This window comes from Paenibacillus sp. S150, from assembly GCF_019352175.1.
In the GTDB taxonomy this organism is placed as follows: domain Bacteria; phylum Bacillota; class Bacilli; order Paenibacillales; family Paenibacillaceae; genus Paenibacillus_AQ.
The window spans coordinates 1-84,617 of the sequence record NZ_JACBYI010000028.1 but is presented as its reverse complement, the minus strand read 5'-3'; the positions used below and the strand labels follow the sequence as shown (position 1 = coordinate 84,617).

General features: G+C 54.4%; 71 protein-coding genes. 13 read left to right on the top strand and 58 right to left on the bottom strand.

What is annotated here, in order from left to right; all coding sequences use genetic code 11:
• Positions 1-1,558 precede the first annotated feature (1,558 nt).
• The 12 genes from HYD27_RS21965 to HYD27_RS21910 form a co-directional block, all read right to left on the bottom strand.
• Positions 1,559-2,548: an aldose 1-epimerase gene (locus tag HYD27_RS21965; RefSeq protein ID WP_219218675.1), complete on the bottom strand. Its 990-nt coding sequence runs from the start codon at positions 2,546-2,548 to the stop codon at positions 1,559-1,561.
• 82 nt (positions 2,549-2,630) lie between these two features.
• Positions 2,631-3,353, bottom strand: coding sequence for an MgtC/SapB family protein (locus tag HYD27_RS21960; RefSeq protein WP_219218684.1), 723 nt, complete (start codon positions 3,351-3,353; stop codon positions 2,631-2,633).
• A 245-nt stretch (positions 3,354-3,598) separates the two neighbouring features.
• Positions 3,599-4,390: an SDR family oxidoreductase gene (locus tag HYD27_RS21955; protein ID WP_219218673.1), complete on the bottom strand. Its 792-nt coding sequence runs from the start codon at positions 4,388-4,390 to the stop codon at positions 3,599-3,601.
• 107 nt (positions 4,391-4,497) lie between these two features.
• A complete protein-coding gene (locus HYD27_RS32135; protein WP_228745250.1) occupies positions 4,498-5,610 on the bottom strand; it encodes a rhamnogalacturonan acetylesterase in 1,113 nt (370 codons plus the stop codon).
• 1 nt (position 5,611) lies between these two features.
• Positions 5,612-6,451: a carbohydrate ABC transporter permease gene (locus HYD27_RS21945; RefSeq protein WP_219218671.1), complete on the bottom strand. Its 840-nt coding sequence runs from the start codon at positions 6,449-6,451 to the stop codon at positions 5,612-5,614.
• Between the two features lie 3 nt (positions 6,452-6,454).
• The gene (locus HYD27_RS21940) at positions 6,455-7,348 is read right to left on the bottom strand and encodes a carbohydrate ABC transporter permease (protein ID WP_219218682.1); all 894 of its coding nucleotides are present in this window, start codon (positions 7,346-7,348) and stop codon (positions 6,455-6,457) included.
• Between the two features lie 118 nt (positions 7,349-7,466).
• The gene (locus HYD27_RS21935; protein ID WP_219218669.1) at positions 7,467-8,798 is read right to left on the bottom strand and encodes an ABC transporter substrate-binding protein; all 1,332 of its coding nucleotides are present in this window, start codon (positions 8,796-8,798) and stop codon (positions 7,467-7,469) included.
• Positions 8,799-8,940: 142 nt separating this feature from the next.
• On the bottom strand, positions 8,941-10,500 hold the full coding sequence (locus HYD27_RS21930) for a response regulator transcription factor (protein WP_219218666.1): 1,560 nt from the start codon (positions 10,498-10,500) through the stop codon (positions 8,941-8,943).
• Positions 10,475-12,217, bottom strand: a complete 1,743-nt coding sequence (locus tag HYD27_RS21925; RefSeq protein WP_228745249.1) for a sensor histidine kinase — start codon at positions 12,215-12,217, stop codon at positions 10,475-10,477. The genes HYD27_RS21930 and HYD27_RS21925 overlap by 26 nt, the downstream gene beginning before the upstream one ends.
• Before the next feature lie 276 nt (positions 12,218-12,493).
• Positions 12,494-13,288, bottom strand: a complete 795-nt coding sequence (locus tag HYD27_RS21920) for an ABC transporter ATP-binding protein (RefSeq protein ID WP_219218662.1) — start codon at positions 13,286-13,288, stop codon at positions 12,494-12,496.
• Positions 13,275-14,201: an ABC transporter permease gene (locus HYD27_RS21915; protein ID WP_219218660.1), complete on the bottom strand. Its 927-nt coding sequence runs from the start codon at positions 14,199-14,201 to the stop codon at positions 13,275-13,277. Before HYD27_RS21915 ends, HYD27_RS21920 begins: the two co-directional genes overlap by 14 nt.
• A 68-nt stretch (positions 14,202-14,269) precedes the next feature.
• Positions 14,270-15,295, bottom strand: coding sequence for an ABC transporter substrate-binding protein (locus tag HYD27_RS21910; RefSeq protein WP_219218658.1), 1,026 nt, complete (start codon positions 15,293-15,295; stop codon positions 14,270-14,272).
• A 331-nt stretch (positions 15,296-15,626) separates the two neighbouring features.
• Here HYD27_RS21910 and HYD27_RS21905 point away from each other — a divergent pair, with 331 nt between their 5' ends.
• The gene (locus HYD27_RS21905; RefSeq protein ID WP_219218656.1) at positions 15,627-16,556 is read left to right on the top strand and encodes a C40 family peptidase; all 930 of its coding nucleotides are present in this window, start codon (positions 15,627-15,629) and stop codon (positions 16,554-16,556) included.
• 953 nt (positions 16,557-17,509) lie between these two features.
• Here HYD27_RS21905 and HYD27_RS21900 read toward each other — a convergent pair.
• A complete protein-coding gene (locus HYD27_RS21900) occupies positions 17,510-20,209 on the bottom strand; it encodes a cation-translocating P-type ATPase (RefSeq protein ID WP_375373938.1) in 2,700 nt (899 codons plus the stop codon).
• Positions 20,210-20,316: 107 nt separating this feature from the next.
• Positions 20,317-20,508: a DUF2500 domain-containing protein gene (locus HYD27_RS21895; protein ID WP_219218655.1), complete on the bottom strand. Its 192-nt coding sequence runs from the start codon at positions 20,506-20,508 to the stop codon at positions 20,317-20,319.
• Between the two features lie 215 nt (positions 20,509-20,723).
• Here HYD27_RS21895 and HYD27_RS21890 point away from each other — a divergent pair, with 215 nt between their 5' ends.
• From HYD27_RS21890 to HYD27_RS21875, 4 genes are read left to right on the top strand one after another with little or no spacing between them, the layout of a single operon-like run.
• Positions 20,724-21,146, top strand: coding sequence for a hypothetical protein (locus HYD27_RS21890; RefSeq protein ID WP_219218653.1), 423 nt, complete (start codon positions 20,724-20,726; stop codon positions 21,144-21,146).
• Positions 21,147-21,175: 29 nt separating this feature from the next.
• The gene (locus tag HYD27_RS21885; protein WP_219218652.1) at positions 21,176-21,667 is read left to right on the top strand and encodes a cation:proton antiporter regulatory subunit; all 492 of its coding nucleotides are present in this window, start codon (positions 21,176-21,178) and stop codon (positions 21,665-21,667) included.
• 3 nt (positions 21,668-21,670) lie between these two features.
• On the top strand, positions 21,671-22,915 hold the full coding sequence (locus tag HYD27_RS21880; RefSeq protein ID WP_219218651.1) for a cation:proton antiporter: 1,245 nt from the start codon (positions 21,671-21,673) through the stop codon (positions 22,913-22,915).
• Positions 22,916-22,948: 33 nt separating this feature from the next.
• Positions 22,949-23,809, top strand: a complete 861-nt coding sequence (locus HYD27_RS21875) for a YitT family protein (protein ID WP_219218650.1) — start codon at positions 22,949-22,951, stop codon at positions 23,807-23,809.
• Positions 23,810-23,944: 135 nt separating this feature from the next.
• On the opposite strand, the gene HYD27_RS21870 is transcribed toward HYD27_RS21875, so the two are convergent.
• The 4 genes from HYD27_RS21870 to HYD27_RS21855 form a co-directional block, all read right to left on the bottom strand.
• Complete coding sequence (locus tag HYD27_RS21870) at positions 23,945-24,232, bottom strand: stage VI sporulation protein F (RefSeq protein WP_219218649.1); 288 nt, start codon at positions 24,230-24,232, stop codon at positions 23,945-23,947.
• Positions 24,233-24,298: 66 nt separating this feature from the next.
• Entirely contained in the window at positions 24,299-26,350 is a 2,052-nt protein-coding gene (gene recG, locus HYD27_RS21865) for an ATP-dependent DNA helicase RecG (RefSeq protein ID WP_219218648.1), read from the bottom strand.
• A gap of 13 nt (positions 26,351-26,363) precedes the next feature.
• Positions 26,364-27,224, bottom strand: a complete 861-nt coding sequence (locus HYD27_RS21860) for a DegV family protein (RefSeq protein WP_219218647.1) — start codon at positions 27,222-27,224, stop codon at positions 26,364-26,366.
• 102 nt (positions 27,225-27,326) lie between these two features.
• Positions 27,327-29,114 (bottom strand): DAK2 domain-containing protein, encoded by a 1,788-nt coding sequence (locus HYD27_RS21855; protein WP_219218646.1) that lies wholly within the window; start codon positions 29,112-29,114, stop codon positions 27,327-27,329.
• Between the two features lie 191 nt (positions 29,115-29,305).
• Here HYD27_RS21855 and rpmB point away from each other — a divergent pair, with 191 nt between their 5' ends.
• Positions 29,306-29,494 (top strand): 50S ribosomal protein L28, encoded by a 189-nt coding sequence (gene rpmB / locus HYD27_RS21850; RefSeq protein ID WP_219218645.1) that lies wholly within the window; start codon positions 29,306-29,308, stop codon positions 29,492-29,494.
• A gap of 101 nt (positions 29,495-29,595) precedes the next feature.
• Here the strand turns inward: rpmB and spoVM are convergent, their stop codons facing one another.
• The 18 genes from spoVM to HYD27_RS21760 form a co-directional block, all read right to left on the bottom strand.
• On the bottom strand, positions 29,596-29,676 hold the full coding sequence (gene spoVM, locus HYD27_RS21845) for a stage V sporulation protein SpoVM (protein ID WP_020431362.1): 81 nt from the start codon (positions 29,674-29,676) through the stop codon (positions 29,596-29,598).
• Positions 29,677-29,844: 168 nt separating this feature from the next.
• The gene (rpe, locus tag HYD27_RS21840) at positions 29,845-30,513 is read right to left on the bottom strand and encodes a ribulose-phosphate 3-epimerase (RefSeq protein WP_219218644.1); all 669 of its coding nucleotides are present in this window, start codon (positions 30,511-30,513) and stop codon (positions 29,845-29,847) included.
• A gap of 4 nt (positions 30,514-30,517) precedes the next feature.
• A complete protein-coding gene (gene rsgA / locus HYD27_RS21835; protein ID WP_219218643.1) occupies positions 30,518-31,423 on the bottom strand; it encodes a ribosome small subunit-dependent GTPase A in 906 nt (301 codons plus the stop codon).
• A 128-nt stretch (positions 31,424-31,551) separates the two neighbouring features.
• Positions 31,552-33,669 carry a Stk1 family PASTA domain-containing Ser/Thr kinase gene (gene pknB, locus HYD27_RS21830; protein WP_219218642.1) on the bottom strand — a complete coding sequence of 706 codons (2,118 nt, stop codon included), beginning with the start codon at positions 33,667-33,669 and terminating at the stop codon, positions 31,552-31,554.
• The gene (locus HYD27_RS21825; RefSeq protein ID WP_219218640.1) at positions 33,666-34,442 is read right to left on the bottom strand and encodes a Stp1/IreP family PP2C-type Ser/Thr phosphatase; all 777 of its coding nucleotides are present in this window, start codon (positions 34,440-34,442) and stop codon (positions 33,666-33,668) included. The genes pknB and HYD27_RS21825 overlap by 4 nt, the downstream gene beginning before the upstream one ends.
• 6 nt (positions 34,443-34,448) lie before the next feature.
• Positions 34,449-35,489, bottom strand: a complete 1,041-nt coding sequence (gene rlmN, locus HYD27_RS21820; protein WP_219218638.1) for a dual-specificity RNA methyltransferase RlmN — start codon at positions 35,487-35,489, stop codon at positions 34,449-34,451.
• Between the two features lie 190 nt (positions 35,490-35,679).
• The gene (gene rsmB / locus HYD27_RS21815) at positions 35,680-37,185 is read right to left on the bottom strand and encodes a 16S rRNA (cytosine(967)-C(5))-methyltransferase RsmB (protein ID WP_219218636.1); all 1,506 of its coding nucleotides are present in this window, start codon (positions 37,183-37,185) and stop codon (positions 35,680-35,682) included.
• Positions 37,182-38,120, bottom strand: coding sequence for a methionyl-tRNA formyltransferase (fmt, locus tag HYD27_RS21810; protein WP_219218635.1), 939 nt, complete (start codon positions 38,118-38,120; stop codon positions 37,182-37,184). The genes rsmB and fmt overlap by 4 nt, the downstream gene beginning before the upstream one ends.
• Before the next feature lie 5 nt (positions 38,121-38,125).
• A complete protein-coding gene (gene def / locus HYD27_RS21805) occupies positions 38,126-38,611 on the bottom strand; it encodes a peptide deformylase (protein WP_219218634.1) in 486 nt (161 codons plus the stop codon).
• A 303-nt stretch (positions 38,612-38,914) separates the two neighbouring features.
• A complete protein-coding gene (gene priA / locus HYD27_RS21800; RefSeq protein WP_219218633.1) occupies positions 38,915-41,446 on the bottom strand; it encodes a primosomal protein N' in 2,532 nt (843 codons plus the stop codon).
• Positions 41,446-42,678 (bottom strand): bifunctional phosphopantothenoylcysteine decarboxylase/phosphopantothenate--cysteine ligase CoaBC, encoded by a 1,233-nt coding sequence (coaBC, locus tag HYD27_RS21795; RefSeq protein WP_219218632.1) that lies wholly within the window; start codon positions 42,676-42,678, stop codon positions 41,446-41,448. Before coaBC ends, priA begins: the two co-directional genes overlap by 1 nt.
• A gap of 241 nt (positions 42,679-42,919) precedes the next feature.
• A complete protein-coding gene (rpoZ, locus tag HYD27_RS21790) occupies positions 42,920-43,120 on the bottom strand; it encodes a DNA-directed RNA polymerase subunit omega (protein ID WP_219218631.1) in 201 nt (66 codons plus the stop codon).
• Between the two features lie 55 nt (positions 43,121-43,175).
• Complete coding sequence (gene gmk / locus HYD27_RS21785; RefSeq protein WP_219218630.1) at positions 43,176-43,745, bottom strand: guanylate kinase; 570 nt, start codon at positions 43,743-43,745, stop codon at positions 43,176-43,178.
• 18 nt (positions 43,746-43,763) lie between these two features.
• Entirely contained in the window at positions 43,764-44,024 is a 261-nt protein-coding gene (remA, locus tag HYD27_RS21780; RefSeq protein WP_006209218.1) for an extracellular matrix/biofilm regulator RemA, read from the bottom strand.
• 51 nt (positions 44,025-44,075) lie between these two features.
• Entirely contained in the window at positions 44,076-44,966 is an 891-nt protein-coding gene (locus HYD27_RS21775) for a YicC/YloC family endoribonuclease (RefSeq protein WP_219218629.1), read from the bottom strand.
• 38 nt (positions 44,967-45,004) lie between these two features.
• A complete protein-coding gene (locus tag HYD27_RS21770; protein WP_219218628.1) occupies positions 45,005-46,879 on the bottom strand; it encodes a bifunctional homocysteine S-methyltransferase/methylenetetrahydrofolate reductase in 1,875 nt (624 codons plus the stop codon).
• Positions 46,880-47,091: 212 nt separating this feature from the next.
• Positions 47,092-47,928, bottom strand: a complete 837-nt coding sequence (gene dapF / locus HYD27_RS21765) for a diaminopimelate epimerase (RefSeq protein WP_219218625.1) — start codon at positions 47,926-47,928, stop codon at positions 47,092-47,094.
• A 92-nt stretch (positions 47,929-48,020) separates the two neighbouring features.
• Positions 48,021-50,840: a calcium-translocating P-type ATPase, SERCA-type gene (locus HYD27_RS21760; protein ID WP_219218623.1), complete on the bottom strand. Its 2,820-nt coding sequence runs from the start codon at positions 50,838-50,840 to the stop codon at positions 48,021-48,023.
• 192 nt (positions 50,841-51,032) lie between these two features.
• Between HYD27_RS21760 and HYD27_RS21755 the strand changes: the two genes are divergently transcribed.
• Complete coding sequence (locus HYD27_RS21755) at positions 51,033-52,907, top strand: Rqc2 family fibronectin-binding protein (RefSeq protein ID WP_219218621.1); 1,875 nt, start codon at positions 51,033-51,035, stop codon at positions 52,905-52,907.
• Between the two features lie 138 nt (positions 52,908-53,045).
• Here the strand turns inward: HYD27_RS21755 and HYD27_RS21750 are convergent, their stop codons facing one another.
• The 15 genes from HYD27_RS21750 to HYD27_RS21675 form a co-directional block, all read right to left on the bottom strand.
• Positions 53,046-53,948 (bottom strand): PHP domain-containing protein, encoded by a 903-nt coding sequence (locus HYD27_RS21750; RefSeq protein WP_219218618.1) that lies wholly within the window; start codon positions 53,946-53,948, stop codon positions 53,046-53,048.
• On the bottom strand, positions 53,926-54,540 hold the full coding sequence (locus HYD27_RS21745) for a GNAT family N-acetyltransferase (protein ID WP_219218616.1): 615 nt from the start codon (positions 54,538-54,540) through the stop codon (positions 53,926-53,928). Before HYD27_RS21745 ends, HYD27_RS21750 begins: the two co-directional genes overlap by 23 nt.
• A 251-nt stretch (positions 54,541-54,791) precedes the next feature.
• Positions 54,792-55,691, bottom strand: coding sequence for a LysR family transcriptional regulator (locus HYD27_RS21740; RefSeq protein ID WP_219218614.1), 900 nt, complete (start codon positions 55,689-55,691; stop codon positions 54,792-54,794).
• A gap of 79 nt (positions 55,692-55,770) precedes the next feature.
• Positions 55,771-56,286, bottom strand: coding sequence for a hypothetical protein (locus HYD27_RS21735; protein ID WP_309242108.1), 516 nt, complete (start codon positions 56,284-56,286; stop codon positions 55,771-55,773).
• 28 nt (positions 56,287-56,314) lie between these two features.
• Complete coding sequence (locus tag HYD27_RS21730) at positions 56,315-56,518, bottom strand: hypothetical protein (protein ID WP_219218611.1); 204 nt, start codon at positions 56,516-56,518, stop codon at positions 56,315-56,317.
• Between the two features lie 733 nt (positions 56,519-57,251).
• Positions 57,252-57,917 carry an aspartate/glutamate racemase family protein gene (locus HYD27_RS21720; protein ID WP_219218610.1) on the bottom strand — a complete coding sequence of 222 codons (666 nt, stop codon included), beginning with the start codon at positions 57,915-57,917 and terminating at the stop codon, positions 57,252-57,254.
• A gap of 402 nt (positions 57,918-58,319) precedes the next feature.
• Complete coding sequence (eutC, locus tag HYD27_RS21715) at positions 58,320-59,030, bottom strand: ethanolamine ammonia-lyase subunit EutC (protein WP_228745248.1); 711 nt, start codon at positions 59,028-59,030, stop codon at positions 58,320-58,322.
• Positions 59,031-59,131: 101 nt separating this feature from the next.
• Positions 59,132-60,487: an ethanolamine ammonia-lyase subunit EutB gene (locus HYD27_RS21710; protein ID WP_219218677.1), complete on the bottom strand. Its 1,356-nt coding sequence runs from the start codon at positions 60,485-60,487 to the stop codon at positions 59,132-59,134.
• Between the two features lie 31 nt (positions 60,488-60,518).
• Positions 60,519-61,883, bottom strand: coding sequence for an ethanolamine ammonia-lyase reactivating factor EutA (locus HYD27_RS21705; protein WP_219218606.1), 1,365 nt, complete (start codon positions 61,881-61,883; stop codon positions 60,519-60,521).
• 326 nt (positions 61,884-62,209) lie between these two features.
• Entirely contained in the window at positions 62,210-62,473 is a 264-nt protein-coding gene (locus HYD27_RS21700) for a YlbG family protein (protein ID WP_219218605.1), read from the bottom strand.
• 39 nt (positions 62,474-62,512) lie between these two features.
• Entirely contained in the window at positions 62,513-62,953 is a 441-nt protein-coding gene (locus HYD27_RS21695; protein WP_219218604.1) for a YlbF/YmcA family competence regulator, read from the bottom strand.
• Between the two features lie 73 nt (positions 62,954-63,026).
• On the bottom strand, positions 63,027-64,952 hold the full coding sequence (locus HYD27_RS21690; protein WP_219218603.1) for a helicase-associated domain-containing protein: 1,926 nt from the start codon (positions 64,950-64,952) through the stop codon (positions 63,027-63,029).
• A complete protein-coding gene (locus HYD27_RS21685; RefSeq protein ID WP_219218602.1) occupies positions 64,949-66,658 on the bottom strand; it encodes a DNA repair helicase XPB in 1,710 nt (569 codons plus the stop codon). Before HYD27_RS21685 ends, HYD27_RS21690 begins: the two co-directional genes overlap by 4 nt.
• Before the next feature lie 231 nt (positions 66,659-66,889).
• Positions 66,890-67,318: a CBS domain-containing protein gene (locus tag HYD27_RS21680; protein WP_219218601.1), complete on the bottom strand. Its 429-nt coding sequence runs from the start codon at positions 67,316-67,318 to the stop codon at positions 66,890-66,892.
• Between the two features lie 77 nt (positions 67,319-67,395).
• Positions 67,396-68,565 (bottom strand): amidohydrolase, encoded by a 1,170-nt coding sequence (locus tag HYD27_RS21675; protein ID WP_219218600.1) that lies wholly within the window; start codon positions 68,563-68,565, stop codon positions 67,396-67,398.
• Between the two features lie 240 nt (positions 68,566-68,805).
• Between HYD27_RS21675 and HYD27_RS21670 the strand changes: the two genes are divergently transcribed.
• The gene (locus HYD27_RS21670; protein ID WP_219218599.1) at positions 68,806-69,153 is read left to right on the top strand and encodes a YugN family protein; all 348 of its coding nucleotides are present in this window, start codon (positions 68,806-68,808) and stop codon (positions 69,151-69,153) included.
• Positions 69,150-70,394 (top strand): putative lipid II flippase FtsW, encoded by a 1,245-nt coding sequence (ftsW, locus tag HYD27_RS21665; RefSeq protein WP_219218598.1) that lies wholly within the window; start codon positions 69,150-69,152, stop codon positions 70,392-70,394. Before HYD27_RS21670 ends, ftsW begins: the two co-directional genes overlap by 4 nt.
• Positions 70,395-70,500: 106 nt before the next feature.
• Here the strand turns inward: ftsW and HYD27_RS21660 are convergent, their stop codons facing one another.
• On the bottom strand, positions 70,501-70,866 hold the full coding sequence (locus HYD27_RS21660) for an Asp23/Gls24 family envelope stress response protein (protein ID WP_019911482.1): 366 nt from the start codon (positions 70,864-70,866) through the stop codon (positions 70,501-70,503).
• A gap of 152 nt (positions 70,867-71,018) precedes the next feature.
• On the opposite strand from HYD27_RS21660, the gene cax reads away from it, so the two are divergent.
• Positions 71,019-72,089 (top strand): calcium/proton exchanger, encoded by a 1,071-nt coding sequence (cax, locus tag HYD27_RS21655; protein WP_219218596.1) that lies wholly within the window; start codon positions 71,019-71,021, stop codon positions 72,087-72,089.
• 54 nt (positions 72,090-72,143) lie between these two features.
• Here the strand turns inward: cax and HYD27_RS21650 are convergent, their stop codons facing one another.
• From HYD27_RS21650 to HYD27_RS21630, 5 genes are all read right to left on the bottom strand, one after another.
• A complete protein-coding gene (locus HYD27_RS21650; RefSeq protein WP_219218593.1) occupies positions 72,144-72,449 on the bottom strand; it encodes an Fpa/YlaN family protein in 306 nt (101 codons plus the stop codon).
• 249 nt (positions 72,450-72,698) lie between these two features.
• Positions 72,699-72,944 carry an HPr family phosphocarrier protein gene (locus tag HYD27_RS21645; protein ID WP_219218591.1) on the bottom strand — a complete coding sequence of 82 codons (246 nt, stop codon included), beginning with the start codon at positions 72,942-72,944 and terminating at the stop codon, positions 72,699-72,701.
• A 96-nt stretch (positions 72,945-73,040) separates the two neighbouring features.
• Positions 73,041-74,156, bottom strand: a complete 1,116-nt coding sequence (locus tag HYD27_RS21640; RefSeq protein ID WP_219218589.1) for an aminopeptidase — start codon at positions 74,154-74,156, stop codon at positions 73,041-73,043.
• 81 nt (positions 74,157-74,237) lie between these two features.
• Positions 74,238-75,095 carry a hypothetical protein gene (locus HYD27_RS21635; RefSeq protein ID WP_219218587.1) on the bottom strand — a complete coding sequence of 286 codons (858 nt, stop codon included), beginning with the start codon at positions 75,093-75,095 and terminating at the stop codon, positions 74,238-74,240.
• Positions 75,096-75,225: 130 nt separating this feature from the next.
• Positions 75,226-77,229 (bottom strand): sensor domain-containing diguanylate cyclase, encoded by a 2,004-nt coding sequence (locus HYD27_RS21630; RefSeq protein WP_219218585.1) that lies wholly within the window; start codon positions 77,227-77,229, stop codon positions 75,226-75,228.
• A 495-nt stretch (positions 77,230-77,724) separates the two neighbouring features.
• Here HYD27_RS21630 and rpsD point away from each other — a divergent pair, with 495 nt between their 5' ends.
• Positions 77,725-78,324 carry a 30S ribosomal protein S4 gene (gene rpsD, locus HYD27_RS21625; protein WP_025704015.1) on the top strand — a complete coding sequence of 200 codons (600 nt, stop codon included), beginning with the start codon at positions 77,725-77,727 and terminating at the stop codon, positions 78,322-78,324.
• A 504-nt stretch (positions 78,325-78,828) separates the two neighbouring features.
• Positions 78,829-81,732, top strand: a complete 2,904-nt coding sequence (locus HYD27_RS21620) for a transglycosylase domain-containing protein (RefSeq protein WP_219218582.1) — start codon at positions 78,829-78,831, stop codon at positions 81,730-81,732.
• A gap of 95 nt (positions 81,733-81,827) precedes the next feature.
• Here the strand turns inward: HYD27_RS21620 and acsA are convergent, their stop codons facing one another.
• Positions 81,828-83,552 (bottom strand): acetate--CoA ligase, encoded by a 1,725-nt coding sequence (acsA, locus tag HYD27_RS21615; protein ID WP_219218581.1) that lies wholly within the window; start codon positions 83,550-83,552, stop codon positions 81,828-81,830.
• Positions 83,553-83,713: 161 nt separating this feature from the next.
• Here acsA and HYD27_RS21610 point away from each other — a divergent pair, with 161 nt between their 5' ends.
• Positions 83,714-84,346 (top strand): GNAT family N-acetyltransferase, encoded by a 633-nt coding sequence (locus HYD27_RS21610; protein ID WP_219218580.1) that lies wholly within the window; start codon positions 83,714-83,716, stop codon positions 84,344-84,346.
• Positions 84,347-84,617 lie beyond the last annotated feature (271 nt).

Here is an 84,617-nt window from a genome sequence, read left to right as displayed (position 1 = left end):
GCAGAATGTTCGAGATTGAAGTAGACTTTTTCATGAGGTCGCCTCGTTTCGGATGTTTGTGGAGTACAAACACTTTACCGAATGAGCGGCCTTTTTGCTACCTTTTTTTGGATAATCAACAGGCCTGGAAAAAGTACAACTAATCCAGCGCATTCGGATTCCGGGTCATCCCTAGTGGGAAAAAGTACAACTAATCCGGCGCATTCGGATTCCGGATCATCCCTAGTGGGAAAAAGTACAACTAATCCGGCTGAAATCAGCCATATGGAGGGAGTGGGCCTCTATTAAGTGTACAAAATCCCACTAAAGCCCGTTGAAACCAGAATTCCAGCCCATTAGTGTTACTTTTTACACTTCGCTTCCGTTCCCTATGAACCTCCTTGCGTTCCATCAGCGTTTTCAGGTACGCCAGTTCAATTCATATACATTCAATTACCTTTTTACTAAATTACCTTTTTGGCTCAAAACCAAAATCAGCGAGTGACGATGTGAATGAAGTCCGCTGCGGATTCAGAGGGTTCTTCCGGCCGCTGCTAAAGCCCGGTTTCCGGATTGGAATAAGATTGCAGGTTGAAACCGGTTTTTAAAAACGAACAGTATCGTTTCTCCAGAATTCCTCTGGCCCTCCGCTATGTCTGCACTTAGTGCCGGCCCCTAATTTTTAGATGGAGCCAGCTTTTTCCCACGATTCCTTTAAGACTTTTCCGTCCGTGTAAGTGTACTAATTCTTACGAATTCCACTTTATTCCATTCCACTTCACGTCCCTGCCCCGGTAGCGGCCTCGGTTGGACCCGCTCTATTTCGCGCTTCCTCCTGCAAAACATAGAACCCACAGACTCAGCACCATTCAGCACGGCTCAGCAAACTCCGCACAACTCAGTACGATTCAGCAAACTCCGCACAACTCAGCAACTCAGCAAACTCCGCACAACTCAGCAACTCAGCAAACTCTGCACAACTCAGCAACTCAGCAAACTCTGCACAACTCAGCAACTCAGCAAACTCTGCACAACTCAGCAACTCAGCACGACCCAGCAAACTCAGCACGACCCAGCAACTCAGCAACCCAGCAACTCAGCACGGCCCAGCAAACTCAGCACAACCCAGCAACTCAGCACGGCCCAGCAACTCAGCAAACTCAGCACCATTCAGCACGATTAAGACGCATTATAATTTTCCCCTAACTTCATACCTGCCCCATCCACAATTGGCAAGAAGCATAATTTCCTGAACAATAACTGGAAACGGATACCGTCCTTATAAGGGCGTTTCAGCGAGAATATAGAAGGATAATTTAATGTGCAAAGCATATAAACCTGAATTTCGAAAGTGAATTGAACAAATCCGGATAGGACAAGGGATAAACCCTCTTTTTCCTTCACCCATTGGGTGCAAGCTGTTTGTAGCAAGAAATCCCTTCGTGTAGAGCTTTTCAGATGATTTGTAGATACTTACTTTCGAAATTCAGGATAAATTATATTCCAAAAAAACAGGGCGCAGCCGCCTTCGCTGCACCCCCTTTGCAATTATAATACCCGACCTTGGCGATCCGGCGGTTTATTTCACGTAGATACGGCTGGTTTCTTCCCAATATTCGCCCGGCTCAAGGCCAAACAATCCGATGTCATCTGCCGGAAGATCAACCTTCGGCGCGTTGACCAGGTTGATTTGCGGTTCCGGACAGAAGAAGCCTTCGGTAGCGCCGTTGTTCCAAATCATCCATTGCTTGTAAGAAGTACCGACATCATATACAAGCGTGACTCCGGCTCGGCTGTCCGTCAGCTCCATACGGTTGCGTCCGTTCTGGGCGGCAGCCGTGTAGTGGTTGTCCATCGGCGCATAGAACGGATATAATCCTTCGTCGCGCAGCGCAATCTCGTCTGCGGTCAGGTCCTGGAACGAGCCGGTTGGCAGCATGCGGCTGCTGAGCTCCCAGCGGTTGCCGATAGTCAGCTTCACGCGGTAATCCTGCGCTGTGCTGCCCGGGGCGAAGGGGGCGTTAATCGCAGTGTGGAAGGCAAGCAGACAGGGCATAAGCTCCTTCCCCTCATTATGCACCAGAAGCTGCTGGGACAAACCGCCTTCGCCAAGGCTGTAGCGCAGCTTGACCGTATATTTAAACGGCAGGTATTGATAGGACGGGTGGTTCTCATCGACTCTGATGGCTACCGTGACGAAGCTTTCGCTTACGCCGCTGCCGAATTCTTCAACCTCCCAAGCCGCTGTATGTAAGAACCCGTGCAGATGGTTGCCTGTTGCTTCCTCATTCACCGGCAGGCGATAGGTTTGTCCGTTCCAGGGAAACTCCCCGTCCTCATAGCGGTTGGGCGGAAAAAGTACAGGGATGCCATGAATCCCCGGGTTGGCCTTAAACGCTTCCATCTCTGCGGCCCCCGGCTCATGCAGAAAACGGTAACCGTTTTCGGTATCGCGGAAGCAGATCAGATTGCCGCCGATGCCGGGCAGAATAGCCGCCTCATAACGCCCGGCTTTGAGCCAGACCGCAGCCTCTCCTTCATATTGTCCTTCGTATGCAGAAATCGACATTGTGTGTTTCTCCTTCCATATTCTCAGAATGACTCTCTCCTAGATAGATTACCACATCTGCCCAGGAGGGAACATGTCATTTTTACAGCTGTTCGACTTCCACGCTCATTACATGGTCAATTTTTTTCACATCATAATAGATTTCGGTTGCATAGTCACGGTCAGACGCGGAGATCACCATGTCGATCATCTGCCTGCCGTCATCCAGATCCTTGATTTTCATCCGCCGGATCGTCCTTCCGTTCTTCTTGGATTTCCGGGATTCGACGACATGGCGCTCTTCGATTTTCTGAATGACATCCGTGAGCACATAATTATGCTCCATAATGATCTTGACGGAGATTTCATGCTTGTTCAGCACCTCCGGCCCGATGAGCTTAATCAGATGCGGGACGGCATTGACAGCGAACATCAGCAGGACAACGGCATACCCCGCCTCTACATAAAAGCCCGCTCCTACCGCGATTCCGATCCCGGACGCCGTCCAGATCAGCGCCGCCGATGTGAGCCCCGAGATGGCATCCCCGCCGCGGCGGAGGATCACACCCGCGCCCAGGAACCCGATCCCGCTGACAATCTGCGCCGCCAGCCGCATCGGGTCCATATTGGGGTGCTCTGTCCCGCCAAATTTATCGTAGGCATGGATGGAGACGAGCGTCACCAGACAGCTCGCAATGCTGATGACCATACTGGTCCGGATCCCCAGCGGTTTCTGCTTCAGCTGCCGGTCAATCCCGATGAACAGCCCGAACAGCATGGCCACAAGCAGCTTAATAATCGATTCCATGTGCAGATTAATGTCCATATTCATAATTGCCCTCTCTTCTAAGCCGATAGAAACAGTATACTCAAGCCGGTACGGCTGCGCCATCCTCACTTTCCAAGCAACGATGGCCGTTATCCCTAACTGGAACAAGAAGAAACGGCATTACCGCCAGCCGCATATGCCCGGTCAGCCCCAGTGGCTGCGCATTATGCAGGTGACGGAACCCGTTTCTCCGGACAACTGTTTAAATTAAGGTATGCCCTTGCAGCCCCGGATAGAAGAGGTCATCCGTGCAGCAGCGATTCGGCCCCGTCGCAATAAATCTCGGTGCCTGTGATGTGGCCGGAGTCATCGGAGGCAAGGAACAGCGCCAGCCTGGCCACTTGGTCCGGGCGGCCCGGTCCCCTCTCCAGCGGCTCTCCGCCATCCGGGAATTCCACGGCAATCTGCACTTCCTTCAAATCCTCGGAAGGATAGGTATTGTCATCAATATTAGTGGTGATCGCCCCCGGACATATCGCATTGACACGGATTTTGTATTGCGCCAGCTCCAGCGCAGCCATCTTCATAAAAGCAACCTGCCCGGCTTTTGTAGTGCTGTAGGCAGAGAAGCCTATATTCGAAAACACCCGGTTTCCGTTAATTGAGCTGTTGATCAATATGCTCCCGCCGTTCTTTTTCAAGAAAGGGATCGCATATTTGACGGTGGCGAAGGTGCCTCGCAGATTGATATGCATCGTCTGGTCCCAGGATTCGATATCCATGGTTTCAATCGGAGCCATCGCTCCGTTAATGCCGGCGTTGGCGAAAACAATGTCCAGCCTGCCCCATTTCGCTGCGGCCTGCTTCACGGCTTCTTCCACCTGGTGCGGCTCGGAGATGTCACATTCAATGACCAAGGCTTCACCGCCTTCTGCCTCCACCTGGCGGCGAACCTTCTCCGCATGCCCGACCGTGCGGTCCAGCATGGCTATCTTCGCCCCGCTGCGCGCAAAAGCCAGCACCGACGCCCGTCCGATTCCCGAGCCGCCGCCGCTGACAATTGCCACCTTGCCTTCAAGCTTCTTATCTGCCATATCTGCAGTCCCTCCTCAAAGTTGATGCGCTGTCAGTTAAGTTCTTTCCTTAACCTTTACCTCGCATACCGGGGAGTGAATCCGCAAAACGGCTGCTGCCAGTTATATTACTCGCCATGGCGCAAGTGAATAATCAGGTCATTCAGCCCGGCCTCGCGGATGCCAAGGACCACAAGCTCTGCCAGCAGCCGGGCACCCTGAATTTGAAAATGGGTATTGTCCTGAACACCCGCAGGATGGCAGAGGTATTCACCCGGATAACTCCACATGAACAGCTCCTTGCTGCCCTCCGGCCCATAGGCTTCAAAAAGCCTGCGGCTTTTGGCCTCCAGATCAATCAGCGGCACCTGCTCATCAGCGGCCAGTTCCCGCATTGCCGTCAAATAATCGCCATGGGTATCCACGATCAGGCCTTCACCGTCAAAGCGGCGCCGGTGCATGGAGGTAACCAGCACCGGATTGGCCCCGGCATCCCTTGCAGCCGTAATCATCGCCAGCAGATGCTCCTTATAGGTCGTATAAGGCTCAGTGTGCCGGGCTTCATCGGGCTTGGAATCATTGTGGCCGAACTGGATGAACAGATAATCCCGCTCCCTGAGGTCATTGCTGATCCGCTGCAGGTGGCCTTCATCTATGAAGCTCCGCGTGCTGCGTCCCGACAAGGCGCGGTTATCCACAGCCGCTCCGGACCTGAAGAACAGCGGGAGCATTTGCCCCCAGCCCGCATACGGGTAGCCCTCCTCCCCCTGATCGGTCACCGTGGAATCTCCGGCCAGCACAACCGCCAGCGCTTCGCTGTCTTCCTGAATCTCCAGCGCGTTAATCCGCGGCGCCAGTCCCGAAAAGGAAAGACTGAGCTGTCCTCCGCTGATTCTAAGCGAGAACGATTCCCGCAGCGTCTGCCCTGCCGGAACATTCAAGGGTTCCAGCACAGCCTTCCAGTTGCCCGCCTTAATTACAGTGCTGGTGTCGGCGAGAGGGTCACCGGCCAGCACCGTAACCCGATACATCCCGTCCGGCACATCGGCCAGAAATCTTGCCTTCTGCGGAATGCAAAAGTCGCTTTGAAGCGTATCCGCTCCCCCCCGGGACCGCCCGAATACGGACGAACCGGGAGCAAAGCCGAAGCCTTGCTCAGCGGTGTAGAGGCTGTCCGGTGTTACCTTGGCGTACCCTGGCGCAGCAGCCTGCAGTCCAAAATCAAAACAATAGCTTCTCATATCAGCCCTTCAGACCGCTGGTGCTGATGCCGTCCACGATCTGCTTCTGGAAGATGAAGAAGATCAGCATGACCGGTGCAAGACTCAGCACGGACATGGCGAACATCGGCCCCCAGTTGGACACGGACTCACTGTCCAGGAACATTTTGAGACCCATGGACACCGTATACTTGGACGGTGAATTCAGATACAGCACAGGTCCCAGCAGATCCTCCCAGCGCCAGTAGAAGGAGAAGATCGCCGCTGTTGCCATCGAAGGACGGATCAGCGGGAGGATAATCTTGTAATAGAGTCTGAATTTGCCGCAGCCGTCGATCGTTGCCGCTTCATCCAGCTCGGCGGGAATCGTGCGGATGAACTGCAGCATCAGAAAGATAAAGAATGGGACCCCGAAGAATTGCGGAATCACGATTGGCCGTATGCTGTCCAGCCAGTTCAGCTTCGTATAAATAATATATTGCGGAACCAGGACAACGTCGGCCGGCAGCATCAGGGTCATCATCATAATCCCGAACCACAGGCCATGGCCGACAAATTTGTTGCGGGCGAAGCCGAAGGCGACCAAGGAGGAAGAGAATACTGCGCCCACAGTGGCTACGATTACGATGACAAAGGAATTTTTGATGAAGACGCCGAAGGAATAGCCCGCGACGCCTTCCCAGCCTTTGGCGTAATTGCCCCATTCCCAAGGCTGCGGGAACAGAGTCTGCGCTGTAACAAACACCAGGCGGCTTTCCTTGAAGGAGCTCATAACCATCCAGAGAATCGGGTAGAGCATGATGATCGCGAGCCCGCCGATAAGAATGTGATAGATCGGCCATTTGATCTTGTTTTTTGTCATGGCTCACTTTCCTCCCGATTCGTAGAAGACCCACGATTTGGATGTTTTGAACAGAATACCCGTCATAATGCCGACCAGCAGCAGCATCACCCAGGCCATGGCCGAGGCATAGCCCATGTTGTTGAACATAAAGGCCTGGCGGAACAGGTACAGGGAATAGAGCATCGTCCCGTCCATTGGGCCGCCCTCGCCCTTAGAGATGATATACGCGGGCACAAAGGTCATGAAGGCGCTGATCGTCTGCATAACCATATTGAACAGGATCACGGAGCTGAGCAGCGGCAGGGTGATTTTGAAGAATTTGCGGAAAAAGCCCGCCCCATCCACACTTGCCGCTTCATACATCTCACCCGAGATATTTTTCAGTCCGGCCAGAAAGATCAGCATCGATGAGCCGAACTGCCAAACCGACAGCGTAATCAACATGAACAGCGCGGCGTTCGGGTTGCCGAACCAGCTTACCGGTCCCAGACCGAAGAAGCCCAGCATGCCGTTGATAATTCCGGTATCGCTGAAAATATTGCGCCACATGATCGAGACCGCCACGCTGCCCCCGATGATGGAAGGCAGGTAATACACCGTGCGGTAAGCGCCCACCATTCTGGACTTGGTATTCAGAATCATGGCCACGAATAAGGCAAAGCCCAAACGGAGCGGCACGCCGACGAACACATAGAGCAGTGTTACCCTCAGAGAATTCAGGTATTTGGGATCGCCCGTGAACATCTTGATATAGTTGTCGAAGCCGATCCAGCGGGGCGGGGCGAACAGATTATACTTGGTAAACGACAGATACAGGGATATGGCCATCGGCACCAGCGTGAAGCAAAGAAAGCCGATAATGAAGGGACTGATAAAGGCGTAGCCCGTCAAATTTTTGCGCAGCCTCTGGCCCAGCGGCTTCTTCGCTCTGTAGGCGCCCGGATTTGCGGAAAGGGGATTGCTTAAGCCCAAGGTTCTCCAACTCCAATCTTCTTAGAATTCACAGTATGGTCTTCACCGGTCTGACAGTGGATCAGCGGTTTGCGAGAATATCGCTCGCTTCTTTGCGGAACTGTGCCGCAGCGGCATCCGGTGCGATCTGTCCGAAGTTCATCTGCTCCGCAAGGTCGGTCAGCAGGGCAACCACTTCCGGCGAGCCTACAGGAGGACTCATTGGAGAAGTTTTCGGCTCCATATCGGCGACGAACTTGAACACCTGCTTGCCGGAATCGGTTAATTCTGCCGCCAGGGATTCCTTGATTTTGCTTGAAATGGGCACGCCGCGTTCACCCTTGATCAGCTTGTTGGCTTCGGCGTTGTTGGTCCAGAAATCAACGAATTTAGCCGCTTCTTCTTTGACTTTGGAATTGGCCGTAATGGACCAGTACATACTTGGCTGCATGTACAAACCTTTTTCCATATCCGGCCCAGGCATTTGCGCCAGCTCCATCGGACGGTTTACGGCGATTTGCAGCGCCACGTACTGGTTCGACCATTGCCAGATGCCCACACCGGTTCCCTTCACAACATCCGTTTCTTCGATAACTCCTTTGTTCTGGCTCAGTTTGTCTTGCGAAGGAACCGCCCCTTGGGCAATCAGATCAGAGAGCATTCCGAAGAAGTCACTGAACAGAGCATCATCCTCATAGCCCAGCGCGGAGCCGTCAGTGTTGTAGAGCGACAGGCCCTTGGTGCGCAGGTAGTAGTTGAAGAAGACATCCGCAGCCATTGAGGTATCCATGTAAAGACCGGCCGCCTTTGCTTTCAGGGCAATTTCCTTGTAATCGTCCCAGGTCCAATTCTCAGGAATGGATTCCACCCCGGCCTTTTTCAGCAGCTCCGGGTCATATTGAAACCCAAGCACGTTGACCCCCAGCGGGATACCATACTGCTTGCCGTCGATATTGCCGGTAGCCAGCACGTTTTCATTCACATCTTCCACCTGAATCGTCTGGTTCAGAAAAGGCGTCAACTCCTCCAGCTGGCCGTTGGAGCCGTATTGGTTGATATAGGACACGTCCATTTGCACGATATCGGGAAGGCGGTTGGCCGCTGCCTGGGGAGCAAGCTTTTTCCAGTAATCATCAAATGACGCATATTCGGGTTCAATCTTCACATTCGGGTTCTGGGCTTCGTACATGTCTATGACCTGCTGGGTGTACGAATGGCGCGTATCTCCGCCCCACCAGGCAATGCGCAGAGTCACAGGCTCCGATGAGCTGGCCGCCGTTGCTGAAGCGGGCTGGTTGCCTGCTGCATCCGTGGCAGCCGAATCCTGTGTGTTGTTATTGTTGCCGCCGCAGCCCGCCAGCATGGACAGCAGCATGGGAACAGCCAATAATGCGAATCTCTTTTTCAATTTCATATCTCCCCTTTTCGTAAAATGAGTAGGAAGTCCAGGTTATTGGTAACGCTTCCATATGTAAATTCTCTCAAATTCCACCGCTTTCTTGAATACAAAAAACCGTCATCTTTGTTCAATAATCAGGTTCAATAATCACTTTCATTCACTGCGGCTTCATAAAATCCGTCGGCGTCATTCCGGTAACCTTCTTGAACACCTGGCTGAAATACTGGGCATTGCCGCCAAAGCCGTACAGCTCCGCCAGCTCGAACACCTTCACATCGCCGCTGCGGATAATATGCTCGGAGGCCTTGCCGATCCGGTAATTGGCCACATAGTTGGAGAACTTCTCACCGGTCACTTTTTTGAATATCTTTCCGAGATAATCCGGGTTCATATACAGCATCTCTGCGGCCACCGAGCCGAGCGACAGCTCCGAATTGCAATAATCCGCCTCTATAATGCGCAGCATTTTATCCACAATGGAGGATTGGCGGGTCATGAAATGGCGGTCATACATCGCAGTAAGGCGTTCTGCCGCTTTCATCACATAGGCCTTGAGACTGCCCAGGGTTCCAAGCTCTGCCAGCTCCGCCAATCCGGAGGTGAAGCTGCTCCGCTCATCGGGAAGACATAGCCGGATCATCGCCGAGTACAGCTGGAGCACATAGGAACGCGTCACGTTAATATCAAAACGCTGGTCCGCGAGCAGGCCGAATAAGCGCTCCAGCTCGTTGTCCACGGCAACCTGATCCCCTGCTTTGACCAGCAGGCAGATCTGCTCCTCATTAAGCTCAATTTCATTTCTGCCGCTGAGCTCATCAGCAGGAATATCGCTTCCGGTGATCAGACTGCCCTCCTCCAGGTAAAAGCGGTGATTCATGCACTGCAGCGTCTGCCGGTACAGGCTGCGCGAATGGATCATCCGCCCTTTGTCGCTCACAGCGATTGTTGCATGGATTTTGTAAAAGTTGAAAAAGATCTCCTGCACCTCGGCAATCCGCTCCAGCAGGTCACTCTGATTGTCCGCTGCCTCCGGCTGTTCCAGCAGGATCAGCAGCTGCGCGCCGATAGTCGTGCTGAGAAGCACCTCGGCCAGCATGTCCTGGGCAATATTTTGCAGAGCGAACAGATGCTCATATTCAAAGGACTCCTCCAGCCGGAACAGGATCAGTCTGACACTTTTTCCGCCCAATTCAATGCCGAACAGCTCCTGATAGTAGTCCAGGTCCCGGCTTCCATAGGTTTTGTTGGAGATCCATTCCTTCAGAAATTGCTCTTTGACATGCGGCAGCACCTTGGTCAGGCGGTGCTTCATCTCGGTTGCGAACTGCTCGCGGCTAATCCGCTCGTCCAGCTCCTGCACAAGCTCGGTCAGCGCCTCTTGAATCTGCTGCTCATTGCAGGGCTTCAGCAGATAATGCTTCACGCCGTGCTGCATGGCGCTGCAGGCATAATCGAAATCCTTGTAGCCGGTCAGCATCACAAACTTTATTGCAGGGTACCTTTCGCTGCATTGTTCTACAAGCCCCAATCCATCCAGCCCCGGCATGGAAATATCGGTGATTACAATGTCCGGACTTAACAGCTCTATTTTGTCCAGCGCCTCAATGCCGTTGCGCGCCGTTCCCGCCAGCTCGGTTCCCGCCTGCTCCCAATCCACCACCTGGGAGATTCCTTCCAGAATCAGGCGTTCATCATCCACCAGCAGCAATTTGTACATGTCTGATTTCTCCTCTCAAATACGGGATATACACATGAATCGTCGTGCCGGCGCCCGGTTCGCTCTCAATTTCCGTTCCCCACTCCTGCCCAAACACGATCTGTATGCGCTCTTTGATATTGGCCAGCCCAATCCCCTCACCGCGCGTCGGAATCCTGCCCTGCTCCAGCTCACGGATGAATTCAGCCGTCATTCCCGGGCCGTTGTCCGAGACCTTCAGATCCAGCCCCTCCGCTGTGCGGAAAATGGAAATCGAAATGGCGCAAGGCTCAATATTCGGCTCCAGCGCATAACGGATCGCATTCTCCACGAGCGGCTGCAGCGTCAGCTTGGGAATCATTGCATCCAGCAGGTCATCAGGCACCTCCAGCCGGAAATCCAGCCGCTCCTCGAACCGGGTACGCTGGATAATCACATAGCTGCGGACGATATTAAGCTCCTTCTCCAGCGGGATCAGCGGATCTTTAAGCCCTATTGAGCTGCGCAGCAGGAAGCCCAGCGCCTCAACCATTTCCGAGATTTGCTTCTGCTTATTGACCTTCGCGAGCCAATTAATCGACTCCAGCGTGTTGTAGAGAAAATGGGGATTGATCTGGGCTTGAAGCGCTTTCAGCTCCGTCTCCCGAATCACCAGCTGCTTGGCATAATTCTCATCAATCAGCTCGCGGATGCGGCGGATCATCATTTTGAAGGTGCGGTTCAGCTGGCTTACCTCGTCCTGCGCGGTTTGCGAGACAATGCCGAGTGCCTGCTCTTCCAGATTGTCCAGGTCGCCTTTTTCGATCCGCCGCATTTTCTCCGTCAGCTTGGTGATTGGCCGCACCAGGCTTCTTGCCAGCCTGTACCCCAGCAGCAGCCCCAGCAGCAGAATGCAGCCAAAGATGAAGACGACCAGTCTTTTGACAAACATGATCTGCTTGAACATTTCATTGAACCGCGTGGCGTTGATGTAGGTCCAGTCCATGTACGATGAGTTCGTTTTGGCCACAAAATAAGTTCCCTTGCTGTACCCGACGGTCCGGTAAGCTTCCGGACGCTGCGCTTCCTCGGCCAGCTCCTCCGGCAGCAGGAGCGGCTCTCCGGGATAAATCGAACGCCCGGTACTCTTATCCACTACAATAAGCTGGCCTCCATCCTCAGCGATGCTGGTGCTGTCGGCAATAATCCTTTCCACGCGGATACGGATGACAAGCGTCCCCAGATTGTCCAGCGTAAAGGTGGACCCGGTGTACGATTTGATCTGCCGCACTGCAAGCAGTGAATTCTTGCTGCCCTGTGTGAACCAAACGTTGCTCCCGGAGCCTTGGGCGGCGAGCGGCTTGAGCTGATCCTGCAGCGCCTGTGATACCCATTCCCGGTTGCCGGCAGTCATCGCACCGTCATTCGCGTCCATCAGCATCATCGAATACACATATTTCTCCGCACCCGCAAAAGCCACCAGCCGGTTGATAATCTTGTTATGCAGCAGCTGCCTTTGATAGGGGGATGGGTCGTCCAGCAGCTGTCGCAGGCAGTTCTGGATCTGCTCATCCGAGACGACTGTGAAGGACAGCTGCTCCAGCTCCTTGAGCTCGTTTTCGATGCTGATGGACGACATGCCCAGCACCTCCGAGGCTTTCTCATAAATTTGATGGTCGTAGATACGATATACATACTGGAGGAAAATGAGCGAAAATAAAAAGGAAAGCAGCAGCAGAAACGAAATCAGCATAATCATTTTGTTAAAAATCCCCGAGTTTTTGAAAGCGCTATTATTTTTAAAAACCGTCATGCGTCTCACTCTGCCTTCTCTGTGGATTCTTCAAACGGAACACGATGCAGAACAATGCCCGTTTCAGCAAGAACTAAAATGATCCAGGATAATGTTAAACATACATTGATTATATATTATACGAAAGTGTCTTCCATGGAAATATAAACCAAAAAAACTTGGAAAAGCAGCCACAATCAACCGCCTTCCAAGTTATGGGATTCCCTTCTTCTGTTCCGCCTTTTACCCGAGCATCATCCGGTCATCCGCCAGCTTATGCCCGCTGATGGCCTCGAATTCGCCAAGCAGCCGTTCTACGGTGAGATCCTGCTTGCGGTCCTCAGTAATATCCAGAATGATGCTTCCCTTGTCCATCATAATCAGCCGGTTGCCAAGCCGGATGGCTTGCTCCATGTTATGGGTAACCATGAGCGTCGTCAGCTTCAGCTCGCGGACAATGGACTCGGTCAGCCGGGTGATCAGCTCGGCACGCGCAGGATCAAGCGCCGCCGTGTGCTCGTCCAGCAGCAGAATCCTTGGCTCCGTGAAGGTGGCCATCAGCAGACTCAGCGCCTGACGCTCCCCGCCGGACAGCAGGCCTACCTTGGCCCGCAGCCTGTTCTCCAGGCCAATGCCAAGCCTGCTCAGCTGCTCGCGGAACAGGACCCGCCGCGCAGCTGAGACGCCGAAGGACAAGCCCCGGTTCTGGCCCCGCTTGAAGGCCATCGCCAGATTCTCCTCAATTGTCATATGCGGAGCAGTCCCGGCCATCGGGTCTTGGAAGACCCGCCCGATCCAGCGGGCGCGCTGGAACTCCGCCAGGCTGCTGATTGAGCTGCCCTCAATGCGGACTTCGCCGAGATCCGGCTTCATTACGCCGGAAATGACATTCATCAGTGTAGACTTGCCCGCGCCGTTGCTGCCGATAATGGTCACGAAATCTCCGGCGCGCAGCTCCAGATCAATTCCCAGCAGCGCGATCTTCTCATCCGGTGTCCCGGGATTGAACAGCTTGGATACCCGATCAAGCTTTAGCATCGGCTGCACCCCCTCTCTTGCCTTCCAGCGCCTGCTCCGCCAGCTCGGCGCTGCGTCTGCGCGCCGTCCTCTTCTGCTTCATGAAACGCTGAACCGACGGGAATACCAGCGCAATAATCACTATAATTGCAGTAATCAGCTTCAGATCCGAGGCCTGCAGCCAATCGACCCGCAACGCCAGCGCCACAACGATACGGTAGACAATGGAGCCCAGCACAACCGCCAGCGTCGCCCGGAACACATTGCCGGCTCCAAAGATGGCCTCGCCGATAATCACTGAAGCCAGCCCGATCACAATCATGCCTATTCCCATTGTGGAATCGGCAAAGGCGGAATATTGGGCGATCAGCGCTCCTGAGAGTGCCACCATGCCATTGGCCAGGCTGATGCCCATAATGGTCGTCGTATCTGTATTGACACCGAGGCTGCGGATCATGCGGGCGTTGTCCCCGGTTGCCCGCAGGGCGAGGCCCAGATCGGTGCGCAGGAACAGATCCATCAGGATTTTAACCGCAATCATCACAAACGGCATAACAAGCAGCGGATTAATTGATGTGAATAATGAAACTTCGCCCATCAGCGAAACGTTGGGCTTCACCAGAATGCGCAGATTAATGGAATAGAGCGCGATCATCATCAGAATTCCGGACAGCAGACCATTGATTCTGCCTTTGGTGTGCAGCAGTCCGGTACACATGCCTGCGGCCATTCCGCCCGCAAGGGCGCAAACCGTGGCCAGCCATGGTGAATGGCCGTGCGTGATCATCACTGCGGCAATCGCACCGCCCGTTGTGAAGCTTCCATCCACAGTCAAATCAGGAAAATCAAGAATACGAAACGTAATATATACTCCTAAAGCCATTAAAGCATACAGCAAGCCCATCTCCACGGCTCCAAGCATTGAATCAACCATTGCTGACTTCCTCCCTCAAACGGCAAGGGACGGCTCTTTCGGAAACGTCCCAATATGATGTCTATAATTTATTGGATGATATTGTTGTCAGGGTCAGCGACTGCGGCCTTCATGGCATCCGTCACTTCAATTCCCTGCGCTGCCGCAGCTTTCAGGTTAAGTATAAGGTCCAGCTTCTCCTGCATGGTTACCTTCATCTCTCCCGGGCTGGTGCCGTTCTTCAGCACCTCCACCGCCATCTGGCCTACCTGGTAGCCATGATCATAATATTTGAAGCCCACGGTGGCAAAAGCACCCTTCTCCACAGTATCGCGGTCCGCCGAGAAAAAGGGGAGCTTGTTGTCATTCGCAGTCTGAATGATGGTGTCCACTGCGCTTACAACCGAGTTATCCAGCGTGATGTACAGGGCATCCACACGGCCGACAAGCGACTCTGCCGCCTGCTTCACTTCCGAGGTGTTGGTGATGGCCGCTTTGACCAGCTCGATGCCGTGCTTGTCCAGCTCTGTCTTGGCGATATCAGCCATAACTACCGCATTCGGCTCCCCTTCGTTGATAATCAGGCCGAGCTTCTTGACGTCCGGCAGCTGTTCGGCGATGAATGCCATCAGACGGGTGATCGACTCGGGATTCGTGTCGGAAGCACCGGACACATTGCCGCCGGGGTGCTCCAGATCCGATACGATCTTGGCATCCAGTGGGTCAGTTACCGCCGCAAAGAGAATGGGCGTCTCCTTGTCTTCAGCCTGGACTACCGACTGTGCCGAAGGCGTCGCAATTGCCAGTACGAGATCATTCTTGTCCGCTGCGATCTTTTGGGCGATGGACAGGTTATTGGATGAGTCCGCCTGGGCATTCTGCAGATCGACCTTCAGATTCTCGCCCTCCACGATTCCTGCATCCTTAAGCGCCGCCAGGAAGCCTTCACGGGTAGCATCCAGCGACGGATGCTCAACATATTGGGAAATGGCAATTTTGTAGGTTTTGGTCTCAGAATTCCCCGATTCCGCAGCCTTGTTATTGTTTGCACCGCAGGCGGTGGCGGACAGCATGAGGCCCAGGCTTAGGCCCAGACCCAGTTTTTTAATTTTCATCAATATAACCCCTCTTCTTTTTACGCATTCAGCGCGTGCAATGATGGCAGCATCTCAGCAGCATCGCTTTCATCTATGAAAGCATGAAAGCAAAAGCTTCCACAAATCTCGCATCCAAACCGTAAAATCTAATAAACTAATCTTATATAAAGGTTGATTTTCCGTCAATCATTTATGAAGGAGCCACAATTTACAATAAACGCACAATGCCGGACATAGAACCGTTTCGGCCGCAGCTTATCCTTGACATTGATTGCCTTCATCCGGATTTACATAAAAAAAAACTCCCTCGCGCAAACTTAAACTACAGTTTGAACATGGAGCGTGCCAAATGACAACAATCAGAACCGCAAAAACCATGGCTGCAGCCGCCTTAGTGACTGCTGCCCTTGTATCCAATAGCGCCTGCAGCTACAGCAAATCCGGCCAGGTTCCCAAGGCCAATTCGGTAACGCCTGCCGGGTCACTCTCAGGAAGCTATTACGAGAAAGCCTCTTTCACCGACAGCCAGGGCAAATACTGGATTCCCTTGAAACCGGCGGCCGCTTCCATCGGCTACCGGATGACGGATGATACCTCAAGCGGCGGATACGCCAAAATCGGCTATACCGATGTTATGTATATGCTGCATCCGGATTCCACGCAAGCGTTCTCCCTGGGACAGCAAATCAAGCTGCCGGATGCCCCGGTGCGCCGAAACGGCCAAATTTATATTACCCCTACCACACTGTCCAAGCTGCTGCAAACCGAGGTCGGCTGGAATCCCCGGACGGGTGAGATTAACGTCGCTTCCCCATCTGACCGCCGGGGAGGTACAGTGACGGGCACAACCGAAACTCCGAAGCCTCTGCGCATTCAGAGCCTGTCGGCCGCAGAGAGCAGTGAACTGGCGGCCTATGCCAAGAAGTTCCTCGGTGTCCCTTATGAGTTCGGGGCAGGGCCTTACGAAGAGACCAAGAAATTCGACTGCTCCTCCTTCACCCGTCATGTCTTCAAGAAGTTTGGCGTAGACCTGCCCCGACTGGCCAAAGACCAGGATAATCTGGGCACACGGGTAAAGCGCAGCGAGCTTGCCGTCGGCGACCTGATCTTCTTCACGGTTCCCGGACGTTTTGAGAGTGATTCGGTTCCCGGACATGTCGGCATCTATATCGGGGACGGCAAGTTCATCCATACCTGGGGAGATCCCGGCGTTCAGATCAGCGAGCTGGACAGCGGCTATTGGAGCAACGTCATCCTCCATATGCAGAGAGTGCTCTAAGCTCCGGCCTATAAGCCTATATACAAGTGGAAACAGCTGCGCCGTCCTTGACCGGGCAGCGCAGCTTTTGCAATTCAGGTGTAAGGCTGGCTGCTGAGCCAGGCGGGAAGCCAAGTGGAAAAGGTCGCTTCATATTCCCCCAGCCGCTTTTTCGCAAGTGTTATGGGAAAAAGGAACTCTAAACGATCTGTTTCGCCCCCTTACAGAGGAATACGCTTACATTAAGATGGAACTTGAACCATTCATCCAAAGAGCAGCCATTTTAGTGGGAAAAAGTACAACTAAGGTAGCGCATTCGGATCCCTGTATCATCCCTAGTGGGAAAAAGTACAACTAATCCGGCTGAAATCAGCCCTATGGAGGAAGTGGGCCTCCATGAAGTGTACAAAATCCCACTAAAGCCCGCTCAAGCCAAAATTCCAGCCCATTAGTGTTACTTTTTACACTTCGCTTCCGTTCCCTATGAACCTCCTTGCGTTCCATCAGCTTGTTCAGGTTCGCCGGTTCCATTCATATAACAGCGGAGCGGTCGGAACGACCCGCGGAAAAGCGGCAGCGGCCGCCTTTGTCCCCGGATTTTCACCGCTAAGGAGAATAAATAAAATCTGGGGACAGCAGCGATTGGAACAACGGTCCGTTCGCGGAGCTTCCGCCCAAAAAGCTTACGTATTTCCTCCGTATAAAAAAGGGCTGACCCAAGCAGCTATTTCATGGCTTTTGAGACAGCCCTTTCAGCGAGAAAGATAAGGCTAATTTATAGCGTGAAACATATAAATTCTTAATCTTTGGACAAAAAATGCAAGAGGATCATGGACTTCGGATAGCCGAAGCCCAGGGACCCCCTTGCATTTTTTTTATAGATTTGAACTCGTGTTTCTTAATGCTTCGAAGCATTTGCTCCTTATATGGATATGGAGGGTGCAAGTGTTTCTGCCTGGTCCCGCAGGACATCATCAGTCCCAATTTTTGCTTTTCCCGCTGATTCGCAGCCCCAGCTTCACCAGTTCAACAAGCACAACAATGGCTGCCGCGGCCCCGCAGACGATTCCCCATTGCAAGCCGCTCAAATGGCTGACTCCGAACCATTCGTTCAGTCCCGGAATGATAATGACCAGCACCAGCAGCAATGCGGATATCACCGAAGCGCCCAGCATATAGCGGTTCGTGAACCAGCCGATCTGGAACAGAGATCTGGTATTGGATCTGACGTTGAAGGCATGGGTTATCTGCAGCAGTCCCAGGGTTGCAAAAGCCATAGTGACCGCAACGCCCTCATTGTAATGGGTATGCGCCCAATAATAGACGAACAGGGTTAACGCCGCTTCGATAAGCCCCTGGTACACAATTCCGACTCCCACGCCTCCGGCAAAAATGCTGCTGCTGGACTTCCGCGGCTTCTTCGACATGACATCGTCTCCGGCTTTCTCCAGACCGAGCGCCAAAGCCGGCAGCGTATCTGTTACCAGATTGATCCACAGGATATGAATCGGCTCAAGAATCCGCCAGCCAATCATTGTGGCAATGAACAGGGTCAGCACCTCCCCCAGATTGGCGGAGAGCAGGAACTGGATTGCTTTGCGGATATTGCTGTATACCTTCCGTCCTTCCTCTACCGCCACGACTATGGTTGTGAAATTGTCATCGGCCAGCACCATATCGGACACACCCTTGGCAACATCCGTGCCCGTGATGCCCATGCCCACCCCGATATCCGCCGCCTTAAGGGCGGGCGCATCGTTGACACCGTCGCCGGTCATTGCCACGATCTTGCCTTTTTGCCGCCAGGCTTTGACAATCCGCACCTTATGCTCCGGTGAAACCCGGGCATAGACGGAATAATCGCTGACCCGCCCGGCGAAATCCTCCTCGCTGATCTTATCCAGCTCCCGGCCGGTAAGCACACTGCTGTCGTCGTCAATGATGCCCAGCCTGATGGCGATGGCGGCTGCGGTATCGCGGTGGTCTCCGGTGATCATCACCGGGCGGATGCCCGCCTTGCGGCAGACAGCCACCGCGTCCCGCACTTCGTCGCGCGGCGGATCAATCATGCCGGCAAGTCCGGCAAATACCAGCTCTTGCTCTGTCTGCTCCGGCGCCCGGTCAGCAGGCAATTGATCCTGATCCCGGAAGGCAAAGGCAAGCACCCGCAGCGCTTCATCGGCCAGTGCCTTATTGTTCTCCGTAATTTGGCGGATATGCTCTTCCGTCAGCGGAATCACTTCACCGTAAGCGTAAATGTGGCTGCATCTTGAGAGAAGCACATCGGGTGCGCCTTTGGTCAGCACACGGAACTTGCCGTCCTCCACCTCATGGATCGTTGTCATCAGCTTGCGGTCCGAATCGAAGGGCAGCTCGCCCTTGCGCGGATATTGCTTCTCCAGCTCCCGCTTGTCGGTGCCTATGCTAAGCGCATAGTCCACCAGTGCCGTTTCTGTCGGATCGCCGATGATCGCCTTGCCGCTTTTCGTCTGTTCTGCTGCCTTGCCCTCATCGATGCTGGAGTCATTGCAGAGCGTCATCGCCTGCACCAGCCGTTCGCTGCCGCGAAGCCCGGCAATGGACGCTCCGGCATCGACCTTCTGGCCGTCCACGTACAGCTTTTCCACAGTCATCTTGTTCAGAGTCAGCGTACCGGTCTTGTCGGAGCAGATAATTTCTGTGCTGCCCAGCGTTTCGACCGCAGGGAGCTTGCGGATAATGGCTTTGCGTTTGGCCATCCGCTGGACGCCAAGCGCCAGAATGATGGTCACGATGGCCGGCAGCCCTTCGGGAATGGCGGCTACCGCCAGTGAGATGGAAGTAAGCAGCATATCCAGCAGCTCTCTGCCCTCCAGCAGCCCAACGGCGAAGATGACAACGCAAACTCCCAGAATAATAAAGGTGAAGTATTTCCCCAGCTCATCCAGTTTCTTTTGCAGCGGGGTAACATCGGATTCCGCCTCGGAGATGAATCCGGCGATTCTTCCGACCTCTGTCTCCATGCCGGTCGCTGTAACCACACCCACGCCTCTGCCGTAAGTGACACTGCTGCTCATATAAGCCATATTTGTCCGGTCTCCCAGCACCAGATCATGGCCCTCCAATACTCCGGCTTGTTTGTCCGAAGGCAGGGACTCGCCGGTCAGCGCAGCTTCTTCAGTCTGCAGCGAGGCCGTTTCCAGCAGCCTGACATCGGCAGGGACCACATTGCCGGCTTCCAGCAGCACGATATCGCCGGGCACCAGCTCCTCGCTTTTGATCTCGGTGACCTGTCCGCCCCGGCGGACCCTTGCCTGCGGGGAGGACATGCTCTTGAGCGCTTCCAGCGCCTGCTCTGCTCTGTTCTCCTGGATGACGCCCAGCACCGCGTTCAGGATCACAACCAGCAATATGATGACCGTGTCTGTCCATTCTCCCAATATGCCCGACAATACCGCGGCGGCCAGCAGAATAAAGATCATTACATTTTTGAATTGCTCAAGAAATTTGGCCAGCAGCGATTTGGTTTGCGTTTCCTTCAGCACATTTTTCCCATAACGCTCCAGCAGCTGCGAAGCTTCCTCCTTGGTTAATCCCTGCTCCCTGGAGCTCAGTCTTTTCAGTACCTCGGCAGTGTCCAGTGAATGAAATGCGGTGTTATCCTTAGTCTGTGTCTTTGCAGAATCCGGATTCAATATGGCAGCTCCTTCCCTTATTCATGATATAGGCTTGCTCCTCATATGGAGTTTTACCCAAAAATAGCCGGGGAATTCTGATAACATATGTATAAATATCAAAGTTCTCAGCGCACAAAGCCTTTGAACCGCGTCCCCTGATAGCTGAGGCGGCCTTTGTCCCCCTCCACAATCAATCCGAATTCACGGTCGGGAACCATCAGTTCCGCCCGGCTGCCATCCTGAAATTCAAAGGTAACATAAAAACACTGGAATATCCTGGATAAAACCCTGAAATCCGCTGCGCTGTCCGTAATCATTGAAGGCGTTAAAACTGCTCCATCCGTTCAAATTATCCGCTTCCTCTGCAAATTTATTTTATAAATTCAACTTTACTACGATTTACGCAGTATAGCTGGTCCGGTTTCAGCTTTTCATGATCTTTTTCAGCAAAAAAATCAAACTTCGATTTGGTTCAGTCCAAGGTCGTATGTTATGCTTAATATACAATATACAGTAAGGAGGTGATCCCAGGATGTCATATCTAGCGCGTATACCCATGTTCAGACTGCTGCAGCTTGCGCTTATCCCCCTGCTTCTGCTGTCTTTGCTGGCTGTTAATTCGCAGGTGCTTAACAGCAGCGGGCAGGAGAACAGCCGCTATGAAGTTGAACGGCATGAGCATAAAATCATCCAGCCGTTCCTTATCCATACGACGCAGCTGAAGTTTCTTCCGAACCTGCGCCTGAATCATCCGGGGATCATTCCGGATTTTCCGCCGGAGACTTCCGCCGCTGTGCTTGTGGTATCGCTGCACCCCGTTATTTATTTGATGATGAAGCGTCGGCGGCTGTATCCGCTTAAATATACTTCCGATTATGTGAGCATATTCCTTCCGGGCAGACCGGATAAAAATGAAATACAATGCATTCATTTCCGCAAATTGCGGAACAACTAAATGACATCTCAACTGGAGGCTGGACTTTCATGAATTACAGAGAATCGGATTTGCCGGGAATCGGCAAAAAGTTCGTTATGCAGACCCGTGGCGGCGACAAGCTTGTAGTCATCGTCCACGATGACGGCAGGCGCGAGCTGTATCATTTTGAATATGACGACCCCGACCAGAGCATTTCCATGATTACGCTGGATGATGATGAAGCGCGTTATATCTCCGCAATTGTCGGCGGGATTACCTATAAGCCCAAGGCGCTGGAGTCCATTGAGGTGGCGCTGGATGATCTGATTATTGAATGGTACCGGATGGAGCAGGATTACAATTGCATCGGACACAGCATCGGAGAGCTGGATATCCGTGCCCGCGCAGGAGTAACGGTAATTGCCATTATTGAGAAGAACCATAAACACATCAATCCCGGTCCGGAAGTGGTGCTGCCTGCAGAGTGCACCGTTGTTGCCGCCGGGGAGAGACATCAGCATAAACAGTTCAGACACATTCTGCGGAACGGATGTGGTTAATGGATGAGTCATTATATCGTATTTGAAGTAGGCCTTGCTCTGGTGCTGATTGCCTTAGCCGGACTGATCTCGACCAAGCTGCGTTTCTCGGTGATTCCGTTCTATATTCTGATCGGCATGGCCGTTGGCCCGCATGCGTTCAAAATATGGCATCTTGACTTCCGTTTTATCGAGAGCGCCTCCCTGATTGAATTCATGGGCCGGATCGGTGTGCTCTTTCTCCTGTTCTATCTCGGTCTGGAATTTTCGGTAGGCCGTCTGGTCAAAGCGGGACGCTCCATAGTATCAGGCGGAACGATCTATATCCTGATCAATTTCTCACTGGGGCTCCTCCTCGGCTGGGGCCTCGGATTTCCGCTGGAGGAAGTCCTGGTTATCGCCGGCATCACCACTATCTCCTCCAGTGCAATAGTTGCCAAGGTGCTGGTGGATCTGAAACGGACGGCCAATCCCGAAACCGAAATGATTCTCGGGATCATCATGTTTGAGGATGTTTTCCTCGCTGTCTACATCTCCATCCTGTCGGGACTTGTGCTCAGCGGCTCATCTTCGCTTGGCGGAGTGCTGCTGTCCGCCCTGATTGCCCTGGGATATATGCTGGCACTGCTGATCATTGGCCGCAAGCTGGTCCCCTGGCTGAACAGGGTGCTTAATATCCACTCCAGTGAGCTGTTTGCGCTGATCATTTTCGCCGCACTCTTTCTGATTGCCGGATTCTCCGAGACGATTCATGTGGCTGAAGCGATCGGTGCACTGCTCGTCGGGCTGGTGCTCGCCGAAACCGAGCACGTGAAACGGATCGAGAAGCTGGTCATTCCTTTCCGCGACTTCTTCGGTGCAATCTTCTTCTTCAGCTTCGGACTGTCGATTGATCCGCTGACCTTGGGCGGAGAAGCGCTCTGGTACTCGCTGGCTGCAGTCATCATTACCTTGATCGGCAACTTTGTAGCAGGTATGCTGGCTGGACGCAGCGCGGGTCTCAGCCCGCGCTCTTCCTCTAACATCGGCCTGACCATTGTCTCCAGAGGCGAGTTCTCCATCATCATGGCCAATCTCGGCAAAGCAGGCGGACTGCTTGCCATCCTGCAGCCTTTTGCCGCGATGTATGTGCTTATGCTGGCCATACTCGGTCCCCTTCTGACCAAAGAGTCCAAAGCCATCTATAAGCTGCTCGATAAAGTCTTTAACTTCGAAAAACGGCATCTTGCCCGCAAGTCCAAGCAAGCGGCCATACTGGACAATGAATAATATCCGGTTCTCTCTTGGAAAGGAGGAGAACATGTGAATACTATCTTGAGAAGCGGTGACCTGCCCCGGGGGCGCAAGGCACTGCGCATTATCGGCGTCATTGCCGGCGGCCTGCTTTGCGCAGTCGGACTGGAGCTTTTCCTCATGCCGCACAAGCTCGTACCCGGCGGGATTGCCGGGCTCTCCGCCCTCTTCGCGCACGTTACCGAAATGCGGCTTGGCTTATTCCTGTTCCTGTTCAATCTGCCGTTCATTTTGATCTCACGCAGACAGATTCACCTGCGCTTTGCACTCTATGTCATGCTCGGATTGGTTTGTCTCACCGCCGGCTCGCTGGCTCTGCATCATTATCCGTCCTTAACCGGCGAGCCGCTGACCGCCTCCATCGCAGGCGGGCTCTCCCTGGGCTTCGGGATCGGAATCTCCATCCGCTTCGGAGGGATGAGCGGCGGTGCGGGAGATCCGGGATATGCCTTCCTCGGCAGAGGGCCGACAAAATCGGCTGAGATTGTCATTATGGTGTTGAATTGCGCCATATTATTATTCGGTGGGGCGTTGTTCGGCTGGGATCAGGCGATGTATTCCATTATCGCCTATCTGCTGGCCTTCGAAGCCGTGCGTATCTCTCTGAGGGATCTTGCCCGCACACGCGCGGTCTGGATTACCAGCACCCGCCCTGAAGAAATCCGGCGGGTACTGCGCCACAAGCTTGAACGCGAGGCCAAGCTCGTCAGCGCCCCAGGCCCTCAAGGACAGCCGGGCACGCTGTTCTGCATTGCTAGCAAGCTGGAAGAGGAAGAACTAACGTCACTGGTCCGCTCCTGCGATCAAGACAGCGAGATTGTCTTCCGCACCGTCAACCGCAGCCGGCTGGCCGCCATATTTCGGGATTAGCGGCAAGTATCTGCAATCCCTGACTGAAGCTAAAAAGCGTTCCCGCTATATCCATTTTAGCGGGAACGCTTTTTGGTGTGAAATATAAGCATTCGTATGCATTGCCTCATCCGCAGTCCTTTGAGCGGAAGCCTTCTAGCGGAACATGCCCCACAGCCGGATCAAATGAAAGGTATTGCCCGGGTCAATCTTCTGGGCAATCACAAATTTCACAATTTGCTCTTCCTGCGACGAGGTCAGCTTCTCCCCCATCACAGCCGAAGCATTGCGTACCAGTCTCCGCACTACCGCTGTGTTCTGGAGCTCCTGCTTGGAGATTCCATTGATCATATTCTTAATACGTTCTTTAACAGCCGGATTCTTCATCTTCAGCTTGATGCGATCCACCAGCTGGGGACTGATTCCAAATTGCTGATAGCCCAAGCGCAGCACCTCCAGTCATATCCAATCATTCACAGTATATGAGAGAAGGCTGGAGTATGTGCCTAATTAATCCATAAGGTCCCCCTGAAAAATTTGCTCGCTCTGCAAATAGCTCCGCAGCGGCGCATAATCGGTGGAGGTCCAGAACTCCGCTTCCTTCAGCAGCTCCGCCACATCGTCCCTGGCCTGCTCCAGCACCTCGAAATCGGCGGCCATATCCCCCAGCCGGAACTCCGGCAGCCCGCTCTGCTTGGTTCCGAAGAAATCTCCCGGCCCGCGCAGCTCCAGATCCCGCCGGGACACCTCAAAGCCGTCATCCGTATCGGTCATCGCTGTCATCCGCTCGCGGCCGACCCCGGATTTCGGATCAGCCACAAGCACACAGAAGGATGCATGCCGGCCCCGCCCGACACGGCCCCGCAGCTGATGCAGCTGGGACAGCCCGAACCGGTCCGCATCCATTATGATCATCAGCGTTGCATTGGGAACATCAACACCAACCTCCACAACAGTAGTGGAGACCAGCAGCTGAATCTCATTGCTGTAGAAGGCGCGCATGATCCCGTCTTTTTCCCCGGGTGTCATCCGGCCATGAAGCAGTCCAACCTTGTAATCGGGAAACGCCTGGGTCATCTGTATATGCAGATCAATTGCGTTCTGCACATCCAGCTTCTCCGATTCCTCTATCAGCGGACAGATCAGATACGCCTGCCGGCCCTGACCGATCTCGCGGCCGACCAGCCTGAGCACCCGTTCCATCAGATCAGGCTTCACCCAATAGGTTGTAATCGGCACGCGTCCCTTGGGACGTTCAGAAAGCGTGGACACATCCATATCGCCGAACACGGTAATCGCGAGCGTCCGCGGAATGGGGGTCGCCGTCATCGTCAGCACATCCGGGTTATAGCCCTTGCGGCGCAGCACACTGCGCTGGTTGACGCCAAAACGGTGCTGCTCATCCGTAACCACCATTCCCAGCCCGCGGAAGAAGACATCCTCCTGAATCAAGGCATGGGTGCCGACCACAATATCGAGCATTCCCATCTGCAGCGAGGCCAGCAGATCCTTGCGCTTGCGTCCGCTTACGCTTCCCGTCAACAGACCCACCGTAATTGCAAACGGCTCAAACATCTTGGTAAGTGAACGCATATGCTGCTCAGCCAGAATCTCGGTAGGCACCATCAGCGCCCCCTGAAATCCGGATTTCACCGTGGCATACAAGGCTACTGCCGCAAGCACCGTTTTGCCGGAGCCCACATCGCCCTGCAAAAGACGGTTCATGCAATACGGTGAACGCATATCATGCAGGATTTCCAGCTCCACGCGCTTCTGGGCATCCGTCAGCTCAAAAGGCAGGCTGCGCACAAACTGCCGTACGGTCGCATTGTCAACCGTATGCACCACACCGTCCATTCTGCCGCGGTTCAGCACACGGAAGGCCTGCACCTTAAGCTGGAACAGAAACAGCTCCTCATAGACCATCCTGCGCCTTCCCTGCTGGCCTTCGCGCGTATCCTCAGGCCGGTGGATCGTGGCGATGGCCCGTTTGCGGGACATGAAATCATATTTCCTTATGATGGAATGCGGGAGGATCTCCGGGATCAGCTCGCCATACTGCTGCAGGCCCTGATTAATTATTTTGCGTATCCAGGATTGCGTAATCTTGCCGCCTACGGAATAAACAGGCTGCAGGGTGCCGATTTTGCCTTCTCCCCGGTCCGTAAATTCATAATCCGTCACCGTAATGGCATTTCGCTTCTGATCCCATTTGCCGGTAATGACGATTTCACGCTGGGCAGTCAATTGTTCCCGCACGTACTGCTGGTTGAACCACGTCGCCGTGAACATCCATGACCCGTCCACCATTTTGCAGCTGAGGCGGGATTTGCCCCCGAAACGCTGCAGTACAGGAACGCCGATAACCTTCGCTACAAGGGTGGCCTTGTCGCCGTGTTTGATCTCGCTTAATTGGCGGGGACGGAAATCATCATAACGGAACGGATAATACTCCAGCAGATCCTTCACTGTAAAGACGCCAAAGGCGTGAAGCTCGTTTTGCTTTTGAGCGCTCACGCCATTTATTTGTTTCACTTCAATTGCATCCAAAGATAGTTCCATGTTCATCCCCTATTTACGCGGGCCAGATGAATACGGCTAAGGTGCCATTGCCAACATGGCTCCCTACTACAGGACCAACGTTGGTCAGTACCTTCTCTTCCAGGGTGAAGTGTCCGGCCAATTCCTTAAGGAATTCTTCGCCGGAAGCCGGTTCAGCCGTATGACCCACGGCCACGTTAATTTTGTCCACACCCGGCAGATCCTTCTTGAACAGCTCAATCATCCGGGCAACTGCCTTCTTGCGTCCTCTTACCTTCTCCACCGCGTAAATGATTCCTTCAGCATCAATGGACAGAATCGGCTTGATGTTAAGCAGCGTTCCCAGAATGGCGGAGGCTTTGCCGATTCTGCCGCCCTTCTGCAGGTATTCCAGCGTATCGACCAGAAAGTACAGCTTGCGGGACTGGCGGAGAGTCTCCACCTCGGCCAGGATATCCTCCGGGCTTTCGCCCTTGGCAGCGAGCCTGGCCGCCTCTACCACCATGAAGCCAAAGCCATAGGAAGCGGAAAGAGAATCCACAACAGTAATTGCTTCCCCTTCCTCCTCCAGCATGGATTTAGCCAAAACAGCCGATTGGTACGTGCCGCTAAGTCCCGAGGAAATGTGAAGAGATAGAATCCGGCTGCCCGGATTCCGTTCCAGAATGCCCCGGTACACGTTCATATACTCAACCGGCGACGGCTGGGAAGTGGTCGGAAGCTGCTCTGAGCGGGGAAGACGCTCATAGAATTGCTCCGGTGTCATATCCAGATTATCCCGGTATGCCTCCTCGCCGAACATCAGGGTCAGAGGAACAACCTCAATGCCATAAGCTTCCGCCATGGACGGCGGGATATCTGACGTGCTGTCGGTGACGATTACGGTACGATTCATGGATTTCCTCCCCAAACTATGATTTGGCAGGCGCGCCGGCCACCCTTGAAAAGGATGCCCGGAAGCTTCTGCTTGAGACTATAAAAGGATTAATATTTCCGCCTACGGCTCTACGGAGAAAAGATAATAGTACAGTGGCTGCCCGCCCTCGTGCACCTCAACTTCAACCTGTGGATAGACTTCATCAAGCCAGCTTTCCAGCGCTTCGGTGACCTTATCCTCCGATTCGGCACCGGTCAGGACAGTAACGATTTCATCGCCGTTCTCAAGCATGCTAACGAGCAGCGCCTGGCTTGCGGCCAGCAGATCATCCGCAGCGGATACAATCTTCGAATTGGAAATACCGATATACTGCCCGGATTTGATCTCCAGCTCCTCGATTACCGTGTCCCGGACCGCATTCGTAATCTGCCCCGATTTAACCTGGGAGATGGCCTCCATCATGTTGCCTGTATTCGCGTCCACCGAATCATCCTCCTGGAAGGCAAAAGCGGCGGCAATCCCCTGCGGGATGCTCTTGCTTGGAATAACCGTAATCTCACGTTCGCCCTCCAGCAGATCTCTGGCTTGCTGCGCGGCGAGCACAATGTTCGAATTGTTGGGCAGGATATAAATATGCTTGGCAGAAATGGATGAGATCGCGTTCACGAAATCCTCCGTGCTGGGATTCATCGTCTGCCCGCCCGACAGAATGGCGTCTACTCCAAGACTTCTGAATATATCGGAGATGCCCTCACCGGAGGAAACGGCAATGAAACCGTATGGCGCCATATCATCTGCGGGAGGAACCGCCGGTGCCTGCACACTGCTCTCTTCCTTCGGAATATCGGCAAACACGTCCGGCATTGGCGCAATATCCATTCCGGCGGTCAGCAGATCGCGGTGCTGCTCGCGCATGTTAAGAATATGGATCTGTGTAATCTCGCCATATTGAAGCGCCAGGTTCAGCACCTCGCCCGGTGTCTTGGAATGCACATGCACCTTGATGGTCTCATCATCCGAAATAACGATTATCGAGTCTCCGTTCACTGACAACGCTTTCCTAAAAGCTTCCTCATCAAATTCCGCTTTTACGGAGCCGCCGAGCAACCGGTTAATAAAAAATTCCATATCATATAGAAATTCAATGTCTTCCGTGGACAGCTGGGATTGAGCGGAAGACTGCACGGAGGGCATTATGTTCTCATGTTTGGTCAGCACCGCTGCGGGCACCGCCACAGCCACTGCCGCAGGAGCTTGTCCTTGTACAGATGCCGGCACCGCTGTGCCTGTGCCGCCCATCAGGTATTGATGAAAACCCTCATAAATGTATACCAGGCCCTGGCCGCCAGAGTCTACAACGCCCACCTGCTTGAGCACAGGCAGAAGCTCCGGTGTATTGGCCAGCGCCTCTTTGGCTTTGACCAGTACTTCAGTCATCAGCTCCGTGACATCTGTCGTGCGGCGCGCATAATAGACCGCATGTCTGGCCGCCTCCTTGGCAACAGTAAGAATCGTTCCCTCTACCGGCTTGACCACCGCTTTATAGGCTGTATCCACCCCGGTCTGCAGCGCTGCTGCGAACTGCTGCGTGTTCAATTCATCGTATTGGGCTGCGGACCGTCCAAGACCCCTGAACAGCTGTGACAAAATAACACCGGAATTCCCCCGTGCGCCCATCAAGAGACCTTTGGACAATACTCCTGCACATTGGCCGACAGAGGCGGTATTATTTTTTTTCAATTCGTTCGCACCTGCGGTCATCGTCAAATTCATGTTCGTTCCCGTGTCTCCATCCGGAACCGGAAAAACATTCAGGGAATTGACGTGCTCTGCATGCTGCTGCAGCATCTCCGCTCCGGCGAGTACCATTGCGGTAAAATCTGTTCCGTTTATAGAACGCTTACTCAATGAGAATTCCCCTTCCTAACTTCATGCCTAATCAATTCTATGATTAACTGGACATAATACACTAATTTATATTGTACTATAAGAGACAAAAGAAATAAATGTTTTTGAAGCGGTTGACGTAGCAAATTTTGCTGTGATATTATATTTAAGTATTGTTTTATGCAGGTGTAAGTAACAAGGAGGTGTAATCTATGTCCCGCAAATGTACTGTAACTGGCAAGAAACCGGGCAGCGGCAACCATGTATCGCATGCGAACAACCGCAACCGCCGCTCTTGGGGAGTTAACGTTCAGAAGGTCCGTATCCTCGTGGACGGCAAACCGAAACGCGTGTACGTCAGCACCCGTGCTTTGAAAGCCGGCAAAGTTGAACGCGTTTAGTCTTGGGTTATCCTGAGACCTAGCGATAATTCATATGAAGCAAAAAGCACCCTTTACATATGTAAGGTGCTTTTTTTCATGTTTTCTGTTCAATTCTCTCTTCAGCTTTTCTGAAAAGTGTTCAAAATCGCTTTAACAAAACCTCCCAAAAATCTTGGCAGCTTGAACGTATAAAATTTCATCATTAACCCTCCCATCAATTCATGCCGTACGGTAGGAGACTTTCCTGGCGTGCCGCTAACGTAACGAATGCAGACCTCCCTTATTGAACCAAAAAAGGCTACATGAGATTTCTGCTCATGTAACCATGTTTATGCGTCAGGAACTTGGCCTATACCATCCGCTTACGATTATCGCAGAGCCGCCTCCGCCGCTTCACGGATCGCCTTGATGGCAGCTGCCCGGTCGCTGCGGCCGAATACGGCATTTCCGGCCACCAGAACGTCCGCACCCGCTTCCGCGGCCAGCGGAGCAGTGTCTTCGGCGATGCCGCCGTCCACCTCGATGCGCAGGGAGCTGTGATTGACTTCCCGGGCCCATTCGCGGATCTGGCGGATCTTCTTCAGCGTATGCGGAATAAACGATTGTCCGCCGAAGCCAGGATTAACCGTCATCACCAAGACCATGTCCACATCCTCCAGGACCTCGCGCACAGCCGACGCCGGAGTGCCCGGGTTAATCGCCACGCCGGCCAGAAGCCCCAGCTCCTTGATCTGGTGCACCACGCGATGCAGGTGCACACAGGCCTCGGCATGCACCGTAACGATGCCTGCTCCGGCAGCTGCAAACTCGGGGATATAGCGTTCCGGATTCTCAATCATCAGATGGACATCCAGCGGCAATGAGGTATGTGCCTTCACTGCTTTTACAATCGGAGGTCCAAGGGTAATATTCGGCACAAAATGGCCGTCCATGACATCTACATGAATCCAGTCTCCGCCACTGGCCTCGGCTTCTGCAACCTCAGCGCCAAGTGCGGCAAAATCGGCTGACAATATCGACGGTGCGATTGTAATCATAATGTTAGTACCTCCGCTTTTTATCTTTCATTTCATTGTAAAAGAGCTTGTAATGCCCGTAACGGCTGTCCGCAATAGCCCCCGAATCCACAGCCTCTATGACATGGCAGCCGGGCTCATGAAGATGGCTGCAGCCGCGGAATTTGCATTTTTCGGCATAAGGAGCAAACTCCCGGAAGCAGGTGGACAGCTCATCCACGCCAAGTTCCAGAAAATCCAGCTGGCTGAACCCAGGCGTGTCGGCCACAAAACCGCCGCCCCCGATATCCATCAGCTCCACATGGCGGGTGGTATGCCGGCCGCGCCCCAGACGGAGGCTGATCTCTCCCGTCTCCAGCTCAAGGCCGGGTACAAGGCGGTTCAGCAGCGTTGACTTGCCGACGCCGGACTGGCCGGAGAAGACGCTGATGATGCCGGCCAGACGTTTACGGAGCTCCTCGCTGCCTTCACCGGTAAGCGAACTTGTGACCATCACTTCGTACCCGATGCGCTCGTACAGCTCTTTGACCTGAGCCGTAGCCTCACCATCGTCATCGGCCAGATCCTGCTTCGTCAGCACAATCAATGTCTCCAGACCGGAATGCTCAATGTGAACCAGAAACTTATCCAGCAGATTCAGATTCAAATCCGGCTCACGTACAGAGAAGAGAAGCACCGCCAGCTTGACATTGGCTACCTGCGGACGGACCAGCTCGGACTCTCTGGGGAGCAGCTCGTCAACCATGCCTTCCCCGTTTTCGGTCAGAACATATTTAATCCGGTCCCCGACAAGCGGAGCGATCCCCTTTTTCTTGAGGATTCCCCTCCCCCTGCACTGTACAGCCGCTTCCTCGGTTGCAATCAACCCTTCACGAAGCGGCTTTACGTAGTAATAACCGCTTAGAGCTTTGATAATAATTCCTTCAGGCATACATAATGAGCCTTCCTCTCCTGATTTTGCACAAATGACCCAAGCCTGTAGCTACCCGGGTCATTCTGCTGCCGCAGCCGTTCCGGCGTTTCCTTCGGGCAGCTGCAGCTTATCTCTTTTTATTGCTTCTAATCCCCCGTTTCCGTATTTGCACCGCCTTCAGTGGACGGAGGCAGAATTTCCGGTTCAATCGTCGGATCAGCAGACACAGGTATGTCAGTAGGCGCCTGTGTTGGCTCGGGGGTATGCTGTACCGGAGGCTCCGGCTCGGGTACAGTTCCATTTTTGGCGTCAGAGTATCTGATCGTATAGGTTTCCACGAATTCGCCATCCTGGTAGACGGAAATGGAACCGTCCTTATTAGGGGCGAGGACCAGATTCACCGATAATTTCTGGCTTTTCGCAATCGTCCGTGTTCCCCATTCCTGGTTCTCGCCATCTTTGCGGGCATCCGCATAAATAATGCGGATTTTGGTCTTTTGGCCCTCTGCCAAAGGGGCCACAGGTACATCGTACGTATACTCCAGAGCTTCAGGCGGATAGCCTGTGCTTACCGTAATGTTAATCTTTTCTCCGGGAGAAGCCGTATCGCCTTTCTCATAAGGCCATTGCTCAAGCACCAGGCCTGCCTCAACAGAAAAGCTCGATTCTTCCTTAATCTCACCGAGGACCAGACCGGCTGCCTCGAGCATCGCTTTCGCGTCCGCCTGGGTTTTGCCTACGAGATCCGGTATCGGCGTCGTCTCTTTTCCTTGGCTGACAATCAGCTTGATCGTTGCCGTCTCCGGATCATATTCGCTGTTCACGGCCGGCTCCGAGCTGATGACCTGCCCTTCGGGGAAATCCTCGCTGTAGCGCGGGTCCTGTGTAATCCGTTTTTGCTCCACACCTTCCGCAATCAGCAGCTTGACTGCCTCCTCATAAGGCTTGCCGGATAAGTCGATCATCTGGGGAAGGGTCTTTTCTGTGCTTACGGTAAGAGTGATATGTGTGCCTTCTTTGACTATCGTATCGGGATCTTTACTTTGCTTCCACACCTCATCCGGCTCGTAATTCGGGTTGTACTCCTGGAGCGCCGGTTCTTCCGCAATCAGCCCAACCTTCGCCAGCTCGGCCTTGGCCTCCTCAAAGGACATTTCAGTCACTTTGGGCACAGCCACCTCGTCGACGACAAGCTTGGCATTCACATACCAGACCACGCCGCCCATGGCGAGCAGGAGAAGGAGCGTGAGGCTTATCCATAACACCGGACGGCCCCATCTCCGTTTGCCGGAACCAGCAGGCGGCTCTTCCGCTTCCCGCCTCATTCTGTCTTCTCCTCCGCCGCGGCTGCCGAGTCCCCGCTGCATCGGCTTGATCGCCGGAATCACACGGGTTCTGTCCTCATCCTCATCATCGTTGAACAGCGCTTTGGATTCACTGCGTCTTTCGGGCAGCAGGCAGGTCTCCAGATCCTGCAGCATTTCCTTCGCCGATTGATACCGTTCCTCAGGATTCTTGCGCATGGACCGTAAAATAACATTCTCTACGCTTTGGGGAATCAGCGGATTGAGCAGACGCGGCTCTTCAAATTCCTCCTGCAGATGCTTCAAAGCCACGCTGATCGGGCTCTCACCCAAGAATGGCAGCACACCGGTAAGCATCTGATAGAGCACAATCCCCAGGGAATAGAGATCGGACTTCTCCCCTGTAGTTACCCCTTTGGCATGCTCCGGCGAGAAATAATGCACCGAACCCACCACCGAACCCGTCTGGGTAATCGTAGTGGAGGTAACTGCCCGGGCAATCCCGAAATCCGTCACTTTGACTCTCCCGTTACGTCCGATCAGAATGTTATGCGGCTTGATGTCACGGTGTATGATCTGATTCTGGTGCGCATGATCGAGCGCGTCGCAGATCTGGGAGGCAATGCGGACAGACTCATCCACCTGCAGCGGAGCCCGTTCTTTGATAATCTCGTTCAGGTTCTTGCCTTCTATATACTCCATAACGATATAATGAATTTCATCTTCCTGCCCTACATCATATATGCTGACCACATTCGGATGCGATAAGGATGCTGCAGATTGCGCCTCCCGCCGGAAGCGGCGGATAAATTCCTCATCGTGCACAAACTGGTTGCGCAATACTTTGATGGCGACGTTCCGGTTCAACAAAATGTCATGGGCTCTATAGACGAGCGCCATGCCGCCTCCCCCGATCCGTTCGATGACTTGGTAACGGCCGCCCAATTCGTGACCGATCATGTATCCCACTCCTTTGTCTCGGGCACAGCGGCCTCTCCTTGATGTTCTAACATAGCAACGCTTATATTATCGGCGCCGCCGGCAAGCAATGCCAGCTGAAGTAAACGGTCCGCTCTTTCCTCTAAGGATATTTCCTGTATTCCAGCCACTTTTCCCAAATTCTCCGGGTTGACGAAATTGCTCAGACCATCGCTGCACAGCAGCAAAAGCTCACCAGGTGCCAGCTGCACGGGCGCCAGATCGGCGGTAACCTCTTCATCCGTTCCAAGCGCCCTGGTCAGAACATTGCGGCGCGGGTGGTTATCAAGCTCCTCGAGACTGATCTGGCCGTTCTTGAACAGCTCATTGACCAGCGTATGATCCTCAGTTAACTGGATGACTGCCCCATTCTTGATCAAGTAGGCTCTGCTGTCCCCGATGTGGCCGATAAATCCGGTCGGCCCCTTCAAAAGCGCAGCCACGACGGTCGTACCCATATTATGATACTTCTCATCACTTAAAGCCTCATTGTACACTGTTTTGTTGGCTTCATAAATGGCGGAAGCAAGCGCGTCCCGCAGCTCTTCCCCGGAAAGATCCGGCTGAAGCCCGTCCAGGGCAGCTCTCATTGTCTCCAGGGCAAGACGGCTCGCGGTGTCGCCAGCCAGATGTCCGCCCATTCCATCGGCGATAATGCCGAGGGTATAACCATGGCGTGTCACGCCGATCCAGACCGAATCCTCATTGACGGTACGTACCCGGCCAATGTCGCTGGCATGAACTGTTCTGATCAAATATCCTCACCCCAACTCCATATGTTTGGCGCGCAGCTGTCCGCATGCGGCCGCAATATCATGGCCCTGCTCACGGCGGATGGTAACATTCACGCCATGGTCGGCCAGAATACGCTGAAATTCAAAAATATCATTGCGGGAAGTCCGTACATACTTGCGCTCCGGCACATGATTGACCGGAATCAGATTCACATGGCACAGCATGGTCTTAAGCACTCCGGCCAGCTCCTCCGCATGCTCCTTCTGGTCATTGACGCCGCCGATCAGCGCATATTCAAAGCTGACCCGGCGGCCAGTCTTGGCCTGGTAGTAACGCAGGGACTCGATTACATCATCAAAAGGATAACGGCGGTTGACCGGCATCAGCTTGGAGCGCAGCGCATCATTGGGCGCATGAATCGAAATCGCCAGATTGATCTGGGTGTCTTCGTCGGCAAACTTATAAATATTCGGCACAATCCCGCTGGTGGAGACCGTAATATGCCGCTGTCCAATATTCAGGCCCTTCTCGTGAATCATCAGGCGCAGGAATCTCATTGTGGCGTCATAGTTCTCAAACGGCTCGCCTGTGCCCATAATAACAATGCTGCTGACACGTTCGCCGCGGCGGTCCAGAATCTGCTGGGAACGAACAACCTGGGCGACAATCTCTCCGGCCGTCAGATCCCGCTTCAGCCCGCCGAGTGTGGACGCGCAGAAGGTGCAGCCGATCCGGCAGCCCACCTGTGTAGTCACACAGACGCTGTTTCCATAATTGTGTTTCATAATAACTGTCTCGATCGCATGGTCATCATGCAGACCGAACAGGAATTTGACGGTACCGTCCTTGGATTCCAGCTTCGTGATCTCGGTCAGCGCTTCTATGCTGAACTGTTCGTTCAGCTTGGCGCGCAGCGCCTTGGAGAGATTGCTCATAGATTCAAAATTATTGACCCGTTTGACGTACAGCCAATCAAAAATCTGTCCGCCGCGAAAAGCCGGCTCTCCGTTGTCCTTGGACCACTGCTCCAACTCTTCCAGAGAAAAATCATATATTAAAGGTTTCATTGGTTTTTAGCACCTGTTCTTTCTTAAGATATATAGACTTCTACGGCAAAGCCGTTTCTACTTAATGATATGCGTATTATTTCTCATTCTTCCTATTTTAACACAAATTCCAGAGACGGTAAAAGAAAAGCCCGCCGCGCATAACCACCTGCGGGCGGGAGACCGGTAAAAGTGTTGCGGAGCTGCTATATTACAAGAGTCTCTGCAGCCGGGCAATGTAGAACCCGTCACTGCCGAAATGCTGAGGCAAAAGCTGGATTCCCTCTCCCTCCGCCAGTGCGGTTCCCTCCAGTCTCTTCCATACCGGAGAGCTGAAGGATACAGAGGCGAAGCCGGGATTATTCTTCAGGAATTCAGCAATGATCCGGCTGTTCTCCGCCTGCTCTGTTGTACAGGTGCTGTAGACCAGAACACCGCCGGGCTTCAGCAGCCCTGAGACCGATTGCAGCAGCTCGGCCTGCAGCGCAGCCACGCTGGCTACATCCTCCGGCTGCTTGCGCCATTTGAGATCCGGCTTCCGGCGGATGACCCCAAGTCCGGAGCAAGGGGCATCAAGCAGAATCCGGTCAAAGGATTCCGGTTCAAGCACCCGGGCCAGCCGGAGCGCATCATGGCTGCCTGTGGCAATGCAGCCGAGACCCAGCCGCTGCGCCTGGTCGGCAACCAGCTGCGCCTTGTGGGCATGCAGATCGTTCGCATAGATCCAGCCTTCATCTTTCATCAGCTCGCCCATATGGGCGCTTTTGCCTCCCGGAGCGGCACAGCAGTCAAGCACCCTCATGCCCGGCTCCGGCGCCACAGCCTCAGCCACCAGCATCGAGCTCTCATCCTGGACCGACAAGCAACCCTCCCGGTACCAGGAGGTCAGGGCCAGATTGCCGCCGCCCTTGACGACGATGCCATACGGGCTGACGAGGGAGGCCGAAGCTTCCAGGCCGGCTTCAAGCATCTGGGCCAGCAGGGCATCACGGCTGATCATTGCAGCATTCACACGGACGCTGGACGCCGGCGGCTCATTGTTGGCCGCGCATATCGCTTCGGCCGCCTCCACCCCATACTCCGCGGCCCAGCGCCGTACCATCCATAGCGGATGGGAGTGCAGAACAGATATCCGTTCCTCGCGGCCGAGACTCTCCGGCAGAACCGGCAGCTCCCCGGCACGCAGCACGCTTCTGAGCACTCCGTTCACCATGCCCGAAATCCCCTGATGCCCGCGTTTCTTGGCGATGTTCACCGCTTCGTTGACGGCAGCATGGGAGGGAACACGGTCCAGGTACATTAGCTGATACAAGCTTAGGCGCAGCAGGCTGCGGACCCAGGGCGCAAGCCTGGCAAGGCCTTTGCTGACGAAGCCGCCCAGCACATAATCGAGGGTAATCATCCGAGAGATGCTGCCGTATACCAGTTCTGTAACCAGGCCTGCATCCTCACGGCTGAGCGCAGACTTCTGCAGGCTGCTGCTCAGCAGCAGATTGCTGTAAGCCCCCTGCTGCTCAACGCGGACAAGCACATCCAGCGCCACCTCGCGGGCGGACCCGGCCGCCGGTTTGCCTGCGCCGCCAGGCCGGTGATTCTTGCCTGCCGTGCTTTTATCTTTGCCGCCGCCGGCCTGCTTGGCTCCGGCAGCCCCAGGTCCGTTGCCGCCGCTTGGCTGAACATGCGGCCCTCTGCGGTCCGCGCCGCTGCCCGCGCTCAACCCAGCACCGTTCCGGGCTTCATCGCTGCCCCCCGGCTGAAGTCGGCTGCCGTCATTGCTTTTTTGCCGGCCGGCTGAACCGAGGTGAGCAGCAGGCTGCCATCGCCTGTCTTCACCTCAACCCCGTCCCCGCTCACCGCAAGCACCGTGCCGGGTACTGCCGCGCTGCCTCCGCCTTGCGCGGCGGGCTTCAGCGCAGCCCATACCTTGAACGTTTCACCGTTCCAGAGTGTAAACGCGCCGGAGAACGGCACCAGTCCGCGAATGCGGTTATAAATGTCACGCGAGCCCGCGCTCCAATCAATCCGTTCATCTTCCCTGCTGAGATTCGGCGCATAGGTGGCTTCGCTGTCATCCTGTGGAGTCGCCTGCACGCGTCCGGCGGCCAGCCGCGGCATTTCCGCCTTGAGCAGCTCACATCCGGCCAGGCTCAGCTTCTCAAACAGCGTGCCCGAAGTGTCCTCATCGTCAATGGAAACCTCAACCCGCGAGATCATATCGCCGGTATCCAGTCCTTCCGCCATGTACATCAGCGTGACTCCGGTAACCTTCTCGCCATTAATAATGCAGCGCTGGATCGGTGCGCCGCCGCGGTATTTCGGCAGCAGCGAGCCATGCACGTTCACACAGCCGTATTGCGGCAGCTCCAGCACGGATTTCGGCAGAATCTGCCCGTAAGCCGCCGTAACGATCAGATCCGGCTCATAGGCCGCCAGCTCGGCTACGGCTTCAGGGCGCCGCATCCGTTCAGGCTGCAGCACCGGCAGTCCCAGAGACAGAGCCGCCTCCTTCACAGGAGAAGGCGTCAGCGTCTTCTTCCGGCCCTGCGGCCGGTCCGGCTGGGTTACAACCGCCACAACCTCGTACCCTTCCTCCAGCAGCATCTGCAGGGAAGGCACCGCAAAAGCCGGAGTTCCCATGAACACTATCTTCATTCCATTCACTCCTCAGTTTCGCTGCGCTCAGCCGTATACTCATATACCTTTTCGGCAATGTCCGTGAACAGCACCCCGTTAAGATGATCGATCTCATGCTGAAACGCCCGGGCCAGCAGGCCGCTCCCGGTGATCGTAACCTCCTTGCCTTCCCGGTCAAGCCCGGTCACGGTCACCGTTTCCGCACGGCGCACATCGCCGTTGAGACCCGGAATGCTCAGGCAGCCTTCCGGTCCGAACTGCTCGCCGTCCCTGCTGACAATCTCCGGATTAATCAGCTTGATCAATCCGTGCTCTTCATCGGCGTCCACCACGATCAGCCGTTTCAGAATTCCGATCTGCGGTGCGGCCAATCCAACGCCTTCCGCGTCATACATGGTATCGGCCATGTCGTCCAGCAGCTTCTGAACATTGGGGGTTACCTTGGTTACCGTCTTTGCCGTCTTGTGCAGCACTTCATCCGGTTCTTTCACAATCAGCCTGATAGCCATTACAAAAACACCATCCTTGAACATTTCTATAGTACAGCCGGCAAGCCGGGAGCGGATCTCCAGCTTGCCTCTTCCAGCAAAATCAAACAACAAGCGGAAACGGCTTCGCCGTCCTGATAAGGACGGTATCCGTTTCAGCGAGAAAGATAAGGCTAATGATAGCGTGAAACATATAAAGTCTTATCTTTATACATAGGCCAGCCAAGGAGGCTGCCTTCTCATGTATGGCCGTGTAAGCGGCAATTACAGATCTTGGGGCAGCAGCGCGGTGCCATTCCCTACCCATTGTAACATGCCCGCCGATTACATCAACATCTGCGGATCAACGTCCAGGCTGATCTGCAGCCCCGTATCCCGCGCCGAATCCTCAAGCTCTTCGGCCACCCCGCGCGCCAGCCCGATGGCATCGATAGAACCGCGCCATTTAATAATGCATTGGAATCTGTATCTCCCCTTAAGCCGGGGCAGCGGAGAGGCGACCGGCCCGAGCAGATCGAGCGCATCAGAGGACAGCTTGTCCAGGCTGCCATACCAGCGGAGCTGCCGTGCTTTGCCTTGCAGGTTCAGCGCATAATTCTCTGCCAGCCGCAGCAGCACCGGCAGCTGTTCATGGGAGAGAGTAACGAGAATCAGGCGGCAATAAGGCGGGTAATGCAGCTCCCGGCGGTGCTTCAGCTCTTCACGCACAAACGAATGATAATCATGGCCGCTGGCATGCACAATCGAATAATGCTCCGGCGTATAGGATTGGACAACCACCTCCCCTGGAAGCTGATGGCGTCCAGCTCTTCCGGCTACCTGCGTCAGCAGCTGGAACGTCTTCTCCGCCGCACGGAAGTCCGGCAAATTGAGCGCAGAGTCCGCAGTAATGACACCGACCAGCGTCACATCCGGAAAGTCGAGCCCCTTGGCCACCATCTGCGTACCCAGCAGCACGTCGGCCTTCTTGTCCCTGAACTGGTTCAGCAGCTTCTCATGCGAGCCCTTCTCCGTTGTAGTATCCACATCCATCCGGATGACACGGATTCCGGGGAACAGCTTGCCCAGCTCCTCTTCAACCCGCTGTGTGCCTGTCCCGAAGAAGCGGATATGCTCACTCCCGCACTCCGGGCATACCTTAGGCGCCGGTTCGGCGTGGCCGCAGTAATGGCAACGCAGATTATCGCTGCGGCTGTGGTAGGTCAGCGAGATATCGCAGTCCGGACAGCCGGCGACATAGCCGCAGCTGCGGCACATCACGAAGGTGGAGAAGCCTCTGCGGTTCAGCAGGAGCACTGTCTGCTCTCCCCGTTCCAGCCGGCTCTGCAGCGCAGCGTGCAGCCTGCGGCTGAACATCGAACGGTTCCCTTCCTTCAGCTCCTCGCGCATGTCGGTCACATGCACCTTGGGCAATTCATTGCCCAGCGCCCGGCTGGGCATCTGCAGAAGGATTGGCGAGAAATGAATATCGCTCTGTGCTCTTGCGGCATGATAGCTCTCCAGGGAAGGAGTGGCGGAGCCGAGGATGACCGCGGCTCCGCCCTGCTCTGCCCTGCGTACCGCCACATCACGCGCATGGTATTTCGGATTCTCCTCCTGCTTATAGGAGGATTCATGCTCTTCGTCCATAATAATCAGGCCCAGACTTACGAATGGAGCAAACACCGCGGAACGGGCACCTACGGCCACTGACGCTTTGCCTTCGCGGATTTTGCGCCATTCGTCATATCGTTCGCCCGCAGACAGCCGGCTGTGCATTACGGCAACCCCGCTGCCGAAGCGGCCTTTGAACCGCTCGACCATCTGCGGCGTGAGGGCAATCTCGGGTACAAGCACTACGGCTTGGCGGCCCTGATCCACGCAGCGCTGAATGCACTGCAGATAGATTTCTGTCTTTCCGCTCCCGGTTACCCCATGCAGCAGAAACACCTCATGCCGCAGCTCATCCACGGCGGCGGCAATGCGCGTGTATACAGCCTCCTGCTCCGCTGTCAGCGGCAAAGGTGTGCTCGGCTTGAAGTCACGGCCCCGGTAAGGGTCCCGGTACACTTCAATTTCACTGATCTCGATGAATCCCTTGTCCTCAAGCGCCTTAACCGTCCCTGCAGTAACCTGCAGAATGGACAGTACCTCCTTCATCGGCATCGGAAGCGTGGCCTCCATATCGATTAGAAAGGACAGCACTTCCTTTTGGCGGGCTGAACGCGCCGGGAAGCCGGATAAAGATTCGCGGGCTGCTGACAGGCCAATGGCCAGATCGACCGCCTTCAGCTTTTTCTTGCCCAGCTTGTCTTTGATCGACTGGCTCTCGGCCAGCACGCCCCGGCGGAGCATAAATTTCACGGTTTCCGCCGCCTGCGGAAAGGTCCGGGTCAGCAGCTTCATGGAGACCTCGCCATGGCGCCCGACAAACTCGGCAATGCGGCTCTCCTCCTGATCCGTCTCCAGGAACAGGGGGAACAGCTCATCTGCGGAGCTGCCGCTAGCCTCTGCGGCGTCCCCAAGCGTAATCAACCGCTCGGCCTTGCCCTTTAATGCCGTAGGGAGCATCGCCTGAAGCGCGGATATGCGTCTGCAGGCATATCTTTGACTCATCCAGTCGCCCAGCTCAACCAGCTCGGGAGACAGCGGGGGAAGCAGGTCAAGCACCTCCTGAATCGCCTTCAAACCCGGCACCGGGCCGGTCTCTCCCGATTCAAGCGATACTACAAAGCCCTGCACTGTCCGGTGCCCGAAGGGAACCGCCACCCGGCTTCCCACTTCAATCCACAGCTTAAGCGATTCCGGTATCAAATAATCAAAGGGCCGGTCAGTGCTGCGCACGGGTACATCGACAATGACCTTGGCAATCTCCATTATAATGCTGCTCCGGAAATCCGTTCCGCTGCCAGCTCCAGCAGCCGCCGTGCCACTTCATCCTTGGACAGCAGCGGCAGATCAAGCACCAGTCCCTCTGCATCATAGATGGACACTATGTTGGTCTCTGTACCGAACCCTGCCCCTTCCGCAGCGATATCGTTGGCAACGATCAGATCCAGGTTTTTGCGGGCCAGCTTGTCCTTGGCATACCATTCGGCATTGCCCGTTTCGGCGGCAAAGCCGATCAGAAATTGCTTATCCTTGTGTTTGCCGAGACTTTCCAGTATGTCGGTCGTCTTCACGAGTTCAAGGGTCAGGGTATCCCCGCTCTTCTTAATCTTGGATTCCGCGCTCTGCCGTGGCCGGTAATCCGACACAGCCGCTGCCTTAACCAGAATATCGCAGTCATCCCAGCAGCTCAGAACCGCTTCATACATATCCGCAGCCGACTCTACACGCACCACACGGATTTCCGGGTCCCGGGGCGGGGCTTCATCGGTACGTGCAGCAATCAGGGTAACCTCTGCGCCCATTGCCCGTGCAGCGCGGGTGAGGGCAAAGCCCATTTTACCGGAGGAATCATTGGTAATGTAGCGGACCGGATCAATGCGCTCAATCGTTCCGCCGGCGGTGATCAGCACTTTTTTACCGGCAAGCGGTCCCGCGGCAGCGCCATGCTGAAGGGCAAAAAACTGCTCCACCACTTTTACAATCGCTTCCGGCTCCTCCAGTCGTCCCTTACCCACATAACCGCAGGCCAGCAGTCCTTCTCCCGGCTCGATGAATTGCACTCCCCGCTTATACAGCGTATCGATGTTGGCGAGCACTGCCGGATGCTGGTACATATTCACATTCATAGCCGGTGCCACCATCACGGGGGCGGTCGCGGCAAGCAAGGTGGTGGACAGCATATCATCCGCCAGCCCATGTGCCATTTTGGCGATGATATTGGCCGTTGCCGGAGCTATCAGTACAAGATCGGCGGAATCCGCCAGGTCAATATGCGAAATCGAAGACGGATCGCGCTCCTGAAACGTATCGCTGAATACCCGCTGCTTGGATAAAGACTGAAGTGTCAGCTCGGTGATAAACTGCTTGGCCGAAGCTGTCATGATCACATGCACCTTGGCCCCTTTTTGCGTAAGCTTGCTGGTCAAGGCCGCCCCCTTGTAGGCAGCAATCCCTCCGGTAATCCCCAATATAATCGTTTTGCCCTGTAAGCTCTTCAACTTAATCTCCCCCCTGTTCCCTTGCCTAGCGCCTATCTGTGACTGATATGAAAAGAAAAACCTGAAATCCTTCGGTTTTTGAGAAAAAAATAACAACCTTCCGGTTGTCAGATACAGCCCGGTCCGGGCTATTCAAGGCTGAATCAGTAATTATTAGCCTCCTAACCCAAGAAGAAACGGCAGCAGCCCTATAGAAAAGGCGGCGTCCGTTTCTGGAATGGCCTAGCAGGGAACCCTTGGACTACTCTTCGCCGCGGGTTACAACGATGCGGTCCTCATAAATTTCTTCCAGCGCAACACCGACGAACTTGTGGGATCTCGGCGCTTTGATATCAGTCTTGCCGCCTTCACGAAGCTCTCTTGCCCGGCGGGCTGCAGCGACAACCAGGGAATACTTGCTGTCGACTTTCGTCATCATTTCGTCAATGGATGGATATAGCACGTAAGACACCTCTTCATCTTTTACTATAATATGGGCTTAAACTCTGTAGTGCCTATCATCTCACCTTACAATGCTCGGCAATAATGATGCTTTCTATTCGCTTGCAGGCCAGATCAATCTCATCATTCACTACTGCGTAATCGTAATGCCGGATCAGGCCGATCTCATCCTCCGCCACGGACATGCGGTGGTTAATGACATCGGGATGCTCCGTACCGCGTCCGCGAATGCGGTCCTTCAATTCGTCCATGGAAGGCGGAAGAAGGAACACAAAGATACCTTCGGGAAATTTATCTTTGACCTTGAGTGCTCCCTGAACCTCGATTTCCAGAATAATATCTCTTCCGCTGTCGAGCGTCCGCTCCACAAAGTCACGCGGAGTACCGTAATAATTGCCTACGTACTCCGCATATTCGAGCAGCTGGTCGGCTTCAATCATCGCCGCGAACTGCTCTCTGGTCTTGAAAAAATAGTTGACTCCGTTCTCCTCACCTTCACGCGGCAGGCGTGTCGTCGCGGATACGGAATAGACAAGCTCGGGCATCTTCGGCCGCAGTGCGGTGCATACGGTGCCTTTACCGACACCGGAAGGACCGGATAGTACGATCAGCAATCCTTTTGACATAGTACACTCCAATTGTTGTTATTCGTCGTTATCGTCATCTTTGCTGGAAAGACGGTGCGCCACCGTCTCAGGCTGCACGGCCGAGAGAATGACATGATCGCTGTCTGTAATGATGACGGCCCGTGTCCGGCGTCCGTAAGTGGCGTCGATCAGCATATGCCGGTCTCTGGCCTCTTGGATGATGCGTTTAATTGGTGCAGATTCCGGGCTGACAATGGAAATAATGCGGTTGGCCGATACAATATTTCCAAAGCCGATGTTGATTAATTTGATTGCCATGTTCCGGTTGTTCCCCCCATAGATTACATCTTTGCTTACTTCAGCTACCTGTCATTCTAAGTTCGCTGCTTGTTCACGTATCTTCTCCAGCTCAGCTTTCATATCCAGCGTAAGGTTCACCAGAGTCAGATGATTGCATTTCGACCCGATTGTATTCGTCTCTCTGTTCATCTCCTGAATGAGAAAATCCAGCTTGCGTCCTGCCGGCTCGCTTCCCTTCAGCAAAGCCTTGCATTGTTCAAAATGACTGTACAGACGGGTAAGCTCTTCATCAATATTACAGCGGTCGGCAAAGATAGCAATTTCCATTCCGAATTTATGCTCTTCAAAAGGGAACGTCCCGTCATTCAGCCCGCTCAGCCGCTGGCGCAGCTTGTCGCGGTACTCACTTACCGCAACCGGAGCAAGTCCGGCCATTTCAGCGTGCAGCTCCTCCAGATGACCCAGCCGCAGCGAAAGATCAGCGGCCAGAAAACCGCCCTCGCGGGCGCGCATCTCCATCAGAGCTTCCAGGCTTAGATCAAGCCCGCGCTCAAGGGCAGCCTTGAAGTCTTGGTCCGAGGCGGATGCGTGGGCATCCTCCTTGAATTCCGTTACACCCGGCATCAAAAGGATGTCGCGAAGCTGCAGCTCACCCTGGATTCCAAATTCAGATCTAAGCTGCTCTGCCGACTTCAAATAGGAACGTACCGCCGAACGGTTCAGCACCTGTGCCAAGTCGGACTCTTCGGTATGCTCCCTGTTAATGATGACATCTACCCGTCCCCGTTTGATATGTCCTTGAACCTGTCTTCGGAGCATATCCTCATAAACCGTCCAATCCCGGGGCATCCGCAGCACAACTTCGCAGTAACGGTTATTCACCGATTTGACTTCGAACGTAATCTTGTAACCGCCGAATTGCAGGGATGATTGACCGTATCCGGTCATGCTAAATGACAACGGAATCACATCCATTACACTATTGTAATTGATTATTACTAGCGAAACAAGGGGGACAATTTGCGTCCTTGCTTCTCCCACACATACTCCAGGAGCTGCACGCTCATATCATAGAACATGAACGGCGTCATCAGATAGATGCCGTTAAAATGCGCAGTAGCCGCATCCAGCAGCTCTTTGGCAATCCGCACACCTTCCGCACGCCCGGCTTCCCCCTCCAGCCCTTCCATGCGGCTGCGCACTTCAGGCGAGAGCTGGATGCCGGGAACTTCATTATGCAGATATTCGGCATTGCGCCCGCTGGCCAGCGGCATAATCCCGATGAAGATCGGGATATTCAGATGCTCCGTGGCCTTGGCAATGCGGGCAATCAGTTCGGGATCGTATACCGGCTGGGTCATAATATAGTCTGCGCCGGAGGCGATCTTTTTCTCCAGCCGTTCCACCGCCTTGTCCAGATGCTTGACATTGGGATTAAACGCTGCGCCGATCACAAAATTCGCCTTCTGCTTCAGCGGCTTGCCGGAGAACGCGATGCCGTCGTTCAGCTGCTTGATCATCCGTATAATCTCAAAGGAGGTCAGATCGTAAATGGAGCTTGCACCTGGCAGATCACCGAAACGGGCCGGATCGCCTGTCACTGCCAGCACATGATCAATGCCCAGGGCATCGAAGCCCATGAGATGCGATTGGGTTCCGATCAGATTGCGGTCGCGGCAGGCGATATGGACCAAAGGCCGCAGCCCGGTTCGGGCCTTGACCAGATGCCCAAGCGCCATGTTGCTCATGCGGGTTACGGCGAGCGAATTATCCGCCAGCGTCAGGGCATCCGCCCCCGCTCTGCGCAGCGCCTCCGCGCCGCGCATGAACTTCGCGATATCCAGATCACGCGGCGGGTCCAGCTCCACGATCACCGTATGGCGTTCCCTGGCCAGGTCGACGAGTGTCGGCTCGCTGCCGTCACCTCCCTCATCCTCGCCCAGATGCTCCTGCACCGCCAGGCGCTCCGGATTTCTCTCGGTGGTCGGCTCCGGCAGGGGCCGGGGAATATACTCCCGCAGCGCGGCAGAGATTTCGGCGATGTGCTGCGGCGTTGTGCCGCAGCAGCCCCCGATAATCCGGCTGCCCATATCCGCAAAAACCGGGGCCATCTGGCCGAAATAATCCGGCGAGGCGCCGTAGCGGTACTTCCCGTCCACATAATCGGCGATCCCCGCATTGGGATAGACCGAAGCGGGAAGTCTGAGGCTTCCCTGCAGCGATTTCAGCGCGCGCTTGATTCCGTTGGGTCCGGTGCGGCAGTTGAAGCCGATGATATCCGCCCCATCCTGCTCCAGAATGTGAAAAGCCTCCGGCAGCGTTAAGCCGTCAAGCGTCCGGGCGGTCTCATCCACAGCCAGCTGGCAGATCACCGGAAGCCCGCTGAGCTTCCGGACGGCTCTCAGTGCCAGATGCAGCTCTTCCACATCATAAAAGGTTTCCAGCATAATGCCGTCCGGCTGCTCTTCCAGCAGCGCCGAAAACTGCTGGGCATAGAACCGCTTCAGCTCCGGGCTGGAGAGGTTCGCGCGTTTGCCGGCACGGATCGAGCCTACCGCACCTACGACATACCCTGTTTCTCCGGCGGCTTGCCGGGCAATGCGCACACCGGCGCGGTTAATTTCGTCGACCTTGGCCTCCAGGCCAAACTTGGACAGCTTGTCATAATTGGCCGAGTACGTATTGCTCTCCAGCAGCACGGCCCCCGCTTCTATATAGCTGCGGTGCACTTCCTCAATAACCTCCGGAGAGGTCAGATTCAATTCTTCATAGGAGATGCCGACAGGGAAGCCTTTTTGATATAAAAAGGTTCCCATCGCTCCGTCTCCGACCAATACGCCATTCTTCCATGCAGAGCGCAAATCCGGCTTCACCGCAAGAACCTCCCCTAATCAGACCATAGTTTCATACTAATGTAACATAAAACGGGATGGATGATAAGCTTTCGCCTCCCGGAAACGGCTTTGCCGTCCTTTTTCCAAAGGCGGTATCCGCTTCAGCGGAAAATAGAAGGATGCCCCGCAGAGAAAAGCCTGCGGGGCATCCTTCTTGCCGTTCCTATTGTCACACCGTCTTGGTTACAGCTTTAGATTGCCACGGAACCCGTATATACAACCTGCGCCGGGCCGGTCATATAGACGTGGTTGTCTTCTTCGCTCCATTCGATGAGCAAGTCGCCGCCCTTCAGGCTGACCGTAGCCGAACGGTCGGTCAGTCCGTTCAGCACGGAGGAAACCAGTGTGGCGCAAGCCCCGGTTCCGCAGGCCAGTGTGGGCCCTGCGCCGCGTTCCCAGACACGCATATCGACATGGCTGCGGTCCAGCACGGTAGCGAATTCAACGTTCACCTTTCTCGGAAACAGCGGGTGCACCTCAAGCTTTGGCCCCCAGGTGCCCAGATCGAAGCCTGCGGCATCCTCCACATAGATTACACAATGCGGATTGCCCATGGAAACTGCGGTGAACTTGAACTCTCTTCCGTCCGCTTCGATCGGCCGGTCCAGCACCGGCTCGGCATCAATGGCCACCGGAATCTGCATTCCCGACAATACAGGCTCGCCCATATCGACCGTAACGTTCTCCACAGCGCCGTCCTTCACCTGCAAGGATACCTTCTGCTCGCCGGCCCCGATCGTTTCGATCACAATCTGCTCCGAGCTGACCAGGCCATGCTCATAGGCATATTTGGAGACACAGCGGATTGCGTTGCCGCATTGCTCCGCTTCCGAGCCGTCCGAATTCATGATGCGCATCATATAATCTCCGCGCTCCGACGGCAGAATGTACACCAGGCCGTCGGCGCCGATGCCGAAGAACCGGTTGCACAGGGTAACCGCAAGCTCGGCGGCATTGCCGGGCAGCTCCTGTTCGCCGAACACGATAATAAAGTCATTTCCAAGACCATGCATTTTGGTGAATTCCATTAAGCTTCCACTCCTAAAAGTTTTTCGGGGGCAACGCCGGCGATCCGGCGTGAACCAAGCATACCTTAAGGAATGGGTTTAAGCTATTGATTTTATGCCGAAATTTTTGTACTTTTTATCATCGTCCGGCCACCGCTGCGGCTGCGGTTCTTCTTGCCGCCCCACACGCTGCCCGCTCCCATGAGGAAGGTGGGGATACCGGCGGTAACCAGCACAAGGCACCATTCGCGGAAGCTTAACGGCACGGTCTTGAAGACCGGCTGAAGCGGCGGCAGATACATAACCGCCAGCATGAGCAGAACCGATGACAGCACGGCGAGCACCAGATATTTGTTCTGGAACGGATTCCGGTGGAACACCGAACGGGAGCTGCGGCAGTCAAAGACATGGATCAGCTGGGCCATGACCAATGTGGCAAAAGCGACCGACTGCGCACGGATCAGCTGCTGCGGAGAGCTTGGATCGATCCGCAGCGTAAGCCAGAAGGCGGCCAGCGTGCACAGGCCGATCAGCAGGCCGCGGCTGATGATTTTCCAGCCGAGCCGGCGGGCAAAGATATTCTCCTTGGCTCCGCGCGGCTTGTGCTCCATCAGATCCTTCTCGGCCTGATCCACACCAAGCGCCATCGCCGGCAGCCCGTCGGTCACCAGGTTGACCCAGAGAATCTGGATCGGAACCAGCGGCAGCGGCAGACCCAGCATCATGGCGAAGAACATGGTCAGGATCTCCCCAACATTGGAGGCGAGCAGATACCGGATGAATTTACGGATATTCTCATAAATGTTACGGCCCTCCTCAATAGCTGCCACGATGGTGGAGAAGTTGTCGTCGCCCAAAATAAGCGAGGAGGCTTCTTTGGTCACATCCGTGCCGGTGATGCCCATCGAAATTCCGATATCCGCCGCCTTGATGGCAGGCGCGTCATTGACCCCGTCACCGGTCATCGCCACCACATGCCCGTGACGCTGCAGAGACTTGACGATCCGGAGCTTGTGCTCGGGAGAGACCCGGGCGTACACATATACATTGTCCGAGACCTTATCCAGGGCATCGTCGTCCATGCGGGTGAGCTGGCTGCCGGTCAGCACGGTTCCGCCGCGCTGCAGGATGCCCAGCTGATGGGCAATCGCTTCCGCTGTGGTTCCATGGTCACCGGTGATCATCACCGTCTTGATTCCGGCCCGGCGGGTAACGCTGATGGCATCGCGCACCTCACGCCGCGGCGGATCGATCATCCCGGCCAGCCCGGCGAACACCAGCTGGCACTCCGCTTCCTTTTCACTGCCCGCAACTTCGCCCGATCGCATATCGCGGTAGGCCAGCCCGAGCACACGCAGCGCGCCTGAAGCCATTTCTTCATTCGCCTCCAGCACCTTTTGGCGCAAGGTAGGTGTACAAGGCACAACCGTCCCCTCCCACAGCATGTAGGAGCAGCAGTTCAGCAGGACATCCGGCGCGCCTTTGGTACAGATCATCCGTCCGCCGGGATGGCTGACAACCACAGACATCAGCTTGCGTTCCGAATCGAACGGGAACTCCGTCTCCCGGGCATAGGTTACGGCCAGCGACTGGGCGGTCAGCCCCATCTTCGCGGATAAGGCGACCAGCGCCCCCTCCGTCGGGTCCCCCTTCAGTTCCCAGACAGACTGGGAAGACATATTTTTATCCGCTTCGCCGCCTTTTTCCTTCCCTTTCCGCTTGCCGCGCATTTCTTCGGGAAAGGTCTCCAGAATCTCCGCATTGCTGCACAGTGCCCCGATCTGGAGCATGCGCCGCAGGCTTTGGTCATTCTTCAGATCAACAGGCTTGCCTTTTTGCAGCACCTGTCCGAACGGGGCGTAGCCCTCCCCGGTTACCTCCAAATTGCGTCCCGCGCTCCACATCCGTGTCACTGTCATTTTGTTCTGGGTCAGCGTTCCTGTTTTGTCAGAACAGATGACCGAAGCGCAGCCGAGTGTTTCCACTGAAGGCAGCTTGCGGACAATGGCCTTGCGCTTGATCATCCGCTGAACGCCGAGAGCAAGCGCAATGGTCACAATCGCCGGCAGCCCTTCCGGAATTGCGGCAACGGCCAGGCTGACTCCGGCCAGGAACATCGCCGGCACAGGCTGTCCGTGCAGAATGCCTGCCGCGACTACCACAATGGTCAGTCCCAGCGAGACATAGATCAGGATTTTGCCGAGCTGCTCCAGACGGTGCTGCAGCGGCGTTTCCTGGGATTCGGTATTCAGAATCAGATCGGCGATTTTGCCCATCTCGGTGTCCATGCCGGTGCGGACAACTATGGCCCGGCCGGTGCCCCGGGTGACCATCGTGCCCATGAACCCGATATTTTTCTGGTCTCCAAGCGGAATTTCCTCGGCATGGATCACCTCCGAATGCTTGGAGACGGGCAGCGATTCACCGGTAAGCGCGGATTCCTCGGCATACAGCGCGCTGCACTGCAGCCAGCGGACATCCGCCGGAATCCGGTCGCCGCTTTCCAGCAGGATAATGTCGCCCGGAACCAGCATTTTGGCGGGGATATGCTCCAGCTTGCCATCGCGCAGAACCTTCGCGGAAGGCGCCGACAGCTGCTTGAGTGCCCGCAGCGAACGCTCTGCGCGGAATTCCTGTACGAAGCCAAGCACCCCGTTCAGCATAATTATGGCGATAATGGTTATCGCGTCCAGATATTCGCCCAGCAGGCCTGACACGAGTGTAGCCCCCATCAGCACCAGAACCATGAAATCCTTGAACTGGTTCAGCAGCAGGGTCAGCGGGGATATCGCCTTCCCTTCCGACAGCTCATTATGCCCGTTCTCCTTCAGCCTCTCCGCGGCATCCTCTCCGCTTAGGCCCGATCCCGGATGAACGCCGAACATCTTCTGCAGTTCCTCTGCACCGAGCCGGTGCCAACTTTTTTGTTCCATATTTCTTCTTTCCCCTCCCGGTCGTTTCTTGACTTCCGGCGGCGCACAGCTTTTCCACCTGTTCATGTCCAAGTGTATTCATGGTCGTCCCAAAATATCACTTCCGCCCGGCTTCTCCTTTTGCGCAAAAGTGTCAAAGTATGGCATCATAGAGGGGAGTACATTATTTTCAGGCGACAGGAGAGCATTATCATGGCATTAGACGGCATTGTAACCAGAGCGATCGTGCACGAGCTCAGAGCTTTTATCGGTGCGCGCATCGGCAAAATATATCAACCCAGCACACATGATCTGATCTTCATCCTGCGCGGCTCCGGCGGCGGCGGCAAGCTGCTATTGTCGGCCAACCCGACCTATCCCCGGCTGCATCTGACGGACAGGAACAGCGTTAATCCGGCCGAAGCGCCGATGTTCTGCATGCTGATGCGCAAGCATTGCGAAGGCGGAACGATTGAGAGCATCAGCCAGGTTGGCATGGAGCGCATCATTCATATCCAGGTGCGGACCCGGGATGAGCTCGGGGATGTGTCGGCCAAAAAAATCATCATCGAGCTGATGGGCCGGCACAGCAATATCATTCTTACCGAGCTTGCGACCGGCACTATTATCGACGGCATTCACCATGTTACCCCAACCATCAGCAGCTACCGGAATGTCATGCCCGGCATTGCCTATACCGAGCCGCCGCAGCAGCATAAGCTGAACCCTTTGGACATCGGGAGAGAGGAATTCCTGAGTCTCGCGTCAGCTGCTGAACAGGCTGCGGTAACCGCTGCCCTAACCGGGATAGAGCAGGAGCCAGAAGAGATCATCGAGGGCGAGCTTGCCGGCCTCGTGAAATTTCTGGAGGAGCCAAAAGCTGACGGCTCCGGGGGACCAGCGCCATCAGCCGACCCTGCAGGCTGGATGGTGCATGCCTTCAGCGGCATGAGTCCGCTGGTTGCCGGGGAGATTGTGCGGCAGAGCGGCGCGGCAGCCGGAAGCACTCCCTTTGGAGAGATGGCGTCTTTATGGGAAGCCTTCGACACTGTGCTTGAGCCGGTACGGGAAAACAGGTTCTCCCCGATGTCAGGGGCAAATGCCAAGGGCAAGCCCGTCTTCTCGGCAATTCCGCTGACGCTTCCGGACGGGCCTGTGAAGCATTACAGCTCCATCAGCTCCTGCCTGGAGGATTATTACGGCGATAAAGCGGAGCGCGACACCGTTAAGCAGAGGGTCAGCGACCTGATCCGCTTCCTCGGCAATGAACGCAGCAAAAACATCAAGAAGCTGGCCAATCTGCAAAAGGATCTGGACGAAGCCCGGGATGCCGATCAATTCCGGATTTGGGGCGAGCTGCTGTTCGCTTCGCTCCATGCGGTCTCCAAAGGCGACAAGCAGGCCACGCTTGTGAATTATTACGACGAGAACCAGGCGGAAATCACCATTCCGCTTGATCCGCTGTTGACTCCATCGGACAATGCACAGCGGTATTTCAAGAAGTACAGCAAATACAAGAACAGCCTGCTGGTAATCAACGAGCAGCTGCTCAAAACCCATGAGGAAATTGCCTACATGGAAACGCTGCTGCAGCAGCTGGCCCACGCTTCGCTGAATGATATCGAGGAAATCCGCGATGAGCTTGTGGCCCAGGGGTATCTGCGCGACCGCAGCAAAAAAGGCAAAAAGAAGAAAAAAGCCGCCCGCCCAACAGTGCAGGTCTTCACTTCCTCGGAAGGCGTGGACATCTATGTCGGCAAAAACAACCTGCAGAACGAATACGTCACGAACCGTCTCGCTGCGGCGAACGACACCTGGCTGCACACCAAGGATATTCCCGGCTCCCATGTGGTGATCCGCAGTGAATCCTTTGGAGATGCGACACTGGAGGAAGCCGCACAGCTGGCCGCATACTTCAGCCAGGCCAAGCAGTCAAGCAGCGTCCCTGTGGACTGTACGCTCATCCGGCATGTGCGCAAGCCGAGCGGCGCGAAGCCCGGCTTCGTCATCTATGACCATCAGAAGACCCTTTTCGTCACGCCGGACGAGGAGCGGATCAAAGGTTTGCCCAATACGCTGAGAAGCTAAGTATTGCGCGGGTAGGCAAATAACCTCCAGTCCGGAGACGCTGCAGCGTCAATGGACTGGAGGTTATTTCAATATTGAGCCACGCCGGTGTTCGTGCCGCGCGCCGCGTTCGGCTCAATCCCTTCACCTGCCCGATACCTAAGTCCGGTCCGAAGCGCTCTTCAGCTGCTCCAGCACCGCGGCCGGTACCGAAACGCTGCCGATTTCGCCGTGGAACACAACGCCCTGGCGTGCACCGTGGAAATCCGAGCCGCCGGTGACCAGCAGCCCGAATTCTTCGGCGAGCAGGAGGCAGCGTTCTTCATCCGCTGGACCATGATCCGAGTGATACGCCTCGATGCCGCGCAGCCCGCTGCGCTCAATGATGCCGCGGACCAGCTCATCGTCTCCATATATTCCGGGATGCGCCAGCACCGCCGAACCGCCCGCCTCGGCAATCCATTGGCAGGCCAGCTCCGGCGTGATGCGCGGCGGCGATACATAGGCCGCTGCACCCTCTGCCAGATATTTGTCAAACGCATCGCGCATATCTTCAGCTGCCCCCAGACGCACCAGTTCATCGGCAATATGCGGTCGGCCGACACTCTCGTCAGGCTTCAGCCCACGGCCTATTCCTGCCACCACCTGATCCAGGGTAATCTTAATGCCAAGCCCCTTCAGCTTGGCTATAATAGCCTCGTTCCGCCGGGCGCGGGTATCTCTCTGCTCGGCCAGCCGGGACAGAAACAGCTCCTGCTGTGTATCAATGTAATACCCCAGCACATGGATTTCTTTGCCTCCGGCCCTTGTGCTGATTTCTACTCCGGGCACGACAGCAATGCCATACTTCCGGCCCGCTTCGAGCGCTTCCGCCACACCGGCTACAGTATCATGATCCGTGACCGCCACCGCCGCCAGCCCTTTTTCATAAGCCAGCCGTACATTCTCTGCCGGAGGCTGCATTCCATCCGAAGATAATGTGTGGGTATGCAAATCGGCTCTGCCTGAGAATCCGTTGTCTGCTTGATCCTTTAAGGGGCTAATCTTGCTTTCTTGTTGCATAGTCTCTATCCCGCCCTTCAAATTGTTGGGCCTTGGCCGCATCCCATTCCTCGCGAAGAATTCCCATCTTGACGGCATCGTAATACTCACCGCGCACGATCCGGGCTTTGCGTACCCGCGCTTCCTCAATCATGCCGCATTTGGCGGCCAGCCCCATCATTCGGACATTGCCCGACCATGTGCCGATCCCCAGCCGGACCGTATCCAGTGAATCAAACAGATATTTCATCCACATTCCAAACGCCTCGGTTCCATAGCCGCCCGACCAATACCGCGAATCGAACAGCACGATCCCGATCTCAAACCAGTTCGTCTCCCTGGACACCCAGTATCTGCTTACCGTCCCCTTGAGTTCACCGTCAATTTCAACCACAAGACGGCTGCGGGGCGTGTCGGTATACACCAGCGCCAGGGTCTCTGCAAACTTCGGTGCGAACTCTTCATAGCTCTCCCATGTCCGCGTTCCGTAAGGTCCGTTCCAGAGCAGATGCTCCCTGTCCTCGGCTTCATATTCATAGTAATAAATTTTGCGGATATCCTCTTCCGTCAGGTCCCTCAGCGTGACTTTTTCTCCCGGCAGCACAATTGCCATACGTATCCCCCGCTCGTTTATCCAGCATGAATTCCATAATAATCCATACAAGCGATTTGCCGCATCCAGCCGCAACGGCTTCAGCCGCCTTTTAAAAGTGTGGTGATTTTGTCGTGGCCTACGGCCGGGTAGGGGTTTCCACCCGCTGTTGTAGCTCCCTATCGGCTCTCCGGACACTTTTTCACCACGCTTCTAAAAGAAAGCGTACCGTTTCAGCGGGAAATATTCTGCAGCGGATTTAATATCCTTCCTTACAGATCACCCGCATGTTCACGCAAAAAAGTCAGAAACGTAACCGCCGATATCGGCAGCAGCGTCGATTTCAGGTGAATCGCATAAAACTGCCTTTTAAAGGAAGCATCCGTAATGTTGACTATCTTCAGCAACCCCAGTGTCACCTCATGCTTGACCGAGGACGCAGAGATAATGGTAATGCCAAGTCCCGCTTCCACCGCTGATTTCACGGCTCCCGTACTTCCCAGCTCCATCACCACACGCATCGCGCCCGGGTCCAGCCCTTTGGCCAGCAGCTGTTCCTCCATGACCCGCCGGGTCCCGGACCCCTGCTCACGCAGCACAAACGGATGCTTCAGCGCTTCCTCCAGCGTTACCTCGTTGATATCGGCAAGCGGGTGCCCGCGGGGCACAATCAGCTTCAGCTCATCCCCCATAACCGGTTCAATCACCGTATCGGGGTGGGACACCGGGGCCTCGATCAAGCCGAAATTCAGCTGGTGCTTGTGAATCTCCTCCATCAGCTGCGAGGTATTCATTACCTTCATCATGATCGAGATATGCGGGTACTCTTTGCCAAACGGACCCAGCAGGCGCGGCAGCACATATTCCCCGATCGTCAGACTCGCTCCCAGCAGCAGGCGGCCCTCCAGCATATGGGTAAACGCCGACATCGCCTGGTCCGTCTCCCTCATAAGCTGAATGCTGCGCAGCGCGAACGGCAGCAGGGTGCGGCCGGCCTCGGAGAGCATGATTTTTTTGCTGGAACGGTCAAACAGCTTGGCTCCAAAATAATCCTCCAGCGCCTGGACCTGCATCGTCACCGCCGGCTGTGTCATATGCAGCGTCTGTGCTGCAGCCGAAAAGCTTCCGCGCTCGGAAACGGTATAAAAAATATGTAGCTGATGAAAATTCATACGCTCAGGACTCCTTCGTAAAATTCAAAAAAAACATGCAGCCTTCCGCCGCATGCCTTCTCTGTAACTGTGTCTTTCGTTACCTGCGTCTGCGGCGTTTCTTCATCAGCTTCATGCGGCGGGAATAGCGCAGCCACGAAAAATAACTCTTCAGGTCCCGCAGCTGGGGAGTGGCGGAAATTTGACCGAGAAAGGTAACCACCACCATCACATACAGCGGATGTCCGGAAAGTGTTGTTACACCCTGAAGCTCCTTGAACTCGACCACAACCGACGTGTCGTTGTCGATCAGGTACGCACTATACTCACTCTGAGAATAGGGCCTTACCCGGTTCTGCTTCACGCACTGCCATATCCACGCGCATAGATCTCCGTCCTTGCCGTCTTCCTGTTTGATCCGGTCTGCAAAACGGCCTCTCGCATACGGTGTTACAACAATATCGGCCACCCTGTATTCATTCAGCATGATGTGGAAGGGTTCGTACACCCCCCACGATTCCATCCCCTTGCCATGCATTATCATCACACTCCACTGAAAGGGTCTTGGCATGCTCTTATTGTTGTCAATATTACCGCATTGACGTTTGTTGATCAAGCATACCACCCTTTCAGCGCTTCCGGCATCAGCCCAGCGGGCTTACAGAGAGATCCTGGTCATCCGCATAACTGCTGCCTTGAATCATTTTGCATTTCTTCTTGAGCCTTGCAGCCTCGCCTGAGAGGTCCTCGATGGAATCGAAGCGCCGGAAGCGGTTGGTGACAACGGCTACCGAGACGGAGGCCAGCGGGATTTCTTCCATTGCGCCTGAGCGGCTCTCGGTCAGCACAAATCCCTGCAACGCGAATGTGTGAATAATCTTGCTCAAATAACCAAGTACGCACAAGGGCATAATGCTTATCAAGCTGATGGAGCGCAAGGAGGTTCATAGGGAACGGAAGCGAAGTGTAAAAAGTAACACTAATGGGCTGGAATTCTGGCTTGAACGGGCTTTAGTGGGATTTTGTACACCTAATGGAGGCCCGCTCCCCCCAAATGCCTGATTTCAGCCGGATTAGTTGTACTTTTTCCCACTAGGGATGATCCAGGATCCGCATGCGGTGGATTAGTGTTACTTTTTCCCACTAAATGGCTGCTCTTTGGATGAGGAGAGGCAATTCCTTCGGTACGCTCATTGGCAAAATCGCTGAAAATAAGCGTTTTAACCGTACAAAAAGCGTATGCGACTTTGCAATAAGAAGGCCTTGAAGAAGGCCTTATTGAAACGACAGCCGGTAAGGGCTGCTATGTATCAGCACAAAATCAAGATTTCTATCTTGAAGAACAGTAAAAAAAGATAGAGGAGCATTTAGCAAAAGCAATTGAAATTGCCCGTGCCAGCGGAATAAATCTTGAAAGGTTGAATGGGCTACTCACACTTTTATATCAGGAGGATAATTAAATGGGGACACTTTGCCGCGAAGCGGAAAGTGTCCGAGTGGGTCATATACTTCAAAGAAGTATATGTAAATACATTAAGATACTCCCATGATCAATTGAAATTTGTCAACCTCATTTTATGCTTATAATGCTTGCCATATAGAATTAACAATTGCTTCAATATGTATTTGGGTTGTATTAAGAATTAAAGTATCCAAATCTTTATCTTTAATTATTAACGGCAACTCCGTACACCCAAGAACCAGTCCGTCTGCACTCTGTTCCACCAATAAGCGTTCCGTAATCTCGATTTTTTGTCTGTCTTCCGGCAAGACAATACCTTCCTCCAGCTTTGGGAAAATGATGTTATGGATTGCTGTCTGCTCACATTCCGATGGGACAACGGCTGTAATAGCATATTTTTTAAACGCTTTGGCATAAAGGCCACTACTCATTGTGAATTGCGTACCAATCACGACAACTTTTTTGCATTTTTTTAATTGTGCGTACTTGCATGTTTCTTCAACAATGCTTATGAGTGGCACTATATGCGGTGTATTTGAAGCAATGGACGCAAGCTCCACTCCTGCTTTTGCTAAATTCTTTATACTTTTCAGTAATAAATCAACCAGAGCATCCCAGTCCTGACATGAAACATATGAAAGCATTTCAGTCATATTAATACTGTTTATAACAATTTCAGGGTAGTTATCGTCATTTGTTTTTTGCCTGAATCCGTTAATGATACCACTATAATAATCCAATGTTGAAGCCGGGCCGATGCCGCCTACGATCCCAATTTTTTTCATAATAATCTATCCATTAATATAATTAATCTGTAATTCAATTTTCTGCTTATATAGAATTTTTCTCAATTTCACAATCACAACCCAACTTCGCCCAACTTGGCCCGAAGTCCCAATCTAACGACTGAAAGGAGATTACGCTTTTCCTCGTGAATTTTGTCACTCTCTGATCAGCATAAAGCGAAAGTATTAACCGGCGATAAAGTAGATGGCATAATAAGCCTGTTTTTCGACGTTTTTCACAGGTTTCCACACAAAATACCCACTGCCGCGAAGGGCAGGGGACAGCGAATATGGCAAACTTGGGGACGAGACAGCGTTATGCCGTTGCGGCCTCCTGGCTGAGCTCAGCTCAGGGCTTGCTGTTCTGCGGACCCGCCGCCCGCTTAAGCGCTTGAACCGCACCTACAGCAGCAGTCCAACGCCGCTCTTCTTCTGCTCCAGCATTCTGGCGATCAGGCTGCCTATATACGCCCCGGCTTCCACGGGAGGTGTGCCGCCCTGATGAATATTGGAGATCACCATCCGGTCGGAATCGGTCATCCCGGCACGCGGCCTGTAACAGAGATAGGCACTCAAGGAACGGGAGGTAACCAGACCTGGACGCTCACCGATCAGCAGCACAACAGTCTCGGGACGGAGAAGATCCCCAATCGCATTCATAATCCCCACACGCCCATTCCGGATAAAAAAGGGAGTGCCTGCGCTCAGGCCCAGCACCTGCAGCGAATCCAGCAGCGCCGGATAAATGTCCCGCAGATTGTGCTCAACCGCACCGGCGCTGAGACCGTCCGAGACCACAATCTGAACCTGCGGAGAAGGAGCACAGCGCTCAGCCAGCAATTGTATGCTGTGTTCCGGCAGAAGCCTGCCGAGATCCGGCCGCTTTAAGTACAGCTCCTGGTCCGCTGCGCCGGATTCCACCGTAAACAGCCCCAACTCAGCAAGAAGGCCGCTGCTGACGCTGCCATACACCGAGTCCACAGCCGCCGCATGATCACAGCGCAGCTTCAGCAGCTCCCGGCTGGTAGGCCGTGTCCCTGCTCTGCCTATGCCGATTCTGGCTGGTGTAGCCTGCTTAAGCTGCTCAATCTTGTCACTGTTTTGAAAGGACATGCTGTTTCCTCCTAAGAGTTTTGTTGGCATATGCTGCCCGGCTTTACCCCCGACAAAACCGGCTTTCGGAAGCATACGCTTATTTAGCGTGAGCGTCCCGCCTAGATAAACAGCGCAGGATCACCGGCAAGCGCCGTCAGCCGCCCGTCCTGCAGAATGCCCAGACTTTCAGCCCAAGCCGCAAATTCAGCGCCTGGCTGCAGGTGCAGCAGCTCCCGCACGGTGGCTATGTCATGAAAGCTGGTGGACTGGTAGTTCAGCATACAATCGTCCCCCATCGGCACGCCGATGAAGAAGCTCACTCCGGCAGCGGCCAGCAGCACCGCCAGATTGTCCATATCGTTCTGGTCTGCACGCATATGGTTTGTGTAACAGACATCCACTCCCATCGGCAGCCCCTGGATTTTGCCCATAAAATGATCCTCCAGTCCCGCCCGGATCACCTGCTTGCTGTCGTACAAATATTCCGGACCGATGAATCCGACCACGGTGTTCAGCAGATAAGGCTTGAAGCGCTTCGCCAGCCCATAGCAGCGGGACTCCAGCGTCACCTGATCTATGCCGTGATGGGCCCCGGCCGACAGCTCCGACCCCTGGCCGGTTTCGAAATACCAGCGGTTCTCCCCTTTGGCCGTTCCCGCGGACTTAATCAGCCGGTCTGCCTCCTCCAGCAGCCGCAGATCGATTCCGAATGAAGCGTTGCCGCTCTGCGTACCCGCGAGGCTCTGGAAGATCAGATCGGCTGGAGCCCCCTTCTCGATGGCTCTCATCTGGGTGGTGACATGGGCAAGCACACTGTTTTGGGTCGGGACGCTCCATCTGCGGATCACCTCCATCGTCTCATGAAAAAGCCGGATGATATTGTCCGTTGTATCAATGACCGGATTAATCCCTATAACCGCATCGCCCACGCCGTAGCTGAGCGCTTCATAGATGGAGGCCTTCACTCCCTTGGGGTCATCCGTCGGATGGTTGGGCTGTGCCCGGCTGCCCAGCCTTCCTCTGCCGCCGAGAACCGTATTGCAGCACGTGATCACCTCGCATTTGGCGGCAGCCTGAATCAGATCCAGATTGGACATGAGCTTCGCAGCCGCTGCCGCCATCTCACTGTTCAATCCTTTTCCGATGTCCTGAACCCCGGCCGCACTTCGGGATAACAGCTGCTCCCGCAGCTCCCCCACCGTCCAGTGGCGGATACGCTCATAAGCCTGCTCATCCACCCCTTCTTCAATCGCTCTGGACACTTCATCCTCTTCAGCCGGAAGCAGCGGGTGGCTGCGGATATCGGCCAGTGTCAGATCCGCCAGCACCAGCTTGGCCGCCATCCGTTCCCTGGCATGCTCCGCACCGATGCCTGCGAGCATGTCGCCCGACTTCTCTTCATTGGCTTTGGCGAACAGCTGCTTCAGATCGCGGAAGCTATAGCTTTCGCCCAGCAGGGAGACGGTCAGTTTCATCGGCTTCATTTCCCTTCCGTAAAATAGTCGCTCATGACTGGAAAACAAGGGTTTTTACAGCGAGCGGAATATATCCTTCGGCGGCAGGCTTGCCGATATCCACATAATCACCGTGCCCGGCCGTCACTTGATCCAGACACACACTAGGCAGCTTGCCGCCGGCAAGCAGATGCAGGCAGTTGCCCAGCGCCTTGGCGATATCATTTTCACAGATAAGAACAACCACCTCCAGCTGGTATTGCAGAGCGGAGGCTGCTGCCGCTTCGGCAATCCGGCGGATCAGCGGATAGGAGCAGACCGGGAGGCCGGGAAGAATTACGGCGAACCTAGGCGCTTGCGCTCCGGCTTCGGCATACATATGGCTGCCTTCCGCGAAGGCTTCTTCAACCGCAAGCCCGATCCCCGCCAGCCCCGCTCCCGCCTGTTCCGGCCAATTCGCCCGCACCACGGGAAGATTCCTCAGCGGCAGCAGCATGCTGTCGGCAAAAACCGTCGAGCCGCTTAGCATCGCCGTGTGCACGCCGGCACCAATAACCGTAGCCCGCTGTGCGGCTGGTGCGGCAAGCACCTTTACAGGATAACGTGCTCCGGTTACACGCAGGGCATGGGCGAGCAGCGGCCCGATATCACCAAATCTGGCAGCTTCGGAAAAATCCAGCGGCGCGTCCTGCTCCATAAGGGCTCCGACTCCTCCGGATATCCACAGCTCGGAAACATTGGCTTCCGCCCTCGCGTCACCGCCGGCAGGCTTCCCGCAGATCAGCGGATATACGCTCAGATCAACAGGCTCCAGAATACCTTTCAGCAGGATTTCACTCCATTTGCCGGTAATTTCCCGGAGGATTTCGAAATCTGCGGTTCCGCCTGTCTTGAGCAGCCCATAGCCTGCCTCCGACAGCCATCGCTGCACCGAGGGTGAAATCCCCGTTAGGGTTCCGTCTGCTTCCAGCATGATCAGGCGGCCGCCGATATGGAAATTCAGCGTCCGCCTGCAGCTTCCCCCTTCAAAAAAAGCCGCATTGGCCGTTCCTCCGCCGATATCCACATTAACTACCAGCCCCTGCACCTGCCGGGAACGCGCTTCTGCACCAGAACCCTTGCCAGCGAGCACAGCCTCCAAATCTCCGCCTGCCTGGGCAACCACCAAATCCCCCGCCCGCCCGGCCAGGCTGTGAAGCACTGCACCGGCATCCTGCTTAAACGCCGTTTCTCCCGTGATAATTACAGCTCCCGTATCAATATCGGCAGGAAGCAGACCCGCACTGCGATACTCCTGCGCCAGAATCCGCTCCAGCAAAGGGAGATCGATCTGCGAATCCCCAATCAGCGGCGTTGTATGCATTGGGCTTTTGTAAAGCACGGAACGCCCGGTAATATGAAACTGCGGAAGACACATTTTACCGTACTGGTTCCTATGTCAATGCCTGCGCTTGTGAGCCAACGTCCATTCTGCATGATTTTTGGGTTCCTCCCCCCGACACAACCTTGAGCAAAAAGACGCTTGAGCAGCCCTGCATTGATCATCTATGCATGCCTCTTAAGCGTCTGGTTGCCGGATGTATTCATTTGCTGCTCTGCGTACGGTTCAGGCAGTTCTTTTGCAGTCATCGTAATGTACCCGGAACCTTCTGTCAATTCCGGTAATCAGCATGAGGGACCTTGCGCCTTCAAATAATAAAAGCAGATGCCGCGGGGCACCTGCTCATCTTCAAAGATCAGATTCTACAATCCATAATAACTGGTCTTGTCCGGTCCGTTGCTGGTGTATTCCGTCTTCAGCTCATTCCGGTAGGATCTTTCGATCTTGCGCACATAGGACAGCCTGCGGACGTTCTTCATAACCTCCTCGGCGCGTTCCGCGTTCACATACATGACGGCGTAATGCATTTTTCTGGAGACATAGTGCAAAGTCCCGTATTTCTCCAGATTGCGCGCCGCCTTAACGTCGCTTACCCAAACAATGTATCCTGTCCGTTCCGCAAACATCCGCTTTTCGCCTCTCTTTCTCTTGCCCTGATCCGGCGCTTAGCCGCAGGAGCACTTGCCGCCGCTGCCGCATCCGCCGCCCTTGGGAGCAGGGTCATTGCCGGGAACCTTGATGCTGTCCGATACCGAGAACGCAATTGTTTCCGACATGGAATGCAGCATATCATCAAGCGTTTTCTCCGCCTGCTTGAAGCGGATAACCTCTTCAAAGCGTTCAAGCTCCTGCTCGACCGCCGTAACCTCATCCTTGGCAGAATGGTAATTAGGATGGAAATGTCCGAACCGCTGTGTCTCCTCAAACAGCTCCTTTTTGCCCTGCAGCCGTTTGATCATAGCCTGGATATCCGGATTGGCGTCAACCCGGCCTTTCCAGTATAAGTAATCCGACACCTCGGCGGATTGATTAATCATATCACCTAATTCATAGGCGTATGTCAGTACTTCGGCCATATCGACCGTATTCAATTCCGCTACGCTCATGAACTTCAACTCGTTTCTGCGTTAATGTTCTACTGTCTCCCGTAGACCCTCTTATCATAACATACCCGCCTGCCTAAGCAGAAGAGGAATTTCTCCGCACTTTGGGAATCACAAGCTGCATTTCCTGCCAATCCGCCGCACTCAGCCGCGCCTCTTCCGCACGGTCCGAATCCGGCGGAAGCAGGGCTCCCTGCACTTCCCACGGATTGCGGCGGATTTCTGCAGGAATGAATTCACAAATCTGCTCCTTCATGGACAAACGGACCTTAATTCCTGAGTCCAGAGCATGCTCCATCACCTTCTGTGCGGTGGTGGCATGATATTTCCGCCACTCCTTGATCCACATCTGCGGCACAGACGCCAGGCCGGTGAGCATCGCTTTCTCCGCCGCATGCGGATTCAAAGGGACCGGCGGAAGCTCCGGTGCGCAGGCCAGCAGCCCCCGTACTGGCCCATGAACGGAAAAAGTGTATGCGGCTGATTCTGCCTGCGGGTCTCCGCCCAATAACGGCCATGCCACTCCAGGCTCCGCCTGCTGTCCGGCAATTCTCTTGGGAGGCGCCATTCCCGCTGCCCCCAGCTCCTTGCGCACCGCCTCCAGGCGCTCCGTGCGGACGATGAAATGCAGCGGACCGATGCGCTCAAGGCTCCCTTGCAGCCGGGGATGGGCGGCGATATCATTCCCGTCCGACTCAGACCGGCAGGCCAGCACAAGCATCTCGGACAGTGCCGTCCTTCCAATCCCTCTGCTCCACTGCAGCAGGGTATGCTCCGCCTGAGCCGGCAAGCCTCCCATGGCATGGGCTGCAAGCCAGGAAAGCACGCCTTCGGGAGACAAGCCCTGCTCTGCCGCAGCTTCCAGCCTCTCCCTTGTCAGCCGGTAGCTCCATAGATCATCGCTGTGCAGAAGCTCTGCACAACCTGCGAGCATCCAGCGCTGACTGTACGGACACTCTGGAGGGACCAGAATTTCGAAATCCGGCTGGACCATGAACCCGGAGAATTCCGGGGATGAGCCTTCCTCCTGGGCATCCTGGACTGCCGCTCCCGGAATGCCGGGGCTGCGGCCGGAGGATACAACGGCTTCACCCAGAAGGAGCTGTGGCCTGGCCGCCGTCCAGCGGAAGCAAGCTGTCCCATCCTCCATCCTTCCCAGCTCACACCAGCCGAATCCGGCCAGGCCCTTGAGCCACATTCGGGCGGAAGTCTCCAGAGGCTCCAGGGATTGCTCTTGGGCCAGCCCGGCTTCCGACATCCATTCCAGAATATCCGGCAAGGCATACCACAGGCCTGAGTGATATTCGGCAGAGGAGACGATATAACGGAAATGCTGCGCCGCCGGCTCCGGAGGACCGAAACGGCTCAGGACCAATCCGTACAGCAGGCTTGACATCTGCTTCTCTGAGAGCCGCAGCCACCCTTCCAGCACTTCCGTCTCCAGTCTGTAAGCTGAATCCGTGCGGCGGATAAGCCCGAGGCACAGCAGCAGATCCAGCACAGCCACCACCGGAAGCGGGAATGGATGCAGCTCCCGCTGGTCCGGCGGGAACAGACCCTCCAGCTGGGCCTCCGGAAGCGAGAGCTGCGCCGCCAGGCGGCTGATATTTTTTTTGTGGACGCCTCCCTTAGCCGTAAAGGGCAGCCCTTCGCCGGCGATGAATACGAGAGCTCGGAACAACTCTCCCGGCAATCCCGGTCCGGACTCCTCGTCCGTACTCACCGGCTTTCCCGCCGCCCGCACAGGAACATCGGGAAATAACAGGCGCTGAAGCTCAGGGAGCCGCTGTTCGGGAATTTGATAGAGCTTCTCTCCCCACAATTTCTGCCGCAGCTCCAGCAGGCCCGCCTCCCGCAGCTCCAGCAGAGCCAGCTGCAGCTCTGCCCGGCAAAGCTCTGCCGGACAGTGGCGCTCCGCCAATGCTTCGGCAAACGGGCGGGCGGCACAGGCCCTGACGAGCTTTTGCAGCACCAGCAGCGCTTCCCCCGATAAGCCCTTCATAGGATGACCCCCTCCTGCTGCTCCGTGCAGACATCATAATCATAGCCCTGCTCCGTCAGAAACAGGCGGCGGCGCAGGGCGAAATCCTGCTCCCGGCTGTCACCTGACACCAGGGTATAGAAGTAAGCCTTGTTCTCTCCGGGCTTCGGACGCAGGATACGGCCCAGCCGCTGGGCTTCTTCCTGCCGTGAGCCGTAGGCGCCGGATACCTCGATGGCCACCGATGCATCCGGAAGATTTACGGCAAAGTTCGCTACCTTGGACACAACAAGCAGCTTCAGTCTTCCTTCGTTAAAAGCCGCGTACAGCCCGCTTCGCTCCTGCTGGGGAGTCTTGCCGGTAATCAGCGGAGCGTTCAGGCATGCCGCCAGGTGTTCAAGCTGATCCAGATACTGCCCGATAACCAGGACCGCCGCCCCCGGATGAGCGCCAATAATCCTTGCCGCAGCCGCCGCCTTAGCCGGATTGCCTGCAGCAACCCGAAATTGCTCCTTGCCTCCGGCATACATGTATTTATGCCTTATCTCCGAGTCCATTGGCACAATGACCTCTATACAGTCTACGGCCGCAATCCAGCCCTGCTGCTCCAGCACCTTCCAGGGCAGATCGTAGCATTTGGGGCCGATCAGCGAGAAGACATCCCCCTCCCGCCCGTCCTCCCTGACCAGTGTAGCGGTCAGTCCCAAACGGCGGGTGGCCTGGATATCCGCTGTGGCTCTGAATACCGGAGCCGGGAGCAGATGCACCTCGTCGTAAATAATCAGGCCCCATTTCCGCTCATTGAACAGATTCATATGAATGAAGGGTCCCCCCTTGGAACGGCGGTGCGTCAAAATCTGATAGGTAGCCACAGTTATGGGGCGGACCTCCCTTTTTTCACCGCTGTATTCTCCAACGGATTGTTCGTCCAGACCGGTCCGCCGCAGCAGTTCTTCCCTCCACTGCGAAACGGAAGTGGCGCTTGAAGTGAGAATCAGCGTCTCACATTGCAGGCTCTCCAGCACCGCCAGACCCACAATAGTCTTTCCCGCCCCGCAAGGCAGAACAACAACACCGCTTCCTCCGCTGCCGCCGATTCCCTCGAACCTGCAGACTGCCTCTTCCTGATAGTCTCTCAGGCGAAATGAATTGCCGGAGGAGCCGGGTCCGCTCCTGCCCTCCCCTCTCCATGTCACATCCAGCGCCTGTCCGTCACGGTACCCCGCATAATCGAGGACAGGGAAGCCCAGCCTCGTCAGCTCCTGCTTCAGCAGCCCGCGGTTCTCTGACGGACAGCGGCTCTCTAGCGAAGAAGCTCTCTTAAGCCCCAGCTCGCCCAAGGATGCTTTTCCCGCCAATTCATCCAGCAGCTCCGGCTTATCTGCGCGCAGGATGATCAGTGAACCATCAGCCGGGGCGGCATGGAGCTGCAGTCTTCCGTAACGTGAAACCAGCAGCCTGATTTCCTCCTCAAGGCCGGCGGGAATTCCCCAGCGCGAGAGCATCGCCAGCAGCTCCAGTATCTCCGGAGCTGTTCTGCCGGCGGCAGCCGCATTCCAGAGCGAGAGATGGGTAATCCGGTACGTGTGGTAAGCGGGAGGGCTTTTCACGAGTTCGGCAAAGCCAGCCAGAGCAGTTCCCGCCGCCTCAAACCCCGGATGTCCGCATTCGAGCAATATTGTCCGGTCTTTACGGACGATGCATGCACCTTTTCCGTTTTCGTTCATCGAAATCCCCTCCAAATACAATCGTTGATCTATATCAATTGAACTTGTGTTTTCCGGCCGCTGCCCGCCCTGCAGATTTCTTGATTTCAATACCGCTGTTCACGGCGGAAATCCGCAGACAAAGGCGGACGCTTATAGCAGTTCGCTGCTGTATGTATTCCTCAAGTGTTGTATAGCAGGAAAAAGCCCACCTCCGCGCAGACCGGACATGAGCTTCCCCTATTTAACTATTTAATGCGGCTGCCGCCGGGAAATCCCGCTTAACGCTTCCCCGGCTTCATCCGCAAATATGCGCTTTACCGCCAAATCCCCCAGCGAAACAATGCCGGTCAGCTTGTTGCCGCTGGTCACCGGCAGACGGCGGATCTGCTTCGAGGCCATCAGTTCGGCGGCTTCCTCCACAGAAGCGGACTCCGGGACCGAAACCAGCTCCCTGCTCATGACCTGTTCCACGGCGGTAGACCCCGGATGCTTGTCCGCATAACCCCTGATTACCAGATCGCGGTCCGTAATCACGCCAATCAGCGCCGCTCCGTCCGAATCAACCACAGGGATAAATCCGGTATCGTGGTCTCTCATTTTGGCGGCAGCCTCATAGATATTATCAAGCAGTGTAACCGATGCAGGATGCACGGTCATTACTTCCTTCACAGTCTTCAAGAATGGACCCTCCAGTCATGTCGCCATGTTATACGGAGGTAGCCTTCCCTGGGAAGGCTAGGATTATGCATAGGCTTTTATTCATTCAGACAGGAATCGGCCATCGCGACCAGCAGCTTCGCTCCATACAGCAGGGCGTCCTCGTCGAAATCAAATTTGCTGTGGTGATGCGGATACACCGCATCTTTATCCGGATTGCCCGCTCCGACAAAGATGAAGCAGCCGGGAATTTCCTTGACGTAATAGGCGAAATCCTCCGCCGGCATGATCTTCTCCATCTGCACAACGCTGACCGAATCTCCCAGCGCTGCGGGAGCCACCCGGAAAAAGCGGCCGAATTCCGCTTCATCATTCACCAGCGGCGGATAGCCCATCATATAATCTATCCTGCCTTCCGCGCCGTACGCGGCTGACACCGAAACCGCCATCTCTTCAATCCGCTGGCGGATGAGATAGCGGGTCTCCTCGTCGAATGCACGCACTGTCCCGGTAATCCGGCAGCGCTCGGCGACGATATTCTGGGCGGAGCCTCCCTGAATGGTGCCTACACTCACTACAGCAGGACGCAGCGGGTCCACCGAGCGGCTGACAATGCTCTGGAGCTGGGTCACAAGAGCCGCTCCGGCAACAATGCTGTCGACCGTGCTGTGCGGTGTTCCGGCATGTCCGCCCTTGCCAATGATATCAATGAAAAATTCATCGGCGGATGCCATCAGCGGCCCCGGTGCACTGGCTACCGTTCCGAACGGCAGCGGTGTCCACAGATGCAGGCCATAGACTGCATCCGCCCCTTCCAGCACACCTTCGGCAATCATGCCCAGCGCTCCGCCGGGACAGATCTCCTCGGCGGGCTGAAACAGGAACCGCAGCTCACCCTGCAGCTCCTCCCGTCGGCTGCTGTAATAGGCGGCGGCGGCAAGCAGCATGGATGTATGCCCGTCATGTCCGCAGGCATGCATGACACCGCTATTCTGCGAGGCATACTCCCGGCCATTCTCCTCGGTAATGGCGAGCGCATCCATGTCCGCGCGCAGGACCACCGTTTTCCCCGGCCGATTTCCTTTTAGAATCCCGGTCAACCCATAACCGGCCTTGCTTCTTACCACATCAATCCCGAATTCTCCAAGCTTCGCGGCAACAAACGCCGACGTCGCTTTTTCCTGATAAGACAGCTCGGGATGACGGTGCAGATGGCGGCGCCATCCGACCATATCCGGCATCAGCTGTTCAAGCGCTAGCCTTTCCATATAATCTCCATTCCCTTCTTCTGATTCCCGCTTCGGACAGGCCTCCAGAGCCTTCCGTTCTTCTTCCATTCAGCCCTTAGGGCTATATTTCTATTATTGTAGCAGAAACACAAAAAAGAGGGTACCAATAGCTCCGGCACGCCTTGCACAACCCCGGGAAACATACTATCATGAGAAGGAACATCTATAATAATTGGTCATGAATTTATCATTATACTTCATAAGGGGGATATGTGCGCTATGATATTTGAGAACACGGGCCTCGTTGGTTTGAAGAGCGACCTTCTTTATCTGGACGAAAGTGCGGCCAAAGCCGGATTCATCCGCTGGCAGTGGGAATATTACCGTGCCACTTACGACTGCAAGATAGAAGACACGCAGAACGGCGGGGATTATTTCTTGCGGATCAACACACGCGCTGTCGAAGGCAAGCTGGAGAAGTCGGACGCCGTGCTGGCGATTGAAGCCGTTTACTTGGGCAAAGCCACCTTTCCCCATGGTCTGGAGTATGAAGCTCCGGTACCCAAGCCTGTTCTGGATGATGCCGCGAAGCACATCCTTGAACTGAAAGCGCTGCTGGAGGCTTGAGCACTGTAAAGGGAACGACGAAAAAAAATGTCAGCCTGCCCAAAAGAGGAACGCCCGATTTCCAGCTGCTTATTCTGACTCTCCTGCTTGTCGGCTTTGGACTGGTAATGGTTTTCAGCTCCAGCTCCAGCCTTACCCTGGCCAGCGAGAAATTCGGAAATGACCCCTTATATTTTGTAAAACGCCAGATTATCTGGGTCGTGCTTGGAACCATCGTAATGTTTGTAACGATGAATATCCACTACAGTAAATTCAAGAAATGGTATGCCCCGATCTTCATAATCACGCTGGTTCTGCTGCTCTTTGTGGCATCCACGGAGAAAATAAACGGTGCCAAAAGCTGGCTCAGCATCGGAGGACTTGGCATTCAGCCCACGGAGCTGGCCAAAATCTCCATTATCCTTTATCTGTCCGCCCTGATCACCAAAAAGGGCGAACGGCTGAGAGACTTGCGCACAGGCTATATTCCGGTGATGGTCATTGTCGGGATTGTCGCCGGCCTCATCATGATGCAGCCGGATTTGGGTTCTTGCCTTATCCTTGTGGCGACCAGCGGGCTTGTCATCTACGCAGGCGGTGCCAGCATGAAGCATATAATGGCTTCTGTTGCATTGCTGGTGCTGGGTGTCGGGCTTGTAATGGGCACCAAAACAGTTATTGACTCCCTGTCGCCGCCTTCAGAGACTGCTTCAATCAACCAGGACTACAAAAAAGACCGGATTACCGCGTTTCTTGATCCGCTTGCGGATGCAGAGGATACCGGGTTTAATATCATTCAATCCTTGATTGCCCTGGGTGAGGGCGGGACCAGCGGTTCAGGCTTCGGCCAGAGTATCCAGAAGCTGCACTACCTTCCATATCCTTATACCGACTTCATCTTTGCCGTCATTGGGGAAGAACTGGGATTTGCGGGGACATCCATCTTTTTGCTGGTATACCTTTATTTCATCTGGCGGGGCATCCTGATCGCTCTTCGCTGCACGGACCCCTTCGGGACCCTGGTCGGCATCGGGGTTATGGGTCTGATTGCCATTCAGGCCTTTGTCAATATCGGCGGGGTCACCAAGACGATCCCGCTTACCGGGGTAACTCTTCCGTTTATCAGCTATGGCGGCTCCTCGCTGCTCGTAACGATGCTGTCCATGGGCATTATGCTCAGCATTTCCAGAGAGACCAACCGGCCGTCCAAAGAAGAGGTAACGAAATCTGTTACTACCGTTAGGCAGGTTCGTGCCCGCTGACGCTGCATAAATGCCCTTTTCATCGCAACAACGCAAAAGGCAGTCCGGGGATAACCTCCCGGACTGCCTTTTGCGTTTCTTGCCAGCAGGCTGCCTTCCGCAACGCTTACGATATTTCGTCGTTCTTAAAGGCAACGCCTTCCACCTTAACGTTGACTTCAACAATATGAAGCCCCGTCATGCTCTCCACAGCCTCACGTACATTCTGCTGAAGCATCCGGCACACTTCGTGAATCGGAGTTTCATAAAGAACGATGATGCGCAGGTCTACCGCGGCTTCAAGCTGTCCTACTTCAACAGTTACACCCTTCTGCACGTTCTTGCCGCTGAGCCGCTTGGCCCAGCCCTCGGACAATCCGCCGGACATGGCCGCGATTCCCGGGGTCTCCAAGGCAGCCAATCCGGCAATCTTCGAGACGACGTCATTAGATATCCGTATGTTACCCATTTCCAGTTGAAGTTGTTCTGCCATGCCATAACCCCCCTACACTCATTATCAATTATTGTAATTCGAATACAGGCCAAAAAGCAAATGACTTTCTCGTATTCCCGTTTACACTCAGGAACAATTTGGGTATATTGATTATGAATTCAACCTACATACAGAACTGGAGTGTGCCTTACTTGAAAAAATGGATCTCTCCGGCGCTGCTGGGAATCACCTTTCTCCTCAGCGCCATCGGACACTATGCGGACTGGGACCACACGCTGCAATTCGTGCTCTCCGCCATATCGGTCGTTTTTGTAGCCGGCTTTCTGGGCCGGGCTACAGAAAGTGTAGCCCACTATGCCGGACAGCGGCTGGGGGGCTTTCTTAATGCCACCTTCGGCAACGCAGCCGAGCTGATCATCGCCTTTTTCCTGGTGAAGGAAGGGCTGTTTGACATGGTCAAGGCCAGCCTCACCGGCTCAATCATCGGCAATCTGCTGCTGGTGCTGGGCCTAAGCATTTTTGCCGGCGGCATGAAATTCAAGATTCAGAACTTCAATGTTACGCTTGCCGGACTGAACGGCTCCCTGATGATCGTGGCGGTCATCGCCCTATTTGTTCCCGCCATGTTCTTCAATACCCACTCCATTACCGACAGGGATACGGATGTGCTCAGTCTGGTGGTCGCAGGGCTGCTGATCGCCGCTTACATGGCCTGGCTGATCTTCTCCATGATTACGCACAAGAAATACCTGGCGGACGTTACAGTGGACAATGAAGAAGAGCTGCCGAATGAGCATAAGCCTGCCTGGTCGATGAGCCGGTCCATTACCTATCTGGTGCTGGCAACGGTTATGGTCGCCTTCGTCAGCGAATGGCTGGTCGGCACACTGGAAACATTGACCGAGCGCTTTGGCTTCAGCGAGCTGTTTGTCGGCGCCTTCCTGGTAGCCATCATCGGCAATGCCGCAGAGCACAGCGCCGCAATCATGCTTGCCTTGAAGAACAAAATTGGCGCAGCAGTAGAAATTGCCGTCGGCAGCAGCCTGCAGATTGCCTTGTTCGTTGCTCCGGTCCTGATCTTTGCCAGCTATTTCATGGGCAACACAATGGATATAGTCTTCACCACCATAGAGATTGTCGCTATCGCGGTCTCTGTCTTCATCGCCAAATCAATCATTCAGGACGGAGCAACCAACTGGTATGAGGGCTTGCTGCTGCTTGCAGTGTATATGATTCTTGGCGTTTCCTTCTATCTCGTATAAAAAAAAGCACATGGCAGACCAACGGTCTCCATGTGCTTTTTGAATGGTTAGAGATTACAGCATCTCGCGCTCTTCAGCCTTCTTGTTCAGCGCCTCGTACAGCACAGCCAAGTTGCGCTCAAGCTCACTCAGCACCAGCTTGCCCGTAAGCTCCGGCACCAGCCCTGCCCTGACCGCAAAATCGACCTCTCTGGAGAAGCCGTACATCTGGGTATCCAGCACTTCCTCATAGAGAGGGCAGTAACGGGTCGCCAGATTCTCCATCTGCACTTCGATGAGCTTCTGAATTTTATCGGCATCTTCTTGTAGAAGAGTGATCGCTCTTAGATTAAGCTGTTCCTGCAAATCCGATGAAGTCATGCATTATCCCCCCCATGTCCAAAAGTTACAGTTACTATTGCTATTTAGTTTAATATTAGTCGAAATCGGAACCCAATACAAGAATGCAGTTAATAATCAACCAGAAATACCTTCGCCTTTCTTCTCAAAGGAGGGTATGGCTTCAGCAAGAAGCAGAAGGACAGATTCTTGCGGGCAGCATATAAGTCTTGTATTTTATAGAAAAAACGCCCTGCCGCACAGGCAGAGCGTCCTACGAGAATAATCAGATTATTCCGTTACCACTGTAAAATTTAATCCGTGCTTGGCAAAAACTTCGCTCATTGCCTTTTTGGCTTCCTCGGCGTCTGCGCCATGAACATGCAGCTCGTAGCTTTGACTGGATACAAGAGTGGTAAACAGGCCGAGAATACTCTTAACATCGATGTACTTGTTGTCTGCCTGAAGAACGATAGATGAGTTGAACTGGCTTGCCGTTTGGGCAATATCCACGATTGCCGCATTGTTACTGGACATAGGAATCCCTCCGCAACTTGAATATAAAGCTTAAGTCTTTTGTAACCAATTCCATGATACATTGAATCCGCTTACTCACGCAAGGAATATTACATTTTATTTCAGATTCTCGGGGTTCAGACCTTCCAGCTCCGGAAGAACAAAGATTCCATCTTTGCGGATCAGCACATCGTCGAAATAGATTTCGCCCCCGCCGTATTCAGGCCGTTGAATCAGGACGAGATCCCAGTGAATCGAGGAACGGTTCCCGTTATCTGTTACATCATATGCTTGGCCCGGCGTGAAGTGCAGGCTGCCCGCGATTTTCTCATCGAACAGAATGTCCTTCATCGGATGCAAAATGCGGGGATTGAAGCCGATCGCAAATTCGCCAATATGGCGCGCGCCATCATCGGAATCCAGAATTTCATTCAGACGATCGGTATCGTTGCTGGTGGCTTCAACAATTTTGCCGTTTTCGAATTTGAATTTCACATTTTCGAAGGTGACACCGTTGTAGATCGTTGCCGCGTTATAGCTGATCGTTCCATGTACAGAATCGCGGACAGGAGCGCTGTAAACCTCGCCGTCCGGAATGTTTTTTTGGCCGGAGCATTTCTCTGCGCCAATTCCCTTAATGGAGAATGTAAGCTCCGTTCCCGGTCCGGCGATGCGGACCTTATCCGTTCTGCGCATCAAATCAGCCAGCGCATCCTGGGCTTTATCCATTTTGGCATAATCCAGATTGCAGACCTCAAAATAGAAGTCCTCAAATGCTTCAGTGGTCGTATTGGCCAGCTGCGCCATGCTTGCATTAGGATACCGCAGAACAACCCATTTGGTGTGCTTGACGCGCTGCTCGCTATGTACCGGGTGGGAATAGAGGGAGTTGTACAGCTTCATATTCTCTTCCGGAACGTCCGAAAGATCATTGACATTCTCCCCTGCGCGGATGCCGATATAGCAGTCCATTTGCTTCATCCGGTTCAAATCGATCTCCGCCCAGGCTTCAAGACCTTCACGGGTTGCATATTTAAGCATGCTGCGCAGGACGGTCCGGTCGGTAAGCTGCACAAATGCACGCCCTCCGGCTTTGCCCACTTCCTCCACCACAGCCTTGATCAAATCTCTTTCGCTGCCGATCATTTCGACGAGCACATTCTCGCCCGGCTGCACGTTTACGGAGTAGCCCACAAGATTCTCCGCAAGCTTTTGAATCCTCGGATCCTTCATTCTTCTCTCTTCCTTCCTCTTGCTGATAATGACACACTGTTATATTGTAGCACGCCCGTAATAGAGCGCAAGGTATCCGGTTCACTTGTACCCATAAAAATTGACCTCTGTTAAATAAATTTCTTCCTCAGCGGCGGCTGCCCCCTGGACTCCGGAATAACTCACCTTTCGGGTACAGCTCAGACGTTTGGGAAGGTTGCGTTTCGTATCCGCCTTCAAATAGTATACTGTCTCGACCGACGCCTGCTTCAGCTTCTCCTGCAGCTCCTTGTTCTTCTGGACCCACAGCAGCTGCAAAGACTCCAGCCCCTTGTCCGCAGCCTTCAGTCCAGAGGCGGACGCTTCAGGACGAATCGCCTCCATCTGCCTGGTCAGCTCGGTGGCCAGCTGCCTGTTCGCCTCCGCGTTGCTCAGCTCGATGCGCAGCACTCTGGTTCCCCTTGCTGCACCGGCTTCCTCGGTCACCTTCTTTTCGAGGCTCTGCAGCTCCTCAAGCTGGCGGAGCGGATTAAGCGCAGGCAGCGGGCTGTCCCCTCCGGCGGTACCGGCTTCCGACAGCAGTGCCCACTCGCCGTCTTTTTTTTCCAGCTTGGTATAGTAGGCCGGAGCTCCTTCCGAGCTTGACTTCAGCTTATTCCCTTCGGACCGGACAGCCGTTTTGGGCGTATCCCCATCCGGCAGGAGCGTATAAAGACTCACTTTGTTATGGTCCGCCACAGTTCCTCCAAAGTAGACTGCAGCCTCCGGGGCGGGTTTGCCGCCAAGCAGGAGTGACGATGAGCCTTCAAAGGTTACCCCGTCGCTTCCGTCCATTCCAGCCAGGACCAGATTGAGATTCTCTGCGGCAGATTTCTTATTTCCGGCGGCACAGCCGGAGCAAAGGATGGAGCTAAGCAGCAGCGTGGTCAGAACCAACCAGCGGATGTTAAATTTTCTCATGGCATTCCGGCCTTTCCGGTTAAGGATATGAATATTTCATTAGGGTCTCCCGCCAGCTGAGGCTTATACGCCCGATAACCATCCCCGGCATAAGCCATCCGCTTCCCTGCAAAAAAAGAACCCTCATGGCTTACGCCCAAGGATTCTTTGCACTGATTTCGGCTTTGGTATCAATCACAACCTGGTTCCTGCCATTGTTCTTCGCTTCATAAAGCGCCATGTCCGCCCGGTAGAAGAGCGATTCCACACTCACCTTGTCATCTGTCCAGCTCCACTCGGCGATTCCGCAGGAGACCGTGACACGCGGCTCCGTCTCGCCCATTACCCGCTTGCGGATGCGCTCGGCCACAAATACCGCCTGCTGTACGCCAAGCTGCGGCAAATACACGGCCAGCTCCTCCCCGCCCCATCTGGCGGCAATATCCCCCTGCCGGATGGATGACTTGACGATTTCACTGACCTGCCCCAGAATTTTGTCGCCCTTCTGGTGACCGTATGTGTCATTGACCATCTTGAACTGATCAATATCCACAACGATCAGGGAGCCGCAAAAATCTGTGATCTGCTTCTCCTTGATCACTTCGTCCAGATAGTGCCTCGCGTACAGCCCTGTAAGACTGTCACGGTTCGCCAAACGCCTTACCTCGGCATGCAGGCGGGCATTGCCGACAGCAAGTCCAATATGGCCTGCCATGGCCTGAAGCAGCCTGTAGCTGTCATAGGAGAAGAATTGGGACTCCCGGTGGGCAAGCATAATCGCCCCGCGAACCTCACCTCCGACACTAAGCGGAGTAGCGATCAGGGAGTTGGATTCTGTAGCGTCCATCAGCCGGGAATACGTTCCGGCAGCGCTCTGATAATCCGATAAAATAAGCGCCTCCCCTGTAGAGTACACCTGGCCCCCAAGCCCTTCACTCACTTCAAGAATTTCACCCAGCAGCGGCTGATAATTGCAGGCGATTGCCTCAAGCCCGCCTTTTTCTTCATCCATATGTAAAATACAGCAATAGTCGGCATCAAACATATCCAGCAGTTCTTCAAAGGCAAACTGAAATATATCGCCAAGGCGCAAGCTTTGATTCAACCGCTGAGTGAGTTCATTGCTCATGCGCAGCTCGCGGATCAGCTGATTGGAGCGCTCATACAGCTTCGCATTCTCAAACGCTGTTCCCGCCGTGTCGGATACCATGGAGAGAAAGCGCAAATCGACCTCCGAAAAGGCCGGTTTGTCCATAACCATATGAAATACGCCATATACTCCCTGCTTGCCGCCGAGCGGAAGACCGATTTCAACAAAATGATTCTCCTCGCGTCCGGTGTACAAAGAAACACGCCCGTCCTTGAACGCCCTTGCGCACACATCATCGTTCCCCCAGCGTAGCGGGAGCGGCTTGACCTGCGGATGCGTGCTGCGGTGGTCCTGCGACATGAAAAGCTCAAGCCGGGCCCCCGGGTACATGGCCGAAATGCTGTCGATGACTTCCGTAAGCACGGCATCCACATCTATGTTGTCGTGCATACGCTGCACAATCTGGAAGAGCAGCGAGCGTCTGCTGCTCTCACGCTCCGCATGCAAATGCACTCCAGCCAGATCGGATACAAACACATGTTCAAATCTGTGGTAAAAGCAGGTTTGAAAATGAATGGCCATGGCTTCCGCTGTATGCCTGCCGCCTTGTTCATATTGCTCCTGTGGCATGACACAGCCGAGCAGGGCAAATATTTCCCCCAGCCCGCGTGTGAATACCGGTATAATTATAAAGGACACCGCCTGCCCGTCGGCCTGGCCATGTGCCGCATAGAGTGCCTTTGTTCCCAGGGCCCCCGTTATTGCCGCCTTCCACTGGCCTTCCCAGCGCTGCTCCGGGCTGCCTGAATCCTCTAGAGTATCTATGCGGTTCCCTTCAAAATTAAGCACACACCAGTTCCATGACTTCGCTAACGCCGGCCCGCTCAAGCCGCGCCACTCCCTGAAGCTTTCCGCAATCAACTTGGCTGCGTAAGGAAAATCATGGGATACAATATCCGTTTCCCTAAGCCATGCGGCGGGATCGCCAATATCTCCGCGTGATTGCATAGTGTCCTGCAACAGCACACGATTGTCCTTGCGCTCGTATGCTTTCTGTTCTGACATAAAAAGGATCCCCTTTGCATCTCAAACAAGCAGAAACGACAGTGCCGTCCTCCAGAAGGGCGGTACCGTTTCAGCAAGAAAGAGAAGGATAATTTTGGAATGAAAAAACACAAAAATTCTTATCTTCAAAAAAATCTTTCCGATAACATCTAATTAGTTATATTTTACTCCCTTTCTTTAGGTATTGCATTATATTTTCCTCAAAACCGGGATTTTTTTTAGGACCAAAGAACTAACGACAAAGATAGACAAAATCTCTTTAAAGCCGCTCTTGACTTTATCAGTTGTTTTCATATAATATTTATTGTTGAACAAGACTGTAACAAGTCTTAATTGGGCGTAACGTTGTGTCACCCTCACGCATCTCGTTACTGCCAGGGCAGCGGCTGAACTTCCCCGGCAGTGTGAAACCCTCATAAATGCTTTCACGGATACGATTTGCGGCGCAAATAGGCCCTAACATGAAATTTCAATTATAAAGGAGTCTACTATAACATGGCACGTTACACCGGACCTAAATTTAAACTCAGCCGCCGTCTGGGCATTTCCCTCAGCGGTACGGGCAAAGACCTGAAACGCCCTTTTCCGCCAGGACAGCACGGCGCTAACCAACGCAGAAAAGTAAGTAACTACGGAATGCAGCTTTTGGAAAAACAAAAACTGCGCCACATGTACGGCTTGGGTGAAAAGCAGTTTAAAACCCTCTTCACCAAAGCACAAAAGCTCCAGGGTATTGCGGGCGAAAACTTTATGTTCCTGCTCGAAAGCCGTTTGGACAACCTGGTATACCGTCTTGGTTTTGCCAACTCCCGCGCCGGTGCGCGTCAGCTGGTATCCCATGGACACGTTACCGTTAACGGTAAAAAAGTCGACATCGCTTCTTACCGCGTAAGCGTGGGCGACGTTATCGGACTTCGCGAAAGAAGCCGCGCTATGGCTTCCATCAAAGAAGCTCTGGAAAACCGCTCCCACCTTCCAGGTTATCTGGAATATGCTGACGGCTCTTTCGAAGGCAAATATATCCGTTTGCCAGAACGTGCCGAGCTGTCCCAGGATATCGATGAGAAGCAAATCGTCGAATTCTACAACCGTTAAGATTTCGCTTGCAGCGAAAACGATCAAAGCCCCCGGAGCAGTCCGGGGGCTTTTTTTATTAACCGATTAAATGGACGGAAGAATTTTCGGCAGAAGGAATAGTGGTAAAAAGTAGATTTAATTGAAGCAGATTCCCCTGAAAGGGAAAATCGGACGATTTAGTTATCCTTTTCCCACTAACGCTGGCGAAAAAGGGTTGCGGGGAGAAATATGTTCACTTTTTCCACTTGGTTGGACTCCCTCCGGGTTTCAGCAGGCAACCGTACACCTGAAATCCCAACAGCCCGTTGTCCAGTCAAGGAGGGCATAGCCGTTTTGTTATTCCTACTTCACCTGTGCGTTTGGAGCCCTAATTCTGCTGTGAGCATGGTCTGGCCCGCCTATACCAGGTGCAGCTTGGCAAATAAAAGTCAAGACAAAGCTAAAAAGCCGCCCGGGGCAGAAGCGCATTCAAAATCGCCAAATTGTGCTATAATAGTTCCGTTAAAAGGAGGATTAACGTCGATGGTTGAGGAGAACAAAAAGAAGAACGCAAAGCAGCGTCCACCCCGTAGATCCTGGCTCCGCAGGTTCGGCTCCGTCGTGAAGTGGATGTTTATACTCGGCATTATGGGTCTATTGTTTGCCGGCGGCGCTGTTGCAGGATATGTCACTTCCATAGTGAAAGATGATCCTGTCCGCTCCGAAGAATTGATCCAACAGCAAGTCAGCCAGAATGCCATCACCGGTTTTGCGTATTTCCGTGATGGCCAACCGATCGGCCAGCTCCGGACCGAAGAGGACCGCCGGCTTGTAGAATTCAACAATATTCCCCAGCTTGTGATTGATGCCGTTCTCGCCATAGAGGACAATAATTTCTACAATCATAAAGGGGTCGATTTCAATGGCACCCTGCGGGCCGTGAAGCAAAAGCTGCTGAATGAATCCGTTCAGACCGGCGGCAGTACCCTGACCCAGCAATTGGCACGGCGCGTGTTCTTGAACCTGGACCGTACAGAGGATCGCAAAATCAAGGAGATTCTGCTGTCTCTTAGGCTGGAGCGCTATCTGTCCAAGCAGGAGATTTTAACTGCCTATTTAAATAAGGTTCCTTTCGGCAACGGATCGAACGGTTACAATGTGTATGGCATCAAGGCCGCGGCCAAAGGGATCTTTGGACTGGATGATCTGGATAAGCTGAATACCGCCCAGGCCGCCTATTTGGCCGGGCTTCCCCAGCTTCCCTCCAAATACTCCGCATTCAATGGAGTCGGTGAATTTAATGAAACGGCATTCAACCGTGCCATGGAACGCCAGAAGCTTGTGCTGCGCCGGATGCTGGAGGAGAACAAGATCACTTCCTCCCAGTACAACGAAGCACTCCAATTTGATATTAAGGGTTCTCTTGCGCCGCATACGAAAAAGGCTTATGCTACATACCCTTATCTGATGCTTGAGACTGAACGCAAGGCGGCCGAGATCCTCCTGTCCATCAATGAAGGCAAGAATGGCGTGGTGGATCCGAATGACTCTTCTACGGAGGCTTCCGCTGCACTGCTTGAGGAAGCGCGCCAGCAGCTTATGACCGGAGGCTACCGCGTCTACACGACAATTGACAAAAAAGTATACAGTGCGATGCACAGCGTCTCGGAAGACAGCGACAACTTCACCAAGGACAGCGAAGCCAGAGGCAAGGAACAGACCGCCGGCATGATGATCGACAACAAGACCGGTGCGATCCTTGGCATGATCGAAGGCCGCGACTTCAATATTGAACAGATGAACTATGCCACCCAGATGGTACGGCAGCCCGGTTCAACGATGAAGCCGATTGCCGCTTATCTGCCGGCGCTGGACGCCGGGCTGATTCAGCCGGCAGGCATCCTCGATGATGCGCCGATCATTCTGAAGGACGGCAGCAAAGGCTTCCACATTCCCAAGAATGCCAACAACCGTTACCAGGGACTGGTCACAGCCCGCTATGCGCTTAACCAATCCTTGAATCTGCCGGCGCTCAAGCTGTTCAACGAGAAGGTCGGGATCGAGAACGCTTGGACTTTTGCCAAGAAGCTGGGCATTACCACGATTCAAGATAATGATTACAGTGCGCAGACTGGTGTTATCGGCGGTCTCCGCTATGGGGTTACTGTTGAGGAATTAACAAATGCCTACTCTTCAATCGGAAATCAGGGAGCATTCAATGACGCCTATATGATTGAGAAGATTGTGGATTCACAGGGTAAAATCATCTACCAGCATAAAGTTAATCCGGAGCAGGTATACTCTGAGCAGACTGCTTATCTTATGACGGATATGCTGCGCACAGTCATTACTGATGGAACAGCAAGCACTGTCAGAAGAAATTATGAGCATTTCAAAGATGTGCCTATCGTCGGCAAAACCGGTTCAACCCAAAACTACGGGGATGTGTGGTTTATGGGCTACACACCGGATGTGACACTTGGCATGTGGGTCGGCTACAAGGAACAAATCAATACCCTTCAGGGCGATACCCAAAAACGCCAGGCACAGACCCTATGGACCAAGGTAATGAATGCCGTTATTGAGAAGCAGCCAGAGCTATTTGTCACGAAGGAATTCCCCAAGCCCGAAGGCATCGTGAAAAAGACTGTATCTGCATACAGCGGAAAGCTGCCTGCCAGCCTGACCGACAAATTCACCACCGATGTATTCAATCAGAAATATGTGCCGACCGCAAGCGATGACGGAATTTCCAACGCCAAATATATTACGTACAACGGTGTGAATTATCTTCCTTTGGACGGAACACCGGAGGATTTCCTCAAAGAGAAGATTGTAGTCAAACGCGACAAACCGATTCAGGATCTGGTGAAGGAGCTGCTTGCCGCCTTCCCGGCGATGAAAGAGCATGAACCGCTGGAATACTATCTGCCGGCGGATGCCAAGTCCGATTTCCCGACAGAGGTTGATCCGCGTGTGGATGACGGAACAGCCCCATCGCCTCCCGGTACAGTGGATGTATCCTACAGCACGGGCAAAGCGGTAATTACCTTCACGCCCAGCGGGTCGCCCGATGTTGTCGGCTACCGCTTGTACCGCTCGCTGAACGGAGGAGCGTTCCAGAAGCAGGCCATCCTGGCCGTTGGTGAAGGAACTACCTTCACACCGGGCACTCCCGCCAGCGCGAACGCCTCCTTCTACGTGGCTGCCGTGGATGTGGCCGGTCATGAGACGGCTTCCGGCAGTGTAGCAGGGGCAATTCCAACACCGGAGACAACGCCGCCGCCGGAAGAATTGCCCGGTGCAGAAGCTACACCGGACCCCGGACTGGAGCCCGGCAGCACCGAAGATCCCGGCATGATTATTATCCAGCCGCCGGGGGATGCTGAGGTTCCTGCCGGCGGCGGAAACGCAGGCCCCGGAAATGCGGCAGCAGGCACACCATAATATTTAAGTCTGCTGTTCCCCCAGACCCTTGAAAAACACCGTTGCCGGCAATAGACCGGCAACGGTGTTTTTTCATTTTTTCCTGAAACGCTGCACTAGTCCTCAATGGTGGATAAATCACCTGCAGGGAGATGCAGCTCCCAGGCTTTCAGCACGCGGCGCATGATTTTGCCGGACCGGGTCTTGGGCAGCTTTTCCCTGAATTCAATTTCACGCGGCGCGGCATGGGCGGATAATCCCGCTTTGACAAATGCGGCGATTTCTTCCTTCAGCTCTGCCGTAGGCGAATAGCCGGCCCGCAAGGAAATGAACGCCTTGATGATCTCCCCCCGCATTACATCCGGCTTGCCGATCACTCCCGCTTCAGCTACCGCAGGATGCTCCACCAGCTTGCTCTCCACCTCGAACGGACCAATCCGTTCACCTGAGGAATTAATGACATCATCGATGCGGCCCTGAAACCAGAAATAACCGTCCTCGTCCATGTATGCCGAATCTCCGGAGATGTACCAGCCGGGAATGCGGAAATACTCTTCGTATTTCGCTTTATTGTTCCAGATCGTCCCCATCATGGAGGGCCATGGCGTTCGGATTGCCAGGTTGCCCATCGAATAGGGCGGCAGAAGATTGCCCCTGTCGTCGAGAATAGCGGCTTCGATACCGGGCAGCGGACGTCCCATGGAGCCGGGCTTGATATCCATTCCCGGATAATTGCAGATCAGCTGCGCACCGGTTTCCGTCATCCACCAGGTGTCATGAATGCGCTGCTGATAAAATTTATCGCCCCAGCGCACCACTTCGGGATTCAGCGGCTCCCCTACCGACAGGACATGCCGCAGACTGCCCAGATCGATGCCCTGCAGGCTGGCCTCGCCCGCCCCCATCAGCATACGGAACGCCGTAGGCGCGCTGTACCATACGGTAACCGCGAACCGCTCGATAGTTCTATACCAGTCCAGCGGACTGAAGCGGCCGCCGCGAACCACATTGGCGACCCCGTTCAGCCAAGGCGCAAAAATCCCATAGGACGTTCCGGTTACCCAGCCGGGATCTGCCGTGCACCAGTAGACATCGTCAGGCCGCAGGTCGAGTACGATTTTACCTGTATAATAATGCTGAATCATTGCTCTTTGCACATGATAGACGCCTTTGGGTTTGCCGGTTGAGCCGGAGGTATAATGCATGATCAGCCCATCTTCAAGACTAAGCCATTCCGGTTCCAGCTCACCCGAGGCAGCGGCGGTCTCCTCCTCATAGCTCACAAGCCCCTGCTCTCTGTCTGTAGTGCCGCCTATCACAAAAATATGCTTCAGCGCAGGCAGCTCGGCACGTTTGACCCGGTGCAGCAGCTCCGGCGTAGTTACAAGTGCGACAGCTCCACTGTCCTCCAGCCGGTCCTTAACAGCCGTTTCCATAAAAGCCTCGAACAGCGGTCCTGCTACCGCTCCCACCTTAAGAATGCCCAGCAGGCTGAAATACAGCTCCGGACTGCGCGGCATAAAAATAAACACCCGGTCTCCCCGCCCGATACCGTGCTGGCGCAGTACATTTCCGAAACGGTTTGACCTCTCACGCAGGTCTGAGAACGTATACATTTCTTCCCTGGCCGGATCACTGTAGATAAGCGCCGTTGCCGCTCCACGGCCCTCCTGCACATGCCTGTCAATCGCTTCGTGGGCCATATTCACCTTGCCGCTCTCATGCCAGGAGAAGCTCTTCTCCACATCCTCCCACCGGAATTCGCTGACTGCCCGGGAATAATCCGTCATGTTGGCTTGCTTCACGCGGCCCGGTAAAATTTCGCTGTGGACTTGCCCCATTACTCTTGCCTCCCTCACTTGTTTGATTTAAGCTTTAAGGGCGGGACTCTTCTCTTAAACAATGCTGTCAATGGATTAAATGTGAATATTTTATGTCGGAATTAGTATATCACAGGAAGCGGTTACATTCTAGAATATAGTGAACCGAAGGGAGTCCGGCCATGGAGCACCGCAAAATCCCTGTATCCCATACCCTTCATTATCATGAACATGTAATTGCCGTTAGCGGACCCTTGTCTCCAGACACGCTGAAAGGGCTGCAGATGCATCCTGATCTGGACGCCTTCCGTAAACCGCATGAGCAGCTGGAGGCGCTTATAGAGATTGCCGGACTGCCTGAAGGGCGGATCATTGCCGCTGTTGCCGGCCGCATGATCGTAGGCTATGTTACTTTTCATTATCCGGATGAACTGGAGCTCTGGTCACAGGGCGGAATGGAAGACCTTATAGAACTGGGCGCTGTGGAGGTAGCGGACGGTTACAGGGGAAGCGGGCTCGGGAAGCTGCTGATTGCCAGCGCTTTTGAGCGGGAACAGCTGGAGAATTGCATCGTGTTCACAACGGAATATTATTGGCATTGGGACCTGAAGGGCAGCGGGCTTGATGTGTGGGCATACCGCCAAATGATGGAGAAGCTGATGCAAACCGTAGATATGGTGTGGTATGCCACGGATGATCCGGAGATTTGCTCCCATCCGGCCAACTGCCTTATGGTGCGCATCGGCCGGGAAGTGCCAATGTCCTCGCAGGAAACCTTTGATCGGGTTCGTTTCAGGCAACGGTTCATGTACTAGACCTGCAGACACATCGTATATGCAAGCAGAAACGGCTACGCCGTCCTTTAAAAGGACGGCGTGTTTCAGCGAGAAAGGTAAGGCTAATGTATAACATATAAACCTAAATTTCGAAAGCCCATAGCTACAAGGCCTACCTGAAACTACCTCTCACGAAAGATAACATAAAAAGGAAGACTATCCATAAGAAATATGGACGAAGTGGAGAAAAAGACACACTTCCCCCTACCCCAGGAGGACCGGGCTTCGGATTTCCATGTTAAATTCCAGG

Coding starts and splice junctions, on each gene's coding strand:
- HYD27_RS21965 (WP_219218675.1), bottom strand. CDS start 2,548: ATGTCGATTTCTGCATACGAAGGACAATATGAAGGAGAGGCTGCGGTC.
- HYD27_RS21960 (WP_219218684.1), bottom strand. CDS start 3,353: ATGGACATTAATCTGCACATGGAATCGATTATTAAGCTGCTTGTGGCC.
- HYD27_RS21955 (WP_219218673.1), bottom strand. CDS start 4,390: ATGGCAGATAAGAAGCTTGAAGGCAAGGTGGCAATTGTCAGCGGCGGC.
- HYD27_RS32135 (WP_228745250.1), bottom strand. CDS start 5,610: ATGAGAAGCTATTGTTTTGATTTTGGACTGCAGGCTGCTGCGCCAGGG.
- HYD27_RS21945 (WP_219218671.1), bottom strand. CDS start 6,451: ATGACAAAAAACAAGATCAAATGGCCGATCTATCACATTCTTATCGGC.
- HYD27_RS21935 (WP_219218669.1), bottom strand. CDS start 8,798: ATGAAATTGAAAAAGAGATTCGCATTATTGGCTGTTCCCATGCTGCTG.
- HYD27_RS21930 (WP_219218666.1), bottom strand. CDS start 10,500: ATGTACAAATTGCTGCTGGTGGATGATGAACGCCTGATTCTGGAAGGA.
- HYD27_RS21925 (WP_228745249.1), bottom strand. CDS start 12,217: ATGATTATGCTGATTTCGTTTCTGCTGCTGCTTTCCTTTTTATTTTCG.
- HYD27_RS21920 (WP_219218662.1), bottom strand. CDS start 13,288: ATGCTAAAGCTTGATCGGGTATCCAAGCTGTTCAATCCCGGGACACCG.
- HYD27_RS21915 (WP_219218660.1), bottom strand. CDS start 14,201: ATGGTTGATTCAATGCTTGGAGCCGTGGAGATGGGCTTGCTGTATGCT.
- HYD27_RS21910 (WP_219218658.1), bottom strand. CDS start 15,295: ATGAAAATTAAAAAACTGGGTCTGGGCCTAAGCCTGGGCCTCATGCTG.
- HYD27_RS21905 (WP_219218656.1), top strand. CDS start 15,627: ATGACAACAATCAGAACCGCAAAAACCATGGCTGCAGCCGCCTTAGTG.
- HYD27_RS21895 (WP_219218655.1), bottom strand. CDS start 20,508: ATGATTACGGACAGCGCAGCGGATTTCAGGGTTTTATCCAGGATATTC.
- HYD27_RS21890 (WP_219218653.1), top strand. CDS start 20,724: ATGTCATATCTAGCGCGTATACCCATGTTCAGACTGCTGCAGCTTGCG.
- HYD27_RS21885 (WP_219218652.1), top strand. CDS start 21,176: ATGAATTACAGAGAATCGGATTTGCCGGGAATCGGCAAAAAGTTCGTT.
- HYD27_RS21880 (WP_219218651.1), top strand. CDS start 21,671: ATGAGTCATTATATCGTATTTGAAGTAGGCCTTGCTCTGGTGCTGATT.
- recG (WP_219218648.1), bottom strand. CDS start 26,350: ATGGAACTATCTTTGGATGCAATTGAAGTGAAACAAATAAATGGCGTG.
- HYD27_RS21860 (WP_219218647.1), bottom strand. CDS start 27,224: ATGAATCGTACCGTAATCGTCACCGACAGCACGTCAGATATCCCGCCG.
- rpmB (WP_219218645.1), top strand. CDS start 29,306: ATGTCCCGCAAATGTACTGTAACTGGCAAGAAACCGGGCAGCGGCAAC.
- spoVM (WP_020431362.1), bottom strand. CDS start 29,676: ATGAAATTTTATACGTTCAAGCTGCCAAGATTTTTGGGAGGTTTTGTT.
- rpe (WP_219218644.1), bottom strand. CDS start 30,513: ATGATTACAATCGCACCGTCGATATTGTCAGCCGATTTTGCCGCACTT.
- rsgA (WP_219218643.1), bottom strand. CDS start 31,423: ATGCCTGAAGGAATTATTATCAAAGCTCTAAGCGGTTATTACTACGTA.
- pknB (WP_219218642.1), bottom strand. CDS start 33,669: ATGATCGGTCACGAATTGGGCGGCCGTTACCAAGTCATCGAACGGATC.
- rlmN (WP_219218638.1), bottom strand. CDS start 35,489: ATGAAACCTTTAATATATGATTTTTCTCTGGAAGAGTTGGAGCAGTGG.
- fmt (WP_219218635.1), bottom strand. CDS start 38,120: ATGAAGATAGTGTTCATGGGAACTCCGGCTTTTGCGGTGCCTTCCCTG.
- def (WP_219218634.1), bottom strand. CDS start 38,611: ATGGCTATCAGGCTGATTGTGAAAGAACCGGATGAAGTGCTGCACAAG.
- priA (WP_219218633.1), bottom strand. CDS start 41,446: ATGGAGATTGCCAAGGTCATTGTCGATGTACCCGTGCGCAGCACTGAC.
- gmk (WP_219218630.1), bottom strand. CDS start 43,745: ATGTCAAAAGGATTGCTGATCGTACTATCCGGTCCTTCCGGTGTCGGT.
- remA (WP_006209218.1), bottom strand. CDS start 44,024: ATGGCAATCAAATTAATCAACATCGGCTTTGGAAATATTGTATCGGCC.
- dapF (WP_219218625.1), bottom strand. CDS start 47,928: ATGGAATTCACCAAAATGCATGGTCTTGGAAATGACTTTATTATCGTG.
- HYD27_RS21760 (WP_219218623.1), bottom strand. CDS start 50,840: ATGGAACAAAAAAGTTGGCACCGGCTCGGTGCAGAGGAACTGCAGAAG.
- HYD27_RS21755 (WP_219218621.1), top strand. CDS start 51,033: ATGGCATTAGACGGCATTGTAACCAGAGCGATCGTGCACGAGCTCAGA.
- HYD27_RS21750 (WP_219218618.1), bottom strand. CDS start 53,948: ATGCAACAAGAAAGCAAGATTAGCCCCTTAAAGGATCAAGCAGACAAC.
- HYD27_RS21745 (WP_219218616.1), bottom strand. CDS start 54,540: ATGGCAATTGTGCTGCCGGGAGAAAAAGTCACGCTGAGGGACCTGACG.
- HYD27_RS21740 (WP_219218614.1), bottom strand. CDS start 55,691: ATGAATTTTCATCAGCTACATATTTTTTATACCGTTTCCGAGCGCGGA.
- HYD27_RS21720 (WP_219218610.1), bottom strand. CDS start 57,917: ATGAAAAAAATTGGGATCGTAGGCGGCATCGGCCCGGCTTCAACATTG.
- eutC (WP_228745248.1), bottom strand. CDS start 59,030: ATGTCCTTTCAAAACAGTGACAAGATTGAGCAGCTTAAGCAGGCTACA.
- HYD27_RS21710 (WP_219218677.1), bottom strand. CDS start 60,487: ATGAAACTGACCGTCTCCCTGCTGGGCGAAAGCTATAGCTTCCGCGAT.
- HYD27_RS21705 (WP_219218606.1), bottom strand. CDS start 61,883: ATGTGTCTTCCGCAGTTTCATATTACCGGGCGTTCCGTGCTTTACAAA.
- HYD27_RS21700 (WP_219218605.1), bottom strand. CDS start 62,473: ATGTTTGCGGAACGGACAGGATACATTGTTTGGGTAAGCGACGTTAAG.
- HYD27_RS21695 (WP_219218604.1), bottom strand. CDS start 62,953: ATGAGCGTAGCGGAATTGAATACGGTCGATATGGCCGAAGTACTGACA.
- HYD27_RS21690 (WP_219218603.1), bottom strand. CDS start 64,952: ATGAAGGGCTTATCGGGGGAAGCGCTGCTGGTGCTGCAAAAGCTCGTC.
- HYD27_RS21685 (WP_219218602.1), bottom strand. CDS start 66,658: ATGAACGAAAACGGAAAAGGTGCATGCATCGTCCGTAAAGACCGGACA.
- HYD27_RS21675 (WP_219218600.1), bottom strand. CDS start 68,565: ATGGAAAGGCTAGCGCTTGAACAGCTGATGCCGGATATGGTCGGATGG.
- HYD27_RS21670 (WP_219218599.1), top strand. CDS start 68,806: ATGATATTTGAGAACACGGGCCTCGTTGGTTTGAAGAGCGACCTTCTT.
- HYD27_RS21660 (WP_019911482.1), bottom strand. CDS start 70,866: ATGGCAGAACAACTTCAACTGGAAATGGGTAACATACGGATATCTAAT.
- HYD27_RS21650 (WP_219218593.1), bottom strand. CDS start 72,449: ATGACTTCATCGGATTTGCAGGAACAGCTTAATCTAAGAGCGATCACT.
- HYD27_RS21645 (WP_219218591.1), bottom strand. CDS start 72,944: ATGTCCAGTAACAATGCGGCAATCGTGGATATTGCCCAAACGGCAAGC.
- HYD27_RS21640 (WP_219218589.1), bottom strand. CDS start 74,156: ATGAAGGATCCGAGGATTCAAAAGCTTGCGGAGAATCTTGTGGGCTAC.
- HYD27_RS21635 (WP_219218587.1), bottom strand. CDS start 75,095: ATGAGAAAATTTAACATCCGCTGGTTGGTTCTGACCACGCTGCTGCTT.
- HYD27_RS21630 (WP_219218585.1), bottom strand. CDS start 77,229: ATGTCAGAACAGAAAGCATACGAGCGCAAGGACAATCGTGTGCTGTTG.
- rpsD (WP_025704015.1), top strand. CDS start 77,725: ATGGCACGTTACACCGGACCTAAATTTAAACTCAGCCGCCGTCTGGGC.
- HYD27_RS21620 (WP_219218582.1), top strand. CDS start 78,829: ATGGTTGAGGAGAACAAAAAGAAGAACGCAAAGCAGCGTCCACCCCGT.
- acsA (WP_219218581.1), bottom strand. CDS start 83,552: ATGGGGCAAGTCCACAGCGAAATTTTACCGGGCCGCGTGAAGCAAGCC.
- HYD27_RS21610 (WP_219218580.1), top strand. CDS start 83,714: ATGGAGCACCGCAAAATCCCTGTATCCCATACCCTTCATTATCATGAA.